Origin of the sequence: Pseudomonas sp. Irchel s3b2 (assembly GCF_900187445.1) — a bacterium.
Classification (GTDB): Bacteria; Pseudomonadota; Gammaproteobacteria; order Pseudomonadales; family Pseudomonadaceae; genus Aquipseudomonas.
In genome coordinates, this window is record NZ_FYEB01000005.1 from 172,076 (window position 1) to 287,418 (window position 115,343).

General features: G+C 59.4%; 101 protein-coding genes, 1 tRNA gene, 4 pseudogenes and 2 riboswitches (2 of these 108 running past the window's edge). Of the genes and pseudogenes, 57 read left to right on the top strand and 49 right to left on the bottom strand.

Features of this window, described 5'->3' with window-relative positions:
• From CKW20_RS14180 to CKW20_RS14195, 4 genes are all read left to right on the top strand, one after another.
• Window positions 1-730 carry the 3' portion of an APC family permease gene (locus tag CKW20_RS14180; RefSeq protein WP_095053464.1) on the top strand. It extends 620 nt beyond the left edge of the window, so only the last 730 of its 1,350 coding nucleotides appear in the window; its start codon lies off the left edge, out of view; it ends in the stop codon at window positions 728-730.
• Window positions 731-849: 119 nt separating this feature from the next.
• Window positions 850-1,866, top strand: a complete 1,017-nt coding sequence (locus CKW20_RS14185; protein WP_095053465.1) for an arginine N-succinyltransferase — start codon at window positions 850-852, stop codon at window positions 1,864-1,866.
• A 61-nt stretch (window positions 1,867-1,927) separates the two neighbouring features.
• Window positions 1,928-2,962, top strand: coding sequence for an arginine N-succinyltransferase (astA, locus tag CKW20_RS14190; protein WP_095053466.1), 1,035 nt, complete (start codon window positions 1,928-1,930; stop codon window positions 2,960-2,962).
• Window positions 2,963-3,188: 226 nt separating this feature from the next.
• The gene (locus tag CKW20_RS14195) at window positions 3,189-4,058 is read left to right on the top strand and encodes an oxaloacetate decarboxylase (RefSeq protein WP_095053467.1); all 870 of its coding nucleotides are present in this window, start codon (window positions 3,189-3,191) and stop codon (window positions 4,056-4,058) included.
• A gap of 269 nt (window positions 4,059-4,327) precedes the next feature.
• On the opposite strand, the gene CKW20_RS14200 is transcribed toward CKW20_RS14195, so the two are convergent.
• The 9 genes from CKW20_RS14200 to CKW20_RS14240 form a co-directional block, all read right to left on the bottom strand.
• Window positions 4,328-5,260: a sugar kinase gene (locus CKW20_RS14200; protein ID WP_095053468.1), complete on the bottom strand. Its 933-nt coding sequence runs from the start codon at window positions 5,258-5,260 to the stop codon at window positions 4,328-4,330.
• A 143-nt stretch (window positions 5,261-5,403) separates the two neighbouring features.
• A complete protein-coding gene (locus CKW20_RS14205; protein ID WP_095053469.1) occupies window positions 5,404-6,621 on the bottom strand; it encodes an amino acid deaminase in 1,218 nt (405 codons plus the stop codon).
• Between the two features lie 39 nt (window positions 6,622-6,660).
• Window positions 6,661-7,425, bottom strand: coding sequence for an IclR family transcriptional regulator (locus CKW20_RS14210; RefSeq protein WP_095053470.1), 765 nt, complete (start codon window positions 7,423-7,425; stop codon window positions 6,661-6,663).
• Window positions 7,426-7,601: 176 nt separating this feature from the next.
• Window positions 7,602-7,991, bottom strand: coding sequence for a RidA family protein (locus tag CKW20_RS14215; protein WP_038982964.1), 390 nt, complete (start codon window positions 7,989-7,991; stop codon window positions 7,602-7,604).
• Window positions 7,992-8,015: 24 nt separating this feature from the next.
• Complete coding sequence (locus CKW20_RS14220) at window positions 8,016-8,807, bottom strand: amino acid ABC transporter ATP-binding protein (RefSeq protein ID WP_095053471.1); 792 nt, start codon at window positions 8,805-8,807, stop codon at window positions 8,016-8,018.
• A complete protein-coding gene (locus CKW20_RS14225) occupies window positions 8,804-9,466 on the bottom strand; it encodes an amino acid ABC transporter permease (protein WP_063340153.1) in 663 nt (220 codons plus the stop codon). Before CKW20_RS14225 ends, CKW20_RS14220 begins: the two co-directional genes overlap by 4 nt.
• Window positions 9,467-9,476: 10 nt before the next feature.
• Window positions 9,477-10,139 (bottom strand): amino acid ABC transporter permease, encoded by a 663-nt coding sequence (locus CKW20_RS14230; protein ID WP_018927655.1) that lies wholly within the window; start codon window positions 10,137-10,139, stop codon window positions 9,477-9,479.
• Between the two features lie 52 nt (window positions 10,140-10,191).
• The gene (locus CKW20_RS14235; protein ID WP_095053472.1) at window positions 10,192-11,040 is read right to left on the bottom strand and encodes a transporter substrate-binding domain-containing protein; all 849 of its coding nucleotides are present in this window, start codon (window positions 11,038-11,040) and stop codon (window positions 10,192-10,194) included.
• A 532-nt stretch (window positions 11,041-11,572) separates the two neighbouring features.
• Complete coding sequence (locus tag CKW20_RS14240) at window positions 11,573-11,977, bottom strand: MerR family transcriptional regulator (protein ID WP_095053473.1); 405 nt, start codon at window positions 11,975-11,977, stop codon at window positions 11,573-11,575.
• A gap of 77 nt (window positions 11,978-12,054) precedes the next feature.
• Here CKW20_RS14240 and CKW20_RS14245 point away from each other — a divergent pair, with 77 nt between their 5' ends.
• The gene (locus tag CKW20_RS14245) at window positions 12,055-13,278 is read left to right on the top strand and encodes an NADH:flavin oxidoreductase/NADH oxidase family protein (RefSeq protein WP_095053474.1); all 1,224 of its coding nucleotides are present in this window, start codon (window positions 12,055-12,057) and stop codon (window positions 13,276-13,278) included.
• Window positions 13,279-13,401: 123 nt separating this feature from the next.
• On the opposite strand, the gene CKW20_RS14250 is transcribed toward CKW20_RS14245, so the two are convergent.
• From CKW20_RS14250 to cobW, 5 genes are all read right to left on the bottom strand, one after another.
• Window positions 13,402-15,048 (bottom strand): phospholipase D-like domain-containing protein, encoded by a 1,647-nt coding sequence (locus CKW20_RS14250; protein WP_095053475.1) that lies wholly within the window; start codon window positions 15,046-15,048, stop codon window positions 13,402-13,404.
• Window positions 15,049-15,162: 114 nt separating this feature from the next.
• Window positions 15,163-15,708 carry a VWA domain-containing protein gene (locus CKW20_RS14255; RefSeq protein WP_095053476.1) on the bottom strand — a complete coding sequence of 182 codons (546 nt, stop codon included), beginning with the start codon at window positions 15,706-15,708 and terminating at the stop codon, window positions 15,163-15,165.
• A 119-nt stretch (window positions 15,709-15,827) separates the two neighbouring features.
• Window positions 15,828-16,835 (bottom strand): ATP-binding protein, encoded by a 1,008-nt coding sequence (locus tag CKW20_RS14260; protein WP_095053477.1) that lies wholly within the window; start codon window positions 16,833-16,835, stop codon window positions 15,828-15,830.
• A gap of 150 nt (window positions 16,836-16,985) precedes the next feature.
• A complete protein-coding gene (cobN, locus tag CKW20_RS14265) occupies window positions 16,986-20,825 on the bottom strand; it encodes a cobaltochelatase subunit CobN (RefSeq protein WP_095053478.1) in 3,840 nt (1,279 codons plus the stop codon).
• 3 nt (window positions 20,826-20,828) lie between these two features.
• Window positions 20,829-21,890, bottom strand: a complete 1,062-nt coding sequence (cobW, locus tag CKW20_RS14270) for a cobalamin biosynthesis protein CobW (protein ID WP_095053479.1) — start codon at window positions 21,888-21,890, stop codon at window positions 20,829-20,831.
• Between the two features lie 101 nt (window positions 21,891-21,991).
• A riboswitch (cobalamin riboswitch) is annotated at window positions 21,992-22,206 on the bottom strand.
• Between the two features lie 213 nt (window positions 22,207-22,419).
• Window positions 22,420-22,647, top strand: a riboswitch (cobalamin riboswitch).
• Between the two features lie 120 nt (window positions 22,648-22,767).
• Here cobW and CKW20_RS14275 point away from each other — a divergent pair.
• From CKW20_RS14275 to cobM, 4 genes are all read left to right on the top strand, one after another.
• Entirely contained in the window at window positions 22,768-22,959 is a 192-nt protein-coding gene (locus tag CKW20_RS14275; RefSeq protein WP_095053480.1) for a CbtB-domain containing protein, read from the top strand.
• A gap of 11 nt (window positions 22,960-22,970) precedes the next feature.
• Complete coding sequence (locus tag CKW20_RS14280; protein ID WP_095053481.1) at window positions 22,971-23,678, top strand: CbtA family protein; 708 nt, start codon at window positions 22,971-22,973, stop codon at window positions 23,676-23,678.
• A complete protein-coding gene (locus CKW20_RS14285) occupies window positions 23,675-24,088 on the top strand; it encodes a cobalamin biosynthesis protein (protein ID WP_095053482.1) in 414 nt (137 codons plus the stop codon). Before CKW20_RS14280 ends, CKW20_RS14285 begins: the two co-directional genes overlap by 4 nt.
• An 82-nt stretch (window positions 24,089-24,170) precedes the next feature.
• Window positions 24,171-24,917 carry a precorrin-4 C(11)-methyltransferase gene (cobM, locus tag CKW20_RS14290; protein WP_095053483.1) on the top strand — a complete coding sequence of 249 codons (747 nt, stop codon included), beginning with the start codon at window positions 24,171-24,173 and terminating at the stop codon, window positions 24,915-24,917.
• Window positions 24,918-25,108: 191 nt separating this feature from the next.
• On the opposite strand, the gene nfuA is transcribed toward cobM, so the two are convergent.
• Together nfuA and CKW20_RS14300 are read right to left on the bottom strand one after the other, a co-directional pair.
• Window positions 25,109-25,693, bottom strand: coding sequence for a Fe-S biogenesis protein NfuA (gene nfuA, locus CKW20_RS14295; RefSeq protein ID WP_008011019.1), 585 nt, complete (start codon window positions 25,691-25,693; stop codon window positions 25,109-25,111).
• Window positions 25,694-25,894: 201 nt separating this feature from the next.
• Window positions 25,895-28,180, bottom strand: coding sequence for a fatty acid cis/trans isomerase (locus CKW20_RS14300; RefSeq protein WP_095053484.1), 2,286 nt, complete (start codon window positions 28,178-28,180; stop codon window positions 25,895-25,897).
• Between the two features lie 155 nt (window positions 28,181-28,335).
• Between CKW20_RS14300 and metH the strand changes: the two genes are divergently transcribed.
• On the top strand, window positions 28,336-32,046 hold the full coding sequence (metH, locus tag CKW20_RS14305; RefSeq protein WP_095053485.1) for a methionine synthase: 3,711 nt from the start codon (window positions 28,336-28,338) through the stop codon (window positions 32,044-32,046).
• A 154-nt stretch (window positions 32,047-32,200) separates the two neighbouring features.
• Window positions 32,201-32,422 carry a DUF2970 domain-containing protein gene (locus CKW20_RS14310; RefSeq protein WP_095053486.1) on the top strand — a complete coding sequence of 74 codons (222 nt, stop codon included), beginning with the start codon at window positions 32,201-32,203 and terminating at the stop codon, window positions 32,420-32,422.
• 6 nt (window positions 32,423-32,428) lie between these two features.
• On the opposite strand, the gene CKW20_RS14315 is transcribed toward CKW20_RS14310, so the two are convergent.
• Complete coding sequence (locus CKW20_RS14315; RefSeq protein WP_095053487.1) at window positions 32,429-33,514, bottom strand: ABC transporter substrate-binding protein; 1,086 nt, start codon at window positions 33,512-33,514, stop codon at window positions 32,429-32,431.
• A 524-nt stretch (window positions 33,515-34,038) separates the two neighbouring features.
• Here CKW20_RS14315 and CKW20_RS14320 point away from each other — a divergent pair.
• Complete coding sequence (locus CKW20_RS14320) at window positions 34,039-35,697, top strand: nitrite/sulfite reductase (protein WP_095053488.1); 1,659 nt, start codon at window positions 34,039-34,041, stop codon at window positions 35,695-35,697.
• A complete protein-coding gene (locus CKW20_RS14325; protein WP_095053489.1) occupies window positions 35,681-36,175 on the top strand; it encodes a DUF934 domain-containing protein in 495 nt (164 codons plus the stop codon). The genes CKW20_RS14320 and CKW20_RS14325 overlap by 17 nt, the downstream gene beginning before the upstream one ends.
• A 44-nt stretch (window positions 36,176-36,219) precedes the next feature.
• Here the strand turns inward: CKW20_RS14325 and CKW20_RS14330 are convergent, their stop codons facing one another.
• Both CKW20_RS14330 and sohB read right to left on the bottom strand, forming a co-directional pair.
• Window positions 36,220-40,197, bottom strand: a complete 3,978-nt coding sequence (locus CKW20_RS14330) for a dermonecrotic toxin domain-containing protein (protein ID WP_095053490.1) — start codon at window positions 40,195-40,197, stop codon at window positions 36,220-36,222.
• A gap of 190 nt (window positions 40,198-40,387) precedes the next feature.
• Window positions 40,388-41,410 carry a protease SohB gene (sohB, locus tag CKW20_RS14335; protein WP_095053491.1) on the bottom strand — a complete coding sequence of 341 codons (1,023 nt, stop codon included), beginning with the start codon at window positions 41,408-41,410 and terminating at the stop codon, window positions 40,388-40,390.
• Between the two features lie 202 nt (window positions 41,411-41,612).
• Here sohB and CKW20_RS14340 point away from each other — a divergent pair, with 202 nt between their 5' ends.
• From CKW20_RS14340 to CKW20_RS14365, 6 genes and pseudogenes are all read left to right on the top strand, one after another.
• A complete protein-coding gene (locus CKW20_RS14340; protein ID WP_095053492.1) occupies window positions 41,613-42,323 on the top strand; it encodes a histidine phosphatase family protein in 711 nt (236 codons plus the stop codon).
• A 64-nt stretch (window positions 42,324-42,387) separates the two neighbouring features.
• Window positions 42,388-42,702, top strand: a complete 315-nt coding sequence (locus tag CKW20_RS14345) for an SCP2 sterol-binding domain-containing protein (RefSeq protein WP_030129053.1) — start codon at window positions 42,388-42,390, stop codon at window positions 42,700-42,702.
• 305 nt (window positions 42,703-43,007) lie between these two features.
• Window positions 43,008-44,855 (top strand): amidohydrolase, encoded by a 1,848-nt coding sequence (locus CKW20_RS14350; RefSeq protein ID WP_095053655.1) that lies wholly within the window; start codon window positions 43,008-43,010, stop codon window positions 44,853-44,855.
• Window positions 44,856-45,140: 285 nt separating this feature from the next.
• Window positions 45,141-46,004: a LysR family transcriptional regulator gene (locus tag CKW20_RS14355; protein WP_095053493.1), complete on the top strand. Its 864-nt coding sequence runs from the start codon at window positions 45,141-45,143 to the stop codon at window positions 46,002-46,004.
• Window positions 46,005-46,114: 110 nt separating this feature from the next.
• Window positions 46,115-47,257 (top strand): SRPBCC family protein, encoded by a 1,143-nt coding sequence (locus tag CKW20_RS14360; protein ID WP_095053494.1) that lies wholly within the window; start codon window positions 46,115-46,117, stop codon window positions 47,255-47,257.
• Window positions 47,254-48,341: pseudogene (locus tag CKW20_RS14365) on the top strand (SMP-30/gluconolactonase/LRE family protein). Before CKW20_RS14360 ends, CKW20_RS14365 begins: the two are co-directional and overlap by 4 nt.
• 150 nt (window positions 48,342-48,491) lie before the next feature.
• On the opposite strand, the gene CKW20_RS14370 reads toward CKW20_RS14365, so the two are convergent.
• Window positions 48,492-48,686, bottom strand: a complete 195-nt coding sequence (locus CKW20_RS14370) for a hypothetical protein (RefSeq protein ID WP_095053495.1) — start codon at window positions 48,684-48,686, stop codon at window positions 48,492-48,494.
• A 108-nt stretch (window positions 48,687-48,794) separates the two neighbouring features.
• Window positions 48,795-49,037 (bottom strand): hypothetical protein, encoded by a 243-nt coding sequence (locus CKW20_RS14375; RefSeq protein WP_095053496.1) that lies wholly within the window; start codon window positions 49,035-49,037, stop codon window positions 48,795-48,797.
• A 218-nt stretch (window positions 49,038-49,255) separates the two neighbouring features.
• Between CKW20_RS14375 and CKW20_RS14380 the strand changes: the two genes are divergently transcribed.
• On the top strand, window positions 49,256-49,777 hold the full coding sequence (locus tag CKW20_RS14380) for a DUF4142 domain-containing protein (protein WP_095053497.1): 522 nt from the start codon (window positions 49,256-49,258) through the stop codon (window positions 49,775-49,777).
• Window positions 49,778-49,959: 182 nt separating this feature from the next.
• Here the strand turns inward: CKW20_RS14380 and CKW20_RS14385 are convergent, their stop codons facing one another.
• The 6 genes from CKW20_RS14385 to CKW20_RS14410 form a co-directional block, all read right to left on the bottom strand.
• Window positions 49,960-52,071, bottom strand: a complete 2,112-nt coding sequence (locus CKW20_RS14385; protein WP_095053498.1) for a PAS domain-containing sensor histidine kinase — start codon at window positions 52,069-52,071, stop codon at window positions 49,960-49,962.
• 132 nt (window positions 52,072-52,203) lie between these two features.
• A complete protein-coding gene (locus CKW20_RS14390) occupies window positions 52,204-55,302 on the bottom strand; it encodes an error-prone DNA polymerase (protein WP_218228005.1) in 3,099 nt (1,032 codons plus the stop codon).
• Window positions 55,278-56,693 (bottom strand): DNA polymerase Y family protein, encoded by a 1,416-nt coding sequence (locus CKW20_RS14395; protein WP_095053500.1) that lies wholly within the window; start codon window positions 56,691-56,693, stop codon window positions 55,278-55,280. The genes CKW20_RS14390 and CKW20_RS14395 overlap by 25 nt, the downstream gene beginning before the upstream one ends.
• 7 nt (window positions 56,694-56,700) lie before the next feature.
• Entirely contained in the window at window positions 56,701-57,318 is a 618-nt protein-coding gene (gene imuA / locus CKW20_RS14400) for a translesion DNA synthesis-associated protein ImuA (RefSeq protein ID WP_095053501.1), read from the bottom strand.
• Entirely contained in the window at window positions 57,318-57,935 is a 618-nt protein-coding gene (gene lexA / locus CKW20_RS14405; RefSeq protein WP_095053502.1) for a transcriptional repressor LexA, read from the bottom strand. Before lexA ends, imuA begins: the two co-directional genes overlap by 1 nt.
• A 150-nt stretch (window positions 57,936-58,085) precedes the next feature.
• On the bottom strand, window positions 58,086-58,973 hold the full coding sequence (locus CKW20_RS14410; RefSeq protein WP_095053503.1) for a Dyp-type peroxidase: 888 nt from the start codon (window positions 58,971-58,973) through the stop codon (window positions 58,086-58,088).
• Window positions 58,974-59,204: 231 nt separating this feature from the next.
• Here CKW20_RS14410 and CKW20_RS14415 point away from each other — a divergent pair, with 231 nt between their 5' ends.
• Window positions 59,205-60,830, top strand: a complete 1,626-nt coding sequence (locus CKW20_RS14415; RefSeq protein ID WP_095053504.1) for an NADP-dependent glyceraldehyde-3-phosphate dehydrogenase — start codon at window positions 59,205-59,207, stop codon at window positions 60,828-60,830.
• Window positions 60,831-60,898: 68 nt separating this feature from the next.
• Window positions 60,899-61,918, top strand: a complete 1,020-nt coding sequence (locus CKW20_RS14420; protein ID WP_095053505.1) for an FUSC family protein — start codon at window positions 60,899-60,901, stop codon at window positions 61,916-61,918.
• 8 nt (window positions 61,919-61,926) lie between these two features.
• Here CKW20_RS14420 and CKW20_RS14425 read toward each other — a convergent pair whose 3' ends face one another.
• Window positions 61,927-62,820, bottom strand: coding sequence for a DMT family transporter (locus CKW20_RS14425; protein ID WP_095053506.1), 894 nt, complete (start codon window positions 62,818-62,820; stop codon window positions 61,927-61,929).
• Between the two features lie 135 nt (window positions 62,821-62,955).
• Between CKW20_RS14425 and CKW20_RS14430 the strand changes: the two genes are divergently transcribed.
• Genes CKW20_RS14430 through CKW20_RS14440 form a run of 3 tightly spaced genes read left to right on the top strand, consistent with a single transcriptional unit; the run spans window position 62,956 to window position 64,185 of the window.
• On the top strand, window positions 62,956-63,393 hold the full coding sequence (locus tag CKW20_RS14430; protein WP_008006559.1) for an Lrp/AsnC family transcriptional regulator: 438 nt from the start codon (window positions 62,956-62,958) through the stop codon (window positions 63,391-63,393).
• A gap of 58 nt (window positions 63,394-63,451) precedes the next feature.
• Complete coding sequence (locus CKW20_RS14435) at window positions 63,452-63,781, top strand: YceK/YidQ family lipoprotein (RefSeq protein WP_095053507.1); 330 nt, start codon at window positions 63,452-63,454, stop codon at window positions 63,779-63,781.
• A gap of 11 nt (window positions 63,782-63,792) precedes the next feature.
• Window positions 63,793-64,185 (top strand): VOC family protein, encoded by a 393-nt coding sequence (locus CKW20_RS14440; RefSeq protein ID WP_095053508.1) that lies wholly within the window; start codon window positions 63,793-63,795, stop codon window positions 64,183-64,185.
• A 72-nt stretch (window positions 64,186-64,257) separates the two neighbouring features.
• Here the strand turns inward: CKW20_RS14440 and CKW20_RS14445 are convergent, their stop codons facing one another.
• Window positions 64,258-64,929, bottom strand: coding sequence for a Bax inhibitor-1/YccA family protein (locus CKW20_RS14445; protein WP_007898177.1), 672 nt, complete (start codon window positions 64,927-64,929; stop codon window positions 64,258-64,260).
• A 124-nt stretch (window positions 64,930-65,053) separates the two neighbouring features.
• On the opposite strand from CKW20_RS14445, the gene CKW20_RS14450 reads away from it, so the two are divergent.
• Window positions 65,054-65,141: transfer RNA gene (locus CKW20_RS14450), tRNA-Ser, on the top strand.
• 240 nt (window positions 65,142-65,381) lie between these two features.
• Here the strand turns inward: CKW20_RS14450 and CKW20_RS14455 are convergent.
• The 3 genes from CKW20_RS14455 to CKW20_RS14465 form a co-directional block, all read right to left on the bottom strand.
• Window positions 65,382-66,533: a hypothetical protein gene (locus CKW20_RS14455; protein ID WP_095053509.1), complete on the bottom strand. Its 1,152-nt coding sequence runs from the start codon at window positions 66,531-66,533 to the stop codon at window positions 65,382-65,384.
• Complete coding sequence (locus tag CKW20_RS14460; RefSeq protein ID WP_218228006.1) at window positions 66,520-67,731, bottom strand: LssY C-terminal domain-containing protein; 1,212 nt, start codon at window positions 67,729-67,731, stop codon at window positions 66,520-66,522. The genes CKW20_RS14455 and CKW20_RS14460 overlap by 14 nt, the downstream gene beginning before the upstream one ends.
• A gap of 65 nt (window positions 67,732-67,796) precedes the next feature.
• Window positions 67,797-69,092: an LssY C-terminal domain-containing protein gene (locus CKW20_RS14465; protein ID WP_095053511.1), complete on the bottom strand. Its 1,296-nt coding sequence runs from the start codon at window positions 69,090-69,092 to the stop codon at window positions 67,797-67,799.
• Window positions 69,093-69,412: 320 nt separating this feature from the next.
• Here CKW20_RS14465 and CKW20_RS29875 point away from each other — a divergent pair.
• From CKW20_RS29875 to CKW20_RS29145, 3 genes and pseudogenes are all read left to right on the top strand, one after another.
• A pseudogene (locus tag CKW20_RS29875) lies at window positions 69,413-69,565 on the top strand (IS5/IS1182 family transposase); the annotation flags it as partial.
• A 455-nt stretch (window positions 69,566-70,020) separates the two neighbouring features.
• Window positions 70,021-70,755, top strand: a complete 735-nt coding sequence (locus CKW20_RS14485) for an alpha/beta fold hydrolase (RefSeq protein WP_256585046.1) — start codon at window positions 70,021-70,023, stop codon at window positions 70,753-70,755.
• Window positions 70,756-70,899: 144 nt separating this feature from the next.
• The gene (locus CKW20_RS29145; RefSeq protein WP_141228947.1) at window positions 70,900-71,145 is read left to right on the top strand and encodes a hypothetical protein; all 246 of its coding nucleotides are present in this window, start codon (window positions 70,900-70,902) and stop codon (window positions 71,143-71,145) included.
• Here the strand turns inward: CKW20_RS29145 and CKW20_RS14490 are convergent.
• Window positions 71,111-71,422, bottom strand: coding sequence for a hypothetical protein (locus CKW20_RS14490; protein WP_095053515.1), 312 nt, complete (start codon window positions 71,420-71,422; stop codon window positions 71,111-71,113). The genes CKW20_RS29145 and CKW20_RS14490 overlap by 35 nt on opposite strands.
• A gap of 196 nt (window positions 71,423-71,618) precedes the next feature.
• Here CKW20_RS14490 and CKW20_RS14495 point away from each other — a divergent pair, with 196 nt between their 5' ends.
• The 8 genes and pseudogenes from CKW20_RS14495 to CKW20_RS14530 all read left to right on the top strand — a co-directional run bounded on the left by CKW20_RS14495 (window position 71,619) and on the right by CKW20_RS14530 (window position 81,151).
• Window positions 71,619-72,203: an autotransporter outer membrane beta-barrel domain-containing protein gene (locus CKW20_RS14495; protein ID WP_095053516.1), complete on the top strand. Its 585-nt coding sequence runs from the start codon at window positions 71,619-71,621 to the stop codon at window positions 72,201-72,203.
• 643 nt (window positions 72,204-72,846) lie between these two features.
• A complete protein-coding gene (locus CKW20_RS14500; RefSeq protein ID WP_095053517.1) occupies window positions 72,847-73,875 on the top strand; it encodes an AraC family transcriptional regulator in 1,029 nt (342 codons plus the stop codon).
• A 288-nt stretch (window positions 73,876-74,163) separates the two neighbouring features.
• On the top strand, window positions 74,164-75,441 hold the full coding sequence (locus CKW20_RS14505; RefSeq protein ID WP_095053518.1) for an OmpP1/FadL family transporter: 1,278 nt from the start codon (window positions 74,164-74,166) through the stop codon (window positions 75,439-75,441).
• 125 nt (window positions 75,442-75,566) lie between these two features.
• Entirely contained in the window at window positions 75,567-77,015 is a 1,449-nt protein-coding gene (locus CKW20_RS14510) for a DUF1254 domain-containing protein (protein WP_095053519.1), read from the top strand.
• 151 nt (window positions 77,016-77,166) lie between these two features.
• Window positions 77,167-77,841 (top strand): annotated as a pseudogene (locus CKW20_RS14515) (DUF3313 domain-containing protein).
• Window positions 77,842-78,084: 243 nt separating this feature from the next.
• A complete protein-coding gene (locus tag CKW20_RS14520; protein ID WP_095053520.1) occupies window positions 78,085-78,897 on the top strand; it encodes a hypothetical protein in 813 nt (270 codons plus the stop codon).
• Between the two features lie 162 nt (window positions 78,898-79,059).
• A complete protein-coding gene (locus tag CKW20_RS14525; RefSeq protein WP_095053521.1) occupies window positions 79,060-80,307 on the top strand; it encodes a DUF1254 domain-containing protein in 1,248 nt (415 codons plus the stop codon).
• A 172-nt stretch (window positions 80,308-80,479) separates the two neighbouring features.
• Window positions 80,480-81,151, top strand: a complete 672-nt coding sequence (locus CKW20_RS14530; RefSeq protein ID WP_176466894.1) for a DUF3313 domain-containing protein — start codon at window positions 80,480-80,482, stop codon at window positions 81,149-81,151.
• Between the two features lie 155 nt (window positions 81,152-81,306).
• Here the strand turns inward: CKW20_RS14530 and CKW20_RS29880 are convergent, their stop codons facing one another.
• Entirely contained in the window at window positions 81,307-81,519 is a 213-nt protein-coding gene (locus CKW20_RS29880) for a hypothetical protein (protein ID WP_256585047.1), read from the bottom strand.
• 57 nt (window positions 81,520-81,576) lie between these two features.
• Here CKW20_RS29880 and CKW20_RS14540 point away from each other — a divergent pair, with 57 nt between their 5' ends.
• The gene (locus CKW20_RS14540; RefSeq protein ID WP_256585048.1) at window positions 81,577-81,759 is read left to right on the top strand and encodes an alpha/beta fold hydrolase; all 183 of its coding nucleotides are present in this window, start codon (window positions 81,577-81,579) and stop codon (window positions 81,757-81,759) included.
• 132 nt (window positions 81,760-81,891) lie between these two features.
• Here the strand turns inward: CKW20_RS14540 and CKW20_RS14545 are convergent, their stop codons facing one another.
• From CKW20_RS14545 to CKW20_RS14555, 3 genes are all read right to left on the bottom strand, one after another.
• Window positions 81,892-82,374, bottom strand: a complete 483-nt coding sequence (locus CKW20_RS14545; protein ID WP_095053523.1) for a cupin domain-containing protein — start codon at window positions 82,372-82,374, stop codon at window positions 81,892-81,894.
• Window positions 82,375-82,480: 106 nt separating this feature from the next.
• Window positions 82,481-83,011, bottom strand: a complete 531-nt coding sequence (locus tag CKW20_RS14550) for a DUF2867 domain-containing protein (protein WP_095053524.1) — start codon at window positions 83,009-83,011, stop codon at window positions 82,481-82,483.
• Between the two features lie 97 nt (window positions 83,012-83,108).
• Window positions 83,109-83,729 (bottom strand): DJ-1/PfpI family protein, encoded by a 621-nt coding sequence (locus CKW20_RS14555; protein WP_095053656.1) that lies wholly within the window; start codon window positions 83,727-83,729, stop codon window positions 83,109-83,111.
• Window positions 83,730-83,855: 126 nt separating this feature from the next.
• Here CKW20_RS14555 and CKW20_RS14560 point away from each other — a divergent pair, with 126 nt between their 5' ends.
• Window positions 83,856-84,410, top strand: a complete 555-nt coding sequence (locus CKW20_RS14560) for a TetR/AcrR family transcriptional regulator (RefSeq protein WP_095053525.1) — start codon at window positions 83,856-83,858, stop codon at window positions 84,408-84,410.
• A gap of 307 nt (window positions 84,411-84,717) precedes the next feature.
• Here the strand turns inward: CKW20_RS14560 and gfa are convergent, their stop codons facing one another.
• Window positions 84,718-85,296 carry an S-(hydroxymethyl)glutathione synthase gene (gfa, locus tag CKW20_RS14565; RefSeq protein WP_095053526.1) on the bottom strand — a complete coding sequence of 193 codons (579 nt, stop codon included), beginning with the start codon at window positions 85,294-85,296 and terminating at the stop codon, window positions 84,718-84,720.
• Between the two features lie 276 nt (window positions 85,297-85,572).
• Window positions 85,573-85,707, bottom strand: a pseudogene (locus tag CKW20_RS14570) (sigma 54-interacting transcriptional regulator); the annotation flags it as partial.
• Window positions 85,708-85,842: 135 nt separating this feature from the next.
• Here CKW20_RS14570 and CKW20_RS14575 point away from each other — a divergent pair.
• Together CKW20_RS14575 and CKW20_RS14580 are read left to right on the top strand one after the other, a co-directional pair.
• The gene (locus CKW20_RS14575) at window positions 85,843-86,535 is read left to right on the top strand and encodes an SOS response-associated peptidase family protein (protein ID WP_095053527.1); all 693 of its coding nucleotides are present in this window, start codon (window positions 85,843-85,845) and stop codon (window positions 86,533-86,535) included.
• A gap of 122 nt (window positions 86,536-86,657) precedes the next feature.
• Window positions 86,658-87,071, top strand: coding sequence for a CBS domain-containing protein (locus CKW20_RS14580; RefSeq protein WP_095053528.1), 414 nt, complete (start codon window positions 86,658-86,660; stop codon window positions 87,069-87,071).
• Between the two features lie 114 nt (window positions 87,072-87,185).
• Here CKW20_RS14580 and CKW20_RS14585 read toward each other — a convergent pair whose 3' ends face one another.
• Both CKW20_RS14585 and CKW20_RS14590 read right to left on the bottom strand, forming a co-directional pair.
• Window positions 87,186-87,440 carry a hypothetical protein gene (locus tag CKW20_RS14585; protein ID WP_095053529.1) on the bottom strand — a complete coding sequence of 85 codons (255 nt, stop codon included), beginning with the start codon at window positions 87,438-87,440 and terminating at the stop codon, window positions 87,186-87,188.
• Between the two features lie 239 nt (window positions 87,441-87,679).
• Window positions 87,680-88,357 (bottom strand): type 1 glutamine amidotransferase domain-containing protein, encoded by a 678-nt coding sequence (locus CKW20_RS14590; protein WP_095053530.1) that lies wholly within the window; start codon window positions 88,355-88,357, stop codon window positions 87,680-87,682.
• A gap of 378 nt (window positions 88,358-88,735) precedes the next feature.
• Between CKW20_RS14590 and CKW20_RS14595 the strand changes: the two genes are divergently transcribed.
• On the top strand, window positions 88,736-89,251 hold the full coding sequence (locus CKW20_RS14595) for an Hcp family type VI secretion system effector (RefSeq protein ID WP_095053531.1): 516 nt from the start codon (window positions 88,736-88,738) through the stop codon (window positions 89,249-89,251).
• A gap of 87 nt (window positions 89,252-89,338) precedes the next feature.
• On the opposite strand, the gene CKW20_RS14600 is transcribed toward CKW20_RS14595, so the two are convergent.
• From CKW20_RS14600 to CKW20_RS14630, 8 genes are all read right to left on the bottom strand, one after another.
• Complete coding sequence (locus tag CKW20_RS14600; protein WP_176466895.1) at window positions 89,339-90,040, bottom strand: cyclase family protein; 702 nt, start codon at window positions 90,038-90,040, stop codon at window positions 89,339-89,341.
• Window positions 90,041-90,666: 626 nt separating this feature from the next.
• Window positions 90,667-91,251 carry a hypothetical protein gene (locus CKW20_RS14605; protein ID WP_095053532.1) on the bottom strand — a complete coding sequence of 195 codons (585 nt, stop codon included), beginning with the start codon at window positions 91,249-91,251 and terminating at the stop codon, window positions 90,667-90,669.
• Window positions 91,252-91,337: 86 nt separating this feature from the next.
• Window positions 91,338-91,511, bottom strand: a complete 174-nt coding sequence (locus CKW20_RS29580; RefSeq protein ID WP_176466896.1) for a hypothetical protein — start codon at window positions 91,509-91,511, stop codon at window positions 91,338-91,340.
• Window positions 91,512-91,521: 10 nt separating this feature from the next.
• On the bottom strand, window positions 91,522-91,764 hold the full coding sequence (locus CKW20_RS14610; RefSeq protein ID WP_095053533.1) for a hypothetical protein: 243 nt from the start codon (window positions 91,762-91,764) through the stop codon (window positions 91,522-91,524).
• Window positions 91,765-91,826: 62 nt separating this feature from the next.
• On the bottom strand, window positions 91,827-92,897 hold the full coding sequence (locus CKW20_RS14615; protein ID WP_095053534.1) for a lipocalin-like domain-containing protein: 1,071 nt from the start codon (window positions 92,895-92,897) through the stop codon (window positions 91,827-91,829).
• The gene (locus CKW20_RS14620) at window positions 92,887-95,358 is read right to left on the bottom strand and encodes an FtsX-like permease family protein (RefSeq protein ID WP_095053657.1); all 2,472 of its coding nucleotides are present in this window, start codon (window positions 95,356-95,358) and stop codon (window positions 92,887-92,889) included. The genes CKW20_RS14615 and CKW20_RS14620 overlap by 11 nt, the downstream gene beginning before the upstream one ends.
• 1 nt (window position 95,359) lies before the next feature.
• On the bottom strand, window positions 95,360-96,028 hold the full coding sequence (locus CKW20_RS14625) for an ABC transporter ATP-binding protein (RefSeq protein ID WP_095053535.1): 669 nt from the start codon (window positions 96,026-96,028) through the stop codon (window positions 95,360-95,362).
• Between the two features lie 181 nt (window positions 96,029-96,209).
• The gene (locus CKW20_RS14630) at window positions 96,210-97,907 is read right to left on the bottom strand and encodes a sulfatase-like hydrolase/transferase (RefSeq protein WP_095053536.1); all 1,698 of its coding nucleotides are present in this window, start codon (window positions 97,905-97,907) and stop codon (window positions 96,210-96,212) included.
• A 380-nt stretch (window positions 97,908-98,287) separates the two neighbouring features.
• Between CKW20_RS14630 and CKW20_RS14635 the strand changes: the two genes are divergently transcribed.
• From CKW20_RS14635 to CKW20_RS14705, 15 genes are all read left to right on the top strand, one after another.
• Entirely contained in the window at window positions 98,288-99,640 is a 1,353-nt protein-coding gene (locus CKW20_RS14635; protein WP_095053537.1) for a UDP-glucose/GDP-mannose dehydrogenase family protein, read from the top strand.
• Window positions 99,637-100,695, top strand: a complete 1,059-nt coding sequence (locus tag CKW20_RS14640) for an NAD-dependent epimerase (RefSeq protein WP_095053538.1) — start codon at window positions 99,637-99,639, stop codon at window positions 100,693-100,695. Before CKW20_RS14635 ends, CKW20_RS14640 begins: the two co-directional genes overlap by 4 nt.
• Window positions 100,692-101,438 (top strand): sugar transferase, encoded by a 747-nt coding sequence (locus CKW20_RS14645; RefSeq protein WP_095053539.1) that lies wholly within the window; start codon window positions 100,692-100,694, stop codon window positions 101,436-101,438. Before CKW20_RS14640 ends, CKW20_RS14645 begins: the two co-directional genes overlap by 4 nt.
• Window positions 101,439-102,083 carry a CpsD/CapB family tyrosine-protein kinase gene (locus CKW20_RS14650; protein ID WP_095053540.1) on the top strand — a complete coding sequence of 215 codons (645 nt, stop codon included), beginning with the start codon at window positions 101,439-101,441 and terminating at the stop codon, window positions 102,081-102,083.
• A 24-nt stretch (window positions 102,084-102,107) separates the two neighbouring features.
• Complete coding sequence (locus CKW20_RS14655) at window positions 102,108-103,130, top strand: polysaccharide biosynthesis/export family protein (protein ID WP_095053541.1); 1,023 nt, start codon at window positions 102,108-102,110, stop codon at window positions 103,128-103,130.
• Between the two features lie 17 nt (window positions 103,131-103,147).
• Entirely contained in the window at window positions 103,148-104,743 is a 1,596-nt protein-coding gene (locus CKW20_RS14660; protein WP_095053542.1) for a Wzz/FepE/Etk N-terminal domain-containing protein, read from the top strand.
• A 32-nt stretch (window positions 104,744-104,775) separates the two neighbouring features.
• Window positions 104,776-105,831 carry a glycosyltransferase family 4 protein gene (locus CKW20_RS14665; RefSeq protein WP_371857432.1) on the top strand — a complete coding sequence of 352 codons (1,056 nt, stop codon included), beginning with the start codon at window positions 104,776-104,778 and terminating at the stop codon, window positions 105,829-105,831.
• The gene (locus tag CKW20_RS14670; protein WP_095053543.1) at window positions 105,828-107,195 is read left to right on the top strand and encodes an O-antigen ligase; all 1,368 of its coding nucleotides are present in this window, start codon (window positions 105,828-105,830) and stop codon (window positions 107,193-107,195) included. The genes CKW20_RS14665 and CKW20_RS14670 overlap by 4 nt, the downstream gene beginning before the upstream one ends.
• Window positions 107,192-108,160, top strand: a complete 969-nt coding sequence (locus CKW20_RS14675) for a glycosyltransferase family 2 protein (protein WP_095053544.1) — start codon at window positions 107,192-107,194, stop codon at window positions 108,158-108,160. The genes CKW20_RS14670 and CKW20_RS14675 overlap by 4 nt, the downstream gene beginning before the upstream one ends.
• On the top strand, window positions 108,153-109,289 hold the full coding sequence (locus tag CKW20_RS14680; protein WP_095053545.1) for a glycosyltransferase: 1,137 nt from the start codon (window positions 108,153-108,155) through the stop codon (window positions 109,287-109,289). Before CKW20_RS14675 ends, CKW20_RS14680 begins: the two co-directional genes overlap by 8 nt.
• A gap of 12 nt (window positions 109,290-109,301) precedes the next feature.
• Complete coding sequence (locus CKW20_RS14685; protein ID WP_095053546.1) at window positions 109,302-110,303, top strand: polysaccharide deacetylase family protein; 1,002 nt, start codon at window positions 109,302-109,304, stop codon at window positions 110,301-110,303.
• The gene (locus CKW20_RS14690; protein ID WP_095053547.1) at window positions 110,300-111,604 is read left to right on the top strand and encodes a lipopolysaccharide biosynthesis protein; all 1,305 of its coding nucleotides are present in this window, start codon (window positions 110,300-110,302) and stop codon (window positions 111,602-111,604) included. Before CKW20_RS14685 ends, CKW20_RS14690 begins: the two co-directional genes overlap by 4 nt.
• Window positions 111,601-113,520: a hypothetical protein gene (locus CKW20_RS14695; RefSeq protein ID WP_095053548.1), complete on the top strand. Its 1,920-nt coding sequence runs from the start codon at window positions 111,601-111,603 to the stop codon at window positions 113,518-113,520. Before CKW20_RS14690 ends, CKW20_RS14695 begins: the two co-directional genes overlap by 4 nt.
• A gap of 92 nt (window positions 113,521-113,612) precedes the next feature.
• Window positions 113,613-114,302: a GNAT family N-acetyltransferase gene (locus CKW20_RS14700; RefSeq protein ID WP_095053660.1), complete on the top strand. Its 690-nt coding sequence runs from the start codon at window positions 113,613-113,615 to the stop codon at window positions 114,300-114,302.
• A gap of 4 nt (window positions 114,303-114,306) precedes the next feature.
• Window positions 114,307-115,343 carry the 5' portion of a GNAT family N-acetyltransferase gene (locus CKW20_RS14705; protein WP_095053549.1) on the top strand. It continues 178 nt past the right edge of the window, so 1,037 of the gene's 1,215 nt are visible here — the first part of the coding sequence; the start codon lies at window positions 114,307-114,309; the stop codon falls past the right edge of the window.

Sequence of the window (115,343 nt, forward strand, 5' to 3'; positions counted from 1 at the left end):
TGCCGTGCTGTCGTTCCTCGGTTTCGATGCCATTTCCACCCTCGCCGAAGAGATCAAGGGCGACCCGGGCCGCAGCGTCGGCAAGGCTGCGCTGATCACATTGCTGGTGATGGGTGTGATCTTTGTCGTGCAGACCTGGATTGCCACCGATCTGGCCGCCGGCCTGGGCTTCAAGTCCGCCGACACGGCGTTCTATGAAATCGCCGAAATCGCCGCTGGCAGCTGGTTGGCCACCCTGACCGCCGTGGCCACCGCCCTGGCCTGGGGCGTAGCCGTCGCGATCACCTCGCAAGCGGCGGTTTCGCGCCTGTTGTTCGGCATGGCACGGGACGGCAAACTGCCGAAAGTGCTGGCCAAGGTGCACCCGAAACACAACACGCCGTACATGAGCATCTATCTGGTGGCGGTGCTGTCGCTGGTGATCTGCTATCTGTTCATCAACTCGGTGGACACCCTCACCTCCCTGGTGAACTTCGGCGCCCTGAGCGGCTTCATGTTGCTGCACCTGACCGTGATCAACTACTACTGGCGTCGGCAGAAATCCGGCCAGGTGATCCGTCACCTGATCTGCCCGGTGATCGGCTTCATCATCGTCGCGGCCATCATGTACAACATGGGTGTCGATGCACAGAAGCTCGGCCTGATCTGGATTGCCCTGGGTCTGGTCTATCTATTTTTCCTCAACAAGCTGGGTGCCAGTACGGTCCTACCCGACCCAAGCAATGGCTGACAAGAAAAAGAGCAGCGTCTGACACGAATTCAGGCGACCGCCGATTTAATGCGTGGTAACCGACAGTGATAGTCAGGTTCGGTGCAAATCGCCGAACCCTTTGATACAGGAGTACATCCATGCTGGTCTTACGCCCGGTGGAGTTAACCGACCTGCCCCAGTTGCAACAACTGGCGCGCGACAGTCTGGTGGGGGTCACGTCCTTGCCGGACGACACCGAACAGCTGCGCAAGAAAATTCTCGACTCCAGCGCTTCATTCGAAAAAGACGTCCGGGGTCCTGGCCCGGAGAATTATTTCTTCGTGCTGGAAAATCTCACGACTCGCCGTCTGGTCGGCTGCTCGGAAATCCTCGCCACCGCAGGGTTCAACGAGCCGTTCTACAGTTTGCGCAACCGCCATTTCACCAGCGCTTCACGGGAGCTGAACATCGAGCACGGGGTGCCGGCGTTGTCGTTGTGCCACGACCTCACTGGTCATACTTTGCTGCGCGGCTTCCACATCGATACGACGCTGGAACGCACGCGGTTTTCCGAATTGCTGTCCCGGGCGCGACTGCTGTTCATTGCCGCCCACCAGGCGCGCTTTGCCGAAGCGGTGATCACCGAAATCGTTGGCTACAGCGACGAACAGGGCCAGTCCCCGTTCTGGGATGCACTGGGCAAGCATTTCTTCGACCTGCCCTACGTCGAGGCCGAGCGGCTTTGCGGCCTGCAGAGCCGGACATTTCTCGCCGAACTGATGCCGCAATACCCGATCTACGTGCCAATGCTGCCGCCGGCTGCACAGGCATGTATCGGCCGGATTCATCCTGACGGTCAGGAGGCCTTCGACATTCTTGAACGCGAAGGCTTCGAGACGAACAGCTACATCGACCTGTTCGACGGTGGCCCGACGCTGTACGCACGCACCTCGAACATTCGCTCCATCGTCCAAAGCCAGACCGCTACGGTGCACCCTGGCTCAGTCATCGATGCCCGCGGCAGTTACCTGGTGAGCAACGATTCGTTGAAGGGTTACCGCGCCATTGTTGCCGAGCTGGACTACCACGCCGGGCAACCCGTGGCCTTGAACGCCGAGATGTGCGCAGCACTGAATGTGACCGACGCCAGTGCAATCCGGTTAATCGCCCTGTGAGCCACCGCCGGCCCCGTACCCAACGACAGTGCCCGAACAGGCGCGAAGAAGGAGCTGCATCATGATTGTCCGCCCAGTTCAAGTCACCGACCTGCCCGCCCTGCTGGATCTGGTGCAACGGGCCGGCCCCGGCTTCATGACCCTCCCGGCCAACGAGGAGCGCCTGGCCCTGCGAGTGCGCTGGGCTCAGCGCACCTTTGCCGAACAGGTCGAGCGCGCAGACGCCGATTACCTGTTCGTGCTCGAAGACGACGATCAACAAGTGGTCGGCGTCAGTGCCCTGGCGGGCGCCGTCGGCCTGCGGGAGCCCTGGTACAACTACCGGGTCGGACTCACCGTCAGCTCGTCGCCGGACCTGGGTATTCAGCGCCAGATCCCCACATTGTTCCTGAACAACGAAATGACTGGTCAATCGGAAATCTGTTCGCTGTTTCTGCGACACGATCAACGCCACGGCAATAATGGTCGATTGCTGTCGCTCGCGCGCCTGCTGTTCGTTGCCGAATTCCCTCACTTGTTCGGCGACAAGCTCATTGCCGAATTGCGTGGCAGTGCCGATGAACAAGGCTGCTCACCGTTCTGGGACAGCCTGGGCCGGCACTTTTTCAAGAAGGATTTCAGTCATGCCGATCATTTGTCGGGGCTGGGCAGCAAATCGTTCATTGCCGAGCTGATGCCACGCCAACCGCTCTACACCTGCCTGCTCACCGAACAGGCCCAAGCGGTGATCGGCAAGCCACACCCGAACACCGAACCTGCGCTGAAGATCCTCACTGCCGAGGGGTTTTCTCATAAGGGTTACATTGACATCTTCGACGCCGGCCCGGTGATCGAAGCCCCGGTGTCGAGAATCCGCACGGTGCGTGACAGCCAACGATTGGAGCTGGCCATCGGCACGCCCGACGATCAGGCCCCGGTGTGGCTGATCCACAACCGCCGCCTGGAAAACTGCCGCATCACCACTGCCCAGGCGCGGCTGGTCGGCAACAGCCTGATCGTCGACCGACTCGTTGCCAAACGCCTGCAACTGCAACCCGGCAACTCGGTCCGCGCCGTGCCGCTGCGCAACCAACAGCAGCAGGCGGTGGCGGCGTGATTGTGTAGCAGCCTTCGGCAGCTGCTACAAGGAATCGCGTCGAAGCCCCAGGATTCGTTCAATCCAGCTTAAAAAGCGTCGCCCAGCGGCACCCGGTATTCCGACCACTGCATGCCCCATGCAAATTCGTCATAATTGCTCACCCGCCCCCGTGATAGCCTTTTGTTCCTTCGGCGTTGACACTTTTGCTCAAGCCCTTCCATTCCTTTGTGTTGGTGGAACTCATATGTCCAGGCTGTCTCATCAAGATTTACGCCGTAATTTCCGCCAACTGTTCGCTTCCAACGCCTGCTATCACACCGCCTCGGTCTTCGACCCCATGTCGGCACGCATCGCCGCCGATCTGGGTTTTGAAGTGGGGATTCTCGGTGGTTCGGTCGCGTCGTTGCAGGTGCTGGGCGCCCCTGACTTTGCGTTGATCACCCTGAGCGAGTTCGCCGAGCAGGCCACCCGCATCGGCCGCGTGGCCCAATTGCCGGTGATCGCCGACGCCGACCACGGCTATGGCAATGCGCTCAACGTCATGCGCACCATCGTCGAACTCGAACGCGCCGGCGTGGCCGCCCTGACTATCGAAGACACCCTGTTGCCGGCGCAATTCGGCCGCAAGTCCACCGACCTGATCACGGTTGCCGAAGGTGTCGGCAAGATTCGCGCGGCGCTCGAAGCCCGGGTCGACTCGGAAATGGCAATCATCGCCCGCACCAACGCGGGGATCCTGCCAATCCAGGAAATCATCAGCCGCACCCGGCATTACCAGCAGGCCGGTGCGGACGGGATTTGCATGGTAGGCGTGCAGGACTTCGATCAACTGGAACAAATCGCCGAACACCTGAGCGTACCGCTGATGCTGGTCACCTACGGCAACCCGCTGCTGCGTGACGACAAACGTCTGGCCGAACTGGGCGTACGCATCACCATCGACGGCCATGGCGCCTACTTCGCTGCGATCAAGGCCACGTACGACAGCCTGCGCGAACAGCGGCAGATCTTTACCCAGGCTTCAGACCTGAACGCCACTGAACTGACCCACACTTATACGCAGCCTGAGGAATATATTCGTTGGGCGGAAGAGTTTATGAGCGTCAAGGAGTGAGGGTTCGGCTGAATTGACGATGTGGCATCTGGGCCCTGTGGCGTGGGGACTTGCCCTGATGCCGGTAAGTTAAGACACGGAACCCTGTAGGAGCGAGCTTGCTCGCGAAAGCGGTATATCTGGCGGCATCAATGTTGACTGTACTGCCATCTTCGCGGGCAAGCCCGCTCCTACAGATTCCGTGGCGATCACACTATTGTGGTGTAACACCAATTTGTGGGAGCGGGCTTGCCCGCGATACGGTTGCGCAGCAAGCGGCCATCCACTGCTTATCTGGGGATCAGAGCCCCCGGCACTTGAATCACCCGACTCGCCAACCGATGTCCGGCCGCGGCAGCCTCAACCGGGCTGCCACCCTTGAGCCGACAAGCCAAATACGCCGCGCTGAACGAATCCCCCGCCGCCGTGGTATCCACCACCCGTTCGACCACGTGCGCCGGCACTTCGAACGACTCACCATCACAGCGAATCAGACACGCCTCGGCACCGCGTTTGAGCACCACTTCGAGCGTGCCCATCTGCTCGTAAGCGGCAAACACCGCCGCGCAGTCGGAAAAGTGGAACAGCGCCTGCTCATCCTCAACCGTCAGCAACGCCAGGTCGATATAAGGCAGAACGCTGCGATAAGCCGCCCGTGCTTCCTCGATCGACGCCCACAAGCGTGGCCGATAATTGTTGTCGAACACGATCCGCGCATCCCTCTGCCGGGCTTCGATCACGGTTTCCAGAAGTTTTTCCCGCCCCTGCACACCGAGCACCGCCAACGTGATGCCGCTGAAATACAACACGTCGTAATCCGGCAGCGCCGCCAGAATCGGCGCGGCCGCTGGAGTTGTGAAGCAATCGCGCACCGCCGCTTCGTTGCGCCAGTAGAGAAAACGCCGCTCGCCGGCCGCGTCGGTCTGGATGCAATACAGGCCGGGCAAGCGACCGGGCAAGCGCTGGACCATGTCTAGGCCAATGTTTTCGCTGGCCCAGCTCCGGCACATCGCGTCACTGAAACTCTCATCGCCCAGGGCGGTGACGTAATCCACTGTGCCGCCATCGCCCAGCTCACGGGCCAGGTAGACCGCGGTGTTCAAGGTATCGCCGCCGAAGCTTTGTTGCAGCGTGCCATCGGCGCGCTGCTGCAATTCGATCATGCATTCGCCGATCAGGGCGATGCGCGGGATGTTGGGGCCTAGGGTATTGATGGTGTTCATTGATGTTGTGTCTCTGGTGTTTCGGTGGTGGCTCGGCGGACGCCTTCGCGGGCAAGCCTCGCTCCTACAGTTTTTGTGTCGAACCCAAATTTATCCCGTAGGAGCGAGGCTTGCCCGCGATGGCCGCACCTCGGTCTGGAACCTTAAAAACAGGTTTCCATGGTTTCAATCACCTGCAACTGCTCATCCACCAAACACCCAACGCGCCACTTGTCGAACGTCAGGCACGGGTGCGAAGTACCGAACGAAATGATATCGCCCACCCGCAACTCAATCCCCGGCGCCACGGTCATGAACGCATGCTGGTCCATCACCGCCGTCACTTTGCAGGCACTCACATCATCGCCGGTCGCCGGCACCACACCGGCCTTGTAACGCAGCAACGGCACCGGCAAACCGGCGTCATAGGCGACGTCGCGTTTGCCCAGGGCGATCACCGCAAAACCCGGTTCCGGCAATGACTGCACATGCGCCCAGACTTCCAGCGCCGGGCGCAAACCTTCGTGCAGATCGCTGCGACGGTCGAGCACGCAGCATTGCGCCTCTTTGTAGATGCCATGGTCGTGGGCCACGTAACTGCCGGGGCGCAACACGCTGAGGAAACGCCCACCGGCGTTCTGAGCTTCGAAGGACTCGGCAATCAAGTCGTACCAGGCCGAACCCGAAGCGGTGATGATCGGTTTGGCAATGGCGAACGCACCGCTGTCCTGCAACTGCACCGCCAGACGCACCAGTGAATCGGCGAAATCGCGAATGCCAGTCACCGCGTGATCGCCGTGAATCACCCCTTCGTAACCCTCGATCCCGGTCAGCGCCAACGCCGGTTGCGCCGCGATAGCCTTGGCCAGCGCGAGTACTTCGGCTTCGGTGCGACAACCGCAACGACCGCCGACCACGCCGTACTCGATCATCACGTTCAGGCGCACACCGCGCGAGGCGAAATACACGCCGAGGTCCGCGACGTTATCCGGGTGATCGACCATGCAATAGAAATCGAAGCTCGGATCTGCCAACAGATCGGCGATCAGCGCCATGTTCGGCGTGCCGACCAATTGGTTAGCCATCAGCACCCGGTGCACACCATGGGCGTAAGCCGCGCGGGTTTGCGTGGCGCTGGCCAGGGTGATGCCCCAGGCACCGGCGTCCAGTTGGCGACGAAACAGCGCCGGGGTCATGCTGGTTTTACCGTGCGGCGCCAGTTCCGCGCCGCTGTGGCTGACGAAGTCCTGCATCCAGCGAATGTTGTGTTCCAGCGCATCGCGGTGCAGCACCAGCGCCGGCAGGCTGACGTCACGCACCAGATTGGCGCCAGTGTGGGCAAAGCCCTTTTCCACGGAGGCAATGTTTTTGGCAGAAGACATGGTCGAACTCCTCACACACGCGGCCGCAGGCAGCCGCTGTTATTCGTTGATACGCCGGGCGAGGCTATTGGCGCTGTCGATCAGCACCCGGCGATAGTCGTTGTAATTGTTCTTCGCATCGGCCCGTGGGGCGACGATGCACAGGGTCGCGATGGCGATGCCGTTCGGGTCTTTGACCGGGGCGGCGAAGCAATGGGTAAAGGTGTCGGCGACGCTATCGAAGGAAAAGAACCCATCAACACCGGCCTGGCGGATTTCCTCGAGAAACCGCTCCAGCGGCAGACGTTCGCCATCGGGCAGGATGAAGTCGTCGGGGTCAATCAAATCGACGATCTGCTGATCGCTCAGGTGCGCCAGCAGGAGACGCCCGGAAGCGGTCCAGGGGATCGGCGCGTTCTCCCCTATGTCCGAGGAAATGCGGAAATGCCGCTCGCCCTCTTTCATCAACGCCACGGTGTATTTGCGCCCGTTGAGCAGGCACATCTGCGCGGTTTCGCGGGTCTGGCTGACGATCTCCTGCAAGGCAAGATCGGCCTCACGGGTCAGGTCGAAATGGCGCAAATGCGCCTGCCCGAGAAAGTACAACTGACGACCGAGGTAAACGTGACCGTCCTTGCCCACAGGTTCAAGAATGCGCCGTTCCAACAAGGACGCGACCAGTTCGTAGACCGTGGATTTCGGGCTGCCGATGCCGCTGGCGATTTCGTTCGGACGCAGGGGCTGGCCGATTTCCTTGAGGAAATCGAGAATGTCGAACGCCCGGTCCAGACCGCGAGCCCGGCGCTTGATGGTGTCTTCGGTCATGTTTCAGGTTCCCATTCAGAGTGCCGGGCAATCTACCAGATCATGCCCTTAATGATCGTTCCCACGCTCCGCGTGGGAATGCCGCCAGGGACGCTCCGCGTTCCGCTTCCGAGAGTGACGCAGAGCGTCACGGGATACATTCCCACGCAGAGCGTGGGAACGATCGGTGCCAGAAATCAGGCCTTTTTCTTGTACGCGACGCAATCAATCTCGACCTTGCAATCGACCATCATGTTCGCCTGTACGCAGGCCCTCGCCGGGGCGTGTTCGCTTTTGAAGTACTCGGAGAACACCTTATTGAAACTCCAGAAATCCCGCGGGTCTTCCAGCCACACGCCGGTACGGACCACGTCTTCCAGACCGTAGCCGGCTTCTTCCAGGATCGCGATCAGGTTTTTCATGGTCTGGTGAGTCTGCTCGACAATCCCGCCCACGATAATTTCGCCGTCCAGCGCCGGCACCTGGCCGGACACGTGCAGCCAGCCATCGGCTTCGACGGCGCGGGCGAAAGGACGGGGCTGGCCGCCACCGGCGGTGCTGCCGGTGCCGTAACGAGTAATGCTCATGAGTGTTTCTCCTGATTGAAAAAGTTAAAAGCGAGTGCTCTTGAGAAATTCCGCCAAACGCGGCGATTGCGGGCGCTCGAACAGGTCCTTGGGCGGCCCCTGCTCCTCGATCCGCCCCTGATTCATGAATACGATCTTGTCCGACACCTCGAAGGCAAAGCGCATTTCGTGGGTCACCAGCAGCATGGTCATGCCGTCTTCGGCCAGACCCTTGATCACGTTCAACACTTCGCCGACCAGTTCCGGATCGAGGGCCGAGGTGACTTCATCGAACAGCATCAGGCTCGGGTTCATCGCAATCGCCCGGGCAATCGCCACGCGCTGCTGCTGGCCGCCGGACAACTGACCGGGGTAATGATCGCGACGGTCCAGCAGGCCAACCCGCTCCAGCCATTTTTCCGCCAGCGCCACGGCTTCCTCCTTGTGCAGTTTTTTGACCTTGAGCAACCCGAGGGTAACGTTCTGCAATGCGGTGAGGTGCGGGAACAGATTGAATTGCTGGAACGCCATGCCCGTCATGGCGCGATGCCGGGCGATGACTTTTTCCGGGTGCCGCACGCGCTTGCCGTTGACCTCGTGATAGCCGATGGATTCGCCATCGAGCAAAATCTGCCCGCCCTGGAACTCTTCGAGCATGTTCACGCAGCGCAGCAACGTGGTCTTGCCTGAGCCGCTGGAGCCGATCAGCGTTACCACATTGCCGCGCTGCATGGTCAAGTTGACGCCCTTGAGCACTTCGAGCTGGCCGTATTGTTTGTGCAAGCCGCGGATGTCCAGCAGCGCTTGATCCTGTGTCGAAACTTGAGCTTGTGTCATGGCAAGGCCACCCGCTTTTCAATGTGCCGGCCGAGTAATTCGATGGCGTAATTGATGATGAAAAAGAGCAAACCGGCGAACAGGTAAAACTCCAGGGTCATGAATGTCCGGGCGATGATCTGTTGGGTGCTGAGCAGCAATTCGGCCACGCCGATCACTGACAACAGCGTCGAAGCCTTAACGATCTCGGTAGATGAGTTGACCCAGGTCGGCAAGATCTGCCGCAACGCCTGGGGCAACAACACGTAGCCCAGTGCCTGGTAAAACGTCAGGCCGATGGCCTTGCTCGCTTCCATCTGGCCACTGGGCAGCGCTTGCAATGCACCGCGCACAATCTCCGCGACGTGGGAGCCGCAAAACAGCGTCAATCCCAGGGTGCCGGCCCCGAATGCGCTGATTTGCCAGCCCAATGCCGGCGCCATGTAGAAGCAGGCCAACACCAATACAAACACCGGTGTGCCACGAATGATGTCGACGTAAAAGCGGAACGGCGCACGCATCCAGAACGTGCCGTAGGTGAGCACCAGACCGGCAACGATGCCGACCAGCGTGCCCAACAAAATCGCCAGCGCCGAGCACTGCACACTGGTCAGAAAACCCTGCCACAGGACTTCCCGCGCCACCCATAACTCATGCAACCAACTGGGGGATTCGTACATGGGAGGCCTCCTATCGACGAATCGCCAGACGCTGTTCGAGGTAACGCAGCATCATGGCAATGAGGTAACAGGCCGCAACATAGAGCGCTGTGGTCACCAGCCAGGTTTCAATCACCCGGTAGCTCTCGACATTGATCTTGCGCGCGTAATAGGTCAGCTCCGGCACGGCAATCGCCGCCGCCAGCGAGGTGTCCTTGAACAGCGAAATGAAGTTGTTCGACAGCGCCGGCAGCACATTGCGCAGCATCACCGGCACGGTGATGTACGCCTTGACCTGCCACTCGCCGAGCCCGATGGCCAGGCCGGCTTCACGTAACCCCTTGGGAATGCTCAACAGCCCCCCGCGAAACACTTCGGTCAGGTACGCCCCGGCATACAGCGACAGGGTGATGATGAACGACGGAATCTTGTCCAGACGAATGCCCAGGCTGGGCAATGCGAAGTAGATCAACAGAATCAACACCAGAATCGGCGTATTACGGATCACCGTCACATACACCGACGCCAGCCCCCGCAATGCGCGATGCTTTGACAGCAACGCAAACGCCATCAGCAGGCCGATCACGCAGCCGATGGCAATCGACACCAGCGCCAGCTCAAGGCCAAGACCGAGCCCCGCCAGCAAGGTGTCGAAATCGCGCCAGACGGCGGCAAAATTCAACTGATAGTTCATGGTCAGCAGTACCTTGAGCGGGGCGCATTAGCGGCGCCCCACTCTCACGGGATCATTTGTATTCGACGGGGAAACCGATGGTTGGGGTAGGTAGATCGACTCCGAACCACTGCTTGAACGACGCGGCATACGTCGGGAACTCAACGCCCGTCATGGCTTCATGCAGGACGGTATTGACGAAGTTCAGCCAGTCCTGATCGCCGCGTTTGACCGCACAGGAATAGGTTTGCGGGCTCCAGGCGTAGGCCGGGCTTCGATAGCGACCAGGGTTCTGCACCATCAGATACTTCACCGACGACTGATCGGTGGCCGCCGCATCGGCACGGCCGGAGTTCACCGCCTGATACATCAAATCCACGCTGTCGTACTGATCGACCTTGGCCTTGGGTAGCGCCTGATGCACCAGTTCTTCGGCGTACACGTTCTGCAGCACCGCCACGATCACGCCGTCACCGGCGGCTTTCAGGTCGTCGATTTCCTTGTACTTGCTGTTAGCCGGCAATAACAGGCCCACACCTTCGCGGTAGTACGGCAGGGTGAACGCCACTTGCTGGGCGCGGCTGGCGGTCACGGTGATGAACTGGCAACTCATGTCGACCTTGTCGGTCAGCAGATTGGGAATCCGCGCATCGGACGACTGCACCACGAACTCGACCTTGCTCGGGTCGTTGAACAACCCTTTGGCCACCATTCGCGCGATATCAATATCAAAACCCTGCAACTTGCCATCCGCTCCCTGGAAGTGCCACGGCGCATTGGTACTGCCCGTGCCCACGATCAACTTCCCACGGGCCAGCACGCTGTCGAGCTTGCTATCCGCCGCCTGAGCGACACCCATGACAGCGGCCGAAGCCGCGAACAGAAAAACACACGCTTTAAACAACGAAGGTCGGCGATGCATGGCAAGCACTCCTGGGTCATGTTTATTCCGCTATACCGGAATACGGTATGTAACAACGGAATAGACAGCAGAAAGTGTGCCACAGGATGTGAGCGGAATCCTGGGGGAATTGAAAAGTGTTTTGAATCAGATGGATGGCGTTAGCGCGAGGAAGGCGTTACAAAATGGACAATTGAATGAACGCTACCGTTGGCCACAACGCACGGGTACTTGCACCACAGTTGAAGGTGTAACGATTTAAAACAAGGCAAGACAACCTCGCCTTTGACCTGCCCGGATGAATGCCGCAGCTCGGGGACTTTTGCAGCTCTACCGCTCGCTTTGTTGAATGTACGTTGGATGAGTCATGTTTGAGTCGTCTGACAGATCGCTATCGCGAGCAGGCCCTGATACCGGTAAGACGCGGAACCCTGTGGGAGCGTGGCTTGCCCGCGAAGAATGCACCGCGGTTTTTCAGGTATTACGCGTCATCGTTCTTCGCGGGCAAGCCACGCTCCCACAGGTACTGCGTCTTGACTTATAGGCATTGGTGCTAATGCTTGAGCGACGCCAACACACGCTCGGCATTCGCCCCGCAAGCCATGCCTTCGGGCCGTGTCTGGATGTTCTCGATCACCTCCAGTAACTGCGCCTTGCTCTGGGCCAGGTGCAGTTGCATCGCTTCGATCTGTTCGACCTTGCGCCCAAGGCTCGTCACCAGTTCGTCGTGATTGAACTCACCCGTCGTAGCATCCGGTAGCAGCAGTTTCAGCTCTTCGAGGCTGAAGCCGGCCTGCTGTGCGCACTGGATGATTTTCAGGGTTTGCAACACTTGCGGCGGGTAACGCCGATAGCCGTTGGCCTGCCGCTCGACCTGACGAATCAGGCCCTGAGCCTCGTAAAAACGAATGCGCGAAGCGTTCAACCCGCTCTGTTGCGCCAATTCACCAATCTTCATCACGGCCTCATTTGCACGCTTGACATTAAAGTTAACTTTAAGCTTAGCCTCTACGCATCACCCACGAGGAGTCAAGCATGTCGCCCTTCCAGACGTTGAATTTGCCCAACGGCCAGACCATCGGCAATCGCATCGCCAAAGCCGCGATGGAAGAGAACCTCGCCGATACCGGGCAGGCACCTTCCGGCGAGTTGTTTCGGCTGTATCAAGCCTGGGCCGAGGGCGAAGCCGGGCTGTTGCTGACCGGCAATGTGATGATCGACCGCCGCGCCATGACCGGCCCCGGCGGCGTGGTGCTGGAAGATGAGCGACACCTCGAACGCTTTCGTCAGTGGGCAACCATAGGCCGAGCCGGTGGCGCGCAGTTCTGGGTGCAACTCAATCATCCCGGTCGCCAGACCATGGCCAACCTCGGTCAGCAAGCGTGGGCACCCTCGGCCGTGGCGCTGGATCTGGGCGGGTTTTCGAAGATGTTTGCCGAACCCAAACCCATGGGCGAAAACGACATTGCAGAGGTCATTCAACGTTTCGCCACCAGCGCCGCTCTGGCGGAAAAGGCCGGCTTCACCGGGGTACAGATTCATGCCGCGCACGGTTACCTGATCAGTCAGTTTCTCTCGCCGTTGACCAATCGCCGCACCGACCGCTGGGGTGGTTCTCTGGAAAATCGTGCGCGTCTGTTACTGGAAGTGCTCAGCGCTGTTCGCAAGGCTGTATCGCCGCAGTTTTGCGTGGCGGTGAAGCTCAATTCCGCGGACTTCCAGCGTGGCGGTTTCGACGCCGACGATGCCCGGCAAGTGATCCGGTGGCTCAACGACCAGCAAATCGATTTACTGGAACTTTCCGGCGGCAGCTACGAAGCCCCAGCCATGCAAGGCGAGGCTCGCGACGGTCGAACCCTGGCACGAGAAGCGTACTTTCTGGAAATGGCCGGCGAACTGGCCGGTGTGGCGAGCATGCCGGTCATGGTGACTGGAGGGATTCGGCGGTTGGCGATCGTCGAACAAGTGCTCGACAGCGGCATCGCCATGGCCGGAATCGGCACGGCAATGGCCATTGAACCGGACCTGGCTAAACGCTGGCGTAAAGGCCAGAACAGCCACCCGCAGTTGCCACCGATTCGTTGGAAACGCAAAGCCCTGGCCGCGCTGGCGAACATGGCCGTGGTGAAATTCCAACTCCATCGACTGGGCCGCGGGCGCAAGCCTAGACCGCAGATCTGGGCGGTATGGGCATTGATCCTCGACCAGTTGTACATCGCTCGGCGTACCCGTCAGTACCGGCAGGCAATGGGCAAATAACCGAAGATGAAACTTGTAGGAGCGAGCTTGCTCGCGAAAGCGGCGTGTCAGGCGACATCAATGTTGACTGTGCCGCCGTCTTCGCGAGCAAGCTTCGCTCCTACAGGGGTTTGCCAGCCTTGTTTATCGTCCGGCAAAACGCAACCGCGACAACATGCGCAGATCGCCCTTGAGGTAATAATCATCGGTCCAGCTGTCATCCGGAGCCAACGGCCGGACCTGCTTGAGCGAGAGTTTTTTTGCGAAGTAGCGGAACCGGTAATGCTCGTAAAAGCGCAGCAGTTCCAGCCCATAACGATCGGCCAGGTCGGTGTCGCCACGGATGATCAGGTAGTTCTCGTCATTGCCGTTACTGGCCGCTTCACTGAGGTTGTGGCTGCCGCTGATGATCGTCGGTGAGTCGCTGGTGAAGTCGATGACGATGGCTTTGGTGTGCACCAGCAGGTTGCCCTTCTGGCCTTTCATGTTTTCCTTGAGCCAGCCTTCCAGGCCGGTGTTGAGCAGCGCGGTGGCGGCAAATTGGGCGGTGCGGTCAGCATGGAAACCGGTGATGCGGCTGACGGTGTTTTGCAGGCCGTAACGCAAGATGTCGTCGTGGGGCTGGCCGAGCAAGGCGTTGAGCACTTCGTCCGGCAAGGCAAAGGCCGTGACAAACAGCAGGTCTTTTTTGGCGGCGTTGATGATCTCGACGAACTCACGCAAGTCGCCCTGGCCCGAGCGCGGTGAGAAGCCGGCGAACAGCGCCTGGTCCGGCTGCATCGGATTGTTTTCCGTGAGCCATTTTCGTGTGGCCCCGACATCTGCCGGCGTGGTCCAGACCTGCTCGAAGGTTTGCAGATAGCTGGCGCCGACCTGAGCATCGTCCAACACATGCACCACGTTGGCCTGACGATAAACGCCATTGGCGGTGAAATTGGTACTGCCGCAGAGTACCGCTTCGGGCTGATGCTGCCCCGCTGCATCGAGCCGGCTCAGGACCATGAACTTGTTGTGAAAGATGTTGTGAGTGACCCGCCCGCGCTTGTTCGCCGCCGGGATTTTTTCCAGGCTGGCTTCATTCATCGCGGTGGTGTCTTCATCCGGTTGCGCGTGGTACAGGACCCGAACCTTTACGCCACGCTCAAACGCAGCGTTCACCGCATCGACGATCACCTGCAACTGGTATTCGTAGATCGCGATGTCCAGCGCCCACTGACCATCCTCGGCCCGTTCGATGAACCCCAGCAAGCGTGCGAGCAGACCGTTTTCCAGCCATTGTCGCGGGGCGTCGGGCCATTCTTCGATGGGCAGTTTCTTGTTGGCGCTGAGCAGCGCATCAACGTCGGCGAACTTGCGCTGGAATGCCTGACTGGCGGCCACCGCCCGGTTGAAGATGACGTTCTGGCCCGCTGGCAGGCCATTGTCGGTGCTGATCGTCACTTCCAGAAACTCGCCCAACAGCGGCGCATCGGCGGTGCCATAGGCCAGGTGAACCCGATAATGGATCGTCACACCCGGATTGACCGCGTAATCGGCCCAGCGAAATTTCTGCAACGGCGCAACATCGCTGGGGGTGGCGTGAAACTGGGGGAACGTATGAGCCTTGCCGGGGAAGGTCAGGCTGTTGAACAGAAACAACCAGGGTTTGTTGCCTTGCTGTTTTTCGATGGCGAAACCCAGCAGGCCTTTGCGCCGGGACTCGGCCACGTCGATGGCCAGCAGCACGCCGTTGGTTCCAGCGTAGGCTTTGACGCGAAAATCGTCCTGATCATTGCGGGCTAGAACGCGCATGGGTCACTCCTGTGAATGGCTTGCTTACAGAGCATAGGGCAGCGATGCAGATGAACTGCGATTATCCGATTGCGAGGTGATCCGACGATGGGGTCAATACTGTCAGCACAAAACTCAACCTGAAATCAGCTCATCGATGTGTCGATAATCAACCTGCAACTGCGCTGCCAACACCTTTGCCCGGCCAAGATGAATCGGCCCGCGCTCAATGTCGATCAGCAACCCCGGACAATCCAGCACCGGCAATGTTGACCATTCCTTCAGCCGTCCATCCGTCACCAGCAACAGTCGTTGCTGCTCTGCCGGAAAGCACTTTTGCCGTACCGCTAGCCAACGCCCTGCCTCACCCAGCGCCGCCAGCATCGGCGTACCGCCGCCGGCACCGAGCCCTTCGAGCCAGTTGCGCAAGCCAGCGGAGGCTTTCAACCCCTGCACCTGCCACTTCGGCACATGACCGCTGGCCGTCAGCAAAGCCAAGCGCGCACGCTGTCGATAGGCATCGTCGAACAGTTGCGCCAGCAGGCCCTTGGCATCGCTCAATGCCTGATGACGCCGGGTCGAAGCCGAGGCGTCGACGATCACCAGCCATAATTCATGAGGGCTGCGGGTGCGCAGATGAAACTGCACATCGTCGCGCTGACGCGGTCGGCCATTGAGCAAGGTGCCGGGCCAATTGATCGAGCCGCTCAGGGCTGCGTGACGCTTGCCCTGTTTACCGCTATCCAGCCGTCCTGCACGGGGTCTGGCATTCGCCCCCGCGCCTGATCGAGGGCGAATGCCTAGGGCTTTTTTGGCCAGCTCGGCACTTCACGTCGCGCACCGATCGGCAGCGCCTGGGCGGGCATTTCACCCCACTGGCCCTGACCTTCGCTCGGGTTGGCGTTCTGGTTGGAGGGCGGCTGTGCTGCCGGGGATTGGTGTGGCGCCGGTGGCGAATGTTCACGACGGCGATGGCGCAAGGCAAACTCGGCGACCGCGTCGATATCTTCTTCGTCAATAGCATTCGCTCCGCGCCAGGCTGCGTGAGCCCGGGCCGCGCGCAACCAGACCAGATCGGCCCGCAGGCCATCGACGCCGGCAGCGAAGCAGCGCTCGGTGATCTGCGCCAGCGCGGCATCGTCGAGGGGAATGCTCGCCAGTGCCGAGCGCGCCTTTTGGCAACGCTCGCGCAGTGCGTGTTGCTGGCTTTCCCACTCGGCGCAGAACCCTTGCGGGTCGCTGTCGAAATCCAGTCGACGACGGATAATCTGACTGCGCTCGGCGGGTGCGGTGTGGCCACTTAAGGCAACGTTCAGGCCAAAGCGGTCGAGCAATTGCGGGCGCAGTTCGCCCTCTTCCGGGTTCATGGTGCCGATCAACACAAACTTCGCCGAATGCCGATGGGAAATCCCGTCGCGCTCGATCAGGTTGGTGCCGCTGGCGGCCACGTCGAGCAGCAAGTCCACGAGATGATCAGGCAGCAGATTGACTTCATCGACATACAACACGCCGCCATCGGCCTTGGCCAGTACACCGGGAGAAAATTGCGCGCGACCTTCGCTCAAGGCTGCATCGAGGTCGAGGGTGCCCACCAATCGTTCTTCGGTGGCGCCCAAGGGCAAGGTGACAAATTGACCGCTGGCCAACAGGTCCGCCAGGCCTCGGGCCAAGGTGGATTTGGCCATGCCGCGCGGGCCCTCGATCAGCACGCCACCAATTTTCGGGTCGATGGCGGTCAGGTACAGCGCGAGCTTCAAGTCATCGGCGCCGACCACGGCGGAGAGCGGGAAATGGGGGGTGTCGGTCATGTGGCATTACTCGTTGTGGTCGGTGGTGTGATCGTTCCCACGCTCTGCGTGGGAATGCCTCAACGGACGCTCCGCGTTCGGCTCTGGAAGGGACGCGGAGCGTCCCGGGCTGCATTCCTTTGCTGCGCGTGGGAACGATCCGTCTATTGGTTAGCTGTCTTCTTCTATATCCAGCAACAAATTCTCCAGCGCCTCGCGGTATTCGCCCGGCTCTTTCCACATCCCCCGCTGCTGCGCTTCTAGCATGCGCTCGGTCATGTCGCGCAAGGCATGGGGATTGTGTTCGCGGACAAACTCCCGGGTCGCCGGATCGAGCAAATAGGCGTCCGCCAGCAACGCATATTGGTGGTCGTCGATCAACTGCGTGGTGGCGTCGAACGCAAACAGGTTATCGACCGTCGCCGCCAGTTCGAACGCACCTTTATAGCCATGGCGCTTGACCCCGTCGATCCATTTCGGATTGGCCGCCCGGGAACGGATCACCCGGTTCAGCTCTTCCTTCAACGTGCGGATTTTCGGCAAGTCCGGCTGACTGTGGTCGCCGTGATAACTGGCCGCCGCTTCACCGCTGAGACTTTCGACGGCCGCCAGCATGCCACCCTGAAACTGGTAATAGTCGTTGGAATCGAGCAAGTCATGCTCGCGGTTGTCCTGATTTTGCAGCACCGCCTGCACCTGGCTCAGACGCTGGGAAAACTGTTCGCGGGCCGCAGTGCCTTCATCCGAGCCGCCGTAAGCGTAGCCGCCCCAGTTCAGGTAAACCTCGGCCAAGTCTTCGCGGCTTTGCCACAAGCGACCGTCGATGGCGCCTTGCACGCCCGCTCCGTAAGCACCCGGTTTGGCGCCAAAGATGCGCCAGCCGGCCTGTCGCCGCGCCGCGTCTTCATCCAGACCGGATTCCAGCAGCGCTTGCCGCTCAGCGCGGACCTTGGCCGCCAACGGGTTGAGATCGTCCGGTTCATCCAGCGCGGCGACCGCTTGCACGGCGGCGTCGAACAACCGGATCAGGTTGGCAAAGGCATCGCGGAAGAATCCAGAGACGCGCAAGGTCACGTCCACGCGTGGCCGGTCCAGCAAGCTCAACGGCAGAATCTCGAAGTCGTCGACCCGTTGACTGCCCGTCGCCCACACCGGTCGCACGCCCATCAGCGCCATCGCCTGGGCGATGTCGTCGCCGCCGGTGCGCATGGTCGCGGTGCCCCAGACCGACAGGCCGAGCTGACGCAGGTGATCGCCGTGATCCTGCAAGTGCCGCTCAAGAATCAGGTTCGCGGACTGGAAGCCAATGCGCCACGCGGTGGTGGTCGGCAGGTTGCGCACATCCACCGAATAGAAATTGCGCCCGGTGGGCAGCACGTCCAGACGACCGCGGCTCGGCGCACCGCTAGGCCCGGCCGGGACGAATCTTCCGTTGAGGGCGTCGAGCAGGCCGCGCATTTCTGCGGGGCCGCAGGCGTCCAGACGTGGGGCAACGACGTCGCGCAGGCTCTCGATGATTGCGCTCACCTCCGACCAACCACCCTCCTGTGGGAGCGAGCCCTTGTGGTGAGGGAGCTGGCTCCCACAGGGTTCGGGCATGGCTTGAGGATTGTTAAGTAGTTCAACCTCGGCATTCAAAGTCTGCGAAATCAACTGCGCGGCAAACAGTTCCAGACGTTCACGGGTATCCCCCGCCGTACGCCACAGTTCATCGCTGACCGACAGCAATGCGTCCGGTCGAGGACCGTTCCAGGGCTCGGCCAAAACGCAATCCAGCGGATCGAAGCCCAGCTCGAACGCCTTGGCCAGCGCCCGCAGCAAGCTCGATTGCGCCCCGCGGCCGTCGCCGCGAGGAATACGCAACAAGGCCAATAAAGTGTCGATGCGCAACCGCCCGGTCGGCGACTCGCCAAACACGTGCAGGCCATCGCGGATCTGCGACTCCTTCAAGTCGCACAGGTACGTGTCCAGGCGCGGCAACCAGATCGCCGCGTCGGCATCGCTGTCGAGTTTCTCGTCCAGTTGCAGTTCACAGTCGATGTGTGTGTCGCGCACCAATTGCAGAATATCGCGCTGCAGTTCCCGGGCGCGGCGCGGATCGAGCAATTGCGCTTCGTAATATTCGTCCGCCAACAATTCGAGATTGCGCAACGGACCGTAGGTTTCAGCGCGGGTCAGCGGCGGCATCAGGTGATCGATGATCACCGCTTGGGTGCGACGCTTGGCCTGGGCGCCCTCGCCCGGGTCGTTGACGATAAACGGATAGATGTTCGGCAGCGGCCCGAGCAAGGCGTCAGGCCAGCAGTTTTCCGACAGCCCGACACCCTTGCCCGGTAGCCATTCGAGGTTGCCATGCTTGCCGACGTGGATCACGCCATGAGCGCCGTAGGTGTTGCGCAACCAGAAGTAGAACGCGAGATAGCCGTGAGGCGGCACCAGGTCCGGATCGTGATACACCGCGCTCGGATCCACCTGATAACCCCGGGCCGGTTGAATGCCGACGAAAGTCAGGCCGAAGCGCAGACCGGCGATCATCATTCGTCCGCCACGGAACATTGGATCGTTTTCGGGCGAGCCCCAACGTCCCAGCACGGCTTGGCGATTGGCCTCGGGCAAGGCGTTGAACATCCGGTTGTAGTCGTCCAGCGCGAGGCTTTGATGGCAGGGACGCTGGTCGAGGGTGTCGAGGTCGTTGCTGACGCCGCCGAGCAATTGCTGGATCAATGCGGTGCCGCTGTCCGGCAACTCGGCCGGCAACGGATAACCTTCGGCGTGCAGCGCGCGCAGGATGTTCAATGCCGCAGCCGGTGTGTCGAGTCCCACGCCGTTGCCGATACGCCCATCGCGAGTCGGGTAGTTGGCGAGGATCAGGGCGATGCGTTTTTCGCCGTTGGGCACACGCGCCAGATCGATCCAGCGCCGCGCCAGTTCGGCGACAAAATCCATGCGCTCAGGTGCAGGCCGGTAGCAAACCACGTCGGACTGACTGCGCTCACTGCGCCAGGCCAGGTCCTTGAAACTGATCGGTCGGCTGATGATCCGCCCGTCCAGCTCTGGCAATGCGATGTGCATTGCCAGATCGCGGGGACCGAGGCCCTGTTCGCTGGCGCGCCAGCCAGGTTCATTGTCCTGGGCGCAGATTGCCTGGATCACCGGAATGTTGCGGCGAAACGGTCGCAAATGCGGTGCCTCAGGGCTGGATTGGGCGAAACCGGTGGTGTTGAGAATCACCCCCGCTTCGACTTCATCCAGCAGGTCCTCAACCACCGTCAGGCAACCGGGCTCTTTCAAACTGGCCAGCGCAATCGGCAACGGGTTCAATCCCGCTGTCTGCAAGCGCTGGCAGAAAATGTCGATGAAACCAGTGTTCGCCGCCTGCAAATGCGAGCGATAGAACAGCACCGCCGCCACCGGTTGATCAGCTTGCCAGTCGGCTTGCCAATCACTCAGTTCAGCGGGGCTTTTTTGCGGGTGGTAAATCGCCGTGCGTGGCAGCGTTTGTGGCTCGGCCCACGCGTAATCGCGATCCAGCCAGCGATTGGCCAGGCAGCGGAAAAAATCCAGGGCATTGCTCATGCCGCCCTGGCGTAAAAACTGCCAGAGCCGGTCGCGGTCTTGCGCGGTTACGGTGCTCAGTTCACTGAGTTCCGGGTCCGGACGATCATCCCCCGGCACCAGAATCAGCTGCACGCCGCGCTCGGACAATTCCACCAGACGCTCGATGCCGTAACGCCAATAGGCGATGCCACCGTGCAGCGAGATCAAAATCACTTTGGCGTGGCGCAGCACTTCGTCGACGTAGAGATCGACCGAGGCGTGATTCTGCACCTGCATCGGGTTGGCCAGGCGCACGCTCGGGTAATCCTCGGGCAACTGCTGCGCCGCTTCGGCGAGCAACGCCAGGCTGGAATCGCCGCTGCACAGGATCACCAGCTCGGCGGGGGTTTGTCCAAGGTCGGCAATGTTGTCATCCGACACGAAACCGCCGGGCTGGGTCCTGAGCAGGTGCATGGTTTAAACGCTGAGCGCAGCGCGCAATTGCGCTTCGAGCGTAGCGGCGTCCAGATCCTGACCGATCAACACCAGACGGGTGGTGCGCGCTTCTTCAGCGCCCCACTGACGGTCGAAGTGCTTGTCGAAACGCGTGCCCACGCCCTGGATCAGCAGGCGCATCGGCTTGTTCGGCACCGCTGCAAAACCTTTCACCCGAAGAATGCCGTGCTGAACCACCAATTGAGTCAGTGCATCCATCAGCAGGCTTTCGTCGGCTTGCGGCAGCTCAATAGAGATGGAATCGAACGCGTCATGGTCATGGTCATCTTCACCTTCATGGTGATGATCGTGATGGCTGTGGCGGCTGTCGATGTGTTCTTCGGAACCGGCGCCGAGGCCGATCAGCACGTCCAGTGGCAGACGACCGCTGCTGGCTTCGATGACTTTCACCGCTGGCGGCAGTTCTTCGGCGACTTCCAGGCGTACACGGGCCAGGTCTTCAGCGCTGATCAGGTCGGCCTTGTTGAGGATCACCAGGTCGGCGCTGGCCAGTTGGTCGGCGAACAGCTCGTGCAGCGGCGATTCGTGGTCCAGGTTCGGGTCGAGTTTGCGCATGGCGTCGACCTTATCCGGGAACGCAGCGAAGGTGCCAGCTGCGACGGCCGGGCTGTCGACCACGGTGATCACCGCGTCAACCGTGCAGGCGCTGCGGATTTCTGGCCATTGGAAGGCTTGAACCAAAGGCTTTGGCAGGGCCAGGCCCGACGTTTCGATGAGGATGTGGTCGAGGTCGCCGCGACGCGCGACCAGTTCGCGCATCACCGGGAAGAATTCTTCCTGAACCGTGCAGCACAGGCAGCCATTGGCCAGTTCGTAGACGCGACCGTTGGCTTCTTCTTCGGTGCAACCGATCGAGCACTGCTTGAGGATTTCACCGTCGATGCCCAGCTCGCCGAACTCGTTGACGATCACCGCGATACGGCGGCCCTGAGCGTTGTCGAGCATGTGCCGCAGCAAGGTGGTTTTGCCCGAGCCGAGGAAGCCGGTAACGATGGTGACGGGGAGTTTGGCCAGTGTTTTCATCGGATGCCCTTTGGCAAGGTGGCGGGCATACGGGACGACAATCGCTGCGGCAGGTGCGCGCGCGCAAGAGTTTCGCCACCGGATCACCCCGCCCGGTTGAAAGTGAGAATCTGTGTCGAGGCAGGTCTCCTGGCTGACGGTGTGCCAATCGTTCGACTGGCGTTTGCTGCGCCTTCCCGCGAACCTGATGGATCAGGGCTTGCAGTGGCGTGGCAGCGAACATCACCGTTCACAGTTGCGGGGGCAGCCGCGGCATCGACCGCGTTCCCTTCTTAGCTTCGGCAGACACCGAAGAACCTCGAAAGCGCAAGGCTACGCATCGTGTGGGGGCGGGTCAATGTCCGCGCAGAGATCTGTGGTGACGGACAGGACGCCTTCGCGGGCAAGCCTCGCTCCTACAGAATGTGGTCGCCCACAATTTATGCGATCGACGCTATTCCTGTAGGAGCGAGGCTTGCCCGCGAAGGCCTCACCTCGGTCACCAATTGAGAACCCATGCCAATTGACGCCCAACCCCCGCCCATGCTCTCCTACACGCCTTGTTACGGGTGCCCTTCACAGGGTGAAACGGGAAACCGGTGAATCATGTGCTTTACTCTAAAGCCATGTCAGTCCGGTGCTGCCCCCGCAACGGTAAGCGAGTGAAGCGTCAGATCCACTGTGCCCACATAGGGCATGGGAAGGTGATGCTTGCAGGTGTCGGCGCAAGCCCTGCCCCTCGCGAGCCCGGAGACCGGCCCGCAACACAAAGTGACTTTTACGTTCACTGAATAACAAACCCGCGGTGGGCGGGCGCTGTTCGAAATCTCTGCGTGTCTCGGTATGCGGAGGTTTTCATGCGCTCTATTCACCCGCTGACAGACCAGAGGGAAGCGCCATGTCGATCATCAGCAGTACCGCCAGTAGCACCGCCAGCACCACTTCAACCTTGAGCCAACGCCTGACCGCCGCTTTTTGTGCGTCGATCCTTGGCGCGTGCCTGGTGTATTTCGCCGGTTTCTCGCACATCGAAGCAGTACACAATGCCGCGCACGATACCCGTCACAGTTCCGCCTTTCCGTGCCATTGAGACCTGCTGACATGATCAAGCGTATTGCGCAAACCGCAGGTTTCACCGGGCTGCTGGCCGCCCTGCTATTGACCCTGCTGCAAAGCTTCTGGGTGGCTCCGCTGATCTTGCAAGCCGAGACCTACGAAAAATCCGAGCCGGCCGCTGTTGAAATCCACGAGCACGCCGCTGGCGCTGTCACCGCTCATACTCACGATGCGCAAGCCTGGGAGCCGGAAGACGGCTGGCAGCGCGTGCTGTCGACCACCGGCGGCAATCTGGTGGTAGCGGTCGGTTTCGCCCTGATGCTGGCAGGTCTCTACACCTTGCGCGCTCCACGCCGTACCTCCCAAGGCCTGCTCTGGGGTCTGGCCGGTTATGCGACGTTCGTGCTGGCGCCAACCCTCGGCCTGCCACCTGAGCTGCCGGGCACTGCCGCGGCGGATCTGGCGCAACGGCAGATCTGGTGGATTGGCACTGCCGCGTCCACCGCTGTCGGCATCGCGCTGATCGTGTTCAGCCGCCACTGGCTGATGAAGATCCTCGGCGTGGCGATTCTGGCTGTGCCTCATGTGATCGGCGCGCCGCAACCGGAAGTGCATTCGATGCTGGCGCCGCAAGCCCTGGAAGCGCAATTCAAAATCGCTTCGCAGCTGACCAACATGGCGTTCTGGCTGGCCCTGGGCCTGATCAGCGCCTGGTTGTTCCGCCGCAAAAGCGATGGCCATTACTCCGCATGACGGACGTCAGCGCAGCGCCGACCTTAGTGGTCGGCCTGGGCTGCCAGCGCGGCTGCCCTGTCAGCACGCTGCGGGCGCTACTTGATCAGGCGTTACAGGCCCATCAAATCGAGCTTCGTGAGATCAAGGCCCTGGCCAGTATCGACCTGAAGCGTGAAGAGCCCGCCCTGATCGAACTGGCCGAACAGCTGGCATTGCCGTTGATGTATTTCAGCAGCGAACAATTGGCCGGTTATGAACCGCAACTCAGCCACCACTCCGACATCGCGTTCGAACGCACAGGCTGTTACGGCGTAGCGGAAAGTGCCGCGCTGGCACTGGCCGAACAACTGGCTCAGGCACCGGCAAAGTTGCTGATTCCACGACAAAAATACGCCCAGGCCACCCTCGCATTGGCCAGCGTCGCATAAAATCCCCGATAATCCCCGCCTTCGATCATGAGCAATCTTCATCTGAAGCGTGCCCATACCCTTTTTCTGACAGGAAACGACGATGACCGTCTACTTCATTGGCGCAGGCCCCGGCGACCCGGAACTGATCACCGTCAAAGGCCAGCGGCTGATTCGTAGCTGCCCGGTCATCATCTATGCCGGCTCCCTGGTCCCCGCCGCCGTGCTGGAGGGCCACCGGGCCGAACAGGTGGTCAACAGTGCCGAATTGCACCTGGAACAGATCATCGAGCTGATCAAGACTGCCCATGCCAACGGCCAGGACGTGGCCCGGGTACATTCCGGCGACCCGAGCCTGTATGGCGCGATTGGTGAGCAGATTCGCTACCTGCGTGAATTCGGCATCCCTTTCGAAATCATTCCCGGCGTCACCGCCACCGCTGCCTGCGCGGCGCTTTTGGGTGCTGAATTGACCTTGCCGGACGTGTCACAGAGCGTGATTCTGACCCGTTACGCCGACAAGACCGCGATGCCAGCCGGTGAAGAGCTCGGTAGTCTGGCGCAGCATGGGGCGACCATGGCAATTCACTTGGGGGTCAATCATCTGGAGAAGATCCTTGCCGAATTACTGCCGCACTATGGCGCCGATTGCCCGATTGCGGTGATTCATCGGGCGACCTGGCCGGATCAGGATTGGGTGGTGGGGACGCTGGCGGATATTGCCGAGAAGGTTCAAGCCAAGGGATTTCGCCGCACGGCGTTGATTCTGGTGGGCCGGGTGTTGGGTAGCGATCACTTCAGTGAATCGTCGTTGTATCGCGCGGGGCATGCGCATTTGTATCGCCCATAGAGGCTCTACTGATCGTTCCCACGCTCTGCGTGGGAACGCCTCAATGGACGCTCTGCGTCCGCTCTTGGGACGCGGAGCGTCCCGGGCTGCATTCCCACGCAGAGCGTGGGGAACGATCAAACAGGTTATCGATCACCCATAAAAAAACGGTGCTCACGGGGCACCGTTTTTTTATGTTTGCAGCGAACACCTTAGTAGTAGGCGTTTTCTTTCTGCGTGTGGTCGGTCACGTCACGAACGCCCTTGAGCTCGGGAATACGCTCGAGCAAGGTGCGCTCGATGCCTTCGCGCAGGGTGACGTCTGCCTGGCCGCAGCCCTGGCAACCGCCGCCGAATTTCAGTACGGCAATGCCGTCTTCGACCACGTCGATCAGGCTGACCTGACCGCCGTGGCTGGCCAGTCCCGGGTTGATTTCGGTTTGCAGGTAGTAGTTGATGCGCTCGTTGACCGGGCTGTCTGCGTTGACCATCGGGACTTTGGCGTTTGGCGCCTTGATGGTCAGCTGTCCGCCCATGCGGTCGGTGGCGTAGTCGACTACCGCATCGTCCAGGAATGCTTCGCTGAAGTGGTCGATGTACGCGGTGAAGCTTTTCAGCCCCAGCGCGGTGTCTTCGGGTTTTTCTTCGCCCGGCTTGCAGTAGGCAATGCAGGTTTCGGCGTACTGGGTGCCAGGCTGGGTGATAAAGACGCGGATGCCGATACCCGGGGTGTTCTGCTTGGAGAGCAGATCAGCCAGGTAATCATGGGCGGCGTCGGTAATGGTAATAGCGGTCATGGAAACTCCTCGCAGGCTTGGACGCAGTTTACGCCAATCATCGCGCAGCACAAAGTCCCAGTATTTTTGTCAGGAAAGATGCGCTGATCCCCTGTAGGAGCTGGCTTGCCAGCGAAGGCGTCAGCGCAGTCAACATCCATCCCGAATGTGATGGCCTTTTCGCTGGCAAGCCAGCTCCCACAACGATGTGGGTGGCGAGTATCAGAGATTCTCGTAGCGATTCATGTCCAGCACGCCCTCTTCCACCGGATCTGTGTCGTGGATGTAGCGGCTCAGATCATGGAAGTACTGCCAGAACTGCGGATGGCTGCGGCGAATGCCCCAGCGTTCGACGATTTTCTCGAAACCGGCGGCGTCCTTCGCGCTTTCCATCTCGTCGACGAACGCGGGCACTTGGCCGGCCGGGATGTTGAACATGAAGTTCGGATAGCTGCTGAGCACACCCGGATAAATCGTCAACGTGTCGAGCCCCGGCTGATAGCGCAATGACTCACCGAGCAGGAACGCCACGTTGCTGTGGGCGCGGTTGCGCAGCAGGCTGTAGACCTCGCGCTTGCCGCTTTGGGTCTCGATGCGCAACATCGTGGCTTCCGGCAACAGATCGATGACTTTCAAACCGGCGGCCGGACGTGAAGTCAGGCGGCTCAAGGCCTGTTCGGCGTTCTGCAACGCCAGATCGATGTTCGGCCGCGAGCAATAAGCGCCATCGCAGCGGTTGATCGGGTCTGATTTGGCGTTGAGCTCGCCGTACCGGGCCAGCAATTGCAGGGTAAAATCGCGTTTCGGGTCCTTTTCGTCCAGCGTCAGCGCCGTTGGTTTGTCGTTGTCTATGTACTCATAATCCAGCCACATCTTGAACTGGCCGCTGTTCTGATACCAATCGTCGAGGAAGCCGTCCCGTGAGTCGGCCGGCATCAAACGCAGGAAGTTCTGCTCGGCACCGTTGCGGATCAGGTCGAAGTACAAGCGAGTCTGGGCCTGATGGGACACGTTGCCAAACACATCGAAGTTGACCGCCAACTGGTAATAAGTGCGTTCCAGCAACGGGTAATCGAATAGCCACATTGTCTGCGGCACGTCACCGATCAGGCCCTTGTTCACCGAGGCGCTGTCGAAGTGCCGGAAGATGCTCAGCAACGCGTTGTCATTGCCGGCCCACAGAGTCGACCAGCTCGGTGCCGGCAGATCGGCGTAGCTGTCCCGGCGCAGGGCTTCATATTCGTTGCGTTTGTCGCGGTAGTCGTGCCACAGGCTCAGAACACTGCCGACGTCATCGTTCTGCCCTGGCATCGCCAGCAACGGCGTGGCCTGGCCACGATAGTTCGGGTCGGTGATGTAAAGGTCATGCTCCGGGGCCTGGAACAGCGCCCAGAAGTTGTCGCGGATCACGTCGGTGGCGATCTGGCCACGGCAGACCGGACCACGAATAAAGGTGCGCACGAAGTATTCGGCGTTATCGAGCATGAACTGGTAACGCGCCTGAGCCGGGATTGCCTCAAAGGTCGTGAACGGATTGGCCCGTCGCTCCGGCCCGTAACCCGGCAAAGCGTCGACCTGCCAGTTGCCGCTGTAAAACAGGCTTTTGACCCGCGCCATCTTCGCCGCGCTCAGCGGATAGGTGATGTGGGTCTTGTGCACGATCACGCCTTGCACCGGCCACAAACGGTAGTAAACCTGAGTACCCGGATCGTCATTCGGCCGGCGGGTGTTGATCAAGTCAATGGGCTGCCCCGTCGGCGTGCGCGAACGTACCCACTGAAAGAAATGCCCTGGCTCGCTGTCCTTGAAATAGATGTGCGCCAGGAACCAGTGCTCGAACAACCAGCGCCCGACCAGACTCTCCCGGGCGCCCGGCGCATTGAGCAGGTTTTCCCACTGCACCACCTGCAAGGCTTCCTTGGCGCTGGGCACCAGGCCCTGCTCATCAATCGGCGCACCGGAGGCCAGCCAGCGTTGCAGCGTCTGGTACTGCTGATCGGTCAGGCCGGTGACCGCCAGCGGCATGCCCTCTTTCGGGTGGGAACTGGCGTAGCCGTCGAACTCCGTCGGCATGGCGCACATGGTTTCCCGGTTCAGCCCCAGGACAATCTCTTCCGGTAGCTTGGCATTGGGTTGCAACGGCGTTTTGTGGCCCAGTTCCAGCATACGGGCCATCAACCCCGCCTGGCTGCCCTGAGCGTCAAGCACCGAATAAAAGCCCTTTTGCTGCCAGGCACGTTTGCCAAAGGCGTCATAAAACAACCGGGTCGGCATTGCGGCCTGGCGGCGCTCGCCGTCATAGACAGGCGCCTTCGTCGCGCCTCGGGCCGCCCCTTCGCCACTGCCCAGATTGAGCTGACAGGCGGAGTCGTAGCAGGCATGGCAGGCCACGCACTTTTCGGTGAAGATCGGTTGAATATCGCGGACGTAGGAAATATCCGGACCTTGTGCAGCGGCGCCCCCGCTTAAAAACAGCATCAATAGGCTGGTGACGACGCGATACGACATATCCCTGGTCCTGATCATGAGAAAACGCCGCGATTCTACCGGTCTGGCCTGCGCACCAACATGAACGATATTCATGCAAAACCCGCACATGCTCCAAAAGCGCACAGGTTTGTTATTATCCCGCCCCTTCGTCATGGCCTTACCGAGTAGTCCAAATGTCCGATCGCAGCGTTCGCCTTCAAGCTCTCAAGCACGCCCTCAAAGAGCGCATCCTGATTCTCGATGGCGGCATGGGTACGATGATCCAGAGCTACAAGCTCGAGGAGCAGGATTACCGTGGCAAACGCTTCGCCGACTGGCCGAGCGATGTCAAAGGCAACAACGACCTGTTGGTGCTGACGCGTCCCGACGTGATTGGCGCTATTGAAAAAGCCTACCTGGATGCCGGCGCCGACATTCTGGAAACCAACACTTTCAACGCCACCCAGGTGTCCCAGGCCGACTACGGCATGCAGGGCCTGGCGTACGAACTCAACGTAGAAGGGGCACGCCTGGCGCGCAAGGTGGCGGACGCCAAGACCCTGGAAACCCCGGACAAGCCGCGTTTTGTCGCTGGCGTGCTCGGTCCTACCAGCCGCACCTGCTCGCTGTCGCCTGACGTGAATAACCCCGGCTACCGCAACGTGACCTTCGATGAACTGGTGGAAAACTACACCGAGGCCACCAAAGGCCTGATCGAAGGCGGCGCCGACCTGATCCTGATCGAAACCATCTTCGACACCCTCAACGCCAAGGCTGCGATCTTCGCCGTGCAGGGTGTTTACGAAGAGTTAGGCGTCGAGTTGCCGATCATGATTTCCGGCACCATCACCGACGCCTCTGGCCGCACCCTCTCCGGCCAGACCACCGAAGCGTTCTGGAACTCCGTGGCCCACGCCAAGCCGATCTCGGTCGGCCTGAACTGCGCTCTTGGCGCCAGTGAACTGCGCCCATACCTGGAAGAACTGTCGAACAAGGCCAGCACCTACGTGTCGGCGCACCCGAACGCCGGCCTGCCGAACGAATTCGGCGAGTACGACGAGCTGCCATCGGAAACCGCCAAGGTCATCGAAGAATTCGCCCAAAGCGGCTTCCTCAACATCGTCGGCGGCTGCTGCGGCACCACGCCGGGCCACATCGAAGCCATCGCCAAAGCGGTGGCCGGTTATGCGCCGCGCGAGATTCCGGACATTCCCAAGGCTTGCCGTCTGTCGGGCCTGGAACCGTTCACCATTGATCGCAGTTCGTTGTTCGTCAACGTCGGCGAGCGGACCAACATCACCGGTTCCGCCAAGTTCGCCCGCCTGATCCGTGAAGATAACTACACCGAAGCCCTGGAAGTCGCCCTGCAACAGGTCGAAGCCGGCGCCCAGGTGATCGACATCAACATGGACGAAGGGATGCTCGATTCGAAGAAGGCCATGGTGACCTTCCTCAATCTGATTGCCGGTGAACCGGACATCTCCCGCGTCCCGATCATGATCGACTCCTCAAAATGGGAAGTGATCGAAGCCGGCCTCAAATGCATCCAGGGCAAGGGCATCGTCAACTCGATCAGCATGAAAGAAGGCGTCGAGCAGTTCATTCATCACGCCAAACTGTGCAAGCGCTACGGCGCCGCCGTGGTGGTGATGGCTTTCGACGAAGCCGGCCAGGCCGACACCGAAGCGCGCAAGAAAGAAATCTGCAAACGCTCCTACGACATTCTGGTCAACGAAGTCGGATTCCCGCCGGAAGACATCATCTTCGACCCGAACATCTTCGCCGTGGCCACCGGCATCGAAGAACACAACAACTACGCTGTGGACTTCATCAACGCCTGTGCCTACATCCGCGATGAACTGCCGTACGCCCTGACTTCCGGCGGCGTGTCGAACGTGTCGTTCTCGTTCCGTGGCAACAACCCGGTGCGTGAGGCGATTCACTCGGTGTTCCTGCTGTATGCGATCCGTAATGGCCTGACCATGGGCATCGTCAACGCCGGTCAACTGGAGATCTACGACCAGATTCCGGCGGAACTGCGCGACGCCGTCGAAGACGTGATCCTCAACCGCACCCCGGAAGGCACCGACGCCCTCCTCGCCATCGCCGACAAATACAAGGGCGACGGCAGCGTCAAGGAAGCCGAGACCGAAGAGTGGCGCAACTGGGACGTCAACAAGCGTCTGGAACATGCGCTGGTCAAGGGCATCACCACCCACATCGTCGAAGACACCGAAGAGTCGCGCCTGTCCTTTGCTCGCCCGATCGAAGTGATCGAAGGCCCGCTGATGTCCGGCATGAACATCGTCGGCGACCTGTTCGGCGCCGGTAAAATGTTCCTGCCGCAGGTGGTGAAATCCGCCCGCGTCATGAAGCAGGCCGTGGCCCACTTGATCCCGTTCATCGAACTGGAAAAAGGCGACAAGCCGGAAGCCAAGGGCAAGATCCTCATGGCTACGGTCAAGGGCGACGTGCATGACATCGGCAAGAACATCGTCGGCGTGGTGCTGGGCTGCAACGGCTATGACATCGTCGACCTCGGCGTGATGGTGCCGGCGGAGAAGATCCTGCAAGTCGCCAAAGAACAGAAATGCGACATCATCGGCCTGTCCGGTTTGATCACGCCTTCGCTGGACGAAATGGTTCACGTGGCCCGCGAGATGCAGCGTCAGGACTTCCATCTGCCGTTGATGATCGGTGGCGCGACCACGTCCAAGGCGCACACGGCGGTGAAGATCGAACCCAAGTACAGCAACGACGCGGTGATCTACGTCACCGACGCCTCCCGCGCCGTGGGCGTGGCGACGCAGTTGCTGTCCAAGGAACTGAAGGCCGGTTTCGTCGAGAAGACTCGCCTGGAATACATCGACGTTCGCGAGCGCACCGCCAACCGCAGCGCCCGTACCGAGCGCCTGAGCTACCCGGTGGCCATCGCCAAGAAGCCGCAGTTTGACTGGGGCAGCTACGAACCGGTCAAACCGACGTTCACCGGCGCCAAGGTGCTGGACAACATCGACCTGAAGGTTTTGGCCGAATACATCGACTGGACGCCGTTTTTCATCTCCTGGGACCTGGCCGGTAAATTCCCGCGCATCCTCCAGGACGAAGTGGTCGGTGAAGCCGCCACCGCGCTGTACGCCGATGCACAGGAAATGCTCGCCAAGCTGATCGACGAAAAACTCATCAGCGCCCGTGCGGTGTTCGGTTTCTGGCCGGCCAATCAGGTGCGTGACGATGACATCGAAGTCTACGGCGATGACGGCAAGCCTTTGGCCAAGCTGCATCATTTGCGCCAGCAAATCATCAAGACCGACGGCAAGCCGAACTTCTCCCTGGCCGACTTCGTTGCGCCCAAAGACAGCGGCGTGACCGACTACGTGGGTGGCTTCATCACCACCGCCGGGATCGGCGCCGAAGAAGTGGCCAAGGCCTATCAGGATGCGGGCGACGACTATAACTCGATCATGGTCAAGGCCCTGGCCGACCGCTTGGCCGAGGCCTGTGCCGAGTGGCTGCACCAACAGGTGCGTAAAGACTACTGGGGCTACGCCAAGGACGAGACGCTGGACAACGAGGCGTTGATCAAAGAGCAATACACCGGCATCCGCCCTGCTCCGGGCTACCCGGCGTGCCCGGATCACACCGAGAAAGCCACGCTGTTCAAGCTGCTGGACCCGGAAGCGGAAGAACTCAAGGCCGGCCGCAGCGGCGTGTTTCTCACCGAGCACTACGCCATGTTCCCGGCGGCAGCGGTCAGCGGCTGGTACTTCGCTCACCCGCAGGCGCAGTATTTCGCCGTGGGCAAGATCGACAAGGATCAGGTGCAGAGTTACACCTCGCGCAAAGGTCAGGAGTTGAGCGTGACCGAGCGGTGGCTGGCGCCGAATCTGGGTTATGACAATTAACCCCCTCCCCTGTGGGAGCGTGGCTTGCCCGCGATGAACGATGACGCGGTTTCCCTGTGAGACCGCGTCATCGTTCTTCGCGGGCAAGCCTCGCTCCTACAGGACTGGGTGGATTGGCTATGCTTACCTCTCATGCATTGATGACGGGGGATTTATGGACGACCCAGTCGACAACAACAAACCGCCGACCTTCTGGCAGATGCTGCACAGCGTGCTGGCTGCCGCGTTCGGGGTGCAGAGCGGGAAGAACCGGGCACGCGACTTCACTCACGGCAAGCCGAGCCATTTCGTGATTTTGGGGATCCTGTTCACGGCAGTGTTCGCGTTGACACTGTTTGGCATCGTCAAACTGGTGGTGCATCTGGCGGGTATCTGAACCAGCTCAGTGCATCAGGGCTTGCAGGCTGAACGGGTAGCGATACGACGCCGGCCGCCCTTTGGCCGAGAGTTTCTGGAAATCCACACCGTAATCCTGAGTAGTACTCAAAGCCAGCAATCGCTTGGCTTGTGCGTGATCGATCAGCTGCAACAACGGAATCTGCCGGTCGCGCCCACCGTACTGGCTGACATCCACCCCCTGGTCGTAGTCATGCAGTTGCACCAGAGCCCAACCACCCAGAGTGAAGTGCCCGCCCAACAGCACACTCAACCGCCCTTCCAACAGCGCCCGTAACGCGGCCGGTGAATTGTTGATGGCGCTGAACAGCACGTCCTTGCCAGGCTGACCTCCGGTTTCGGCGTAAGCCTGCATGGCGCCAAAGGCCATTTCATCGTTGGCCGACCAGACCAGCGACGTTTGCGGATAACGCTTGAACAATAAGCTGGCCTGTTCATAGGCGCGCTCGCGGGTCCAGCTGCCATAGACCAACTGGCGCAACCGTACTTCAGGGTGTTCGGCCAATGCCCGCATCATGCCCTGCTCACGCTGTTGCGCGGCTGGCGTGAGCTTCAGGCCAGAAAAGGCCACGAGATCAATGACCTGACCGGGCGCGACCGGGGGATGCAGGCGAATAAGCTCCTTGAGCATCAAGTAGCCGCCCTCCTCATTGTTGGGCACCAGGCTGCCCAACCAGTCGGGATACTTGTCCGGCTGGGCGCCGAGCAGGCGCATCTGGTCCGCGGTCAGGCCGTTGTTGACCAAAAACAGCTTCACACCGCTGCCTTGGGCCAGGCGCAGGATTTCGGGCGCAACGTACAGTTCGTTGACGAACACCAGATAGTCCGGTCGATTCGGCCCTTGCAGGGCTTCGCGGGCCTGCTTGAGTGTGGTTTCAGCGTTTCGCTCGGAATACTGAATGTGCAAATCCATGCCCAGATCCTTGGCCGCTGCCTGCATGAACTGCGAGTAACTGACCCAGAAGACCTCTTGGGTGGTTCCTGGATTGAGGAACAATACGGACGCCGCCTGGGCACACGATCCCAAGACCGTACCAAGCGCCAGCACTACCCCACAGAAGAACTTCAACATTAAACGTCCGAGCCCCCGAAAATCCGCTGCGCATTATAGCCAGCGAAGTTCCTTGGAACGGTGCTTATTCCGGATTTTGTCCGACAATCGTCGGCGCCGGGCCCGGACGGGGTCGTTTATTGATGGCTGACCCAGAACACCGCCGTGCCCACGACCAGGATGATCAGGAACAAAATCGCCCAGGCATCGACCGTGCTATCGCTTTTCCCTGCTTTGGTTGGGTTGCTCATTGCATCGCCTCTTGTCGGTTTTATCGGTGATTGCATAAAGACTCGAGCACAGTTAAGACGATGATTGCCCGCACCACAAATGGGGGTTTTATCTCGATAAGTTTCATTAGTCGTTTTGGTTCTTTACATATACTCAAACATCACTTTTGCGCATAACTGCAAACTGGTATCTTGCGTCCGCTCCGTTGGGAGTGCGCGGCCGTGCGCGCAGAATTGCCGAGGCAGTATCGGAGACTTCAGCAAGCGAAAAACGCAACTGGATCCGACCGGCCCAAGCCTGAGAACAGGACTTATATGTACGTATACGACGAGTACGATCAGCGGATCATCGAGGACCGCGTCAAGCAGTTCCGTGATCAGACCCGACGCTATCTGGCAGGCGAGCTGAGCGAAGAAGAATTCCGCCCCCTGCGCCTGCAAAATGGCCTTTATATCCAGCGCTTCGCGCCGATGCTGCGGGTGGCGGTGCCTTATGGCCAACTGACTTCGCGCCAGACGCGAATGATGGCCAAAGTTGCCCGCGACTATGACAAGGGCTACGCCCACATCAGTACCCGGCAGAACGTGCAGTTCAACTGGCCGGCCCTGGAAGACATCCCGGACATCCTGGCTGAACTGGCAACCGTGCAGATGCATGCGATCCAGACCAGCGGCAACTGCCTGCGCAACGTCACCACCGACCAGTTCGCGGGTGTCGCGGCCGATGAGTTGATCGACCCGCGTCCATGGTGCGAAATCGTCCGTCAGTGGACTACGTTCCACCCGGAATTCGCTTATTTACCGCGCAAGTTCAAAATCGCCATCAACGGTTCGACATCCGACCGTGCGGCCATCGAAGTCCATGACATTGGCCTTGAGCCGGTGCACAACGCCGCGGGCGAACTGGGTTTCCGTGTGCTGGTCGGTGGCGGCCTGGGCCGTACGCCGGTGGTGGGCGCGTTTATCAACGAATTCCTGCCATGGCAGGATCTGTTGAGCTATCTCGACGCCATCCTGCGGGTCTACAACCGCTACGGTCGTCGCGACAACAAGTACAAGGCGCGGATCAAGATTCTGGTCAAAGCCCTGACGCCTGAAGTGTTCGCACAGAAAGTCGACGCGGAAATGGAGCACCTTCGCGGTGGCCAGACCACGTTGACCGAGGCCGAAGTGCATCGCGTGGCCAAACACTTCGTCGATCCGGACTACAAGGCTCTGGACAACCAGACCTTGGCGTTGGCCGAACTCGATAAAGAACACCCGGGCTTCGCTCGCTGGCGCACCCGCAATACCCTGGCTCACAAAAAGCCGGGTTACGTTGCCGTGACCCTGTCCCTGAAGCCGACCGGTGTTGCGCCGGGCGACATCACCGACAAGCAGCTCGATGCCGTTGCCGACCTCGCCGATCGTTACAGCTTCGGTCAGCTGCGCACCTCCCACGAGCAGAACATCATTTTGGCCGATGTCGAGCAGAGCCAGTTGTTCACCCTGTGGGGCGAGTTGCGCAAGCAAGGTTTCGCCACACCGAACATCGGCTTGCTGACCGACATCATCTGCTGCCCGGGCGGCGATTTCTGCTCCCTGGCCAACGCCAAATCGATCCCGATCGCCGAATCGATCCAGCGCCGTTTCGACGACCTGGATTACCTGTTCGACATTGGCGAGCTGGACCTGAACATCTCCGGCTGCATGAACGCCTGTGGTCACCACCACGTCGGCCACATCGGCATTCTCGGGGTGGACAAGAAAGGCGAAGAGTTCTACCAGGTGTCCCTGGGTGGCAGCGCCAGTCGCGATGCGAGCCTGGGCAAGATCCTCGGCCCGTCTTTCGCACAGGAAGCCATGCCTGACGTGATCGAGAAGCTGATCGACGTGTACATCGAACAACGTACCGAAGACGAGCGCTTCATCGACACCTATCAGCGTATCGGCATCGACCTCTTCAAGGAGCGCGTCTATGCAGCGAATAATTAAGAACAACGAAGTCGTCGACGAAACCTGGCACTTGCTGCCCAAGGACTTCAACATCGACGAGATCAGCAACTGCGACGACTACATCGTCCCGCTGCAGTTGTGGCGCGAACACAGCCGTATGCTCAAGGCCCGCGATGGCGGCCTGGGTGTGTGGCTGGATGCCGATGAAGAAGCCGAAGAAATCGGTGACGACGTGGATCAGTTCAAGGTCATCGCCTTGAACTTCCCGGCCTTCACCGATGGTCGCAACTACTCCAATGCTCGCCTGCTGCGTGACCGTTATGGTTTCAAAGGCGAACTGCGGGCAATTGGTGATGTGCTGCGCGATCAATTGTTCTACATGCACCGCTGCGGTTTCGATGCGTTCGCGATCCGTGCCGATAAAGATCCGTACGAAGCCCTTGAAGGTCTCAAGGATTTCTCGGTGACCTATCAGGCCGCCACCGACGAACCGCTGCCGCTGTTCCGTCGCCGTTGATGTCCAGGCCTTGAACCCTTTGCGGGGTTCAAGGCCATCCTCTTCTAGGCCTGCTCGGTGATCACTGGAAAGGGCCGTCCCATCGCCACCCAATCGCGATAAAGCCTGGCCCGATCCTCCAGCGACATGAACATCCCCAACGGATTTTCAGCATCAACCTCTGTGCTCTCGACAGTCCGGTTCAGCCAGTTCCACAACTCGTCCGATGCCTGCGCCTCGCTCAACAGTCGCCAGACCCTCGCTTGCAACGCCAGATAGGCGACCTGAAAGTCCGCCGTCAGGCTGAGCCCATCGATGAGCCTCAGGAAACGGCTGCCTGATGGCTTGGCCGCCAAATGTTGCCAGATCGTTCGCCTGGCTTGCTGCAGTGCTTCGTCGCCCTCCTGTAGCCACACAACCGGATTGCCATAGTCGGCTCCTGGCGTACTCAACCACAGGTTGATCCCGGTGCGTCGCCGATGATCGACCAAGCGCCGCAACGTATCCTCGTCCGTCAGCGGGTTGCCCCAGAGTTTCACTCGATCCCGTGCGACGGCCTGGCTCACCACCGCTGGCGGAACCCGGGTGATTCGGTTATCGCTCAGGTCCAGCATCATCAGGTAGGGCTCGTCCCGAATTCCGATCGGGCATGTACCGATCCCTGTGCTCCTCAGGTTCACCCGGCGCAGTTCGTTCATCCCTAGCAACACCGGCGAAACACCCAAGGGGTTTCCACTTAAATCCAGTGATTGCAAGTTGATCAAGTCACACAGTTGCGACGCCGTGTTCTCCCTGAATTTCAGAAACGTGGCTTTCAGATTCAGCGTCGTGAGATGGCGCATTCGCGGGATCGTCGGCGGCAGAACACCCTCCATTTCCCCCGCCGGGTCAGTCAGCCGCAGATCGACTTTTTCCAAGCTCAAGACGCGCAGATTAGGGAAAGACTCAAGGAAGCCGTTCAAGCTCTCACGTTCAATCAGATGGAGTCCGCGCATCGACAGTTCAATCACTTCGTTGAACCTGACGTTCATGACCGGCAAGCGGTGGTAGTCCTCGAAGTCCAGATCCAGTTTGTATCCCGTTAACGTCTCCCCGGAATAAAGACGATTGGCCTGCGGCGGGCACTTTTGCCAGATAGCGATCAACTCGTCAGCCAGTTCCATTCGGGTCTCACGCTCGTGCTCCATCGCTTGCTGCACCAGCGTCACGTTATGCTCCGCGATTTGCGCATGATTCATGCCCACAGCGTCCTCGTCGCCAGCGGCCAGAAAGTCGATGTCCATGTCATCGAGATCCTGCAGGGTCTGGTCGATCCAACCCGTCAAGTCCGTACTCAGTTGCTCAAATTGTTGTTTCAATTCATCAAGCTGAGACTGAACGCTTTCTCCGGCATGCTGCAGCCATTCATCGGCCTGCGCATTACTGAAATCAGGATAAATATCAGTGATTTGCAGCCTCATCGTCTGGTGGGTCAGTGCCGCGCCCTGCGGGGTCGTCGGGAAGCCGCCGCCCCTCAAGCCGTGCATTTCGAAGGGTAGCCCGCCGTCCATTCTGCCCAGACCCAGGCCGAACTCGGCGCGTGATAGCGCATGGTCACGCAGATTGAGCTTCAGTTCGGTGGCCGGGCTCAACGACTGCAATTGCAGCGCCGCACGCTCATCCCCGGACAACGCATCGATGACAGCCCCGTAAAAATCCGTGTGCAAGAGGGTTTGGGTGGGTACGTCGAAGTATTGATAATGGTTACCGACTTTGACCAAGCGTCGAGAATGAGCGGCATCGAGGGAACCGCAACGATCCAGCACCCGACCTTGCGGCGAGCCGTCGAGCACCTCGATTCGCAGATTTTTCGGCCATCCGGGCAGGTTTTTCAGCGAATGCAAAGCCAGCGTGTCCGAATCGGAATGGGCCACCGACTGTAAATAAAGACCTTCGTAAGCACGAGTGAGGCGCACATGCCGCTGATACTGGCGGGCTTTGCTATCCAATTGCCTGAATAGGTCCCTGGCCTGGATCTCATCCGGCGTCGCCGTCAGTTCTACTCCATAACGATCAAGCATCTGCTCCACCGCACTTTTCGGCAGGCCGGGATATTGCTGTTGAAACAATCGGACCCATTCATGCTCCGAATATTGAAGTGCCTGATAACGACGGTTGAACAACTCCACTCGCCTGGCCTGCAATGCTTCATGCCAATGACTGCCTTCGACTACAGGTGTCGAGTCAGCCTGGGTTTTATCGATGACTTGCGTGACTTCCTGATCGATCCTGAACCGGCTGATGGTGTCGGCCAACACGGGAGCAGGTCGACGACCGGCCTGGATCATCCGCAGCATGTCGTCATCGACGTCGCTGACCTTGCCGATCTGCAGCAGGACTTCATCGCTGAAAGCGTCCACCGGGGCGCCTATCCCTCGCAGCAGGCTCAAACGACTCGGTATCCGCGCGGTCGGCTCCGGGGGAGCGATATGAACGGACGGATCACTAGCCGGTCTGTCGCCGGGTTGCACATCAGGCTCGCCAGTCTCGTGCTCGGTCCTGGTCAGCGCGGCGACCTCGGCGACCTCGGCGCCTTCGCGCTCTAACGACGCGACAGCCCCGACCAGCGGCAATGCGTTGAGCAAGCCGAACACCGTTCGCGTCACGCCTTCGGAACGCTCACTGGCTGTTTGCCCCTCGACGACCTCATCCAGACCGTAACCGGCATCAATAAGCCCGGCCAGCACCAACAATCCCTCACCTCCGGGCACAAACAACGCCAGTGGCCCGAACCGGTTGATCCATTGCACGACTGGTTCAACGAAAGCGCTTAGATTGTCACGGTTGACCTGGGCATCGTCGCGGATGATCTTGATGCTGTCCTGGGCGGCTTGCTTCATGGAATTCACCAACTGCGCAAAAGGATCGGTTGCGCTGGGTGAACGATCAAACTCGATGTAGTCGCCCGGATCCCAATGGCCATCATCGTTGAAGAACCCGGCACTCTTCGTCAGCCTGTGCATTTTGGGATAAATCGCCATGCCCTCCAGCGCGGTCAGTACACCCGCATGAAAGGTACCGTCCTCACGATCCTCTTCGGTGAAATGAGCCGCCAATGCATGTTTCGTATCGGCGGCCCTGCCCTGAGCCACGATCCATTGGCGCAACTGCCGACTGTCGGTGAACTCGTGCAATGGCGAAGAATTGCCGGGGATGTACAGCAACACCCTGGTACCTGATCGCTCTTGGAAGCACCAGATATCCGTCGCTGTATAACGGTATAGTTTCAACCGACTCGCCTCGACACCCGGAGGCATTTTTGTCGGCGCTTGCGATTGCTGGATCGTCAGCGCCTCCCAGGTCTGCGCGGCGGGCAACCCGGCGGCTTGCATGGCGAGTTCCAACCCCTTTCGCGACAGGCACCGTTCTTGATATTGCAGGTGGGCAGCCATGACGAAAGCGGCCTTGACCGATGTCCTCAGGGCATAAGGACCGGGAGCAGCGATGACCGCGTCCGACGGCCAGGCCTGATCAAGATAAGTCTGGTATCGATCAGAAAGAGACAACCCCCAGACCCACTGCTTGAAATCGGCGGGCCGCAGATTGATTTGCGTGTGCGGGCCATAGGATTGCGGAACCGTGGCGCGGTAAATGCCTTCATAGGTGTCGTGATTGCCACTGCCCACATAGGCAAACTCATCGACCTTCTCGACAATGCGCACTGACGGCCCGATGTCGGGCGGTGTGTACAGACCAAACACCGTTTCGCCGAAGCGCCCATCGCCCACCGTCTGATAATTGCCAAGCAGCGCCTGGACCAGGGTGCGGGAACTCCCCACCTGCCCCTGCTGGACACCATTCTCTGGAGGATGCCTATGGTAGTTATAGTCGAGCGTTACCAGCAGGGCTGTTTGCGGATCAATGTCGGCTCCCCACTTCTCCTTGATCAAGCGCTCGCCGAACTGGGCGGGGGTTCGTGGTAGTGCAGTTTCCACCGCGGCCTTCAGTTCGTTGCGCATCAGGACATTGGGCGTTGGGGCATCGCCATGGGCGTGATCATTCATGTGCATTCCATTGCAAATTATTGAGAATCACCAGAATAACCAGCGGCGACTCAAGCGTAAGTCGGAATGATCGGCAGGCCAGTTCGGACGTTTCGCAGAGTCCGCAGGAAAGTGAACAGTCTTAAATGCCGGACGAAAAAAACCGCGGAAATCCGCGGTTTGATTTTTTCCGGAGACGCCCGCCAAAGGCTCACCAGAAGCGTTGCTGGGTCAAGCGGCTCCACCAGTTCAGCAATACGCGATCAACCGAACCGCTGGCCGCGATGCCGATGCGTTCCTGAAGGCTTTTGCGTTCGGCGTAATGCAAGTGATAGAGCTCGGACTGCTTGGCTCGTTCGGCAAGGTATTCATCGCTGGTCTTGAGTTCATCCACCAGTTGCTTATCCAGGGCCGAGACGCCCAGCCAGATTTCCCCGGTGGCCACTTCGTCGATGGCCAGTTGCGGGCGATAGCGGGAAACGAAGTTCTTGAACAGCTGATGAGTGATGTCCAGGTCTTCCTGGAATTTCTCCCGGCCCTTCTCGGTGTTTTCGCCAAATACCGTCAGGGTGCGCTTGTACTCACCGGCCGTCAGGACTTCGAAGTCGATATCATGTTTTTTCAGCAGGCGATTGACGTTAGGCAACTGCGCCACCACGCCGATCGAGCCGAGGATCGCGAACGGCGCGCTGATAATCTTCTCGCCGATGCACGCCATCATGTAACCGCCACTGGCCGCGACCTTGTCGATACACACGGTCAACGGCACGCCGGCTTCACGAATCCGCGCCAGTTGCGAAGACGCCAAACCATAGCTGTGGACCATGCCGCCGCCGCTTTCCAGACGCAGCACAACTTCATCCTTTGGTGTGGCGAGAGTCAGCAGCGCGGTGATTTCGTGGCGCAGGCTCTCAGTGGCCGATGCCTTGATATCACCGTCGAAATCCAGCACGAACACCCGTGGTTTTGCCTCAGGTTTCTTCTTTTGCTTTTTCTCGGTTTTAGCCTGGGACTTGCGCAGGGCCTTGAGCTGGTCCTTGTCGAGCAAGGTTTGCTCCAGGCGTTCGCGCAGCCCCTTGTAGAAATCATTGAGTTTGCTGACTTGCAGCTGGCCCGGCGACTTGCGCCGACCTTTGCTGCGCAACGCCGCAAAACTGGCCAGGACCACCAGAATGGCGATCACCAAGGTGACGGTCTTGGCCAGGAAAATGGCGTACTCGGACAAAAGCTCCACAGGGACTCCTTCAATCAATGCGCGGATTAAACACGCGCGGGATACCTCCAGCATACCCATGCGCCGGCCAGACGACCAGCCGTGAAACCTCTGGCAACAGGCCTGTAACGGGCATTTCAAACAAGCGTATGTTTTTTCATTGACAGCTCACCGCCATCCTCATAACCTCGCCAAACCTTCAACGTACCGGGATGACGCGGACGTGGGCAGCATCTACTTGATTCGACATGGCCAGGCCTCCTTTGGTGCAGACGACTATGACGTTCTGTCGCCGACCGGTATTCGCCAGGCAGAACTCCTCGGCCAGCACCTGGCCGAACTCGGTGTCAGCTTCGATCGCTGCCTGTCGGGCGACCTGCGCCGCCAGCAACACACCGCCAACAGCGCGCTGGAACAGTTCGCCGCCGTCGGGGTGCCGGTGCCGGTGCTGGAAATCGATTCCGCCTTCAACGAATTCGACGCCGACGCAGTGATCCGTGCCCTGCTGCCGGCCATGTTGGAGGACGAGCCCCAAGCGCTGGATATCCTGCGCAACGCCGCACAAAACCGTGCTGAATTCCAACGCATCTTTGCCTTGATCATCGAGCGCTGGCTCGCCGGCACCTACGACACACCGGGCCTGGAGAGCTGGCTGGGTTTCGTCGAACGCGTACAGGCCGGTCTGAATCGATTGCTCGAACACGCCGACAATACCCAGAAAATCGCCGTGTTTACCTCCGGTGGCACCATCACCGCCCTGCTCCACCTCATTACGCAAATGCCTGCCAGGCAGGCCTTTGAACTGAACTGGCAAATCGTCAACACCTCGCTCAACCTGCTCAAGTTTCGTGGTCGCGAGGTGGCCCTGGCTTCCTTCAACAGTCACGCACACCTGCAACTGCTGAAGGCCCCGGAACTCATCACGTTTCGCTGAGTCCGGATTATTGTGACCCTGGCTGTAATCACCCAGCTCTTATTACCCAAGAAAGGATCGAACCATGACCTCCGTAGCTGATGCCGTACAAGCAATGAAAGCCAAGTTCAACCCAGCCGCTGCTGCCGGTCTGGACCTGGTCTTCGGTTTCCGCATCGACGACACCAAGAACTTCTCGCTGATCGTCAAAGACGGCACCTGCGAACTGCAAGAAGGCGAGAACCCGGACGCCCAGGTCACGCTGGTAATGGACGGCGAAACCCTGCAAGGCATCGTCGACGGTTCGACCGACGGCATGCAAGCGTTCATGGGCGGCAAACTGCGCGCTGAAGGCGACATGATGCTGGCCATGAAACTGTCCGAGCTGTTCCCAAGCTAAGCACGCCGCCCCCGTCTTTCGGGAGCGCGTCTGGCTGCAAACGAATCCCGCCCCTTGTGGCGGGATTCGTTTTTTTTGCCCTCGGAAAACGGCTCTCTGCGGATTTGCCGACTATATTCCTTCTGGCCGCATGCGTCAGACATCGGCTGTTTGCCCTCGCTTCTTTTGTGAAGATCTTAGTGGAGAGCACTGCCATGAGCCCACCTGACGAGCCCAACGACTTCAACCGTCGCCGTGTACTGCAAGGCCTCTCGGCAGGTGCCGTCGGCGCCTGGGTCAGCCCGTTATTCGCAGGGAGCAAAACCATGCCCGACACCCCGGCAGACCTGATTCTGTACAACGGCCGCTTGCACACGGTGGACCGCAAGAAACCCCAGGCCAGTGCCGTCGCGATCAAGGACGGGCGCTTCGTGGTGGTCGGCAGCGACGCCCAGGCCATGGCCCTGCAAGGTCCCGGCACGCAGATCATCGACCTGCATGGACGCACGGTGATTCCCGGTCTCAACGATTCCCACCTGCACTTGATCCGTGGCGGTCTGAATTACAACCTCGAACTGCGCTGGGAAGGCGTGCCGTCCCTGGCCGATGCCCTGCGCATGCTCAAGGAACAGGCCGATCGCACGCCCACACCGCAATGGGTGCGGGTGGTCGGAGGCTGGAACGAGTTCCAGTTTGCAGAGAAGCGTCTGCCGACGATTGAAGAACTGAACAAGGCTGCGCCGGACACCCCGGTATTCGTCCTTCACCTCTACGACCGCGCCCTGCTCAACCGTGCAGCGCTGAAAGTGGTCGGTTATACCCGCGATACGCCGAACCCGCCGGGCGGCGAGATCCAGCGCGATGCCAATGGCGATCCAACCGGCATGCTGATCGCCCGCCCCAATGCGATGATCCTCTACTCGACCCTGGCCAAGGGGCCGAAGCTGCCGTTGGAATACCAGGTCAACTCGACCCGTCAGTTCATGCGAGAACTCAATCGACTCGGCGTCACCAGTGCCATCGATGCCGGCGGTGGTTATCAGAATTTCCCGGACGACTATCAAGTCATCCAGCAATTGGCCAAAGACCAACAGCTCACGGTGCGCATTGCCTACAACTTGTTCACCCAAAAACCCAAGGAAGAGCTGACCGATTTCAAAAACTGGACCAGCACCTCCCATTACGGCCAAGGAGACGACTTTCTGCGGCACAACGGCGCCGGGGAAATGCTGGTGTTCTCCGCAGCGGATTTCGAAGACTTTCTCGAACCCCGCCCCGACCTGCCGCAAACCATGGAGCAGGAGTTGGAGCCGGTGGTGCGGCATCTGGTGGAACAGCGCTGGCCCTTCCGCCTGCACGCCACCTACAACGAATCCATCAGCCGCATGCTCGACGTGTTCGAGAAGGTCAACCGGGATATGCCGTTCGACGGCTTGCCGTGGTTCTTCGATCATGCTGAAACCATCAGCCCACGCAACATCGAACGGGTGCGAGCCCTCGGTGGCGGCATTGCCATCCAGGATCGCATGGCGTTTCAGGGCGAATATTTCGTCGACCGTTACGGCGCGAAGGCAGCCGAAGCGACACCACCGATTGCGCGCATGCTCGCCGAAGGTGTGCCGGTGGGCGCGGGCACCGATGCCACGCGAGTGTCCAGCTACAACCCCTGGACCTCGATGTACTGGCTGGTCAGCGGCCGCACCGTCGGCGGGCTGGCGCTGTACCCGCAAGGCTTGAGCCGCGATACCGCGCTGGAACTGTTCACCCACGGCAGCGCCTGGTTTTCCTCCGAACAAGGCAAAAAAGGCCAGATCAAAGTCGGGCAACTGGCGGATCTGATTGCGCTGTCGGCGGACTACTTCCACATCGAAGACGAAGCCATCAAATGGATCGAGTCGGTGCTGACCATTGTCGACGGCAAGATCGTCTACGGCAGCGTCGAGTTCGAAAAACTGGGGCCTGCGCCCATCCCGGTGATACCTGAGTGGTCGCCCGTGGTGAATGTACCGGGACACTGGAAACCACTGGCGCCACTGACCGCGCAAGTGCACCAATGCGTGGGCGCTTGCGCGGTGCATGCCCACAGCCATGAACGGGCGCGGCTGTCGTCAGCGCCGGTCAGTGACTTTCAAGGGTTCTGGGGGGCGTTTGGCTGTTCGTGTTTTGCGTTTTGAACGAAATATTTCCAAACACTATCCATCTAATGTGGGATCGCCGCACCGGCTCCCACATTAAATCCGAAGTAATTAGGGCGGGCAGTGAAATCTGTGGCGAGGGAGCTTGCTCCCGTCCGGCTGCGCAGCAGTCGTAAACCATCCGATGAGGTGCCTCTGAAGAACTGCAGTGGCAGGTTTTGGGGCCGCTTCGCGCCCCAGCGGGAGCAAGCTCCCTCGCCACAGACGGTATCCGCTGGCAGCGCCTGCTCTTACAATGCCCGCACCTCCCGTATCGGCCTGCCCATGGACATCGACCTCGCCCGCACCTTTCTGGAAATCGTCCGCCACGGCAGCCTGGCCGCGGCGGCTGAAAAGCTGCACGTCACTCAGACCGCGATCACCGCCCGGGTGCAAAAGCTCGAAAGTCAGCTGGGTAGCACGCTGTTCGTGCGTAACCGCGCCGGTGCGCGCCTGACGCCGAACGGTGAGGCCTTTGTGGTTTACGCCAATCAACTGGTGCAGACCTGGGAAGCTGCGCGCCGGGACTTGCCGCTGCCCGAGGGCTACCGCGACGTGCTGCACATCGGTGGCGAGGTCAGTCTGTGCAACCCGTTGATGCTCAGCTGGGCCGGCGAGCTACGCGAGAAGATTCCCAGCCATGCCCTGCGCATGGAAATCCGTGACGGCGAAAACCTGCTGCGTCAACTGGAGCTGGGGGTGCTGGATGCCGCGCTGGTCTATCAGCCCGAGTACTGGCCACGCCTGCAAGTCGAGCAAGTGCTGGAAGAAAAACTCATCCTGGTACGCCTGGCCGGACGGCCCGATCCTTACGTGTATATCGACTGGGGCCCGGACTTCCGTCGTCAGCACGATGCCGCGCTGCCGGAAAAAGCCAAGGCGGCCTTGAGCTTCAACCTCGGACCGCTGGCCTTGCAGTACATTCTGGAAAACGGTGGCAGCGGCTATTTCCGTACCCGCGTGGTCCAGAGTTACCTGGAAAGCGGCGTGCTGGAGCCAGTGCCCAAAGCCCCGGAGTTCAGCTATCCGACTTACCTGGTTTACTCCCGGGACCGCGACTCCGCGACCTTGCAACGAGCCTTCGATTTACTGCGCGAAGTGATCAAGACGGATGACGACTGGTCCCAGCGCTGGGACCCCTTGACCTGACGCCAGGCGTCTTGCACCGGAGCATGGCGCATGTGTCCTCAAGGTTGGGCCAGCCTCTGCGGTGGGATCGACTAATCTGCTGGTTATAACAATAACCACAGGTGAACGCAGTGAGGCAGACCACCGAAGCATTCCGCGCGCGCTACCGTGCCGATATTCATCCGCTCTACAACCCCTGGCTGCACGGCGCCTTTGTGCTGCTGTTCGGGTTGCTGGCCATCGGCGCGTTCTGGAGCACCGTGCATCAGGTACGCCCCCTGGAGTGGCTGGCGGTGCCGCTGACCCTATTGTTCTTCAACTTCGGCGTCTACGTCGTGCATCGGCATCTGGGGCACCACAAAAAGCACCTGGCGCGAATGTTTTACGCCCGTCACGCCGGTGACCATCACAGCTTTTTCACCCCCGGTCACATGACCTACGACAATGCGCGAGACTGGCGAGTGATTCTGTTTCCGGCCTGGCTGATCGTGTTGCACACCCTCGTCATCACCGCGCCCGCGTGGTGGTTGCTGGCTCAGCTCAATGGCAACGTCGCGGGGCTGTTCGGCGGCTGCATGGTCCTCGGTTATCTGACTTATGAAGTGTTCCATGCCTGCGAACATTTACCGCCCGGCAACCCGCTGACACGTCTTCCGTGGATTCGCCAGATGCGCCGTTTGCATGAACTGCACCATCGCCGTGAGCTGATGCAGGAGCGCAATTTCAATATCGTGTTTCCACTGATGGATTGCCTGTTCGGCACCTTGTACTGGGAATCGGAACAAGCGCCTCCACACCTGACGAGAACGCCCACCCGCCTGCAGCACGTGATCGATATCGCTGGAAATCCGCTCGCCGTACTCGCCTACGCCAGCACGGCGACACGTTGGCCGGAGTGGCATCCGTCCTCCCTCAAGGTCGATGGTCAGAGTGGCCCGCTGTATGCCGGGGCGCGGTTCGAGGAAGACATTCGGGCCGGCGGACGTGAGGGGCATTTGCGCTGGGAGGTCGATGAATACCTGCCCGGTCGCCGCTGGAGCGCTCGTGCCCGGGGCGATCATGGATTGTCGTTGAGGGTGACTTACGAGTGCGAGGCTGAGGGCGACGGCACGCGGTTTGTCCGCACCCTGGAATATGGCTTCAGCGGTGTGGTGATGCGCATCGCCAATCGACTGCTGCTCAAGCGGCGCATTGAGCGTGAATCGGCGCAATCGATGCTGGCGTTACGCGAGATGGCGCAAAAACATCTGGCCTCGACAGGAGTCACCGCGTGAAAAAAGCCCTCAAATTTCGCCATTTTTTGTTGCTGTTGATCATTGTGATTGGCGGCTTCCTGTTGTTATTACCCACCAAAGTCCAACCGATCGCCTGGACACCGTCACCGGCGCCCTCCCTCATCGATGGCATCTACACAGACAATCAGCGCCCAAAGGCGTAGAACGTGTCGGCGCCGCTGACATCGACGGCCCGGAGGCATTGCTGCTGGAGGAAGACGCCCTCATCACCGGCCTGCATGACGGTCGGCTGATTCGCACCAGCCTCGACGGCAAGACCACCAAGGTACTGGCCGATACCGGCGGCAGGCCATTAGGCCTGGCGCGGCACCCCAACGGTTTGCTGGTGATCGCCGACGGGATCAAGGGTTTGCTGTCGCTCGATGCTCAGGGCCGGTTGATTGCATTGAGCACCACGGCCAACAACGTGCCCTTTGGTTTTACCGATGACGTGGCCATCGACAAGGCCGGGCATTATGCCTATTTCAGCGATGCTTCCAGCCGTTGGGGTTACGGCAAGGATGGCGAGGCAATCATCGAGCACGGCGGCGACGGCCGTTTACTGCGTTATGACTTCCAGACCGGCAAAACGACGGTCCTGCTGGAGAAACTGGAGTTCGCCAACGGCGTGACCCTGGGGCCTGATGATGCGTTTGTGCTGGTCAACGAAACCGGTGCCTATCGCATCAGCCGCTATTGGCTGACCGGGCCGAAAGCCGGAACCCACGATCTGTTCATCGACAATTTGCCAGGGCTGCCGGACAACCTGGCATTCAATGGCCGCGACCGTTTCTGGGTGGCGCTGTATACACCGCGCAATGCACTGCTCGACGCCACGGCGCCCTACCCTCTGGTACGCAAAATGATCGTGCGCGCGATGACGATCCTGCCCAAACCGGTGGAGAACCGAGCCTTCGCCCTCGGCCTGGACCTCCACGGTAAAGTGATTGCCAATTTGCAGGACGCCAGCAGCGGCAACTACTCACCCATCACCACCGTGCGCGAGTATGGGGACTGGTTGTATCTGGGATCGCTGAAAGCTCGGCACATGGCGCGGTTGCCGTTGAGTACGGCATTGCAGTAGTAATGGCGATCAAACTGTAGGAGCAGGCTTGCTCGTGAATGACGCCACGCCAGCCAACATCAATGTTGAATGTCAGTTCTTGGAGCAGCTGGCGAAGCCTGTGTTCGGCTGTAGCAGCTGTCGAGCCCCAGCGAGGCTGCTGCTACAGGGTTATTGGGTGGTTTGAGTGTCGGGGTCGTCCTGCTTGTCCTCATTGTCCGGCAATTCATCGATGCCCGGTTCATCCTCGGGGTTGACGGTGGTGCGTCCCGGACTTAAGGGTTCTGGATGAGTCGGGATCGGGTCGAAGCCGCCCTGTTCTTCGCTGGGGTACTTTTCTTTATGGGGAAAGGCTGGATCGGGCATGGGGCACCTCGCACGGGCCGCAAAGTCGGGCTCTGATCGTTCGAGGTGCCGGTATTTATCCCCGTTCCAATTTTTCAGGTGCCGGTCGTCGGTAGTTTGGTATGGACGTCAGGACGGCGTCTGGAGTCGTTCAACGATCTTCTTCTTGAACTGCACACGCTTCTCCTTGAGCTTCTTGAGTTCGTCATCGCTAAGTGCATTCGATAGTGCAGACTCGGCTTTCAACACTTCCGCGTCCGTCTGGGAGTACTTGTTGAGCAGTGAATCCAGTAACGGATCCTTGGTGCGTTTTTGCTGGATCTCTTCCTTCGTGCAGCGTAAATCCTGATAAAGGTCATGAGTCACCGGCATGGAACACCTCCGTTCGTTAATCGGCGGCAAACGCGATCAATTGCGTTCACCAACTATCAGAATGGCCTTGCTTACCCTGTTCTGTCGACCGTCTATCAGACCAGCGGTGTCCGTTCGTCGTCCTGTCGCAAATGCGATAAAACCTTTGCATTAGCGCCCGCCTCCATTGATTAACGATCACCTGGATCGCCCATAAAAACCTGTGTGGAGAATGTCCGATGGACGGATTCAATCTGCGTCACCTCGCCCTGGCCGTAGCCTTGAGCACCAGCATGGGTACAGCTTTCGCTGCCGATTCCAATGATTTCGTCGATGACGCCACCGCCGGTGGCATCGCGGAAGTCGAAACCAGCAAATTGGCCTTGGAAAAAAGCTCATCGGCTGACGTCAAGGCGTTCGCCAACATGATGATCACCGATCATTCCAAAGCCAATGATGAACTGGCGGCACTGGCGAAAAAGCATGACATTGAGGTGCCGGACACGACGACGTTGGTCAAACAGGCCAAGGAAAAAATTCTCGACTGGCGCGATGAATCCTTTGACAACGCCTATGCAAACAATCAGGTAAAAGCTCACGAAGAAGCCATTGAACGGTTCAAAAAAGAAGCCAACACAGTGACGGACGACAAGACCAAAGGCGCTACCGAACTCAAGGCCTTCGCACAAAAAATGTTGCCGGCGCTGGAAAAACACCTGGATATGGCGAAAAAACTCCAGGCGGCTCATCCCGATAAATAATCCCCGCAGGAACAAGGCTTGCCCGGTGATTGCTCATCGCGGGTAAGCCTTGATGCCGACGCCCTCTGTAGGAGCGAGCGGGCGGCGATCCGACTTGCCCGCGAACAAGGCCCCGCGGAGTATCAGGTACCCCGCGTCATCGTTCTTCGCGGGCAAGCCTCGCTCCTACAGAGGGCGCAGTCTCAACCACCCAGCACGCTGCGGATCATGCTCAACAGCGCTTCAGGGCCATAGGGTTTGCTCAGCAGATAAGTGTCGGGGCTGAGTTGGTGATTGCGCGAAATAATGTCCCGAGTGTGGCCGGAGGTAAACAGCACCGCCACCGGAGGATTCTGCACCTTGGCCCAGGCGGCCAGGTCCGCGCTTTTGATCAAACCGGGCATGACCACATCGGTGAAGATCAGGTCCACCGCCATGCCATCGAGCAACATCTGCATCGCCAAGTCACCGTTGGCCGCGGTCAAAACCTGATAGCCCTCTTCACCCAACAAGTCCACCGTCGAGCCACGCACCGCTTCATTGTCCTCAACCACCAGAATGGTTTCATGCCCGCCACGGTGCTGCGGATCATGGCGCGTTGTTTCACTGGGCAACGGGCGCAAGCTGCGCGGGAAATACAGCTGCACCCGGGTGCCCTGCCCGACGACGCTGGAGATTTCGATATGCCCGTCACTCTGTTTGACGAAACCGAACACCATGCTCAAACCCAGGCCAGTGCCCTGGCCATCAGCCTTGGTGGTGAAAAACGGTTCGAAGGCCTGTGCGAGCACTTGAGGCGGCATGCCGACACCCGTGTCAGCCACCGCGACGCAAACATAGTCGCCAGCAACGATGCCCTTGCCTGCGCAAAACTTGCGGTCGAGGACAATGTTCTCGACACTCAGGGCAATGATCCCCTCGCCGTTCATGGCGTCTCGGGCGTTGATCGCGAGGTTGAGAATGGCATTTTCCAGTTGATTGCGGTCCACGTAGAGATGCCATGGATCGTCAGGCGCCGTCACCTTGATCTGGATAGTTTCCCCCAGCGCCCGCTGCAACAATTCTCCCAGTCCTTCGAAGATCTGCCGTGGGTCGCAGACCGCCGGTGACAATGGCTGACGACGGGCGAATGCGAGTAATTGTGAAGATAGTTTGGCACCGCGCTCGACCGCGGCAATCGAAGCACTGACCCGGCGTTGCACGTTGGCGTTGTCCGGTTCGTGACGCGCCAGCAAGTGCAGGTTGCCGGCGATGACCTGCAACAGGTTGTTGAAGTCATGGGCCACCCCGCCGGTGAGACCGCCGATGGCTTCGAGTTTCTGTGACTGACGCAATTGCTCTTCGGCCGCCAGCCGCGCTTCAACTTCGTCGGCGACTCGCTGCTCCAGGTTGCGGGTGAATTTGAGCAAGGACTCTTCGGCAGTCTTGCGTTCGTGGATGTCAATCAACACCCCGGGAAAGCGGAACGCCTCGCCTTGCTCATCGAACTCGCAACACCCGCTGGCCAGCACCCACAGGTAACTGCCATCGGGACGCAGAACCCGGTATTCGGCGTTATAGGGTACGCCGGTTTCCACTGACTGTTTGATCCGCTCCTGAACCCAACTGCGGTCGTCTGGATGAATCTGCATTTCGGCAATGAGCGGTGGCAGGTTGGCCAGGTCCTGGTCGAGCGGATAGGAAAACGTGCGGGCGAAGCGTTCGTCGGCAGACAGCACATCAGCCTTGATATCCCAGACGAACGAGCCGAGCAAAGCCCCGGCATTGAGAGCCAGGCGAACCCTTTCGTTGTCGGCGCGATAAGCGCTTTCGGCTTCCTGGCGGCGGCGCTCGGAAATCACATGGTCAGTGGTGTCAACCACCATCGCCATGACCCCGGCGGGATGCCCGTCATCATCGGCGACGGGACTGTAGTAAAGATCCATCCAGACGTCTTCGGGTACGCCGTCACGCAACAACACTAGGGCTTTGTTGTGGTAGGACAAGGTACCGCCCGCAAGGCAGATATCCACCACATGCCGATTGAATTCGGCGACCTCTGGCCAGCCCAATTCCACCGGGGAGCCCAACAGATAAGGATGGCGCCCACCGGCAAATCTCGAGTAGGCATCGTTATAGATCATGTAACCGGGCCGGCCCCACAGCATCACCATCGGCAGCGGTGAGGCGAGCAATAATTGCACCGCGCTGCACAGGCTTGCGGGCCAGGTCTCGATGGGCCCGAGCTCGGTCAGGCTCCAGTCGAACGCGCGAATGCGTCCGGCCATTTCGCCGCTCCAGCCGGTACATCCGTGGCTATTGTCTAGAAACTGCATCGACTGGCCTATGTCCTGTGAATGACATGTTTTCAGGCAGTGCAACGGCGTAAGGAGACGGTGCGTGCCCGTTTGTTTCGAGCACCGCCGACGCCAATGGTTTCATAGAGGTATAGCTGAATTGTCGCAGGTTCAGTGGAAATCCCGGCTACGCACATGGATACCGTCGAGCAATGAACTCAGGTCGCTCAAGCGTCCGGCAATCAGATGCCGCACCTCGCCTTCCTTTTCCCAGCGCCCATCGACCTTGAGCAATTGCGAGCCGACCAATACCTGCCGCTGCCGTTCGGCCAGGTCGCGCCAGACCACCACATTGACGTTGCCGAACTCGTCTTCAAGCGTCACGAAGGTCACGCCGCTGGCGGTGCCCGGACGTTGCCGACCGGTGACCAACCCGGCGACGCTGACCGGTCGGCCGTGCTCGACCTCCATAAGCTCTTTCGAACTGCGGCAACGCCGGGCTTTCAATTCACCCCGCAGCAATGCCAGCGGATGCGGGCCGAGGGTGGTGCCGACACTGTTGTAATCGGCTTGCAGGTCTTCGCCCACGGTGGGTTTGGGCAGAGACACCGCCGGCTCTTCCTGACTTGGCAAACCGGCAAACAAGCCGAGTTGTTTCTGCACCCCCGCCACCTCCCAGCGCGCCCGATGCCGATCACCGGCCAGCCCGCGTAACGCACCGGCATCGGCCAGTTGCTCCTGGGCGCGGGCATCGAGTCGCGCCCGTTGGCCAAGGTCGGCGATGTCGGCAAACGCCCCTTTCGACCGTGCAACTTCAATGCGCCTGGCATCGTCCTCGCGAAAGCCCTTGATCATCCGCAACCCCATGCGAATGGCCGGTTGCGCGCCGGTGATCGGTTCCAGACTGCAATCCCAGTCACTGGCCCGCACGTCCACCGGACGAATCTGCAAATGATGCCGGCGGGCGTCCTGAAGAATCTGGTCCGGGCTGTAGAAACCCATGGGCCAGCTGTTGATCAGCGCACAGGCGAAGGCCGCCGGCTCGTGGCATTTCAACCAGCAACTGGCGTAGGTCAGCAAGGCGAAACTGGCGGCGTGGGATTCGGGAAAGCCGTAATTGCCGAAGCCTTTGATCTGCTCGAAGATCTGCGCGGCGAACTCCTCCGTGTAGCCGTTTTTCTTCATTCCGTCCGCCAGACGCTCCTTGTGCGGCTCCAGTCCGCCGTGGCGTTTCCAGGCGGCCATGGAGCGGCGCAATTGATCGGCCTCGCCGGGACTGTAGTCGGCGGCGACAATCGCAATCTGCATCACCTGCTCCTGGAACAGTGGCACGCCCAGAGTGCGCTTGAGCACTACTTCGAGTGCTTTCGACGGATAGACCACCTCTTCTTCGCCCTTACGCCGCCGCAGATAGGGATGCACCATCCCGCCCTGAATTGGCCCCGGGCGAACGATCGCCACCTCGATCACCAGATCGTAGAAATTCTTGGGCTTGAGCCTCGGCAACATCGACATCTGTGCCCGGGACTCGATCTGGAACACCCCGATGGTGTCCGCATGGCCGATCATCTCGTAGGTTTGCGGGTCTTCGGCCGGCACCGTCGCCAGACTCAGGTCGCGGCCACGGTGCCGACGCAGCAGATCGAAACAACGGCGAATCGCGCTGAGCATGCCCAGCGCGAGGATATCGACCTTGAGCAGCCCGACCGCATCCAGATCGTCCTTGTCCCACTGGATGATGGTGCGCTCGGCCATGGCGGCGTTTTCCACTGGCACCAGGCTATCCAGGGGCTGCTCGGAAATCACGAAACCGCCAGGGTGCTGGGACAGGTGCCGGGGGAAACCGATCAACTGCCCCGTCAGGCTCAACACCCGGCGCAACACCGGGCTGTCGGGATCAAAACCACCTTCACGCAGGCGCTCGACGGGCGGCGCCTGATCACTCCAGTGGCCACAACAGTCGGCCAGGGCGTTGACCTGATCCGGTGGCAAACCCATTGCCTTGGCCACATCGCGTACGGCGCCGGCACCATGGTAAGTGCTGACCACCGCCGTCAACGCCGCACGGGCCCGGCCATAACGCTGGAACACGTACTGCAGGACTTCTTCGCGCCGCTCGTGCTCGAAATCCACGTCGATATCTGGCGGTTCGTTGCGCTCTTTGGAGAGAAAACGCTCGAACAGCAATGTGCTCCGCTCCGGGTCGATCTCGGTGATCCCCAGCACGAAGCACACCGCCGAGTTGGCGGCGGAGCCGCGCCCCTGACAAAGAATGTGTTGCTTGCGGGCGAAATTCACAATGTCGTGAACCGTCAGGAAATAACTTTCGTAACCCAACTCGGCAATCAGCTCCAATTCCTTGTCGATCTGCGCCAATACCTCGGCTTTAGGACCTCTTTCCCAGCGCCAGCGAATACCCTTTTCAGTCAAGGCTCGCAGCCAGGACGTGGCCGTATGCCCTTCAGGCACCAGCTCCCGGGGATATTGATAACGCAACTGACCGAGGTCGAACGTGCAGCGCCGGGCGATGGTCAGCGTCTCGTCGAGCAGTGACTGCGGATAGAGATCACGCAAGGCATCGAGGCTGCGCAAATGCCGTTCGCCATTGGGGTGCAGACGCAACCCGGCCTCGGCCACCGGCAAGTGATGACGGATCGCAGTCATGGTGTCCTGCAAGGCACGTCGGCCGCGGGCGTGCATGTGCACATCGCCGCTGGCCACCGCCGGGATCCGCAGTTCTCGCGCCAGGGTCAGCAGCGCCGCCAATCGCCGGGTGTCGCCCTGCCCGCGATGTAACTGAATGCTCAGCCAGAGGCGCTCGGCGAAGGTCTGCTTCAGCCAGTGGCCCTGCTCAAAGTCATCGACGGCGTCCGGTACCCATAACGCCAACAGCCCCGGCAACGGCTCGCCGAAATCCTCCCGCAGCACCTGATACTGGCCTTTCTGCGTGCGGCGTCTGGCGCGGGTAATCAGGCGGCACAGGGTTTGATAACCCTCGAGGTTTTCCACCAGCAGTACCAGTTTCGGACCGTCTTCGATGCGTATTTCACTGCCGATGATTAGCGGCAATTCCACGGCCTTGGCCACCTGCCAGGCACGGACAATACCCGCCAGGGTGCATTCGTCGGTGATCGCCAACGCTTGATAGCCCTGTTTTTTCGCCCGCTGAAAAAGCTCAAGCGCACTGGAAGCACCACGCTGGAAACTGAAGTTCGACAGGCAGTGCAGCTCCGCGTAATCGACATTCATGCGAACCAGCCTTGCAGCCACAACGGACCGCCTTCACCCACCGTCCGATAGGCCCAGCCCTGCTGACCGGAGCGGGTTTCGATCAGGTAGTAATCGCGGCGCACGTCGTCGCCGTCCCACCAGCCCGACTCGATGCGTTCCGGTCCCATGAGGATGCGCGTCGAACCTTCGTGTACTGCCTGCGGTTCAGTTAGTAGCCAGCCCGGGCGTTGCACGGCAGGCAGTACCCCACAGGTCTGGCTGTCGACACTGGCCTGCCACGCGCATTCCGGCCGATGATCGGCCTGGAACCGCAGGCCTTGCACCGCGTCATCCCCCAACCGTGCGCGCAAGCGTTCGCGCAGTTGCTCCCAAGGCAAGGATTGCTGCGGACGATCGTCGAACAGTTCCTGGTACTGGGGCACAAAGGTCGGCAAGTCTTCAGCGCGCAGACGAAAACCGCGCACCGGCGCCTCGACCTGAACCTGTTCCAGACGCCCCCGGGCCAGTTCGAACAGCATCGCCGGATCGCGCTCGGCACTGAGCAGGCCGACCTTGATCAGCGTGTCTGGCAACCCGGCGTGCTCCAGGTGCAGGTCAAAACGCTGCACACCGCTGTCCCGTCCGCAGAGAAACGCCGCCAGATCCCCGGTCAGCCTGCGCAACGGAAACAGCAACGCCTGATGGGACTGCACATCGAAGTTAAGCTCGATGCGCACATCGAAACGGTCCGGCGGCAGGTAAAACGCCAGCGCCAGCCGTCGCTCGCCGAACAGGCTGTCCAGATGCTTGAGCACCTGAGCCTCGAAACGCCGGGCCAGGCTATGTCGTGGCAGCGCCTGCACCTGACTCAAGGTGCGCAGCCCCATGCGCGACAGTGCCGTGGCAACGCTTGGCTCCAGAGCGATCCGGTCGACGGGCAACTGCCCGAGGTGGTGCTGCAAGGCTTCATTGTCCGGCACCACCAGACCGTCATAAACGTTGGCCAGCACCCGCGCCGCCACCGGGTTGGGTGCGGCGACAATCCGGTGACGAAACCCCAGCTCGCCGAGTTCGGCTCGCAATCGCGCCTCGAACTGCGGCCAGGGCCCGAACAAGCCCAGGCTGGATTCGATTTCAAACACCACGGCTCGCGGATAATGCACGCTGACCTGAGAGCTGAACCGATAGGCCCAGGCGGCCAGGAATTGCTGCCAGTGTTCGATCTCGGCGGCGTCATATTCGGCGGTGACAAAACTTTTGCTCAGGGCCTGGGCGGCGGTCATCGACTGGCCGGGCCGCAAGCCCAGCGCCCGCGCCGAACCGTTGACCGCCTGTAGCACCCGACGCTGGGCCGGACCGGTCAGTAGCGCCAGCGGCTCATTGGGGTCGGGGCGCTGACGCAGTACCGCGTCCAGCGCCAATTGCGGGAAGAGAATGCAAACCCAGCGCATGGCAACCTCAATGCCCGACGGCAAAGGCAATCGGCGCCGAACGGGCCAACCCGCCCCGGCACTTGAGTACCCGCAATTGCGCAGGTTTGGCGTCGATGGCGATGCGCAGGGCCGCTGGCGACGGGTTGATGGCTTCACTGATCGAGCGATAGGCGAACGCCAGGGTCTGACCGGTTTCCGCCGCCACCTGCAAACGTCGCAACGCCCGATCGTCGGCTTTGTGCGGCCAGCACAACACCGCCCCGCAACTACCTGAACGCAGACATTGTTCCGCCGCCCATAGCGCATCGCGCTCACTGGCCTGGATGATCGACAGTTGCCGTAAATCGACCCCGGCGTTCTGCCAGGCCTGGGGATACGGCACGTAAGGCGGTGCCACCAGCATGATGCGCTCCCCCGCCGCCGACAGCCGCGCCAGCGCTGGCCACACCAGTTGCAACTCACCCACGCCCTGCCCGGCCAGGAGGATTTCAGTCAGCGCCGCTTCCGGCCAGCCGCCAGTGGGCAATGCCGCATCCAGCGCCGCATGCCCCGTGGGTTGCGGGCTTACGGCCGGTGGCGCAGGCCGGCCCTTCCAGACCTGGCCGCCATTGAACAGCGTATCCAACGCAACGACGGCGCCCATCATCCTTGCCTCACCAGACCGCAGAACACGCCTTCGATGGCCAGGTCCTGATCGGCTCGAACAATGATCGGCAGGTAAGCCGGATTGCGCGGTAGCAGGCGAACAGAATCGCCGACCCGCTCAAAACGCTTGATGGTGACTTCGCCGTCGAGCCGCGCCACCACAATCTGGCCGTTGACCGCTTCGGGATTGCGCCGCACGCCCACCAGATCGCCGTCGAGAATGCCGTCCTCGATCATCGAATCGCCCTGCACCCGCAGCATGTAATCCGGTACCCGCGAGAAAATCGACGGATCAAGCAGCAAACGGCTGTGAACCTCGGCATCGGCACCGATCGGCGCACCGGCCGCCACTCGACCAAGTACCGGAACGTCCAGCAGCTCGGACCGGGGCGGTTGATTCAGCAGTCGGATGCCGCGCGCCTGATGCGCATTGACCTCAATAAAACCGGCTTCGGTCAGCGCCAGCACGTGCTTGCGCGCCACGCTACGGGAGGCGAAACCAAAGGCCTCGCTGATTTCAGCGAGGCTCGGGGGCTGACCGTGTTCGGCGATTCGATCGCGGATGAAAGTCAGGATGGCGGTACGGCGGGGAGTTAAAGTCGTCATGGAGTACATTTGTACTCTTTTGGGTTTTACCTGACAAGGACCGCCAGTCAGCTTGCCACGCACCGCGCTCCTACAGGGGTGGGGTTAACCCGGACTTCGACCAAGGCAGAACCTGCGTCGGCGTGTCCAACTTTGCCCAGCGTGGTGGCGGCTTCTTGTTTAGCCGATACGCAATGCGCGCAGGTCGAGGCGGCCGTCCTTGAGTGGTGGGCACCAGTAGTAGCCGCCAGTGATCGGTCGGCTGATGCGATACAGACCGTCGGTGATGCCGTCTTCCAGACCGCTCATGCGCCGCAGCTGGGATTCGAACGCGTCGAGGGAAAAACCGAAAGCCAGGAACATCAGGCCGGCGCGATCACCTTCGATCCACGGCATCGAACGACGGACCACGAAGGCTTCGGGCGTGAAGCTTTCCTGAGCGGTGCGTTTGACGTGGGCAGAGATTGGCGCGTCATCGAGTTCTTCGTTGTCGCTCAGGCGCCGCCCCATGATGTTGTCCTTCTCGTGGGACGGCATCGCGTGAAAGCCTTTCAAGTCATGCTGCCATTGCTGGATCGCGGCGAAGCTGCCACCGACCAGACCATCCGCGCCTTCGCTCAGCACTGCGGCTGCTACAGCGGCTTCGTCGTGAGGGTTTTCGGTGCCGTCTTCGTAACCGGTCAGATCATGGCCGCTCATGTGACGGAAGGTTTCGTTCATCTGCACCAGACGCAGGGCCGGTGCCAGCGCGGCTTCGATCGCATGACTGCGATTGAGCAGTTCGCCACGGTCAACACCGTGCAGCCAGCACCAGAGCGCGTGTTGGGTCGACGGGTTGTCGACGCCAACACCGACCAGCGCAGGAAAGGCGCGCAGCCCGTCGATCTGCGCGTGCAGCGCCTTGACCAGGGATTCACCGAAACCGACCACCGCCGACTTTCCGTCCACCAGGCGCATCAGGTTATCCAGCGCAGCCGGCAGAGCCTCGGCGGATTCAAGGGCGAAGAACATATGACGAGCTTGAGGCGGAACAGGGGTGGCGAGAATGCCCGGCTGGTAGTAACTCATATGAACTCCTTCAGAAAGAGCGTGAAGTTTAACCGGGGGATCGTTACTTGTGTGTTTTCAGGGCCAAAGATTGCCCCGTAGCAGCTGCCGAGCCTGCGAGGCTGCTACAGGGCTTTCAGGACCGGATGAGTCGGCAGCGCCAAAAAATCATAAGATGAGCCATGACAAGCGAGTCCGAGGTCTGCTAAAACGATTCATCAGTGCATCACCCAATCCAGACGGGGTAGCGATATGACCACAGCACAGATCCTTGGCAACCTGTTTCCCACCGCCGACAACGTCCCGGAAAAATACCGCCTGAACGGCCCGACCGAGCAGCGCGAGTATCTGGTCGATGGCGAACTGAAAACCTGGTCCGGCCCCCTCGCCCAAGTCCGCAGCCCGGTGTACCTGAGCGGCGCGAATGGCGACGAACAAGTGATCCTCGGCAGCACGCCGCTGCTCGATGCCGAGACCGCATTGACCGCGCTCGACGCCGCCGTCCGCGCCTATGATCGCGGCCAGGGCCTGTGGCCGACCATGCGCGTGGCCGAGCGTATCCAGCACGTCGAAACCTTCCTTGCTCGCATGCGCGAACAGCGCGAGGCGGTGGTCAAGTTACTGATGTGGGAGATCGGCAAAAACCTCAAGGACTCGGAAAAAGAGTTCGACCGCACCTGTGATTACATCGTCGACACCATCAACGCCCTCAAGGAACTCGACCGCCGCTCCAGCCGCTTCGAACTGGAACAGGACACCCTCGGCCAGATCCGCCGCGTTCCGCTGGGCGTGGCGTTGTGCATGGGGCCTTACAACTATCCGCTGAACGAAACCTTCACCACGCTGATTCCGGCGCTGATCATGGGCAACACGGTAGTGTTCAAGCCGGCCAAGCTTGGGGTGTTGTTGATTCGCCCGCTGCTCGAAGCGTTCCGCGACAGTTTCCCGGCCGGGGTGATCAACGTCATTTACGGCAGCGGCCGCGAAACCGTCAGTGCCCTGATGGCCAGCGGCAAGATCGACATCTTTGCGTTTATCGGCACCAACAAGGCCGCCAGCGACCTGAAAAAACTCCATCCAAGACCTCACCGCTTGCGCGCGGCCCTGGGCCTGGATGCAAAGAACCCCGGCATTGTTTTGCCTGAGGTGGATCTGGACAACGCGGTCAGCGAAGCCGTCACCGGCTCCCTGTCGTTTAACGGTCAGCGCTGCACCGCGCTGAAAATCCTCTTCGTCCACGAAGACGTGGTCGAGGCGTTCATCGAGAAGTTCAATGCCAAACTCGCCGGCCTCAAACCCGGCATGCCGTGGGACAGTGGCGTGGCGCTGACGCCGTTGCCGGAATCAGGCAAGGTCGATTACCTGCACACGCTGGTGGCAGATGCTGTAAGCAAAGGTGCGACCGTGGTCAATCCCAATGGCGGTGAGTCTCGCGCATCGTTCTTCTACCCTGCCGTGTTGTACCCGGTGACCCCGCAGATGCGCGTCTACCAGGAAGAACAGTTCGGCCCGGTCGTGCCGATCGTGCCTTACCGTCATCTGGACACCGTGATCGATTACGTCCTGGAATCCGACTTCGGCCAGCAACTGAGCATCTTCGGCACCAACCCGGTTGCAGTTGGCAGGCTGGTGGACACCTTCGCCAACCAGGTCGGGCGGATCAACCTCAACGCCCAGTGCCAGCGCGGTCCGGATACCTATCCATTCAACGGCCGCAAGAACTCCGCCGAGGGCACGCTGTCGGTGCACGATGCGCTGCGGGTGTTTTCGATTCGGACCCTGGTGGCGACCAAGTTCCAGGAGAGCAGCAAAGAGCTTCTCAGCGAGATCATCAGCGGACGAAACTCGAGCTTCCTGACCACCGACTACATCTTCTGAGGACACCGAGCCTGAGCATCATCAGAGGCCTTCGACTGCCACCGCTGTTGCGCCGGATACTGCGTCCGTTGCTGGACCCGTACCGGCGCTACCGCCACGCCAAACTGATCCATGCGGTGCGGGTTTCGTTGGGATTGCTGGCGACGATCCTGCTGACCACCGGTATCAACCTGCCCCACGGCGAATGGGCGTCGGTGACCATGCTGGTGGTGATCGGTGGTTTGCAACACCACGGTAATATCGGCAAAAAAGCCGCCGAGCGGGCCATCGGCACCTTGATCGGGGCCGGAGTCGGCTTGTTGCTGGTGGCGCAACAGGCCTGGCTCGGGATGCCGTGGCTGACCTATTTCGCAATGTCGGTGGTGTGCGGATTCTTCTCGTACCACGCCATCGGCAAGGGCGGTTACACGGCGCTGCTGTCGGCGATCACCGTGTTTATCGTCGCAGGACACGGTGACAACCCGGTCACCGATGGCCTGTGGCGCGGGGTGGATATTCTGATCGGCATCGCCTTGGCGCTGGCCTTCTCCTTCGCCCTGCCGCTCTATGCGGTGTACTCCTGGCGCTACAACCTGGCCGATGCGCTGCGCGACTGCGCGGCAATCTACGGCCGCATCATCAGGGGTGAGTCCGTCACCGCTGACGAACACCTGAAACTGATGAATCGCTTGAACACGGTGATGATACAACTGCGCTCATTGATGCCCTCGGTGTCCAAGGAAGTGCGGGTTTCCATGACCGAACTCGATGCGATTCAGCGCAATCTGCGGATGTGCGTCAGCATCCTGGAAATCCTCGGCAATAGCCGACCGAATGCCGATGACTCCGAGGCAATGGTCCACCTGCAATCGGCATTGAAAGCCGAGCACCGACAGATCCGGGTGCAACTGATCGGTATGGCTCGGGCATTGAAATCGGGCGCTTCTCAACGGCTCAGCCGGCCAGCCGAATCGCCATCGGACTCAACGCTCGATGCGTCGGTCTACAGTCCGCTGGATGGCTATCAATTGCTGACCCGACAATTGACCGCGAACATCGGCGAGATGCGCCAGCGCTTGGCGAAGACCGCACCGCGCTGGAACATCTGAGAGGCTGCTTATTGTGTAGCCACCCGCCGAAGCTTCAAGCCCCAACCCTGTTGCATCCCGGCGGCGGCCAACAGAATCGCGGCAACACCGATCCATTGCAGCGGTTCCAGTCGATGCCCGAAGGCGAACCAGTCAACGAAAATCGCCGCAATCGGGTAGATGAACGACAGCGCGCCGGTCAGCGCTGTCGGCAGCTTTTGAATCGCGCCGTAGAGCAGCACATACATCAAACCGGTATGCACAATGCCCAGGGTCACCAGACTGGCCCAGGCACTGGGCGTTTGCGGTATCGCCGAGAAATGCGCAAAGGGCGCGAGCAACAGCACGCCGGTGCAGACCTGGATCAACGCGATCAGATGCGGTGGCGTGCCGGTCAGGCGCTTGATGATCAACGCGGCAATCGCATACAGAAAGGCAGCCCCCAACGCCAGACCAATCCCCATCAGGTAATCGTTGCCACCCTCGCCCTGCTCACCATGTGCGCTGACAATCGCCAGCATCCCGAGAAACGAAATGCCCAGCCAGAACAGTTTCTGCAGGGTGATTTTCTCCCCCAGAAACAGCGCGGCCAGCCCCACCAGCATGAACGGCTGGACGTTATAAACCGCCGTGCCGATGGCAATCGAGGCGCGGGAATAGGACGCGAATAACAGCACCCAGTTACCGACAATCGCCACACCGCTTAGTACCGCCAGCAAGAAGGTGGTGGACGTCAAAATGCCAGGGCGCAGAAAACCGAACGCCGCGCAGATCAGCAATAAGGTGGCGGCACCGAACACGCAGCGCCAGAACACCACGTCCAGCACCGGTTGCCCGGACACCAGCACGAACCAACCAATGGTCCCGGAAATCAGCATGGCGGCGGTCATTTCGAATGACCCGCGACGTAGTGTTTTGTCCATCATCAACCTCCCGTGTTTGAGCCCAAAGTATGCCAATCCGTCGGGGGGCTTCTCCAGCGCAAAAAGCAGGCTAAACTCGGCTTCTGCCTTTTTTATCAAGGCTTATTCAGTCGATTGCCTAACAGGGGATTCGCTATGACCGACGACATCGACCAAGTGCTGATCAGCGCGTTGATGGAAGACTCACGCCGTTCGCTCAAGGCCCTGGCACAGATCAGCGGCCTATCCTCGCCCAGCGTCGCCGAGCGCCTGCGCCGCCTCGAAGAACGTGGCGTGCTCAAGGGCTACACCGTCGAGATCGATCCCAAATGCTTCGGCTATCAACTCCAGGCCATCGTCCGCATTCGCCCATTGCCGGGCCAGTTGCAGGAAGTGGAGCGACAGATTCAGGCCATCCCCGAATTTACCGAGTGCGATAAAGTCACCGGCGATGACTGCTTCATCGCCCGCCTGCATGTGCGCTCGATGGAACAACTGGACACCCTCCTCGACCGCCTCAACAGCCACGCCGAAACCAATACAGCCATCGTCAAGAAGACCCCGGTCAAGCGCCGGCTGCCACCAATGGCGTGAGGTGCTGTTTTGTTCGCAAAGGGGTAGATTGGTTTTTTTCCGGCGAAGGATTGACGGCATGAAAACTCAAGTCATGTTACTGGCGGCGCTGATGCTCGCCGGTTGCGGCACGTTTCAGACGGTGGTGCGCAGTGACGAGGCAGCGGCAGAAAGTCTCAAGGAACGGAAAACCTACTGCGGTGCGGTTCCACGCATCTATAGCGGCGTGACGTATGACTTTTGCAGTCTGCATGCGCCCCCAGGCCCGGGCATCGATGAGTATCAATACAACAATGGCACGCCCTTTGTGTTGATCGACGTAGTCATTTCTGGAGTTCTCGACACCATGCTGTTGCCCTACACCATTTATCGGCAGCAGGCTGATGGCAGCATCATTGTGGCCGAATAAGGAGCAGGTGAATGTTGTCCCACGTTTTTATCGGCATCACCGACTTCGATCGTGCATTGGCGTTCTACCAACCGATCATGGATGCACTGAAGCTGCAGATGAAATTTTGCGACCCCGACAAACCTTGGGCTGCGTGGATGAGCAAGGATGCACCACGTCCGCTGTTCGTCATTGGCACGGCGTTCGACGAACAGCCGGCCACACCGGGGAATGGACAGATGATCGCCCTGCTTGCGTCGAGTCGCGAGATCGTCAACTGCTGTCATGCACTGGCCATGGTTCATGGTGGATCCTGCGAGGGGCCACCCGGCCTGCGTCCGCACTACCATCCCGACTACTTCGGCGCCTACATGCGCGACCCGGACGGCAACAAACTCTGCGTGTGTTGCCACGAACCCGGTTGAAACCAACGAGCTGAGCCAAATCACAGACGATAAAAAACCCGCCTAAGCGGGTTTTTTACTCAAGGCTGGCGATCAATCATCGCGGCTCATGATACCGAACAGTTGCAGCAAGCTGACGAACAGGTTGTAGATCGATACATACAGGCTGATGGTCGCCATGATGTAGTTGCGCTCACCGCCGTGAATGATGGCGCTGGTCTGGAACAGAATGCACACCGACGAGAACAGCACGAAACCTGCGCTGATTGCCAGTTGCAGACCGCTGATCTGGAAGAACAAGCTCGCCAGAGTCGCGCCCAGCAGCACAAAGAAACCGGCCGTGATGAAACCGCCGAGGAAGCTCATGTCCTTGCGGGTGATCAGCACATAAGCCGACAGGCCGCCGAACACCAGCGCGGTCATCGCGAAGGCCGAACTGACGACTTCCGCGCCGCCCTGCATGCCCAGGTAACGATTGAGGATCGGGCCGAGCAGGAAACCCATGAAACCGGTCAGCGCGAACGCAGAAACCAGGCCCCACGCCGAGTCACGGAGTTTGTTGGTGAGAAAGAAAAGACCGTAGAAGCCGATCAGCACCACGAAGATGTTCGGGTAGCCTACACGCATCTGCTGCGCGACAAACGCCATCACGCCGCTGAATGCGAGGGTGAGAGCGAGTAAGCCGTAAGTGTTGCGCAGGACGCGGCTAACCTCTAGCTGCTCAGCCTGCACGCTGTTATTAACTGCGTAATCCTGTTCGCGCATGGCGACACTCCTGGTTGGTTTGAAACGTTCAGTCGCAAAGATCATAACAGACGCTCTGTAACAAGCCATGCAGAGAGTTTGACAGTGTGTTTCATTCAGGTATTATGGCGCCCGCAACGCAAACGGAGGTGTGGCCGAGTGGTTTAAGGCAACGGTCTTGAAAACCGTCGACTGTAACAGGTCCATGAGTTCGAATCCCATCGCCTCCGCCATCTTTATACGACAAAGCCCTGATTATTCAGGGCTTTTTCGTTTCTGGCGTTTGGCGGCAACGGGCAGAAAACGGCCAGGAGCGGACATTTAGTCTTGCGAGTGATCAAACCGAAAAGACTTCAGTGCCGCTGGGTGGAGTAGCACTACTGCACAGCATCCCTACTCCCTTACTGAAAATAAGAGAGAACAGCTTGCCATCGGTTTTTTGGATGTAAAGCGCCGATACGTGAAGGAGCGGATCAGCGCGAAGATGCCGCCAGATCCTCTTCGACGAAGCGCAGCATCGCCTCCGCCAGCGCCTCGCGCGGATAGGCATTCTGTGTCACTAATAGTGAAGCGATGGTCGAATGCGTTCGGGCGATCGGCACTGCCAGTGCCCAATGATCGGCGTTGATATAGCCCATCAGGCTGCTGCCAGGCACAATCTGATCGTAGAAGATCACTTGGCTGTCGTTGCGGGCATCGACGCGCGCCAGCTTGTTGTAACTCGATTTCAGCACGGCCGAGATGTGATCCAGCTGCGGGAAGGTAACGAGCGAATAGTAGTTCAGTTCGGACGGCAGGCGGTTCTGCGCCAGCCAGCTCTTGCGCGTTGCGGGTCGCAGGCTGTTGATCGCGCCACCGTCGCCCGAATCGCAGGTCGCACCGGGAAAGTGCCGCAACAGGTCCGCCTGGTACTGCTCGGCATCGTTGGCCAGTGCCGAGCCGCCGACCGCGCCGGCTGCGCTGATCACTGCCGCCACGCGGCCGCGGATTTCCGGGTAAGCGACCATCGCTTCGAGAATGTCGGGCGCGCCCTTCGAATAGCCGATCAGGACGAGGCGCGGCGGTCCGGCTTCGGCTGGCATCGCCATGATCGCGTCGCGTATTTGCCGAGCGTTGTTTGCGGAACTCGATAAGGCGTCGACCTTGATCTGCATCAGGTCATATCCGAACTGGCGGAGATGAATCGCTACGCTGCCGGGCGCTTGCAGCCATTGCTCGAAGCATTCGTAGCCAACGCCGGCCACCACAGCGCCGATCAGACGGCGTTTAGATTGACCGAGATCGACGGGTTTGCCGGTGCCACCAGGTTCGCTACCGACTCGCGTCAGTGCCTCCTCGCAAGGGCGGCTATCGGGCAGGTCGCTTCCTCGCGTGTCGAGGATCGAGCAGAAAATCTCGCGAAAGCGCGCCCGTTGGTCCTGCACGCCGGCCTGCGACGCAGGGACCAGCACAAGCGGCGGTGTGTCCGTCGAGTAGGCGATCAGCGGCGCAGATGTGCAGGCGGTGAGCGCATGGCAGCCAGCGATCATCAGCCATGCCATGCCACCGCTGCACAACAATGTGTGGGCGCCGCACAGACGGCCGGCCGAGTCATCCGGCCTGCCGAACAGGTCACTTGCGGGCATCGTCGACCTCCTTGCGTGCAGGTGATTCGCGCCGGTCCAGATACGTTTCCCAATCGAGCATCTCCACCTCCGACAGGCTGAGCGGCCGCGTCGCAAAGAACATGACCGCACGCAGACCGTCGCTGAAGTAATGGGCGCCGCTGAACGTCGTTCGCGATTGTGCCTGGGACGCGGGACCGACGCCGGTGACGAACCCGAGCTTGTCCAGACCGGCCGAATACATCATGTCCTGAATCAGGAGATTTCTCGCCTCATCGACATCCTCATGCAAGACGAGGTTTTCCGACTCGTGCAGTGCAAAGCGTCCGCCGGTCGGTCTTCCGACCTGCGCGAGATAGACGGAGCGACCTTCGAATCGCATTGGCGTGAGCCACGCACGCACCCAAGTCGCTGGCGCTCCGGCTTGCGATTGCTTGCGAACCACGGCATCGGGCATGCGGCCGAACACACGTTCGGCTGCATCCGCCGGCTGCGCGGCACGCCGGTAGCTGCGACGCACAAATGCGGCGGCGATATCGGCGAACTCGCCGACGAGAATCGCATTGAGCGGATCGCCGTGCGCCCTGCCGTTAGCGTCAACGGCGCAGCAGGGAAGGCGCTCCAACGCGGAACGCAACGCGGCCAGATCGTCATAGTCCTTGATCTCGGAACCATGATGCTGGAACAAGCCTTCGGCAAACCATTTTTCCCCAGCATCGTCCGGCACCCGCAAGAAGAGGGAGAACGGGATCAGCGTCTTTCTCTGCAGCAGATCGATATTCAGCAGCCGCGTAACGCGCTCCGGGTTGATGAACAGCACGCCCGCTTTCGTTTCGCCTGGCAGCACGGGATTCTTGAACCCCAGTTGGTCGAAGTGTGCATCAATGCGCGCGTTCGCTGCCGGGGCTAATGTCCTGTGCGAGGACCAGGCGACTTCGAGTGGCGAGAAATAGTCGGGATCGGTTCCCGGCCGCAGCAACAAGAGCGGATCGGCAGTCTGGTTCTGGACTTCGACCCACACGGGCTGCACGCGCGTCTTGTCCAACTCCACACCCAGCATGCGCCGCCTGTCTTCGGCACTGAGCACGGCGGCGCTGACGCGCACCTCGTGCTTGGTGGCCGTCTGCGCACGTTCACGCAACCCGGAAGAACTGAAATCGGTAGGTGCCTGCCAGGTCGCACAAGCAACGGCGAGCGCAAGAATCGCTGCACAACTCATGGTGCACAAGCAGCGCATTGCACACCGCAGAGTACCCCTGGCGCGTGGAGCCGACGGCAAGCGGCTCATGGCTTGACCCGCCCCGGTGATTGTCCGCCATTCTCGTAGATTCCCTTCGATAGAAAGAACTCGATTTCCGCCAGGGAGGTGTGCATTTGATCGAATACCAGGACACAGCGCAGCCCATCCGTGTAGTAAGGATCGGTCGTCAGGTTCTCGCGCGGCGCGCTCTTGGGCGCGGCCCCCACACCCTTCACAAATCCGAACTTGGCCAGCGTCACCGAATACGCCATATCCTGTGTCAGCGCACTCCGCGCTTCGTCGACGTCAGGGTCGATCTTGTGCGTCGTCAGCGTCGCAGAATGCACGGTAAACCGGCTGCCGATATCACGGCTGATCTGTCCGACCCACACCTTCTTGCCGTGATATTGCATCGGACTCAGCCACAGCCTCAGGTGATTGCGCTGGTGGACGTTGTCACGCGCCTTTTGCAAGGCAAGGTCCTGAGCTCGCCCGAACAGATAGAGATCGCTCACCGGCGCATAGGGATAGCGCTCGCCGGCAAGCGCCGAATTGACCATTTTCATGATCGACCCCGACCACTTTTCCTCGGTTCCACGCCAGCCGCGACGCGCGAATGCGGGGAAGGCATCATCGAGGCCGCCGACGATCACCAGGTTCAGCGGATCGCCGTTCCTGGAACCCTCCTCGTTGGTGACGCAGCACGGCAGCGCCTCCAGCGCCGCCTGGAAACTGGCGTCATCCGTGTAGTTCACAATTTCTTCGGGCGGATAGATGCCCTGCCTGAACACTTCGCTGATGTGGTAATCGGTGCGCAGGCCCGGCACGATGGTCAGGACAGAGAAATGCCTCGCCCGCCCGTCTGCCACCAGATCGAGGTTAACGAACTTGAACCCCTCGTCGAGATTGGTCAACACGAAGCCCGAGGTTGTCGCGCCAGGTGGGACAGGGTTGCGGAAGGCCAGCCGACGAAAGTGCCGGTCGAGCGCCGTCCGCTCGTCCTGCGGGACGTCCGAGAAAAATGCTTCGGCCGCCTCGGATGCAGGGAAGAAATTTGGATCGAGGCCCGGCGAAAGCAGATAGTAGGCGCGGTCTTCCCGATTTTTGACTTCGACCCAGACTGGCTGTATCGATGTATTCGCCAGAGGCACGCCGTAGACCGCCTCGCTTTCTGTGGCCGACAGTACGGAGGTCGACACGCGCAAGCCGCCATCGCTGCGTGTCACGGCGCGGCTCTTGTAGTCAAGGCTCGTCGTCGGCGGAGGCTGGGAGGCGCAGCCGGCGAGCGCGGCTGCGATAGCCGTTGCTGCGAGAACGTGTCTCACCACCATGCGATGCATCGCGTGACCTCATCAACTGAGCTTTACCAATCTTCGCTGGCCTGCCTATGTAATCCGTGACTGCTACGAACATTAGTTTCTACGTCACAGCTTTTCATTATGAACTGCCCGGGGAGTTCCGGAGGCTTTTTGGTGTGAGTCACACCGCCATGGCAGAATAGTCGAACTATTGATAGCAGGCCGCTTCGGCCTCTGCAGGTAATACGTCGCCGATGGCCTCCAGCGCCGTCAATGGTTGCCCTTTCCCGCCCCGCTCGGCACTCTGCTGCCGGGCACCGTTGAGACCTCCCAGTTCCAGTGCAAGAAACTTCCCGACATGAACGCTCAAATATTGGATAGGAGCCACCCACTTCCTGAGTAAAAAAAATTCTGCGGCAAGTACCGAAATGAGCTTTCATGTGCTCGCCTACAACCTCAAACGAATGATGAGCATCTTCGGCATCGCAGGACTGCTTGAGGCGATTAGGGCGTGAATCCAACCGGTATGCTCGCCCGTTAGTGGCCGTTTGGACCTATGACGCGGCACAAACGGCATTACGAACTTCTATCTAGCTGACTAAGGTAATTCAAGCTTCCGCCCGCTGATTCCACAGGCAACCCTCGCTCCTCTCAGTTATCGACGTATTTAGCGCGTTCTCACACAGCCTGGGTCGATTTCTGCCGTCGTCACCGTCCGCTTTGGTTCGATTCTGTTGAAAAAGTCGGCCATGGTTTGCTCAGCGGAAAAGTGCGCGTCTGAGATTGAAATCTTTACTTTGGGCAGAGGCTTCCGGACTCAGATTTCACGTAGCAGCGTGCAAAAAAGGCGTTTTCACCGGTCAATGATCAGACAGTTTGGGCGGATCGACTTTTTCAACAGAATCGTTCGATTGCAGTCCTTCCCGACAGACAGCTGTCGGCCATTTGCAGTCGTTAGCGGACGGCTGCAATGGGTCCGCGAGCTGCCCTTCACTACCGGTGGCTCTCGTTCCGAAGTGGTCATCGAACCTTGCGGCATCCATTTTGCTCTCCTGCTGACTCTTCAATCCCACCTTCAAGGACCGAACCTGTGATCGCATCCCCCGCCAAACTCCTCTTCCTACCCGGAGCCTCGGGTAACACCCGGTTTTGGCTTCCGGTTGCTGAGCGCCTGGCCCACCCGGCGCAGCATGTCCATATCGGCTGGCCCGGCTTTGGAGACACTCCGCCCTTGCCTAGCGTGACCGGCATGGATGATCTGGTGACTCGCGTGCTGGCCGAGATCGACCGGCCCACAGCGCTGGTGGCGCAGTCCATGGGCGGTATAGTCGCTGTGCTTGCAGCGCTTGAACGCCCTGAGCTGATCACACACCTGACGCTGACCGTCACCTCTGGCGGGGTGGATATGTCTGCTCTGGACGCGCATGACTGGCGCCCGGATTTTGCTGCCGTCAACCCGACACTGCCGAGGTGGTTTCTCGACGACCGCACCGACCTCACGCTCCGGTTGGTCGAGTTGCGCATGCCAGTCCTGCTCCTCTGGGGAGATTCTGATCTGATCAGCCCCGTTCGCGTCGGCCAGCGCCTTGCTCAACTGTTACCCCGCGCGGAACTACACGTTTTCCCTGGCGCCGATCACAGTCTGGGCTTTACTCACGCAGCCGAAGTGGCAAGGTTGATCGAGAGACATCTGGTCTGCTGGTGAGCGGAGCACTTGTTGCCCACGCGTCGGACTGATTGTGCGGCCCCGTGCGTTTCAAGACCTCTCGGATAGCGGGCAGACAACCGGAGGCATATCGCTCCTAACCTCGCCGGATACGGCGAGAATTCTGACGATAAGGACAGGCCCTTGATCGCCCCCGAGTTTCACGCTGGCGTCATACATTCCGCTGCCGACGACGCCACCCCGCCCGATCCAATGACATGCGTGACCGACTCGACCTGCCAAAGTCTGTTCGCGCTGGTGCGATGGTTGCGCACATCGAGCCGCCCCTCGGCGACAATCTCGGGCGTCAGCGGCCGGGTGATGGACATGGTCGACTTGCCGCGCTGCAGCTTCTTCAGTTGCGCCGCCGCTTCCTGGGCGCTCTTCTGATCCGTATGGGTCTTGCGGATGATGTAGCGCGGGGCCGCTGGCTGTCGACGTCTTCGGTGGCCTCGCTGGCATTGTCCGGGACATCGCCATACACCGACACCGCGCCGGCGACTATGCCCGCGACCGCTGGCACCTTGCGTTGCTCAGCTTCGTTGAACCAATACGCCACCACCGATTGATAGTCGTTGCGCTCTTGGATCGTGACCCGGCCGCTGCTGTTCTCCGGATCACTAATCACGACGGTCGGCAGCGCGGCACCGGTGACGGTCTGAGCCATACCCTTGAGCAGCCGACGAAGATAAAGCGAGACGCGCCGAAAATACACGCATTGGCCTGGAGTGAATCGGTGATTGCGAAGGCGTATGGCTGGCCGCCACTGGCAGTCGTTTGTCGATGGGATCAAACCCAGGCTTCGAATTTGATGGCAACGGCACGGGGCTTTATGCTGGCTATGACCACGTGTTAGTCGACGAATGGATTGGCAGAACGGGACTTATGTCGACTTGAGTGTGACGGGGTTGCTGCCTGATGCGCATGTCAGGACGTCCGACGGGTTCAGCGAAAACGTGAACGGCAACGTTTTAAGTCTCAGCGGGCAACTTGGGCACCGCTACGCCCTGCGTGATGGATGGGTACTCGAACCACAGTTGCAGGTGAGTTCCATCAACATGCTCTGGGACGATAAAACCGACTCAAGTGGCAAACAGCTGAAAATAAAGGACGATACGCTGACGATGGCAAGAACAGCGGTACGCGTCGAGAAGACGATCAAGACAGACAATGGCGCGACTTTAAGACCTTGGTTGACTGTAGGCTTACAGGACACTTTGGGGGAGAACACCTCCAACCTGGAAGTTCAGCTGCCCGACAGCGGAGGAGCACAGCAGAGTTTTCCTGGACATGATTTGGGATTGAGCGCGACGTTGGATGTTGGGCTGGAAGCCCAGATAACCCGGGATTTTAAAGTGTTTGGCACGGCTTCGGTAATAGGGGCAAGCCTGGACGGTAGCGACGTGCAACAACAGCAGCTTAATGTTGGAGTGCGCTGGGCCTTCTAGGCGCTCTACGAAAAAATCAGTTTCGCGAAGCGGCCATCGCCGTGGGCCAGGCCTAAGTCCCTATGGGGCAAGAAAATTCTGAACTCATCGAAAGATCGCGGGAAGCTTTACCGTGTCTGGCGGAGACAAGATGGCATGTGCTGTAACTGTCAGAAACCATTCAGAAAGAACGCTCCTTGGGATGTTCGCGGTATTGCAAAACGGACTGACGGCAGATCAGATGCAGCAAGCAACCTGCAAATACACCATTTCAATTTCCGCAGAAATCAACAACGCGCCGAACACGAAGTTGAGTAACCGGGTGTCGAAAGATACCTTTAGTAGAGGCTTGAGCCGTGTGCGTCGAAAGGCGCAGCACGGTTCTTAGGGAGCTGGACGCGGACAACCGCGTCCAGCTAACCGACAAACGCCGCACAGTCTCTATGGACCATTTGAAAAAAAGCGCATCCGTGCTAAAACCAATGTATTCAATATTATATATTCTTGGATGCAATAATGCGCACGACTCAAGTATTCGGGCGGCGCAAAACGGTCGCGAGGTGCCAGGCGCTGGCTCATGGGCGCTATGCTCTTTTGCTCGCCATGTGTCAGACGTTCACCAACGTGGCCAATGCGCCAATTTCAGAAATGATAGCGAGCTTATATGCCCTCCAAAAAATCATCTTTAAGAATGAGCGGGCCTGGAGAAATTAGTACAAGCCCATTGCGTAGGTTCCCGGAAGTAGTTGACGCGATAGGGGGTTCCTCGCGAAGCGTTTTCAAAGACGCTGGTATCAGCCTTGAGCAATTTACAAATGAAGACAACCACCTCGCCTACATGGACGTTGCCCGTCTGTTCAACACGGCATTCAAACACACTCAGTGCCCCCATATTGGCCTGCTGATCGGTGAGCGCTTTTCGCTGGATAATTTGGGGCCGGTAGGTCAGCTTATGCGTCTCGCGACTACGCCAGGCGACGCATTGATCGACCTGGTCGGGCATGCCAATCTCTATGATCGTGGCGCGACCCCACTCCTTCTTCCCTTGGCGGGTCAACACAGTTTGTTGGGATATGTCATTTATCGCCACGACCTGCCCAATCAATCATTACTAGTTGACACTGCCGTCATGGTTGGCCTGCAAATGTTGCGGACATTGTTAGGCGCTAACTGGACACCCGTTCGTGTGCAGTTTTCATATCGCAAGCCATCCGATATCACCCCGTACGTCAGAAAATTTCGCTGTAACATTCAGTTCAATGCAAGCATCTCCGGGCTTGTAATAAACAATCAGCAACTCCGGCAAATTCAATGTACGGCGAATCCACGCTTACACCATCTGCTTAAACTGGCTATTTCGACCGCCACGTCACCTTTGACGATTTCAGAACAAATAAAGAGTCAGGCATATGCTCTATTATTGAAAGGCCAGGCAAACTCCAAGCACATCGCCAGTCAATTTTCATTGAATGAAAGAACGTTGCGACGCCGGCTGGATGCGGAAGGTACTCATCTTAAAGAACTGATCACCGACACCAGAAGCAACTTCGCGCGGCAGCTCTTGAAAAATACGGATTTGCCGATATCCGCAATCTCTCAAACCCTTCAATACCAGGATCCAAACGCCTTCTCCCGTGCATTCAAAACGTGGACAAATACGTCACCACAGCATTGGAGAAATGGGCTGGGATAGCCTCCATTGGGGGTTGATTCAACAATTCCCATACCCCCGCGATACCGCGCGCACTGTCCGAAAATGCAAGATGCCTTTCTGATGATTACCGTAAAGTGAGCGCAACAACAGGCTGATTGCAAAGCTGATCTTCGGTTTTTTGTGCTGTTCATGAGGCTGGCGATTAGTTGCACCTGCGGGTGGAGTTCCGCGCAGATACTTAAGAAGGCCATACGAGTAAAAGACAATGCTCTGGCCTTGGGGCGATGCAAGCGACATAGACTGAGTGATCTGATAGAGAGGGATTTCATGCCATTAAATAAAAGTGTTTTGTCGATTACTGTTCTTGGTGCGCTGACACTCTTGACCAGTGGCCACAGTGTTGCCGGTGGCCTGATGTTGTACGAAACCGCCACCGACAACGTCGGACTGGCCAATGCCGGTGCAGCGGCCCGGGCACAAGGCCCTTCGACCATCGCCAGCAACCCCGCAGGCTTGAGTTACCTCAGAGGAACACAGATCTCCGCTGGCGCTCAGGTTCTTTTTGGTGACTTATCGTTCGATCGGGACAGTGAAACCAATACGCCGGGCACTGGCAGCGGTAACGCGCTCGATCCCATACCGGGTGGCAGTTTCTTCATCAGCCATCAACTGGATGATCGGTGGTCCGTCGGTTTCGGCTCCTATGGCGATTTCGGTCTCGCTGAAAACTACGACAACGACTGGTCCGGCCGTTATTTCGTGCAAAACGCGAGCATCGCGGGACTGTCACTGGTACCCAGTGTCGCCTATCGCTTCAACGATCAGTGGTCCGTCGGCGTCGGACTGAAAGCCATGTACGGGACGCTGAAGAGCGAAGCCGCCATCGATCAGGCTCCGCTCGGACTGACACAACGGGGTGACGGCCAATACAAGTACCGGGACAGCACATGGGGTTACGGCGCCAACGCAGGCGTGATTTATGCCCCAAAGCCCGGTACCCGGATCGGCTTGGCTTACACCAGTCAGGTTGACCTCGACTTCGAGGATCACCTGGATGTGAAGAGCAGCGCTCCGTTGGTGAGCCGCCTCAACAGCCTCAACACCAAAATCGACCTGAAAGTACCGCAAACGGCGACCCTCAGCCTGTACCAGCAACTGGATCCGCAATGGGCTTTTCTGGCCACAGTCAATTGGCAGGATTGGTCGAAATTCGGCGACATCGGCATTGACGTAGACACTTCCAGAACCGGTTCACGGGCCGCCTCAATCGATGCGCATTACAAAGACACGTATCAATTGGCGCTTGGCGCTCAATACCAGATGAACCAGGACTGGATCTGGGATTTCGGTATCGCCTATGACACGTCCGCGGTGTCCGATGGTGATCGTACGCTCACCGTGCCCATGGGCGCCGCCTGGCGCTTCGCCACAGGGTTTACTTATTCGCTGAATAAAGAGACAGACGTGAATTTCAGTTGGGTCACGGTGTGGATGGGGGACATGTCAGTCGATCAGCAAAAAACGCTGTCTGGCAATCGTGTATCAGGCGAGTTCGACAACGCCTGGATTCAAGCCCTGACCGCCAACATGACTTGGCGCTACTGAGAAAAATCCAAGAGTGCTTCAAGTGTCATGCCTGGTATTTAACCGTGGGCATGAACACTCACGACGCCAACTTGCAAAAAACCAACGAGGTGGAAATGAACAGGAAGTCTAACAGAGGCTGGACAATGGCTGCGGCGGTCGTCGTGGGTTCAACGCTTTTCGCGGGGTGTGCGGGCAAGAACGATCCGATAGCGCAGGCAGACAAGGCGGATGTGGCCAAGGGCGTACATGCGCCGAATCTCGAGCAAACCAAGGCAATCGCCGAGGAAGGCTTTATCTACGGCTTGCCACTGGTCATGAACTACGCCGTGATGAACGAATTCGCGGTGGACTCCAAGTCCAGCCAGTTCAAGGCCCCCTTCAACCAACTGTACAACGAGCATCGGGTTTCTACTCCCGCCGATACGGCCGTCATTACGCCCAACAGCGACACCCCATACTCGATACTCTGGGCCGACCTGCGCGCCGAGCCGCTGGTGATCACCGTGCCGGCCGTCTCCAAAAAACGTTACTACTCGGTGCAGTTGATCGACGGCAACACCTATAACTACGGTTACATCGGCAGCCGGGCGACGGCCAGCGCGGCCGGGAGCTATCTGATCGCAGGCCCCGACTGGAAGGGTGCGACACCCCCTGGCATCGACAAGGTGTTCAACTCCACGACGTCCTTCGCACTGACGCTGATCCGCACCCAGTTGTTCAATCCGGCCGACATGCCGAATGTCGAGAAGGTGCAGGCGGCTTACAAGATCCAGCCGCTGTCCGCCTTCCTCCATCAACCCGCGCCGCCCGCTGCGCCGAAGATCGATTTCGTGCCGGCCACCACGGAGGGCATCAAGGCCAACTTCTTTGAGTACCTGTCGGCCGCGTTGGAGTATGTGCCGCCATCGGCTGAGGACAATGCGATCCGGGCGAAGCTGGCCAGCATCGGGGTAGGCCCCGGTCGCAGCTTCGAATTCAAAGACCTCTCGCTCGAGCACAAGGCCGCGATCCTGCTCGGGATGAAGGCCGGCGACGAAAAGGTCGACAAGTTCCTCGCGAGCGGAATGAAGAACATCAACGGTTGGAACGTCGGCGCGTTCTTCGGCGACCAGGCGTTCTACAAAGGCGACTGGCTGATGCGGGCCGGCGCCGCGAAGGGCGGGCTGTACGGCAACGACGCCACCGAGGCGACGTACCCCTACACGCGCACCGACGGGACCGGCCAGACGCTCGATACCGGCAAGCGCAACTACACGCTGACCTTCCCGGCCGGCAAACTGCCGCCCGTCAATGCCTTCTGGTCAGTGACCATGTACGACGGCAAGAGCCAGCTGCTGATCAAGAACCCGCTCAACCGTTACCTGATCAATTCGCCGATGCTGTCAGCGATGAAGAAGAACGCGGATGGCTCGCTGACCCTGTACATCCAGAAGAATTCGCCGGGCAAGGCCAAGGAGGCCAATTGGTTGCCGGCGCCTGACGACACTGTCTATCTGGTGATGCGCCTCTATTGGCCGAAAACCACGGCGCCTTCGATTCTTCCCGCAGGCAGCGGCAGCTGGCAGCCGCCGGCAGTGGTGGCATCGAAGTAACGCGACGCTGCGACTGCTTGCAGTTGGCAAGCAGTCGTTCGATTGCTCAGGCAGAGATCCAGCGGGCCTTATTGCCGAAAGGGCTGAGGCCATAGGGTCTGGCCTTGAATAAAAGGCATTCAGGAACACATCCCTCAAGGAGTACCGTTACATGATCTTCTCGCAAAAATGGATAACGGGTGCCGCACTGAGCAGCTTGTTATTGACTGGCTGCGTATCGAAAGTTACCGAGCAACAACAGTATTCCGGTTTTCTGAAGAGTTATGACGGCCTGCAGGAAACCACCTCGCCAAGTGGCGTGGAAGTGCTGCGCTGGGTGGCGCCAGGATTCAAGCCTGCGGATTATTCCACGGTGGTCTTCGAGCGTTTGGAACTGTATCCGGCGCCCAAGCCGGATGAACGCGTGGACCTGAAAACATTACAGGAATTGCAGGCCTACACCACTGAAAGCGCCAAGCAGGCATTGTCCCAAAATTACGTGGTCGTTCCTGACTCCAGAGATGTTCGCAAAGACGAGCGAGCGCTGATCCTGCAGGCGGCAATCACTGGCGTGACAGCCACCAACGAAGGCATGAAATGGTACGAAGTGGTGCCGGTCGCGGCAGTCATAGGTGCAACTCAGGCCGCCACGGGGCATCGCGACCAGAATACCGAGCTGTATATCGAGGCGGACTTGATCGACGCCTAAACTGGCGCACCGGTCGCAAAAGCCGTGCGTAAAGTGTTTGGCGAGAACCTGAAGAACGCCAGCCAGAAAATCACCGCGAATGACTTCAAAGCGGCCATCAAGGGAATGACTGGCGACATGCAGACGTTACTCAAGTAATCGTCACGGCAGCGGTAAAGTTTTTACCACTCCTCGTGCCCGGGCTCGACAAGACTTGGTTACGGGGGGAAGTTGAACGTGTGAAATAAGTAACCTCAGTATGCAGCAGGCATGCCCACAACAGATCGGGTGCCTTTATCGTTTTGCGCTGAACTCGAGGTGCTCAAGCAGTTTCTGCCTATCGTTAGCGGACCCCCTTGATAGTCGAGGAGCCCGCGGCGATCCGCATTCAAGGATTTCGACATGTACAAGCGCATTGAATGGCTTTTGCTCTCACTTTCGGCTTTCGGTGTATCCGTTTCCAGTCAGGCTGACGATCAGGCGGAACTGGCTAAACAGTCATTGAATCCAGTCGCGGCACTGTACAGCTTGCCCATTCAATACAACTGGAATCAGAAAATGGGGCCCTCCGGTAATGGAATCCAGAGCGTCACCAATATCCAGCCGGTTTTACCCTTCTCACTCAATGACGATTGGAATCTGATCTCTCGCACGATCCTCCCGGTCATTGATCAGCATGGATTGGCACCGAGGGGCATTGCCGATAAAAGCGGAGTGGGCGACACCACGCAAAGCTTCTTTTTCTCTCCCAAAAAGCCGACCGAGGACGGCTGGATCTGGGGCGCAGGCCCCGCGCTGTTGTTACCGACCGGTAGTGATGAGCTATTGAGCAGCGAACAATGGGGGATTGGACCGACAGCGGTGGCGTTGAAGCAGGCCAACGGCTGGACGAACGGTATTCTGGCGAACCACATCTGGTCACTGGACAACAACCCGGCCAATGACAAGGAGAAGGTCAATCAGACGTATCTGCAACCCTTTCTGGTCTATACCACAGCGTCGTACACCAGTTTTGGCATTAATACAGAATCCACTTACGACTGGGAAGCCAAGGACTGGAATGTGCCGATCAACCTGTTCGTGACGCAATTGTTCAAAGTCGGCAAGCAGCCCATGAGCCTTCAGGTGGGGCCGCGATACTGGGCGGACAGTCCTGAGGATGGTGCACACGGTTGGGGCTTTCGGGTGGCGTATACACTACTCTTTCCCAAGTGAAACGATCCGTGAGATGTGCATTTAGCACTCGAATGATTGATCGCCTGCGATTAGGTGAAATTCGAGAAGTTGCCTCCTTGATGGGCACAGATATGCATCAAGATCGTCAGGGGTTCCTGCCTTTGGGGAATATCGCCTGATTAGCAGTTAGCTGACCGAGCCGTGGACAAGAACTCCAGCCAGTACAAGGCGCCGTTCAACCACATTCACAGCATGCACAATGTCTTTAGCTACAAGGACACGGCCATCGTGTCGCCGAACAGCGACACGCCGTATTCCTTGATGTTCATGGACCTGCGTAGCGAGCCGATCGTGCTATCGGTACCGACGGTGGAGAAACCGCGGTACTACTCGGTGCAGCTCATCGATAACAACACCAACAACTTCGGTTACATCGGCAGCCGAACCACCGGCAGCGAAGCCGGCGATTACATGGTGGTCGGCCCAGACTGGAAAGGCGTGACCCCGCCTGGCATCAAGAAGGTGTTTCATTCCAATACACAACTCCTCTTCGCGATCTTCCGCACCCAGCTCTACAATCCGGCGGACATGCCAAACGTCGAAAAGATCCAGTCCGGTTATGCGACCCAGCCGTTATCGACTTATCTAAAGCAACCCGCGCCGCCTGCCGCGCCGGCGATCAACTTTCCGAAGTTCGACAAGGCCCTGGCGAAGACCGACTTCTTCAAGTACCTGGGCTTTGCCTTGCAGTTTGCCCCGGCCACCCCGGATGAAGTGGCGATCCACGCGAAGCTCGCCCGTATGGGCATTGGCGCCGGCAAGGACTTCAACTTCCAGGATCTCTCCGCCGAGCAAAAGGCCGCTGTGGTCGAGGGCATGCAGGCCGGGCATGCGAAGGTCCAGAATGCGGTCAATCATCTCGGCACGCAGGTCAATGGCTGGAACATCGTGAGTTCCGGCGGTAATGCCGCGTTCTACAAGGGTGATTGGCTAAAGCGCGCCGCCATCGCACAAGCAGGCATCTACGCCAACGACGCCGAAGAGGCCACGTATCCGATGGCCAAGATCCTGCCCGATGGTTCGCCGCTTGACGGCAGCAAACACAACTACACCCTCACCTTTCCCGCTGGACAACTCCCTCCGGTCAACGCCTTCTGGTCGGTGACGATGTACGACGGCAAGAGCCAATTGCTGATCAAGAATCCGATCAATCGCTACCTCATCAACTCGCCGATGCTACCTGACATGAAGAAAAATGCAGACGGCTCGCTGACGCTCTACATCCAGAAGGACTCGCCCGGCGCGGACAAGGAAAGCAACTGGCTGCCCGCACCGAATGATCTGATCTACATGGTGATGCGCCTGTATTGGCCGAAGGCGGAAAACCCTTCCGTCCTGCCGCCTGGCAAAGGCACGTGGAGTCCGCCCGCGATCGTCAAGATCAATTGAGCACTTTGTTCTGGATAAGCAGGCTGTTCCCCAATAGCTATCCGGCATTACTCAAGCTGCTTGGCTGAGAGCGATCCGCTGCACTATCGTCCCTATATCCTGCTCGGGATAATCCTCGCGCACAGCATTCACGTACAGTTCGATGGCCACGCTACCAAAAGGAAGGCCGCAAATGGCATGTTCGACTAATTTATCGGTGGTTATAGGTCTCAGTTGCCTCCTTCTAGGCGGCTGTGTGTCAAGGACGACCGATAAAGAACAGTATTCAGGTTATTTGGATCGATACGATGTACTTAAATCGACCCTTTCGCCCAGCGGTGCTCCTACCTTGCGATGGGTGTCGCCAGCGTTCAGATCTAAAAATTACGACATGGTAATTTTTGACCCCCTCATCCTGTACCCAGCGCCGAAGGCTAACGACCGTGTCGACATGCAAACCTTTGAACGGTTGCGAAGGGCTGCCGACACGCGTGCATATGAAGTGTTGTCCAAACGATATCGAGTAATTGGATCGCAGGATCCCATCCCATTCGCCTCAAGATATTTAGTGCTGCATACGGCGATCACTGGCGTCAGTGCATCTAATGAGGAGATGAGGTGGTATGAGCTGATTCCGGTAGCTGCGGTTATCGGTGGTGTCAATGTCGCTACTGGGCAGCGGGATCAGAACTCAGAGCTTTATGTCGAGGCCTTGCTGGTCAACGCCGCGAATGAGCCGATGGTCAGGGTCGCACGCAAGGTGTTCGGCAAGACTTTGGACAATAATAAGACTCCGATCACCGCAGATGACTTCACTGAGGCGATCGAGGCGCTTGTTGCTGATATGGGTGAACTTCTAAAGTAAAGTTATGCGTGCGCGACTTCTTGTTCGGGGACGAGGCGAATCTCAAACCTGAAAGAGCTGACGCACCTGTGCAGAGTTGGCCTTTCTGCTTTGTTCAAGAGGGAGGAAATACCGGAGTTGGGAACAACTCCTAGACCACTTATTGACTATGCGATTCATATCAGACATATGCTACATCCTTCGAGATACTGAAGCAGACAAAGCGCAGTTGCGCAGTGAGCAGCCGTTAAGGAAACTCTGAAAAAGACGCTGGTGAAATAACCGCCTGACGCGTGTTGCCGTCGATTAGCTGCACCGAGTAGTAGCGTGTTGGAGACGGTCGGCCCCGTGATCACGAGCAGTTCTGCGGGCAGGTCGGTCCAGAGCATCGAGTATCGGGGGTCGCTGTTTGGCGTAATTACGGCGGTCAGCGGGTCGAGTTGCGCATGCCAGTCCTGCTCCTCTGGGGAGATTCAGATCTGATCAGCCCCGTTCGCGTCGGCCAGCGCCTTGCTCAACTGTTACCCCGCGCGGAACTACACGTTTTCCCTGGCGCCGGTCACAGTCTGGGTTTTACTCATGCAGCCGAGGTAGCGAGGTTGATCGAGAGACATCTGGCCTGCTGGTGAGCGGAACACTTGTTGCCACCGCGTCGGACTGATTGTGCGGCCCCGTGCGTTTCAAGACATCTCGGATAGCGGACAGACAACCGGAAACATATCGCTCCTGACCTCGCCGGATACTCTGTCAGGTAGATGAGGTCACTTCTTCCTGGGGTCATCCGCAGGATTGAGAAAATTGATACCCCACGGGCCAGTCCCATGGATCTGCACGACAGTTTCTTCTTGGGTGAATACATACATCGGCATACCAACAGGCATGATCGTGATACCGCCCGGCGTGTAGGCCCTGGCTTTGGCGGGATCAAATTTGTCGCCGACTCCCAAGTGAAAAGTGCCGGAAATTACCGTGACACGTTCCACTACCGGGTGAGTATGGACACCTATCTTAGAGTTGGCAGGTAGCTTGAGCCGAAAGGTAAACGGATTTGCAGTTTTCAGGTCGCCTTCAATGACTACGATTTGGGCGCCAGGCGCGACCGATGGCGCATCAGACCATTTCAGATCAGAGGGTAGAACCGATATGTGGCCCGCCATCGGTTGCTCAGCGCTCGACACGGGTAGCGTCATCAGTGCGGCGAGTGTGAACGCGCTTGACGCAATAAAGACTCTTAATCTGTACATTTTCTGCTCCTTTCGAACGGAACAAATGTTGCCCAAGGCCATCAGCCTTTATTAAAGCTACCCCGGGGCCATAAGCAAGGTGGCCTGGCACACAGCGCTCTCAGCCTTAGGGGCAGGTAGCCAGAGGCCAACCGACGCGCGCTGCACGGAGGAGGCTGGCCTTAACAACCAAGCGGTGAAATGGGGCAATAACGAAGATGTAGGCCCGGCCTAGACGGTTGTGGCACTGGACCACGGTTGAAAAAACGAGTTGGCGACTGCCTTCTGGCTCTGCCTCTCCAGAACATAGGATCGATATCCGGAAGTCGAGGTGCTTGTCGTCCTCTCCCAACACGATTTCAGTCTGGTTCGTGCTGTAGACCTTGAAGATTCCAATCCGATTAGCAAGTGATGCCAAGTGTTTGGCTGTCTTGAGACCAAAACAGGCAACGATAGTGTCTCGGACTTTCATGAGCCATCCGATCCAGGATGGCTGGTGGGAAAGGATGAATCGAGCTAGCAAGTCTGGATTGCCAGATGTGCCCGCAGGGAGCCGAATCGCAAAAGCGTCCGCTAGGTTCATCGACTTGTAAAGGTGGGTGATGCCGGACCTCGAGGGGACTGGCACGGACATAATGAGCTCAAATTCTCGGGGCATCGGGGATCTCTCCTGAGTTCTAACTACTAATTAGACGACCTGCCATGTCGCGTTTCTTATTGCGATGAGGTCCAGAGCCTCGCTGAGCAAGCATGGATTAACTGGATGTTGTTGAGGCGCCAACTTCTCCTTGTCGGATACTGAGCCCGATCAAGGCATCATAGAGCTCTTGCTGCCCAGCTGGAAGAACAGGGAGCAACGTCGCACGGCGCTTGTCGACATCGAACCAGGACTCAACCAACCATCCCACCAGATAGAGCGCCGAAAGGCATCCGCCAGCGGTTGCAACGTTCCCCTGGCATACAAGAGGCTGGTCCACGGGCTCAAGTCCCAGAGCTTGCAAGCTCGATCGTGCATCCGGGTGTGTAGTTGCTTGGCCGCTGAGCAGCCCAAGCCGTTCAAGAATGAAAGCTCCGGCGCATATGGAGCCGATTCGCTGGCGTCTGGAGTCAAGTTCAAACGACGGCAGGAAATCTGGGGCGGCAAGTGCAGCGGGTATCCCTTCCTTGCCGCTGACGAACAATACCGCGTCGGCACTATTGGCCTCGGAAAGCGGACCGTGCACCGAAACAAGCAGGCCGTGCGCCGATCGCACGATAGAGCTAGAACCCAATATTCGGACGTGCCAGTCCTCAGTGTTGCGGCCTAAAATGTCCCACATCAGGAATAGGTCGATATCAGTGAATTGGTCGAAAGCAACCAGACCGATTTTCTTCAAGGCGAGCTCCATGAAAAGTGCTGGCGTGCAAAACGCAACGGCCATCTTTGCTGGTGTTCGCAGCGTATCAATCGGTTGCGCACCATACACAGTCTGTATGGCGCTAAATATGGAGCGAAATAACTGGTGAGAAAACTAACTCGTAACCATTGGATCGCGGCTGGTTTTGAGGCCCTCGACCAAATAGGGCATATTGGCGTTTCGGCCGAGAGTCTATCGCGCCGATTGAATGTTACCCGCGGATCGTTCTATCACCATTTCCGCAATCGCGAAGACTTTGTCCGCACCTTGCTGGCCGCTTGGGAAGAAGACTACACGGAGCGCATGCTCGCTTATGCGGCGCAGGGTCGTAGCGCGGGCGAAACCTTGAAACGCTACTTGAGTATTGCCGCTGAGAAACAACCTGGGCGGGAAGTTTCCATCCGAGCCTGGTCGCTGCACGATCCGTTGGTAGGCGAGTTTCAGCAGCGTGTTGACACAAGACGACTGGACTTCGCGATACGGACGTGCCGCCGCTTGGTCCATATGCCAGGCCAAGCAGAAGTGATTGGTCAGGTGGCCCATCTGTGCCTGATTGGTGGTCAACAGGCAGGGCTGCGGCGTGATGCCGTTCGCTTCAACAGTTTCCTGCAGCGAGCCTTTTCACTTTTCGAAGGGGCTCTTCCACCGTGGCGGGCCTAAGTCTTTGGGTTGGTCTATGCGTTGGGGCATTGGTTTTGCTATCACCATTTATCATCTTCATAGCTTTGAAAATTATGGCGAGTGATGGATAGATATCTGTCCTATGCAGAATGCGTTCTGGGCGCAGTGGGCCAAGGCAAGTCTGCGAGAGATTTCAATCTCAGACGCGCACTGTACGAGCGGAATTGAAAACTGGCGTAACCCGTTGTCTTAATGCCCACAGCCCTCCGGTTAATTATGTGGGGCGCACAACATCAAAGGTGAATCGGAGCCGCGGTCCGGAAAAGAAACCGCGGCGACCGATCAATCAGGCGGCGGGGAGCAGGCCTTTCTGTTTGGCGACATGAGTCGCCAGTGCGTCCATCAAGTCCGGGGACAGGCAGTCATAGGGTTCCAGGCCAATCGAGCGCAAGCGCTCGCGGATAGCCTTCATTTGCGCTGGCGGTGTGCCGGTTTCGATGATGGAGGACACGAACGCCGCGAATCCCGGCGCAGCCCATCCGCTCTGTGGCGAAAGCTCGGTGTGGACGAAGTCCAGGCCATAAAACGCATGGTCCTTGTTCTCGATGCGCCCAAAGAGATGGGCGTGACACTGCTTGCAGGCGTGGCGCTGGATGGTGGCGGATTCGTCGACAATCGCCAGTTTTTCGCCGTGGGCAATGACGCTGACCTTATCTCTAGGCACCACGGCGATGACGGCGAATGTCGCGTTTTGTGGTTTCCAGCATTTGCTGCAGCCGCACGCGTGGTTATGCAGCGTTTGTGCGTCGATCTTGACCTCGACCTTGTCGGTCGCACACAGGCATTGCAGGGTGCCACCTGTGAAATTCGCGGCGGCGGGTTGGATACCATTGTCCAGTGCAGGGTGAAGTTGCAAGGTGCTCATGCTGGCGTCTCCGTTTCAGGGTGTCAGACAAAAGTGCCTGGGGCCGTGCCCACAGACCGGTAGTTCATCGGGACTCGATGACGGCGCGGATCGATTTGCCTTCATGCATCCAATCGAACCGCGGCGGATTTCGAAAAGGACACAGTGCATAAACGAGTGACCTCCTTCGGTGCGACCGGTCGGTTACCCAGATCAAGAATAGTCTGCGATGACGCCTCGAGCGCGGCCAGGGCCAGCGCACGGGCGAGTGTGCCGAATTCAGATAACCAGGAGCCGTTGGGACTGCACTTCAGCGCGTAAATCGCGATTGGTGGCCGCAATGATGCGCACATCCACGTTACGGGTTCGCTCTTCACCCACCCGTTCGAATTGCCCCTCCTGTAACACCCGTAACAAATTGTCGGGCAGTTGCTCGACCTACTGACAACCAATCAGGTTTTACAGACCACTCAGCGTGAAGCCGAGCGTTGCCATGCGGGTTAGATAACCTGATAGATCGCCCTGAAACTATTGTCTAAGCTCAAGGTTCAGCATGAGGGCTCAGCCATGTGCGGACGACTTTCGCAGTATCGAGGTGTTCACGAGTTCGTGGCGGCGCTGAGCATGCCCAACGCCCTGATCAACAATGCTGGCGATCAGCCGTTAGCACTCTACAATGCCGCGCCGTCGACTCAGCTCGCCCTCCTCCACGAGGAAAGCGGCGTGCTGCACGCCGACAGGGTTCGTTGGGGCTGGCGACCGCACTGGGCCAGGGATCATGCGACACCGATCAACGCCAGGGTTGAGAAAGTCGCCCATGACCCATTCTTCAAGGCGATATGGCCGCACCGGGCAATTATCGCCATCGACAACTGGTTTGAATGGGTTTACGAGGGCGGTCCGAAGAAACAGCCCTACCTGATCCGTCGCAAGGATCGCGCGCCGATCCTGTGCGCCGCGATTGGTCAGTATCCAAGGTACGAAAATGAGCCGGACGAGCATGACGGCTTCGTGATCATCACTGCGGACAGTGAGGGTGGCATGGTGGACATTCACGACCGTCGGCCAGTGACGCTCAATCCTGAACTGGCGCGGGAATGGCTTGATCCGTACACGCCCAAGGAGCGTGCCGAACAGATGCTCCTGCAGCAAGGCGAACCTTGCGATGCCTTCGAATGGTTCAAAGTGGACCTGGCTGTGGGCAATGTGAAGAACCAGGGCTCAGAACTGATAGAGCCCATTGAGGGCCTGCGCACATGACCCGCCCCAGTCCGCCACCATGACGAGTGGAGATAAAACAATCTGAACCCGCACTTCCCCTCCCAGTCGAAAAAATTGGCAGCCCTTAATCACTGAAGCATCACTTTAAAAGGAGTCTTTTCATGAAGATTTCGGAAGTCATGACGAAAGATGTTTTAACAGCCAAGCCAAACCAGACGATCCAGGAGGCCGCGAACATGATGGCCAGGATCGATAGCGGCGCCATTATGGTTGAGGAGCAAGAGCGTCTGATTGGCATGATCACGGACCGGGATATAGCCATTAGAGCCGTAGCCGAAGGACTCACCGGCAAAACCCCTATCAGTAAAATAATGACCGGCGGCATCCGCTATTGCTTCGAGGATGAAGACATAGAGCATGTGGCTAAAAACATGGCGGACGTGCAACTGCGTCGCCTGCCCGTGCTCAATCGAGACAAGCGTCTGGTTGGCGTTGTGTCACTGGGAAACATTGCCAGCACTCGGTCTCAATCCGCCGCTGCTACTGTTTTGCGCGGAGTGGCACAGGCCCATTGAACGGTTGCTTAAACGCTCCTCAGGAGTAGAGTCCCCATGGATCCGGCACGCTCGCCTGGCCTGGAATCCCGTTCGAAACCAGGCTTTCGGGGCAGGCGAGTCCTTCTGCACACATCAGTCCGGCTCGATGAGCAGGTCTTTGTCATCTGGACCGAGTGCCGGCTCCTGATCCTCCAATTTGCCGGTTTCACGCTTCTTTTTAAGCCGGGTTCGGGCACGCTCAGTGTCATAGGTCTTTCCTTCGGCCAAGGTGATCAGGGTTGATGAGATCCGATAGAAACCACCACACGGCTCACAATGAATACGCAAGCCGCCCCCAAACGAAAGATCTTCCAGCGCACTGGTGTTTCCACACAGCGGACAGTTCATAGGCACCTCCTGACCATTCAGCTACGGCCGCTTTCAGCCCGCCATAAACGCTGACAACCTGGATAGGTATGAGTGACGAATAGCGGGGGACATGTTGATATCGACATGGACTATCCGTGGAGGTTGCTTGTTTTTCGGTAGGAGCTGGCTTGCATCGAAAGCGGCCTCACGTCATGCACCGCCTATGAACACGCCTTCGCCGGCAAGCCGGCTCCTACGGGGGCTGCGATCTTTTGATCTTATTTCAGCTTCGCCAACAACGCCTTGGCGGTCGCTTCCGACGAGGCCGGGTTCTGACCGGTCAACAACAGACCATCCCCGACCATGTAACTCGCCCAGTCATCCGCCTTGGAATACAGACCACCATTGGCCTTGAGCATGTCTTCCACTAAAAATGGCACCACGTCCGTCAGCTGCACAGCGGCTTCTTCGGAATTGGCGAAGCCCGTCACGCGCTTGCCTTTGACTAACGGCTGGCCGTCCGCCCCCTTGACGTGACGCAACACTCCCGGCGCATGACAGACCGCCGCAACCGGTTTGCCCGCCTTGTAAAACGCTTCGATCAGCGCAATTGAAAAGGTGTCTTCAGCCAGATCCCACATCGGGCCATGCCCGCCTGGATAGAAAACAGCGTCGTAATCTTCGGCCTTCACAGTGCTCAGTATCCCGGTAGACGCCAATGCGGACTGGGCAGCGGGATCCTTGCGAAAGCGATCAGTGGCGGCGGTTTGCGCGTCTGGCTCATCGCTCTTGGGGTCCAGCGGTGGATGGCCGCCCTTGGGTGAAACCAGGGTCAACTGCGCGCCAGCGTCCTTGAAGGTGTAATACGGTGCGGCGAATTCTTCGAGCCAGAAGCCGGTTTTCTTACCGGTGTTACCCAATTGATCGTGGGACGTTAAAACCATCAGGATTTTCATGTCGTTCTCCACTCGATTTCAGGATTGTTCAGTGACCTCGGCGCTGGATTTGACCTCCGGGCAGCGCTGTTCGTTGCGATGATTGCTCATGGCCTTGATGCGCAAAAAATTGCCCAGTCGCTCATCCAAAAAGCCCCCCGCGACCAGGTTTAACAAGCCCTCCAGCCGAGTACGCAAGAACTTGCGCGGCTGTGCGCAGCTTCTTGCGCACTTTTTCAGGTGTTCTTTGCCGAAAACCCTCTCGGCACTTTAAAAAAACACCTCAACCATCTGAATCATATAGCTTTCAGTATTTCTGGCACGGTCCTTGATAAGAGTCAGGCACCCACCGGGCGATACCGCCTCCCGGGCACCTAACTTTTAGCAAGGAGCGCATCCATGGCTACACCAGCGTACATGTCCGTTACTGGCGAGAAACAAGGCCTTATCACTGCCGGCGCGTTCACCGCCGACTCCATCGGCAACGCCTATCAGGAGGGTCATGAAGACCAGGTCATGGTTCAGGCTTTCAGCCACGACGTGATCATCCCGCGCGACCCACAGTCCGGCCAACCGACCGGTCAGCGCATACACAAGCCAGTCGTGATCACCAAGGTCTACGACAAGTCTTCGCCATTGCTGCAAGCGGCGTTGACCTCCGGCGAGCGCATGAGCGAAATCGTTATCCAGTGGTATCGCACCTCGGCTCAAGGCACCCAGGAGCACTACTACACCACCAAACTGGAAGACGCGATCATCGTCGCCATCAACAACAAAATGCACAACTGCCAGGACCCGTCGAACTCGCACTTCACGCATCTGGAAGAAGTGCAGTTCACCTACCGCAAAATCACCTGGACCCACGAAGTATCCGGTACTTCGGGTTCCGATGACTGGCGCGTTCCGGTCGCCTGATCCAGGCCGACCGTCTCAAGCATCGGCCAGCTCTGCTGGTCGATGTTGTTTGGGTCACTCAAGAAGCATTTCAAATTGAAAATGGACTCAGGGCACAAACGCCATCACGGAAACAGGAGAACCCGATCCCTCTTTCAGTCGAAGCACGCCAATGACCAATGTCGTGCCTTTCGCGGGTAGTTGATCGAGGTTAGTCAGGCACTCCAGGACAATACCCTCTTTCGCCAGAATCTGGCTGTTGGTGGCGTAAACCATGTTCTGCCCTGGATCAACTCCGTGCGTATCGATACCGACACCGGCTATCCGGCGTTCTTCAAGCAGAAATTTTGCCGTTGCAGCCCCCACACCGGGAAAGTGTGGCCCGCTTGCATCTTCATTGATAAAACGCTTGGGATCATCCCACAAGGCTTGCCACCCCGTATAAAACAGCACAACAGAACCCTGGTCGATGCGCCCATGAGCCTGTTCCCATTGCTCGATGTCCTGGATGCCAATCACATAGTCCGGGTTGTTCCGGGACTGGGTTCGAATATCAATCACGATGGCCGGCCGCACCAGAGACTCTGGCTTATAGGCATCAATCCCAATGGCATTGGGGTGAAAACTATTAGGCGCGTTCATATGGGTTGCACTGTGCTCACCCATGCTGAAACGCCGCAGGTAATAACCGTCTTTTTCCTGTGAGGCCACCACATCGAATGTCACCGGCGGGTCGTCAGGCCAAAGTGGAATGGACGGGCTGATGATATGGCTGAGGTCGATGACCTTTCGAAACTGAATACTCCGCATTCCTTTGACGTCCTTATTCTCTGCGAAACTTTTAGCGACGCCGACCGTTAGCAAAGCGGCCAGCAGCCTATAGATACCCGTTTAAAAGAGCTCTGTTTTGCTTTGATATCGCCATAATGATTGATTACGCTTTTGATCATTCAAGGGGTCCTGTCCTCTCGTCCAGTCGCCCTCCATTCTCTGCCTTGTAGATCCTGAAGAGGCTCTGTATCGAAGAGTATCAATATTGATCACTTCAAGGCATCACCGTAACCGTACGGGATCCAGACCGCGATCATTCACCGCTTTAAACCCACCCAATAAAAAATGGGCGACCTCAAAGGTCGCCCATTTTTATATCCGAAACTTTTAAACATCACCTCCCGTAGAAGGTGTTCGCCCAGTGTAATGGCCTGGCAATCCATGCACCGGTAAAGAGCCCTGACACCGGGCGAACGGGAAGGATTTTAATGGAATTTGGCCGATATGTCCTAGTGCATAAACATGAAATTTATGCACATATTATTTCGTAAGGTTTTGCTTACATAACCCACACAACCCTCTTAAAACTCACGAGCCAGACCATTAAAACTGATTGTTCTTATACAACTATCCGCACAAGAACAATCAATCCGTACAAGTAATGATCAGCTTGGGTGCTGAGTGGTCACTTTCAGCACGTCGGTATAGGTCACCACAACGCTCTGCCCTACTTTCAGATCTTTCAATTTCGCCTGGACTTCAGGCCTTTCGACGTTGACGGTTTTGGATTGGCCGGCCGGGTTCTGCAAGGTCACCTGGTTTTTCTTCAGGTCGATGTGGGTGATTTTCAGTTGGACCTGTACCTGACGGTAGGCTTCGCCGCCGGGGTTGGGATTGTCTTTGGTAGCGCGGATTTCGCCAGTGCGTTCGATGGAACCTGGCAGGCCTTTGTCGACGTCGGTGTCGAGGTAGGCCGCGACCGAGCGGACGACTTCGACGTTGACCTGATCACCGACTTTCAGTTTGTCGAGGTTTTTGGCTTTGTCGCTGAGTTGTACATAGACCTGCCGACCTTCGGCGCCTTCAAGGACGACCTGATGGTTGGCGGCGTCGACCGCCAGGACTTTGGTGACGACTTGATCGGCTTCCACGGCGGCGGCCAGCGGGATGTCGGCGGCGACGGCGCTGAGGCTGGCGGTGGACAGGAGCGTGGCGAGGGCGATGGCTTTGGTCAGTGCGTTGAGCTTCATATGCGGTACGTTCCCTGTGATGGATGGCAGCAGACGGCTTTAAAATCCGGGTTCGGCGCGTCCGTGCCGATGAGCATAGACGCTGTTCAGGGAGTGTTCGCAGTTTCTTGCGCAGTGGACTCTCCGCTGTCTGTGCCCTTACCGCTTTCCTTGCGCCGGGTCGGGTCGGTGGGGCGCAGGGCGTCGTTGTCGCGCTCGACTTCGCCCGGTGGCCGGGGTTCGTCGGGGTTTTCCGAGGGAGTGGTCGGTTTGGGATTCATGGGATTTTCCTCAGGCTTCGGGATCATTGACTTCGTGGGCGACGTTCACGGCCGGCGAGTCCTTGTGGGATTGATCGGCCTTGGCTTTGAGGATCTGCCATTGATCGAGGTCAATGGCGCCCTGCCCCAGCAGATCGTCGGCGATGCGCAACAATTCGCTGTAATGCGAGTCGGGAGATTGCTGCCAGTAGGCCTTGTCTTCGAACAGCCGCTGCCAGGTGGCAAGGGTGGGCGGCTTAAGGTCATCGCTCATGGCGGGCTCCCGAGAATGGGCTTCATTACGTAGGAAAACGGCGTGGCGCCGAGAGTTCCGAGTCAATACCCGGTCATTTCCAGATACCCCTGCCCGCCATGACTGCCGCTGAGCCGCACCGGCCCTTCCCAATAGGGAATGCGCAAATCCATCCAGGCCTTGGGGTTGAGGGCATCGATAGTGATATCGAGGTGCCTGGCGGGAATGTTGATCGACCAGCGTACAGGCATCGAACGCCCTTCCACGTTGGCGGTGTCTTGGGGTGTGAGGCGGATGTCATCGGCCTGCAACAACTGCGCCTGCCCTTGAGCGTCGATCCAGGTGCCGGTGAGATACGGCGCGCCGTCCTTTTGCCGCATGCGGTAGAGCATGACCTGTTCGCCGCTGTCCAGGTGCAGGGAGAACCAGTCCCAACCGGTTTGATTGGCGGTCAGGGGTTGGCTGCTCCACTCGCGATCGAGCCAGGCCGGGCCGCTGACCGTGTAAGTTTTGCCGTCGACTTCCAACGTGCCGCTGGCCTGGAAAAACGGCTGGCTGTAATAGTACGACGCCTGGCCTTGTTCGGATTTCTGGCTGAAGCCTTTGTCGCCCTGAAGCACCAGTGGCCGACTTGAAGTCAGTCGAAGCTGGTAGCTGAAAGCCTTGTCGCGAGCGCTGAGTTGCAGGTCCGCCAGAGGATCTTCAGCGGTGGCCTGACTGCTGAAATGCCAATCGTCGATCCATGCGTTGAACGGCGCCAGGCTCACGCCGGCCTGACCGACGCCGCCTCGGGCGTAACGTTCGGCGGCATGGTGCACCGTGGCGGAAGTCACTGCCGCATGGCCCAGCCAGATAGTCTGATTACTCCAACCGGATTGTTCGGGAGTCGCCTTCAAGGCGCTGCGAAACAGCGTCCATTGCGCGCCGAACTCATGACCCTGATCGTCCTTGAGGTTGGCGGTGACGTACCACCATTCGATGCGAAAGCCATCGTGCGGGCCGTGGTCCGCCGGGAAACTGAACACTCTCCCGGGCACCACTGGGGTAAATGCCTCGGCCTGATGGCCTAGGCCGGCGAAGCCTTTTTCCGGCGCAGGCGTGTTGTCGCATCCACTCAATAACGCCAGTAACAACACGCTGACCTTAATCTTCATGAGCAAACGTCCTCAGCAGATCCGCCGGCTGCGTGCGATACAGCGAGTACAACGGCCATGCTGAAGCGAGCAATGTTGCGAGCAACGCCAGGCCCATCAACTGCAACAATTGCAACGGAAACACCCGCAATGGCAAGCGCCAGCCGAAGGCCTGAACGTTGATTACCGTGTCCAGGCACCATGCCAACGCAATGCCCAACGGCAATGCCAGCACCAGCGTCAACACCGCCAGCAACCAGGTTTGCCCGAGGTTCAGTAGCATCAATTGTCGACGGGTTACGCCCAAAGCCCACAGCGGTGCGAGTTGCCCGAGGCGGCTCTGGCTTTGGGTCAGCAGGCTGATAAACAACGCCACACCCGCGACGCAAAGCGTCAGGCTGTTGAGCGCGGCGGTGGCGGCGAAGGTGCGCTCGAACACTTGCGTGGACCAGCCCTTGAGCCGGGCCTGATCGACGATGCGGCTGTCGTCCAGGGCGAAACGGGTTTGCAGGGCGGTCAGGAATCCTGGGATGGATGCCGGTTCGATGCGCAGGTTAAAACGGTTGGGCGTCAACTGCGGCCAGCCGCGCAGAAGATGATTGATGTTGACCAGCAAGTGCCCCTTGGGATTGCCGTAGTCGGCGTAGATCCCGACGATCCGTGGCGACCATGGGCCATTCGGCGTGGAGATCGTCAGCTGATCACCGAGCCGTACCTTCAGCCGCCGGGCCAGTTGCTCGCTGAGCATCAGCGCGTCCTCCTTGGTCAGTCGATCCCAAGGGTTATCGCCCAAGGCTTCCAGCAGTGGCCAATGCTGACGATACGTCGGGTGATCGATCACGCCAAAGATGTCTGCCGGCCAACCCTGCAACTGGATCGACACTTGCCAGTTCGGCAGCACCGCGGTGACTTGGGGTTGCTGTTCGAGCCAGGTGTGCAGTTCTCGAGCCTGGGCCGGATTTTGCGGATTGAGATACAGCTCGGCGGTCAGGCGTTGCTCGAGCCAGTTGCTGAAGGTCTGACGGAAACCGGCGGTCATGCTGCCGGCGCCGATGTTTGCCGCCAGCGCCAACAACAGCGCCATCAAGGCCAGGCTCAGGGCCGGCAGTTGTTGACGGCAGTCTGCGAGAAACCATTGGCCGAGCACCGAACGACTGCGCCCGAGCACCCAGTCGAGCACGCTGTTCAACACCACCGGCAAGGCCAGTGCGGCGCCGATCAACAAGGCGGCCATCAGCACGAAACCGCTGCTCAGGCTGTCGCCGAAGATCAACGCCAATAACGCGATCACCGCAGCCATCGCGGCGACCCAACCCTGGCGCCGCAACCAGCGCGCGTGTGCCTGATGCCAGGCTTGCGGATCGGCCAGCGCCAGCAACGGTAAACGCGCCGCCCGCAGCAAACTGTTGGCGCCGGCCAGCAAGGCGCCGAACAGGCTCAGGCCGATACCGCTGAGCCACCACAGCGCACTGAGGTTCAACTGCCCCGGCACTTCGGCGCCGTACAAGCCGCGCAGGCTGGCGGCGACATCTGGCAACAACACACCCGCCAACAGGTAGCCGCTGACGACACCGGCGAGACCACCGATCAGTGCCAGCCCCCCCAGCTCGACGGTGAGACAGGCAATCAACATGCGCGCACTGACTCCACAGGCGCGCAGGGTTCTGAGCAAGCTTCGGCGTTGCTCCAGCGCCAACCCGATCGCCGCGTGAACGATAAACAGGCCGACCACAAACGACAGAAAGCCCAAGGCATCGAGGTTCAGGTGGAAGCTCTCGGTCAGGCGCGCGAGATTGTTTTCTTCGCCGCTGCTTTTGAACTGAAGCTGACCATTGAACTGATCAGGCAGGGTCGCCTTGAAATCCTTGGGCAGCAGCAGGCGTGACAATTGATCGGGCAATTGCAGAATCTGTTGGGCGAAGCCGATGTCCACCAGCAACACGCCGGGCGCCATGTCGGTCTGGGCACGCAGCGGCGGCAAGGTGACTCCGCTCTGGGCCACCGGGGTTTGACCTTCATGCAAGCCCAACGCCTGCAAAGTCTGTGGTGAAATCCAGGTGCTGCCCGGCGGGGTGAAAAACTCGACAACCTGCTCTATCGGCAACGACTGCCCGGCCACTGCGGAACCGGCCGGCAGCGACACCGGTTCAATGCCCATCAACTGCAAGCGCTGGTCTTCATGGCCCTTGAGCGTCACCCGGCCTTGCAACACAGGCGATACCGGCCAACCCGCACGACGCAGGTCGACAAACACTTGCTGGGAAAACACCCCACCGCCGAGTGCAGTGAGACTGGCTTGCGGTTCGCCGCCGATCAGCTGACTGGCCCGGGCGTAGCTTTCTCGCGCTTGGCTGTTCAGCGCTTGCACGCCAGTCAGCAGACTGGTGGCGAGCCAAAGCCCGGTCAGCACACTGAAAAATTGCACCGGATGCTGCCGCCAATGACTGAGCAGTGCCCGCAACGTTTCGCGAAAAACCCGCACCTCAGCGCTCGTCCGCGCCAGCCAGACGGCCACCGTGCAGCACCACTTTGTCTGCCAACCGCGCGGCAACCCGTGGGCTGTGAGTGACCATCAACAAAGTCGTCGGGCTGTCGTCGAGCAGTTCCAGCAACAACTTCAACACCTCATCGCTGGTGGTTTCATCGAGGCTACCGGTGGGCTCGTCGGCCAACAGCAGTTTCGGTTGCGATGCCAGGGCGCGACCCAGAGCAACGCGCTGCTGTTGCCCGCCGGACAGTTGTTCCGGATAGCGCCGCAGCAAATCCTGCAACCCAAGACGTTGCACCAGATGCGCTTGCCAACGCGGATCGTGGCGCCCGGCCAGACGCGCCTGAAACGCCAGATTGTCTTCGACGCGCAAACTGCCAATCAGGTTGAACTGCTGGAAAACCAGACCGATTTCGGTCCGCCGCCAGTTGGCCAATTGGCTTTCGGTCATCTGCTCCAGCCGATGCTCGCCGCTGCGGATGCTGCCGCGGTCGACCTTGTCCAGCCCGGCGATCAGGTGCAGCAAGGTGCTTTTGCCACTGCCCGACTCGCCCATCAGTGCCAGGCTGCTGCCGGGTTTCAACGTGAGGTCGACGCCTTGTAGCACGGGCAATGGGCCTTGGGGGGTGGCGTAGCTTTTGAAGACGCCCTGGACGTGAAGCATGAAGGGAAACTCTTTTGATGAGTGGGGGCAAGGGTAGAGAGTACACCCGATAATCTTGGGTTGAATGGTCTGACGTCTTCGCGGGCAAGCCTCGCTCCTACCGATCGCAATATCCTGCACCGACGCGTACCTGTAGGAGCGAGGCTTGCCCGCGAAGAGGCCCACTCAATCGCTCAAAATCTCACTGCCCCACCGCCACACTCGGCACCACCCGCCCCGGCGTCACAATGCTTTTCAGATCAATGTACTTCCACTCAGGCTTAGCCCCCAACCGCGCATTGAACCGATAGTTAAACGTGAAATCGTCCGCCGTCGGCACACTCAACGGTTTGCCATACACCACCTCGATCCCCGCCAGGTCATAGCCCATCAGCTGCAGCAAGGTCGGGAAGATGTTGTAGTGACTGGAGCGATCCTTGTTGACCGGCAACTGCGCCTGCCAATCCAGGGTCTTCAAACCGCTGCCCGAAATCACCACCAACGGCACCAACCCCTCCTCCTCCACCGGATCACCACCGCAGTGCGTATTGAGCCCCGGGTTACCACGCTCGTGCAGATCCTGCCCATGATCCGAGGTGTAGATCAGCAGCGCATGACTCAAATCCGCTTGGGCAAAAACCCGTGCGAAGAACTCGCCGACATTCCACAACACGGTATTTTTGTAGGCATTGCGGTACAGCAACCAATCATCTGGCCGACCGTCGAAACCATCGCGTGTGCCCATGTCCGCTACTTCGACAAACTGCCCACGGGGCAATGTCGGGCGGTAAGCCATGAAGGTGTCGGGGTACTTGTCGTGCACCGGAAAATGCGCGCCGACCTTGTTGATCACCACCAGCTCCGGCTTATCGTCGTTGAGCAGCTCGATTAGCTTGGCCGCCGCGGCCATGTCGCGGTCGCGCACGCTGGTCTGGTCGAATTGCACGAACTCGTCGATGTCCTTTTTCTCGGCAGCGTTCATCAGGTTCTGCAAGTTGCCAGCGGTACGCTGGGAATCGATGTAAACGGTGCGCAGCCCGGCCTTTTTTGCGTACTGCCAGATCGACGGCAATGTGCTGTTGATCCGTATGTAGTCGCCGCGGGTGCCACCGTAGCGCAGGGTGACATTGGTGTCGGCACTGCAATTGGCGATGGACGCCGCATAGCCGTAATTGAAAATATCCACGCCCGGGTGCGGTTCCTTGAGGTTGCTGTGCACACCGAATGGCGTGTTGATGTCCAGGTAGTTGCCGGAGATGCTCTCGTCGATGATCAGCACGATGTCGTGCCCCACCGGCTGATCGATGCGCGTCAGACTCACTGGTTCACGCGGGCCGACGGTGTTGTGCAGTGCTTCATAGGTGAACAGATTCAAATAGGCCAACGGTGTGTACATGATCGGCAAGCCACGGGCGCCCTCGCCGGCCCGCACGAACAGTACGACGCTGAGCAGTAACACCCCGAGCACCGGTGCAGCCACCAACAGCGCACCCGGTAATGGCGCCCGTCGACGTGGCTTGAGCCCGATACCGAACAGCAGCAACAAACCACTGACCGTCCCGCTGATGATTGCATCGCGGTACTGGTAAGCCGCTTCCTGGATGAACCCACCGGAATACACCAGTGACACAAAACTGCTGTAAGTCATGTAGCCGGCAGTCACTTGCGTATAGACATCAAAGAACACCGCCGAGCCAAACATCGCCAATGCGAACAGATGGCGGATCAGCGTCTGACGGATGTACGCGGTCATGAACAGCGCCACTGCCAGCACGACGAACATTGCGCCATATAGCAGCATCGGAAAACCAATGCCCAGCGCGTCAAGACGATCGAGGTAGTAGTCGTAATTCTTGAGCAGATACAGAACCAGCAGCAGTTCTTTGAGGTAACGGATCATGGTGTTTACAGCGCCTCCATGACCAATAGATTGTCGGCCACTTTCTGACACTAGCACCGAGCCATCAAAGCGCAAGAAATGCCGGTTTTTTGCCAAAAGCGTCAAAAAAATGTTGAATCAAATCTGACACAGCAAAATGCCTGTAACCCTTGTATTACAGGCCTTTCGACCGTTTATCGCATTCTTGAAATCCTCAAAAACAGCTCAAAACCGCGGTAAATCCAGCAGTGGCAAGCACTTGATGGCAAAGAGCCCGTGAAATCAGGGTTTCCTGCCCCAGCAACCCGTCATTTTGCTGACACGCTTTCCCACGGCTGGGCTATACCCCTTTTGACAGTCTCATTTCAGTTACATCCACCGTTTTACGAGGCACGCCAATTATGGACGTGAGCGTATTTGGTACGGGCTATGTCGGTCTGATTCAAGCTGCAGCATTGGCCGATGTCGGACATCGTGTGCTGTGCGTCGATATCGACCTCGACAAGATCAAGCAGCTGCAGCTAGCCGTACCTCCGATCAGCGAACCGGGACTGTCCAGCACACTGGAAGACAACATCAAGGCCGGTCGCCTGCTCTTCTCCACTCAGGCCAGTGACGCGGTCGAACACGCCGAGCTGATTTTCATCGCGGTGGGTACACCCGCCGATGAAGACGGTTCCGCCGACCTCAGCCATGTGCTGAATGTCGCTCGGCAGATCGCCAGTTTCATGGAGTCCGACCGCACCCTGATCATCAAGTCCACCGTGCCGGTAGGCACCGCGGACCAAGTGGCGAGTACCGCCAGCGAAGAACTGCAACGCCGTGGCAAACAGGCGTTGAACGTGCGAGTGGTGTCCAACCCGGAGTTTCTCAAGGAAGGCAGCGCCCTGGCCGATTGCATGCGCCCGGACCGAATCATCGTCGGCACCAATGACGATCAAGCGCGCGACCAATTGAGCGAACTCTATGCGCCGTTCTGCCGCAACCGCGAAAAGCTCATGTTCATGGACAACCGCAGCGCCGAGCTGACCAAGTACGCCGCTAACGCAATGCTCGCCACCCGCATCAGTTTCATGAACGAACTGGCCAACCTCACCGAGTTGCTGGGGGCCGACATCGAAGCAGTGCGCAAAGGCATCGGCTCGGACCCACGCATCGGTTACCACTTCATCTACCCCGGCTGTGGCTTCGGCGGCTCGTGCTTTCCCAAAGACCTGCGTGCCCTGCTGCACACCGCCGAACACCATGGCATGCCATTGCGTCTGCTGCGCAGCGTCACCGACGTGAACGACAGCCAGCGGCACATTCTGTTCAGCAAACTGCAGGCGCTATTTCCCGATGGCCTGGTTGGCAAATCCATCGCGATTTGGGGCTTGGCCTTCAAGCCCAATACCGATGACATGCGCGAAGCTCCCAGCCGTTATCTGATGGAGGCGCTGTGGACCGAAGGTGCGAGCGTGCAGGCTTACGATCCGGAAGCCATGTCCGAGTGCCGGCGCATCTACGGCTACCGCAATGACCTGCACCTGTGCGCTACCCGCGACGACACTCTGGAAGATGCCGACGCGCTGGTGATCTGCACCGAGTGGAAGAATTTCCGTGTGGTCAATTTCGACCTGCTGGCGAGCAAACTGCGCGCGCGGGTGATCGTCGACGGGCGCAACCTCTACAACCCGGAACAGGTGGCGGCGGCCGGTTTGCACTACAGCGGCATCGGGCTTCGGCACATCGTTCCCGAGGTGCCACGGCCATGAAAATACTCGTCACCGGAGCGGCCGGTTTCATTGGCGCCCATTGCGTGTTGCGGTTGATACGTGACGGGCATCAGGTGTGCGGGCTGGATAATTTCAACGATTTCTACGACCCGCAACTCAAACACGACCGCGTGGATTGGGTACGTGGGCACGTCGGTGATTTCCCGCTGGCGACAGTCGATCTGGCCGACGCCACGGCCCTCGACGCCTTGTTTGTTTGTGAACAACCGGAGGTGGTGATTCACCTCGCGGCCCAGGCCGGGGTGCGTTACTCCCTGGAAAATCCCCGGGCGTACCTCGACAGCAATCTGAGCGGGTTCCTGAACATCCTCGAAAGCTGCCGCCACCACCCGGTCAAGCACTTGATCTATGCCTCGTCCAGTTCGGTGTACGGCGCCAACCAGCACACACCTTACTCGGTCAAGGACGGCGTCGACCATCCGTTGTCACTGTACGCCGCAACCAAAAAAGCCAATGAACTGATGGCCCACTGCTACAGCCATCTGTTCGGCATTCCCTGCACCGGTTTGCGTTTTTTCACCGTGTACGGGCCTTGGGGCCGGCCGGACATGTCGCCGATCCAGTTCGCCCGGGCGATTGCCGAAGGCCAGCCGCTGAAGCTGTTCAACTACGGCCAGCACCAGCGGGATTTCACCTACATCGACGACATCATCGAGAGCATCGCCCGTCTGCTCGAACGCGCGCCCCAAGCCGCACCGGACTGGAACCGCGAACAACCGGACCCGGCCAGCAGCATGGCGCCGTGGCGCATTTACAACATTGGCGGACAACAACCGGTGGAGCTCAAGGACTACCTGGCGCTGCTGGAAAAACACCTTGGACAAAAAGCCCTCGTCGAGTTGCTGCCCCTGCAACCGGGCGATGTGCTCAACACCTGCGCCGATGCCAGCGATCTGGCGCAGGCCACCGGTTTCCAGCCACGGATCGAGCTGGATGAAGGACTCGGACGATTCATCGCCTGGTTCCGTGACTACTACCCACTGCGCATCGCCCATTCGCCGCTCGCGTCCGGGCTTCAGCGGAGGCCCCTATGACTGGACAAGAAAAAGGCATGTTGCTCAATCACATGCAGCGTGACAAACGCCTGGACCCCGATCACCGAATGCGCCTGGACAAGGCGATCCACATGCAGGGTCGCGGCTGGGTCACCGGCCGCAATGGCGGTCGGCCCTGGACGCTTTCGCGAACCAATCGGATGGTCGCAGGCGCTGGCGCGCTGGTGATTCTGCTGCTGCTCTCCCCGGTACTGCTGGGCCTGGCCCTGGTGATCAAGTTCAGCAGTCCGGGGCCGGTGATGTTCGTGCAGAAACGCACCGGCTACCGCGGCCGCATATTCGGCATGTACAAGTTTCGCACCATGGTGAGCAACGCCGAGGAGCTCAAGGAGTCTTTGCGGCACCTGAACAAGCACGGTGCGGACGCCATTGATTTCAAGATCGACAACGACCCACGAATCACCCCTATCGGTGGCTTCCTGCGGCGCAGCAGCCTCGATGAACTGCCGAACCTGATCAATGTGGTCAGCGGCGACATGCGTTTGGTCGGTCCGCGACCGACCTCATTCAACGCCTATCGCTACAAAGACAGTCACCTTGCACGCCTGAGCATCTACCCCGGCATGACCGGCCTGTGGCAGATCTCCGGGCGCAGCAATATCAACTTCGACCAGCGCGTTGAGTTGGACCTCAACTACATCGCCGAGCAGAGCCTCTTGCTTGATCTGAAGATCCTGTTGAAAACCCCCTTCAAAGTATTCAGCGGCCACGGAGCGAGTTAAATGGACGGTTCATCGAACAAAAGCTTGACCATCGCCAGCCCGAGCGAGTCCAACCTGACCTCGACCGTGCTCGACCTGGATCTGCGGATCCTCTTTCTGACCGCTGCCAATTCAGGCACCGGCACCACCACCAGCGCCCTGGCGCTGGCCAGCCAACTGGCGTCAATGAGCAGCGGCCAAGTGCTGCTGGTGGACGCCAGCCAGTCAGCGGGCAACCTCACGCAACAACTGGGGCTGACCAAAGAACGCGGCTTTCGTGACCTGCTGTTCAACGAATCCCCGCCGTTGCTGCAGGACTGCCTGGTGAATGTCTCCAGCCTGCCCTTTCACATCCTGCCGAACGGGCGGCATATCCGCGGCGCCGAGCACCTGACGGCTGAGCAATTAGCCCCGTTGCTCGACCAACTGGGCAGTCGCTATCGCTTCGTGGTGATCGACGGCGATGCGGTGTATTCGGCCGCAGACACCCTGGTCATCAGCACCCTGGTGGACGGCGTGATCATGGTGGTGCGCGCCGAAGACACGCGCTGGGAAGTGGCCCAGGCCGCGGTCCAGCGCCTGACCCAGGCCGGCGCAAAACTGGTGGGCAGCGTCTTCAACCGGCGCAAGTACTACATGCCCAAATGGCTCTACAAAAACCTGTAAGCAACCGCAGAAAAGGATGACGCTATGAACGCCAAAATGCTTCTCCTGCTGTTGCTGCCGCTTGCAGGTTGCTCCAGCACCAGTGAAACCCAGCAGATGCCGGTGCAGATTCTCACGGCCGAGCCGGCCAATGCCCAGGCCACCGACATGCCCAAGGTTGAACAGACCTTGCGGCCCAAGGATGTGCTGGATGTGATCTTTCACATCAGCACCAGTAGCTCGGGGGCTTACCGCATTCAGCCCGGTGACCAGGTCGCCCTGAACTTCACCGCCGCCAGTCAGCTCAACGGCACTCAGCTGGTGCTGCCCGACGGCACCATCGAACTGCCAGGGGCCAATACCGCGGTGAAAATCGGCGGGCTGACGGCCGTCGAAGCGCGGCAGGAGATCCAGCGTGCCTATGAGCGCAAATCCCTGTTTCAGCCCAATCGCAATCAGGTGACGGTGCTGGTCACCAGCCCGCTGAGCAACGAGCTAAACCTCAAGAGCAACCTGAGCCAGCCCGGTAGCGGTATGACCCGGGAGATCACCGTGGGCAACGACGGCTATGCGAGTTTCCCGGAAATCGGCTCCGTGCCGCTGCAAGGCATGACCGTCAACCAACTGGAAACCTTCCTCAATCAGCGCTACGCACAATTGCCGGGGCGGATGAAGGTCGACGTCATGCTCAAGTCCACCTCGGGCAACGAAATCTATGTGCTGGGTGAAGTCGCACAACCGGGCTCCTACCCGATTCGCCGACCGGTCTCGGTCCTTGAAGCGCTAACCCTGGCCCGGGGCACCAACGTCAAGGCGCGGCTCGATTCAGTAGTGATCATGCGCCGCACCGGCAACCATGTGCAGGCCGTGCATTACGACGTGGAAAAAGCCTTGTCCGGTGACGCGTCGCAGATTGCTTACCTGCAACCGGACGACATGCTCTACGTGCCCAAGACCAAACTGGCCAGCGCCGGTGAGCTCGCGCGGCAACTGGCGGACGTGGTGTTGTTCCAGGGGGTGGGCTTCGGTTTCGCCTACCGCGTCGACAACAAAGACAGCGACAACTAACGCTCAGGTGACCGACCATGAACCCAAAGGAAAACTACCTGCATGAGTTCTTCAGGATTTTCTTCGCCAACAAGCAGTTGGTGAAACGAGTCTTCCTGATCTTTGCAGTGATCGCCCTGATCTTGCCGCTGATGCTCAAACAGAGCTTCGACATTACCGCGCAGGTGATCGTGCAGTCCAAAAAACTCTCCCAGGGAGACGCCACCACGTCCCTGACCCAAGGTGATGCCTCATTCATTCCGCCGTCACTGGCAGACATGGAAACCGAGAGCAATATCCTGCGTTCGCCGGCCCTGATCCGTCAGACCATCAGCGACCTGCGGGACAAAGGCGAATACGCGCCCAACCCCGGGATCTTCAGCAGACTGGTGACCGAACCGATCAAACGTTTTGTGACCACCCCCTTGCGTGAATACGTGGTCAATCCGGTGCGCGATGCATTCGGGCTTGAAACTGATCCGGTTCGGGACACCGCCCTGGATACCTACACCCAAGAGGCCGTCGATAACCTGAAAATCGAAACCCTGCCGGGTTCCAACGTGATCTCCATTGTCTACAGCTTTGGCGATCCCGCCCAAGGCACCCGGTTTGTCGCGGCGCTGCTGCAAAACTACCTGGCCAGCCGTCAGGAACTGCAATCGATCGACCTGCCGCAGAGCTTCTACGAAACCAAGAAGAAGCAATATCAGGTGCGTCTCGATGGCCTGGAAGGCACGCGACTGACGTTGCTCGAAGGCGTGTCTTCATCCGATCCGAAGGAAGAAATTACCTTCCGCCTCAATGCCATCAATACCGAGGAACAGGCCCTGAACCTGTATCAGGATCGCCTGTTGCAAAGCCAGCGCTGGCTCGACTACCTGAAAACCGCCCTGACGTCAGCCACCAATACGTCCCGGCTCAGCGATTACACCTTCCCCTTCACCTTCACCACCACGGTGGACAACATTGCGTTCGAAGACCGGGAGATCAGGCAGCTCGGTGAACAATTGACCACTCAGGTCAGCCGCTACATGAACGACCTGGCGGTCTTCCAGCCCGGCAGTGAACCGATGCTGTTGACCCGCGAGCAGATCTCCCGCACCCGTCAGCAGTTCCTGAAAATCGTCAGCAACCGGATTCAGGAGCGGACCAACGACCTGGCGATTGTCACCTCGGTGATCAAGCAGAAAACCGCGCGCATCGCCCAGTTCAAGGACCGCATCCATCAGTTGCAAGTGGCTCAAAGCAAGTTGCAGCAGATGGACACCGAGATCAATGCCTTGCACGCGGCGTTCTCCACCTACGCCCAACGCTTTGCCGAAAGCAGTTCCGCCGGTTTGCTGGACAACGATATGTCCAACGCCCGGGTACTCAGCCCGCCGTACGAACCGACCGAGGCAGCGTTTCCAAAACCGCTGCTGATCATTCCGTTCGGGATGCTGACCGGTCTGCTGCTGGCGATTGCCTTCGTCTACGTGCGTGAGTTCTTCGATCATCGCTTCAAACACCCTGCGCAAATCACCCATGAACTGGGCTTGCCGGTGCTGTTGGTGATCAACGAGCAAGACGTCATGCCGAACAACCCGCACAAAAACTGGACCGTGGATAGCTTCGTGCATTGGGTGCGCCATTGAACGGGCCGCTCAGCGCCAGCGCTCTGCCGATCATGCATTTGATCAGCAGCGGCGGCTTCTATGGAGCTGAGCGGATGCTGCTGGACCATTGCCTGGCGACGCCGGGGCAGCATCAGGTGCTGTTTCTCGATGCGCCGCCCGTGCTGATCGCGCGATTTCGCGAGGCAGGGGTCGACTGCCGCAGCTTTGCGGGTTTGAGGGAATTGCTGCGTCATTTACGTCAGCGGCGAGCTGAACAGCCGCTGATCAATACGCACAATTTCAAGGGTCTGTTATTTGGCTGGGTGAGTGCGACGTTGTTGGACTTGCCGCTGGTGATTACCCAACACGGTTTCACCCCGCGCAGTCGCAAGCAACGCCTCTACGGCTGGCTGAGTTTGCAACTGTGCCGCACGGCGTCGGTGCATCGGGTGGTTTGCGTGGCTGAAAGCATTGCCGTGCTGCATCGCCAAGCCAGTGTTCGAGCGGAGAAACTGCAAGTGATTCCCAATGGTCTGCCAACAGCCAGCAACCTGCTGTCCAACAACGTCAAACACCCGCGCTGGCTGGCGGGTTACGTCGGCCGGTTGAGCAATGAAAAAGGCCCGGACCTGTTTCTCGACGCACTGATTCCGCTCTGTCAGCAACACCCGCAACTGGACGCGGTGATGCTCGGCGACGGCCCGGAACAGCAAACCCTGCTGGCGCGGATTGCCGCCGCCGGTTTGCACAAACGCATCACCTTGCCGGGTTATCAGACCGACATGAACCGGTGGTGGCCGCAACTCGATACGCTGGTGATCAGCTCGCGCACCGAGGGCACGCCGATGATTTTGCTGGAGGCGATGCAGGCCGGAGTGCCGGTGGTGGCGTTCAGCGTCGGCGGGATTCCCGATGTGCTCGAGGATCGGCACAACGGCTTGCTGGCGACACCCACCGACAGCACCGCCCTCGCCCTGCAGATCGATACGCTGCTGAACGAGCCGGCACTGGTTCGCGAACTGATCGATAACGCAAAACGTACGCAATTGGACCGTTACGACCTGAAGGCTTTGGCCGAACGCTGGTCGCAGCTTTATATCCGTACTGCACGGGAGGCACGCGCGTGATCTTTCCGCTCTCGATCGTCAGTCTGCTCGCCCTGGTCTGCCTTGGTTTGCTGGCCAGCCCTTATCCCTATCTGGCGCCAGGCGCAGTCCTCGGTTTGGTCGCCATCGCGGTGTTGTACCGCAAACCCGCCTGGGGTTTGTTGGGCATCGCGGCGCTGGTGCCATTCGAAGGTTTCTTCAAGGGCAATGCGCTGTCGGGCACCAAATTCATCGGTGCTTCGCTGGCGCTGATCGTGATGTTGCAACTGGCGATCCACCAGATTCCGTCCGAGCGCCTGCGCAGCAACATCTGGCGCTACCTGATCTGGTTCATGGTGTTGTACCTGTTGAGCATGATCAATACCGACAACCTGGACATGTCCCAGAGTCATCTGCGGGATCTGAGCGTCGGCCTGGTTCTGTTTGTGATCACCTTGCTGATCGGCCGTGAGTTGAACCTCGATCTATTCGCACGGCTGGTGACCCTCAGCGTCAGCGCGACCTGCGCGCTGGCCATGTTCTCCGTCAGGTATCAGGATCAGGGCCGCGCCGCCGGGCTGCTGGAAGACCCGAACTCGTTTGCCCTGCTGATCGCCTTCGCCGTGCCATTGGCTCTGCTGCTGGTGATTCGCAGCCCTAACCTGTTGCACCGATTGTTCTGGGGCGGCTGCTGCATTTTGCTGTTGAGCGGCATGACCAAAACCGATTCCCGCTCCGGGCTGGTGGTGCTGTTCCTCAGCCTGATGATCGGCGCCTGGCACTATCGCGCGCAGTTGCCACGCATCCGTCCGCGCCACTTGGGTTTTGCCTTACTTGGCCTTGCGATCGTGATTCCGCTGGCGATTTATTCAATGCCGGCCGGTTACATCGCGCGCATCCAGTCCTTGAGCATTTTGAAGGCCGGTGCCAAGAGCCAGGACGAATCCCTCGGCCGCCGCACGTCGTACATCCTGGTCGGCAGCCAGATCATCCAAGAGCACCCGTTACTCGGTTCCGGCCCCGGCACTTTCCCGCTGCATTACGCCACCACCGGTTATGCCAAGGTGTTTTCCGCCAACCGCAAACCCGGCGACCTGTACCGCCGCGCTCACAATACTTACCTGGAAATCTTCAGCGAAGTGGGGATTCCCGCCGGGCTGTTGTTCGTCGGCATGCTCGGCCTTGGGATGTACAACCTGGTCCGCGCCCGACGTGCCTGGTTGCTGCGAAGGGATTGGGAACAGGCCGACCTGATCACGCACCTGGGCATGAGCTACTTGTCGTTGATGCTGTTTTTGATGTTCCTCAGCGCACCGAATCATAAATACCTGTGGATCATGCTCGCCTTGACTTGCGTGTTGCGCCTCAAGGCTGAAGAACAGCCGCCAACGGAAGCCAGGGCATGAACCGCATCAGCCTCGTCATCCCGATGTACAACGAAGCCCGACACATCGGTCGTACGTTGCTCGCGGCGAAAAAAGCCGCCGAGGCTGCCGGGCTGGAATGCGAGTTGATCGTGGCCGACAACGGTTCCAAGGATCAAGGGCCGCATATTGCGCGGCAAATGGGCGCGCAGGTGCTGGTTCTGCCGGGCCTGCTGATAGGTGCGCTGCGCAATCGCGGCGCCGCCGTTGCCACAGGCGAATGGCTGGCCTTCATTGATGCCGACATCGAAGTGCCCGAGGACTGGCTCACGTTGTTGTTGAGCATCCAACCCGCCGTTCAGGTCGACGTCCTGGGACTGGACCTGCACACCCCGGCCGAAGCCCCGTGGTATGCCAGTGCCTGGCAACGCCGCACGTTGCGCCCGAACGATGAAACGGTGAAAACAGTGCGATGGCTGCCCAGTTCCAACCTGTTGATGCGTCGTCCATGGTTCGACAAGGTCCGCGGCTTCAACGAAAACCTGCGCACCGGCGAAGACAAAGATTTCACCATGCGCCTTTCCCACTCTGGTGCACGCCTGCTGTCCGTCAACCAGAGCGTTGCCCTGCATTGGGGTTACGAGAGCAGTTGGCGCGAATGGATGGGCAAGGAGTTCTGGCGTCAGGGAAGTCACCTGCAATTACTGCGCAGCCACGGCATGAATCTGCGTTTACTGCGTTTCCCGATGCTGTCGATCATCGCCTGGGTGTTGGACTTCATGGCGATATCCGCCCTGCTCAATGGCTTCCCCCAACAGGCGTTATTCATGCTGTTCGTCACCACACTGCCAGCGCTTGCCCAGAGCCTGCGCCAGAGCCTGAAACACCGTGACCTTGGCCTGATGCTGCAACTGTGGGGCCTGCACTGGGTGCGCCTGCACCTGGCCGGTGCCGCGTTTCTCCTGAGCCTTTGTCATTGGAATGTCAGGAGGCCGGCCCGTGGCTGAATTCATTTTCTGGTTGTGCCTGCTATTGCCGGTGTATGCCTGGGTCGGCTACCCGCTATTACTGACCCTGCTCGCGCCGTTGTTCCGCGTGCGGCGTCATGCGCCAGCACAACCGATGAATGTCAGCATCATCATTGCGGCGCACAACGAGGCCCGGCATATCGAAGAGAAGTTGCGCACCCTGCTCACTCAGGATTATCAGGCGCGCTCGCTACACATCATTCTGGCCAGCGACGGCTCCACCGATGACACCGTGGCCTGCGCTCGCAAGGTGATCGACCCGCGCATCAGCGTGCTCGACCTGCCCCGTCAGGGCAAGGCAGCCACCTTGAATGCCGGCGTTGCCCTGAGTATGGGCGAGATTCTGGTGTTCACCGATGCCGACAACCAATGGTCGACCGACACCCTCGGCCAGTTGCTCGCGCCCCTGGCCGATCCAGAAGTCGGGGTCTGTGCCGGACACATGACGATCCCGGTAGCCGGCACAGGCCTGAGCCTGGGCGACAGCCTTTATCGGCATTACGAAGGCTGGTTGCGCAAGATGGAAAATCGCACCGGCTGCATGGTCTCCGCCGATGGCGCCCTGCTCGCCCTGCGCCGCGAACTGTTCCAGCACGTGCCGGCGGAGGTCAACGACGATTTCTTTATCAGTACCTGCGCGCCGGTGGCGTTCAAACGCATTGTCTATGTGCCCGAAGCACACGTGAGCGACCAGGGCGTCGACGAAATCGCCAAGCAATGGCGTCGTCGCCAGCGCGTCACCGTCGGCGGCCTGCAAAGCCTGGCCCAGCGCCGGGAGCTGCTGAACCCTTGGCGCCATGGCTTGTATGCGATTGCACTGATCAGCCACAAGCTGATTCGACGCCTGGCACCGATCCTGTTGCTGCCATTGCTGCTGAGCAATTTCTGGTTGTGGAATGTACATGACTTCTATCGCCTGAGCCTGATCGCGCAATTGCTCGGTTACGCGATGGCGATCGTCGGCCTGCTGGATGTGCAACACCGTTTTCCCAAACCTTTTCGCCTCGCCGCGTTTGTCCTGGTGACCCTTGCCGGGATGAGTAGCGGTCTGTGGCAGTTCCTGCGCGGCCAGCGGTACGCGCAGTGGAACCCCGAGCAAAATCGTTGAAAGGACCGCGCCATGGCAATCAAACAACTATTAAAACGCACCAGTGGCTGGCTTTATCTCAACTCGCCTGTAGGCCGTCACCAATTGCACGGTGCCGGGGTGATCCTGATGCTGCACCGAGTACTGGCCAATGACCGCGCCGCCGACCTGCCCCATCGCAATGAACTGTGTGTCGGGCCGAAAGCCTTCGAACATCTGCTCATCTGGTTGAAAAAACACTTCGACTGCGTGCCGCTGATGGAAATCTTGCAACCCGGCGCCATCAGAACCGAGCGACCAAAAATCGCGCTGACCTTCGACGACGGCTGGCGCGACAACGCCCTGAATGCCTTCCCGTTGCTGAAAAAACATCAGGTGCCGGCGAGTATTTTTCTCTCCACCGATTTCATTGGCAGCCGGCAACGCTTCTGGTGGGAAAGCCTGGGGGAAACCCTGTGGCATAGCCACGGTGAGAAAGCCCGGACACATTTGATTGAATGCCTGCAACGGCTTGGGCGACCGCTACCGGTGCTGCTCGATGATCTGGATGTGCAGCGCCGTAGCCTGGCGCTTTTGCATTTTCTGCAAAGCTTGAAAACCCTGTCCCCGGGTGAACTGGACCGGCTCACCGATCAATGCCCGGAGGAATCGTTGCCCCAGGCTCTGGACTGGCATCAAGTACGCGCGCTGGAAGCCAGCGGGTTGATCCGCTTCGGCCCCCATGGCGCCAGCCACGCAATCTTCACCGGTCTTGACGATCAACGTCTGGACGAGGAAATCAGTCGCAGCCGCAATGCCTTGCATAACTGTTGCAACCGACCATTGCCGGTCTACTGCTACCCCAATGGCGACCATGACGCGCGGGTGCGCGAACATGTGGCCGACCACGACTTCCCGTTTGCCCTGGGCACCGTCGGCGGGATTTATCGTGGTATCAGCGACCCCTTGGCCTTGCCGCGGATTGGCATCAGCCAGCGCACGGCGCGCAATCCGGAGTTGCTGTCCTGGCGCATCTACCGCGGAGCCCGGCCATGAGTCGCAGCCACTACCTCAAACACCTGGTCCTGAGCATGGGCACCAAACTGGCGATGATCGGCTTGCGGCTGCTGCGCAACGTGTTGCTGGCGCGGATTCTCGGCCCCAGCGAACGCGGACTGTTTGCGTTGCTCAGTACCCTGCCCGACTTGATCAGCGCCGCGACCAGCGGCGGGCTGAATTCGGCGGTGGGGTATCAGGCGGCCAAGCAACGACCCATGGGATTGTTGCTGAGCCAGGTGCTGGTGTTCGGTTGCCTGTTGGCGGGTTTGCTGACGTTGTTGGTGGTGGCGCTGGTGCGGGAGTTCGGCGGCGAACTCGACATCACCACGCAACTGGGATTGCTTGCCTGGCTATTGCTGCTGGCGGTACCGCTGACCGTGCTCAAGAGTGGCCTGCTGACCTTGCACAATGCGTCGGGTGGTGTGGTGGCGTTCAATGTCTTGCGGCTGGTGGAATCACTGGCGCCGCTGCTGCTGTTTCTGGCGTTGTTCTGGATGTGGAAAGACGCTGCGCTGGAAGCGGCGCTGATCAGTTGGCTGGCCGGCATCAGCCTGGTGGTACTGGCCGGGTGGTACTGGCTCAGGCGCGCCCAGCCCTTGAAGTTGCAATGGGACCGCGCCAGCCAGAATGAACTGTGGCGCTACAGCGCTCGCAGCCATCCGGACCTGCTGTTCCAGCAAGTGATTCTGCGCTCCGATTACCTGTTCATCGGCGCCCTGCTTGGCAGCACGGCGTTGGGTCATTACGCCATGGCCAGCGCCGCCGCCGAGTTGCTGCTGATCGTCCCGGAAGCGGTGACCACGCCGCTGATGAAACGCCTGCTGCAACAGGACGAAGGCATGGATCGCCTGACGCCGTTGGCATTGCGCCTGACCGCCACGGTGATGCTGGGTGCCTGCCTGAGCATGGCGGTGATCGGTGAATGGCTGATCGTCACGTTGTTCGGTATTGCCTATCAGCCGGCCTACCCGGCATTGCTGGCGCTACTGCCGGGGCTGCTCGGTCTGTGCTATGCGAGCATCCTGCGCCTGGACTTGCTGGGCAAAAATCGCCCCGGCACGATTTCGCTGTTGATGGGCCTCGGCGCGTTGCTGAACCTGTCCCTGAACCTGTTGCTGATCCCGATTTACGGCATCGTCGGCGCCGCCACGGCATCGTCCATCGCCTACCTGGCGGTCACCCTCGCGCTGCTGGTGATGTATTGCCGGCTGAGCGGCGTACCGGTCTGGCAAACCCTGATCATCCTGCCCAGCGATGTGGCACCGATGCTTCAGATGCTGCAACGGAAATCGGCATGAAACGCCTCGTGCTGCTGTTGAGCCTGGGCCTCGGTTTGAGCGCCCAGGCGGCGCCCATGCGTTGGTCTGATATTCGCGATGGCAGCCTGTACCTGCAAACCGATCGCCCCGACACGCTGACTGTTCGCTGGGTCCCTGCCTGGCAGGCCGATGCCAACGAAGAACACCTGTACCTGCTCGATGGCAACGGCAACCTGAAGGGCGATCGCCTGATCGCCGCCAGTGAAACCCGAGGCAAGCAGAGCTGGCCGTTGGCGCCGAGTGCCGCCAGTTATCGACTGGAAATTCCGGGCTACAGTTTCCGCCGCTACACGATCGAACATGACGAACGCACCGTGGCGTTATTTGCCCCGGCCAAGGTGCATTTCAGCGCCGAAACCCGCGGCGGCGATGAACTGTATTTCAAGGTCGCGCCGGGGGAACACGCCGTACTGGCCGGCAAGTTTCACGGTGGGATCAACGCCCTGCAGGCCCAGCGCGTGAGCGACAATAAACAACTGTCCCTGGCGCTGAAACCCCATCGCGCCTACTGGCAGTTCGATCAGCTGGCATTGCCTGTCACCCAGGACGAACAGGTCTGGCGCCTGCGCCTGCAAGGCAGCGGCAAGGTCGCGTTCTGGCTCGATGGCACGGCGAACCTGTTCGCCCAGAACCCGCAGCAACTCAAACCGCTGCGCGAGGACGATGGCCAGACCCGCTTGACCCTGCACAAGGAGATGCTCGGCCCCACCCCGAACCTGGGCATTTACTTGCCCTACGTGTTGCCCCCTCAATCCAGTTTCGCAGCGCTCGACGCGCTCAAGCCCCAGGCGGGCACCTATTACAGTTTCGTTGACGTCACCGCGAAAAATCCGCACCACGAAGATGCGTTCCGCCAGCTCTACCAGAACCGCTTCGGCATTACGCAGGACCTCACGCTGTTGGCCGGTAGCCAACGACAAGCTGATTTGCGGGCCGACACCCAAAGCAACGCCGGCCTCGATGCCTGGCTCGCTGCCACTCGTGCCCTCGGCGGAACCGGTACGCACTACATCGCGTTCGCCGACGAGCCGAATCTCAACTACCCGAGCTACGCCGATTACCAGGCGATCTTCAACAGCATGGCCCGGCAGGTGCGCAGCGATCCGGCCAATGCCAGGGCCGGTGTGCGCATCGCCATGCCCGCCACCTCGCGCTTCGTCAACGGCCCGTTCGCCGACAACGCCGCCGACAAGCGCGGTATCGATTGGGCACGGCGCCTGCTGACCGAATCCGGCGAACAGATCGACGCCCTCGCCTGGCACGAATGGATGATTCGCGACCTGCTGGCGACTCGGGTCTATCGCGACAGCGTGCGCCGCGCCGCCGAATTGGTGGGCCTGGATGCTCAGGGCCGGCCACGCAAGGCCTTGCTGCTGGATCAGACCAACCTGTCCAGCGGCTCAAGCCTGAGCCCCTACGATCAGGAAACCCATTTCGCCTCGCTGTGGTGGACTTCGGTGGTGATCAATTCGGCGCAGGACGGGTTGCTGGACATGCTCAACTGGTTCCAGGCCGCCGACGAGCCGACGTACCCAAAAGGCATGGTGCGGGTGTTGGGCAGCGACCGTTTCGAACTCAAGCCGGTAGGCCTGGCCCAGCAATTTATCCAGCAGCACTGGCTGAAAAATGTCATGCGCCTGGACAACGACGCTTTCGAAGTCGATGTGCTGGCCATGGCCACCGAACGCCAGCGAAGTGTGCTGGGCGTCAACAAGGGGGGACGCTTGCAGCGTATCGATCTGGCCGGGGCGACGTGCCCGCTGGCCAAGGGCGCGTTGGTGTATTTCGGTGCCGACAGCCGCAGTCGTAGCGCTCAATTCAACTGTCACGACGGTCGCGTCAGCTTCGACCTGCCGGGCGAAACCCTGTTCGCCTTGAGCTGGAACGCCTCATGAACGCCATCCACTTGCATCACCACGACCGCGCCGCGCTCTACTGCGCGTTGCAGCACGTCATCCGCGACCGGTCCCTGTCAGGAGGCAATGACATGAATGCCTTAGGGAAACTTCGCCAACACATCAAGCGAAAAGGCCTGCGTGCAACGATCAGGGTCGTGTGGAGGCGCTACGTGTTCGCTCACTGGGGGTTGTTATGGATGAAGCGTGACCTGGTCAGCCCGGTGCCGCCCCACCAGCTCAAGCCTTACCCACCGCTGCGGTTGGAGACCATCACCGTGCACAACACTGCAGCGTTCGTCGGTCATTTTGGCGACCGCGTCGAGACCATGACGGAGCTGGCCGCCGAGGGTTACACCGGGCACATGTATCTGGACGCCAACGGTGACACCGTGGCTTTCATCTGGGGCAGCACCCGGACGTATCACGATCGGCATTTTTATGGCTGCTCGTTCCCGGTAAAGAAAGGCGAATTTTTCGAGTTTGGCGGCGAACTGGCTCCCCCCTATTGGGGCACCACGCTGTCGGTGGACCTGCAACTGCAACTCTGGAAAGCCATGCAGGCCCAAGGCTGCCACACCGTCGTGGATGTCTGCGAAGCGCACAATATACCGGCGCTGAAACTGCATATTCGCATGGGCTATCAAGAGCAAGGACGCATCCTGCACGTCTACCGATTATTCGGTCGCTGGCGCTTCTTTCGTGAGACCCGTTACAGCGACTCACGCCTGGATGCGCTACGTAAACCGCCCCGTTCACCTGTTTCTGAGTCAGTGGCGTGAACCTATGATGGCTCGATTCGAATGGCGCACGTCGCTGTGCGCCCCGGACTTTCCGGCAGCTGCCTATGAGGGGTTGCGCCTGCGCGTGACCGATCACACGCCGTTCAATACCCTGGCCTGGCTGTGCGCGTCGGAACAGGCATTGACCGCCGGGACATGCTTGCACGTTCTGCTGGGCTGGCAAGGCGATGAATTGGCTTTGTGTTTGCCGCTGGTGGCGTCCATGGAGCACTTTGGAAGGTTGCCATTTCGGGTTCTGCGTCACCTCGGTTATCCCCTCACCGATCGCCTGGCTCTGCTCACCTGCCTCGATGCCGACAGCATGCGCAAGGCGCTGGTGATCATCCGCCGTCGCTTGCCCCATGCGATGCTGCAACTCAATGAATTGTCCGAACCCATCGGCGAAGAAAGCGCGCTGACCGCATGGATGGCCCACAGCTCGAGCGGTGAGCGCCGTCTCAGTTGCCGGGTGCCGGTGCATTTGATCAACGAGACCGACCGCCAGGAAGTCTCCGGCGATCCGCGCTACAAACTGCGCCGGGCGCGTAAACGTATCTTGGCCTATGGTGCCCAGGTCCGACGCGTAACCCCTGACGCGGCCACCATCGGGCCTTTGTTGCAGACCCTCGGCGAAGTCGAAGCGCAGAGCTGGAAAGGCATTCAAGGCGTGGGGATTTTCACCAACGACCGCAGTCGACAATGGATGGAGCGTGCCTTCACCGCCCTCGCCGAACAGGGATTGATGCGAGTGGTGGTGATGGAACTGGACGGGCGCTGTATCAGCTACCGGCTTGGCTTGCTGGAACAGGGCCGGTTGTACGACTACAACCTGGCGTTCCTGCCGCAATACGCCGACCTGGGCAGCGGTCGTGTGCTGCTCGAAGAGTGGATTCGCTGGGGCGTTGACGATAACTGGCACTGGATCGACGCCTCGCGCGTCAGCCTGACGAACTCCAGCCATCAACTCCAGGAGCGCATGACCGGGCAACTGGAGCACTGGCGCTGGAGCTTCTACTCCTGGCGCCCCAGCGGCCTCGCCCT

Excerpts from the sequence above, each read along its gene's own strand:
- CKW20_RS14505 (WP_095053518.1), top strand. The coding sequence starts at position 74,164 with ATGCCATTAAATAAAAGTGTTTTGTCGATTACTGTTCTTGGTGCGCTG.
- CKW20_RS14455 (WP_095053509.1), bottom strand. The coding sequence starts at position 66,533 with ATGCCCGCAAGTGACCTGTTCGGCAGGCCGGATGACTCGGCCGGCCGT.
- CKW20_RS14230 (WP_018927655.1), bottom strand. The coding sequence starts at position 10,139 with ATGAACTATCAGTTGAATTTTGCCGCCGTCTGGCGCGATTTCGACACC.
- CKW20_RS14240 (WP_095053473.1), bottom strand. The coding sequence starts at position 11,977 with ATGAAGATTGGTGAATTGGCGCAACAGAGCGGGTTGAACGCTTCGCGC.
- CKW20_RS14250 (WP_095053475.1), bottom strand. The coding sequence starts at position 15,048 with ATGCGCGTTCTAGCCCGCAATGATCAGGACGATTTTCGCGTCAAAGCC.
- CKW20_RS14650 (WP_095053540.1), top strand. The coding sequence starts at position 101,439 with ATGGACGGTTCATCGAACAAAAGCTTGACCATCGCCAGCCCGAGCGAG.
- CKW20_RS14395 (WP_095053500.1), bottom strand. The coding sequence starts at position 56,693 with ATGCGCTGGGTTTGCATTCTCTTCCCGCAATTGGCGCTGGACGCGGTA.
- CKW20_RS14485 (WP_256585046.1), top strand. The coding sequence starts at position 70,021 with ATGGGTCCGCGAGCTGCCCTTCACTACCGGTGGCTCTCGTTCCGAAGT.
- CKW20_RS14330 (WP_095053490.1), bottom strand. The coding sequence starts at position 40,197 with ATGAATGATCACGCCCATGGCGATGCCCCAACGCCCAATGTCCTGATG.
- CKW20_RS14580 (WP_095053528.1), top strand. The coding sequence starts at position 86,658 with ATGAAGATTTCGGAAGTCATGACGAAAGATGTTTTAACAGCCAAGCCA.
- CKW20_RS14610 (WP_095053533.1), bottom strand. The coding sequence starts at position 91,764 with ATGAGCGATGACCTTAAGCCGCCCACCCTTGCCACCTGGCAGCGGCTG.
- CKW20_RS14605 (WP_095053532.1), bottom strand. The coding sequence starts at position 91,251 with ATGAAGCTCAACGCACTGACCAAAGCCATCGCCCTCGCCACGCTCCTG.
- lexA (WP_095053502.1), bottom strand. The coding sequence starts at position 57,935 with ATGTACTCCATGACGACTTTAACTCCCCGCCGTACCGCCATCCTGACT.
- CKW20_RS14185 (WP_095053465.1), top strand. The coding sequence starts at position 850 with ATGCTGGTCTTACGCCCGGTGGAGTTAACCGACCTGCCCCAGTTGCAA.
- CKW20_RS14275 (WP_095053480.1), top strand. The coding sequence starts at position 22,768 with ATGTCGATCATCAGCAGTACCGCCAGTAGCACCGCCAGCACCACTTCA.
- CKW20_RS14630 (WP_095053536.1), bottom strand. The coding sequence starts at position 97,907 with ATGATCCGTTACCTCAAAGAACTGCTGCTGGTTCTGTATCTGCTCAAG.
- cobN (WP_095053478.1), bottom strand. The coding sequence starts at position 20,825 with ATGCACCTGCTCAGGACCCAGCCCGGCGGTTTCGTGTCGGATGACAAC.
- CKW20_RS14410 (WP_095053503.1), bottom strand. The coding sequence starts at position 58,973 with ATGAGTTACTACCAGCCGGGCATTCTCGCCACCCCTGTTCCGCCTCAA.
- CKW20_RS14375 (WP_095053496.1), bottom strand. The coding sequence starts at position 49,037 with ATGCCGGTGACTCATGACCTTTATCAGGATTTACGCTGCACGAAGGAA.
- CKW20_RS14510 (WP_095053519.1), top strand. The coding sequence starts at position 75,567 with ATGGCTGCGGCGGTCGTCGTGGGTTCAACGCTTTTCGCGGGGTGTGCG.
- CKW20_RS14285 (WP_095053482.1), top strand. The coding sequence starts at position 23,675 with ATGACGGACGTCAGCGCAGCGCCGACCTTAGTGGTCGGCCTGGGCTGC.
- CKW20_RS14345 (WP_030129053.1), top strand. The coding sequence starts at position 42,388 with ATGACCTCCGTAGCTGATGCCGTACAAGCAATGAAAGCCAAGTTCAAC.
- CKW20_RS14495 (WP_095053516.1), top strand. The coding sequence starts at position 71,619 with ATGGATTGGCAGAACGGGACTTATGTCGACTTGAGTGTGACGGGGTTG.
- CKW20_RS14310 (WP_095053486.1), top strand. The coding sequence starts at position 32,201 with ATGGACGACCCAGTCGACAACAACAAACCGCCGACCTTCTGGCAGATG.
- CKW20_RS14660 (WP_095053542.1), top strand. The coding sequence starts at position 103,148 with ATGAACCCAAAGGAAAACTACCTGCATGAGTTCTTCAGGATTTTCTTC.
- CKW20_RS14320 (WP_095053488.1), top strand. The coding sequence starts at position 34,039 with ATGTACGTATACGACGAGTACGATCAGCGGATCATCGAGGACCGCGTC.
- CKW20_RS14530 (WP_176466894.1), top strand. The coding sequence starts at position 80,480 with ATGGCATGTTCGACTAATTTATCGGTGGTTATAGGTCTCAGTTGCCTC.
- metH (WP_095053485.1), top strand. The coding sequence starts at position 28,336 with ATGTCCGATCGCAGCGTTCGCCTTCAAGCTCTCAAGCACGCCCTCAAA.
- CKW20_RS14260 (WP_095053477.1), bottom strand. The coding sequence starts at position 16,835 with ATGACCGACACCCCCCATTTCCCGCTCTCCGCCGTGGTCGGCGCCGAT.
- CKW20_RS14640 (WP_095053538.1), top strand. The coding sequence starts at position 99,637 with ATGAAAATACTCGTCACCGGAGCGGCCGGTTTCATTGGCGCCCATTGC.
- CKW20_RS14700 (WP_095053660.1), top strand. The coding sequence starts at position 113,613 with ATGAATGCCTTAGGGAAACTTCGCCAACACATCAAGCGAAAAGGCCTG.
- CKW20_RS14600 (WP_176466895.1), bottom strand. The coding sequence starts at position 90,040 with ATGCGGAGTATTCAGTTTCGAAAGGTCATCGACCTCAGCCATATCATC.
- CKW20_RS14460 (WP_218228006.1), bottom strand. The coding sequence starts at position 67,731 with ATGAGTTGTGCAGCGATTCTTGCGCTCGCCGTTGCTTGTGCGACCTGG.
- CKW20_RS14675 (WP_095053544.1), top strand. The coding sequence starts at position 107,192 with ATGAACCGCATCAGCCTCGTCATCCCGATGTACAACGAAGCCCGACAC.
- CKW20_RS14645 (WP_095053539.1), top strand. The coding sequence starts at position 100,692 with ATGACTGGACAAGAAAAAGGCATGTTGCTCAATCACATGCAGCGTGAC.
- CKW20_RS14625 (WP_095053535.1), bottom strand. The coding sequence starts at position 96,028 with ATGCTTCACGTCCAGGGCGTCTTCAAAAGCTACGCCACCCCCCAAGGC.
- CKW20_RS14380 (WP_095053497.1), top strand. The coding sequence starts at position 49,256 with ATGGACGGATTCAATCTGCGTCACCTCGCCCTGGCCGTAGCCTTGAGC.
- CKW20_RS29580 (WP_176466896.1), bottom strand. The coding sequence starts at position 91,511 with ATGAATCCCAAACCGACCACTCCCTCGGAAAACCCCGACGAACCCCGG.
- astA (WP_095053466.1), top strand. The coding sequence starts at position 1,928 with ATGATTGTCCGCCCAGTTCAAGTCACCGACCTGCCCGCCCTGCTGGAT.
- gfa (WP_095053526.1), bottom strand. The coding sequence starts at position 85,296 with ATGAGCACCTTGCAACTTCACCCTGCACTGGACAATGGTATCCAACCC.
- CKW20_RS14445 (WP_007898177.1), bottom strand. The coding sequence starts at position 64,929 with ATGCGCGAACAGGATTACGCAGTTAATAACAGCGTGCAGGCTGAGCAG.
- CKW20_RS14690 (WP_095053547.1), top strand. The coding sequence starts at position 110,300 with ATGAGTCGCAGCCACTACCTCAAACACCTGGTCCTGAGCATGGGCACC.
- CKW20_RS14575 (WP_095053527.1), top strand. The coding sequence starts at position 85,843 with ATGTGCGGACGACTTTCGCAGTATCGAGGTGTTCACGAGTTCGTGGCG.
- CKW20_RS14385 (WP_095053498.1), bottom strand. The coding sequence starts at position 52,071 with ATGCAGTTTCTAGACAATAGCCACGGATGTACCGGCTGGAGCGGCGAA.
- imuA (WP_095053501.1), bottom strand. The coding sequence starts at position 57,318 with ATGGGCGCCGTCGTTGCGTTGGATACGCTGTTCAATGGCGGCCAGGTC.
- CKW20_RS14355 (WP_095053493.1), top strand. The coding sequence starts at position 45,141 with ATGGACATCGACCTCGCCCGCACCTTTCTGGAAATCGTCCGCCACGGC.
- CKW20_RS14585 (WP_095053529.1), bottom strand. The coding sequence starts at position 87,440 with ATGAACTGTCCGCTGTGTGGAAACACCAGTGCGCTGGAAGATCTTTCG.
- CKW20_RS14520 (WP_095053520.1), top strand. The coding sequence starts at position 78,085 with ATGTACAAGCGCATTGAATGGCTTTTGCTCTCACTTTCGGCTTTCGGT.
- cobW (WP_095053479.1), bottom strand. The coding sequence starts at position 21,890 with ATGAAAACACTGGCCAAACTCCCCGTCACCATCGTTACCGGCTTCCTC.
- CKW20_RS14440 (WP_095053508.1), top strand. The coding sequence starts at position 63,793 with ATGTTGTCCCACGTTTTTATCGGCATCACCGACTTCGATCGTGCATTG.
- CKW20_RS14425 (WP_095053506.1), bottom strand. The coding sequence starts at position 62,820 with ATGGACAAAACACTACGTCGCGGGTCATTCGAAATGACCGCCGCCATG.
- CKW20_RS14280 (WP_095053481.1), top strand. The coding sequence starts at position 22,971 with ATGATCAAGCGTATTGCGCAAACCGCAGGTTTCACCGGGCTGCTGGCC.
- CKW20_RS14215 (WP_038982964.1), bottom strand. The coding sequence starts at position 7,991 with ATGAGCATTACTCGTTACGGCACCGGCAGCACCGCCGGTGGCGGCCAG.
- CKW20_RS14435 (WP_095053507.1), top strand. The coding sequence starts at position 63,452 with ATGAAAACTCAAGTCATGTTACTGGCGGCGCTGATGCTCGCCGGTTGC.
- CKW20_RS14545 (WP_095053523.1), bottom strand. The coding sequence starts at position 82,374 with ATGTACAGATTAAGAGTCTTTATTGCGTCAAGCGCGTTCACACTCGCC.
- CKW20_RS14325 (WP_095053489.1), top strand. The coding sequence starts at position 35,681 with ATGCAGCGAATAATTAAGAACAACGAAGTCGTCGACGAAACCTGGCAC.
- CKW20_RS14350 (WP_095053655.1), top strand. The coding sequence starts at position 43,008 with ATGCCCGACACCCCGGCAGACCTGATTCTGTACAACGGCCGCTTGCAC.
- CKW20_RS14370 (WP_095053495.1), bottom strand. The coding sequence starts at position 48,686 with ATGCCCGATCCAGCCTTTCCCCATAAAGAAAAGTACCCCAGCGAAGAA.
- CKW20_RS14220 (WP_095053471.1), bottom strand. The coding sequence starts at position 8,807 with ATGACACAAGCTCAAGTTTCGACACAGGATCAAGCGCTGCTGGACATC.
- CKW20_RS14655 (WP_095053541.1), top strand. The coding sequence starts at position 102,108 with ATGAACGCCAAAATGCTTCTCCTGCTGTTGCTGCCGCTTGCAGGTTGC.
- CKW20_RS14550 (WP_095053524.1), bottom strand. The coding sequence starts at position 83,011 with ATGCCCCGAGAATTTGAGCTCATTATGTCCGTGCCAGTCCCCTCGAGG.
- cobM (WP_095053483.1), top strand. The coding sequence starts at position 24,171 with ATGACCGTCTACTTCATTGGCGCAGGCCCCGGCGACCCGGAACTGATC.
- CKW20_RS14695 (WP_095053548.1), top strand. The coding sequence starts at position 111,601 with ATGAAACGCCTCGTGCTGCTGTTGAGCCTGGGCCTCGGTTTGAGCGCC.
- CKW20_RS14225 (WP_063340153.1), bottom strand. The coding sequence starts at position 9,466 with ATGTACGAATCCCCCAGTTGGTTGCATGAGTTATGGGTGGCGCGGGAA.
- CKW20_RS14235 (WP_095053472.1), bottom strand. The coding sequence starts at position 11,040 with ATGCATCGCCGACCTTCGTTGTTTAAAGCGTGTGTTTTTCTGTTCGCG.
- CKW20_RS14465 (WP_095053511.1), bottom strand. The coding sequence starts at position 69,092 with ATGCATCGCATGGTGGTGAGACACGTTCTCGCAGCAACGGCTATCGCA.
- CKW20_RS14685 (WP_095053546.1), top strand. The coding sequence starts at position 109,302 with ATGGCAATCAAACAACTATTAAAACGCACCAGTGGCTGGCTTTATCTC.
- CKW20_RS14540 (WP_256585048.1), top strand. The coding sequence starts at position 81,577 with ATGCCAGTCCTGCTCCTCTGGGGAGATTCAGATCTGATCAGCCCCGTT.
- CKW20_RS14590 (WP_095053530.1), bottom strand. The coding sequence starts at position 88,357 with ATGAAAATCCTGATGGTTTTAACGTCCCACGATCAATTGGGTAACACC.
- CKW20_RS14210 (WP_095053470.1), bottom strand. The coding sequence starts at position 7,425 with ATGACCGAAGACACCATCAAGCGCCGGGCTCGCGGTCTGGACCGGGCG.
- CKW20_RS14665 (WP_371857432.1), top strand. The coding sequence starts at position 104,776 with ATGCATTTGATCAGCAGCGGCGGCTTCTATGGAGCTGAGCGGATGCTG.
- nfuA (WP_008011019.1), bottom strand. The coding sequence starts at position 25,693 with ATGACCGCTATTACCATTACCGACGCCGCCCATGATTACCTGGCTGAT.
- CKW20_RS29880 (WP_256585047.1), bottom strand. The coding sequence starts at position 81,519 with ATGCTCTGGACCGACCTGCCCGCAGAACTGCTCGTGATCACGGGGCCG.
- CKW20_RS14200 (WP_095053468.1), bottom strand. The coding sequence starts at position 5,260 with ATGAACACCATCAATACCCTAGGCCCCAACATCCCGCGCATCGCCCTG.
- CKW20_RS14490 (WP_095053515.1), bottom strand. The coding sequence starts at position 71,422 with ATGGCTCAGACCGTCACCGGTGCCGCGCTGCCGACCGTCGTGATTAGT.
- CKW20_RS14415 (WP_095053504.1), top strand. The coding sequence starts at position 59,205 with ATGACCACAGCACAGATCCTTGGCAACCTGTTTCCCACCGCCGACAAC.
- CKW20_RS14205 (WP_095053469.1), bottom strand. The coding sequence starts at position 6,621 with ATGTCTTCTGCCAAAAACATTGCCTCCGTGGAAAAGGGCTTTGCCCAC.
- CKW20_RS14500 (WP_095053517.1), top strand. The coding sequence starts at position 72,847 with ATGCCCTCCAAAAAATCATCTTTAAGAATGAGCGGGCCTGGAGAAATT.
- CKW20_RS14635 (WP_095053537.1), top strand. The coding sequence starts at position 98,288 with ATGGACGTGAGCGTATTTGGTACGGGCTATGTCGGTCTGATTCAAGCT.
- CKW20_RS14300 (WP_095053484.1), bottom strand. The coding sequence starts at position 28,180 with ATGTCGTATCGCGTCGTCACCAGCCTATTGATGCTGTTTTTAAGCGGG.
- CKW20_RS14245 (WP_095053474.1), top strand. The coding sequence starts at position 12,055 with ATGTCGCCCTTCCAGACGTTGAATTTGCCCAACGGCCAGACCATCGGC.
- CKW20_RS14595 (WP_095053531.1), top strand. The coding sequence starts at position 88,736 with ATGGCTACACCAGCGTACATGTCCGTTACTGGCGAGAAACAAGGCCTT.
- CKW20_RS14315 (WP_095053487.1), bottom strand. The coding sequence starts at position 33,514 with ATGTTGAAGTTCTTCTGTGGGGTAGTGCTGGCGCTTGGTACGGTCTTG.
- CKW20_RS14430 (WP_008006559.1), top strand. The coding sequence starts at position 62,956 with ATGACCGACGACATCGACCAAGTGCTGATCAGCGCGTTGATGGAAGAC.
- CKW20_RS14615 (WP_095053534.1), bottom strand. The coding sequence starts at position 92,897 with ATGAAGATTAAGGTCAGCGTGTTGTTACTGGCGTTATTGAGTGGATGC.
- CKW20_RS14195 (WP_095053467.1), top strand. The coding sequence starts at position 3,189 with ATGTCCAGGCTGTCTCATCAAGATTTACGCCGTAATTTCCGCCAACTG.